This is a genomic window from Pseudomonas sp. Ant30-3 (assembly GCF_000690905.1).
Lineage (GTDB): Bacteria > Pseudomonadota > Gammaproteobacteria > Pseudomonadales > Pseudomonadaceae > Aquipseudomonas.
In genome coordinates, this window is record NZ_JMCL01000059.1 from 1 (window position 1) to 114,387 (window position 114,387).

Genomic DNA, 114,387 nt, shown 5'->3' on the forward strand with positions numbered 1-114,387 from the left:
CAGCTGCCGAGCCTGCGAGGCTGCGTTCGACTGCGCAGCAGTCGCCGATCGGCGAACGCTATTTCACCGAAAGACCGCGTCGACGTATCTGACGACAGCTGCGCAGCCGAACGCAGCCTCGCAGGCTCGGCAGCTGCTACAAAAAGAACCGCGACAGCCGAGCTATTCGATGATTGTTACAAAATCTATCAAAAGTGTTTATCAAAACCCCACCTATATGAATGCCTCCCCCACGCCTAGAATCTGTCCCGCCAACACGGCAAACCCTGATTAACCAGGTTGCAGCCCCCACGAAGGCAGTTAATCAAAAAAACTCCATATCCAGTTCCACACGCAATCCCAAAAAGATTGCGTGACCCCATTCGACCTCAAAAAGGTAAATCTGAAATGAAAGCTCTATTAGTTCTGGCCCTCTCCAGCCTGTGCGCCACCGCCATGGCAGACGAGGTCCCGACTGATGTCGCCCAGCAACAACCGATCGTCGAGCAATACACTTACTCAAGTCACCCGGACATCGCCAAAGTTATCTCCATGAGCGATATCCCCAATGTGTGTGAAGTTGTGCCGGTGACAATGGAATACGACGACTCCAAAGGCCAACGCCATATCATGCGCTACACCGTCATGGGCAACGGCTGCTCCAACGGCTGATCAAGACTGCCCGCAATCGAGCCTTTTTAGCGCATTGCTGCAGGTCGATTCCAGCCCGGCTCCGGCCGGGCTCAGTTGTGTTGAGAAGCGCAAAAAGTCATTGCAAAACACAAGATGTAGTGAAAAACGGCATTTTTGGATGTTTTTTGAACAACATCTGTTCAGCGTCCAAATCAGCGAAAAAATTTTTGCATCAGCCAAAGCCCTGTATTACCTCGCTTTGCTCGAAAAACCCTCCCTCTCGGCCCCTCCATGAGCCGATTCGCCGCACCACGCCGGCAAAAACTTCCTTATAATGCCGCCTTAAACGGGCCTGCAATATTCCCTTACAGGGACGAAAAGCCAGTCTGAAGCCCCGCAGCCGCGTCCTTCGCAGCCTGCGCCATCAGTGGCTCTCGGAACCCCGTACAAAATTCTGTTTGATGCCTGCGTATAGCTGCTGAAAAACGACCTTTATCCAACGCGGCCAGACCGACCGTGTGAATAACCATCACATGGGCATCTGGCCCTCACGCAGGAGACGACACGTCATGCTGAGCTGGGACGAATTCGACAAAGAAGACAGCGCTGAAACCGTGGTCAAAGGCGCCAACGCCGGCCACGCGACTGAAGCCAACATGGACCGCCTCGACACCGCCGGTGGTGTTGCCGCCCAAGAAGCTCGCGCTGTCACCGCGTCTGACTCCGCCGCCATCGCTCGCGCCAAGGCTGCACTGGACAACCTCGACATCGCCGAAGGCCTCGCCGAACTCGAAGGCGCCTCCGCCCGTGTCGCCGTTGACGAAAAGCGCATGATCAACTGCCGCGCCGACCTCAACCAACTCGTGCCCTTCAAGTACGACTGGGCCTGGCAGAAATACCTGGACGGCTGCGCAAACCACTGGATGCCGCAAGAAGTCAACATGACCGCCGACATCGCCCTCTGGAAAGACCCGGAAGGCCTGACCGACGACGAGCGCCGCATCGTCATGCGCAACCTCGGCTTCTTCTCCACCGCCGACTCCCTGGTTGCCAACAACCTGGTGCTGGCTGTTTATCGCTTGATCACCAACCCGGAATGCCGCCAGTACATCCTGCGCCAAGCCTTCGAAGAAGCGATCCACACCCACGCCTACCAGTACTGCATCGAATCGTTGGCCATGGATGAAGGCGAGATCTTCAACATGTACCACGAGATCCCGTCGGTCGCGAAAAAAGCCACCTGGGGCCTCAAATACACCCGCTCGATCTCCGATCCGAAGTTCGAAACCGGCACCGTCGAAACCGACAAAGAGTTGCTGCGCAACCTGATCGCGTACTACTGCGTTCTGGAAGGCATCTTCTTCTACTGCGGCTTCACCCAGATCCTCTCCATGGGCCGCCGCAACAAAATGACCGGCGTCGCCGAGCAGTTCCAATACATCCTGCGCGACGAATCCATGCACCTGAACTTCGGCATCGACGTGATCAACCAGATCAAAATCGAAAACCCACACTTGTGGGACGCCGAGATGAAGGAAGAAGCGTCGCAGATGATTCTGCAGGGGACTCAGCTGGAGATTGAATACGCCCGGGATACTATGCCTCGTGGGGTGTTGGGGATGAATGCGGCGATGATGGAGGATTATCTGAAGTTTATTGCTAACCGTCGTCTTTCTCAGATCGGTCTTAAAGAAGAGTATCCGGGGACTACGAATCCGTTCCCTTGGATGAGCGAGATTATGGACTTGAAGAAAGAGAAGAATTTCTTTGAGACGCGGGTTATTGAGTATCAGACTGGTGGGGCGCTGAGCTGGGATTGATCCCTAGAGCCTCCTGGCATTTGACGATTGCCATCTGAGTCGTTGAATCGAAAAAGTGAAAGCCCCGATCTGATCGGGGCTTTTTTATGGACGGATGAATCTAATTTCAGCCTATGCCACGAGACCCGAAGGTTTGGGAGTGCTTCAGTGCTCGCAGCGTACGGCTGGTTAAGTTTTGGTAGGAACAACTGAAAGAAGCGTCGGTGTTGTCTGTAGGAATTTTCCTAGACAGTCGTAAAGGCCACTCAGTATCGTCCGAGGGTTTTCAACCTTCGGCGACTTTATGAGCGTAAATAAAAGAGATAGCGACTGGAGCATTTTTGAAATAAGGGCTGCGGTCGATGCCTATCTCAAAATGCTTGCGTTAGAGCTAAGCGGTGAGAGGTTCGTAAAGGCCGCGGAGAATCTTGCTCTGCGGGAAACGTCTTTACCCACGCGCACTAAAGGCTCTGTGGAGTTTCGGATGCAGAACATTTCGACGGTTTTGATGAAAATGGATCAGGCATTCATCACAGGCTACAAGCCAGCCAGAAATGTTGGCTCGAACGTCGAGCAGGCCATCCGGAAAGTGCTCAGTGAAAGAGGTGTTCAGCCTGGCGACCCAACCGCCCCGACAGCCGATGAAGAAATACTAGAGCGTCGCGCCGCAGCCCTCCAAAAACAAAAGATGGCAGAGCCGCCGAAGGGCATTAAGAGACCGAAACGAGCGTCCAGCTTACGCGCGGTTTACGTCCGTGATCCCGAAGTTCGAGCCTGGGTTCGAAACGAAGCCGGCGGTCATTGCGAAGGCTGTGGTGAGCCCGCTCCGTTTCAGAAACTTGATCTGCCGTTTCTCGAAGTTCACCACGTTAAGCCCCTTGCCGAACAGGGCTCGGATCAAATTAGCAACGCTGTAGCAATATGCCCGAACTGTCACCGGCGTTGCCATCACTCGAATGACAGACAGGAATTTACTCAGTTGCTTTATGAAAAAGTTAAGCGGTTGATTCCGGAATAGCCGGAAGATCAGCCGCTTGGGCCTCTCTACACCACAACCTCTACGTAGCTCGACTCCCCACCGCCCTCCGCTCCAAACGACCAACCCCATACAAACGCCAGCGTTGGACGCCCTGCCTGATCAACCGCCACCGTGCCACGGGACCAGCCGGAGAGAATCTCGCCCTCGATGGTGATGCAATGAAACAGAAGCTCGATGGTATCGGCGCCAGTCACGCGGCCAACTTGATGCCCCATGCGGATTCGACCACCTCGGTAAGTGCTCGAAATGGCATCGCCCTCAACCTGGTAATGGAATACGGTGCCCGTGCCGGAGAGCCCGTGGGTGTTGCCGGAAACAGCGAATTGGCGGTTGTTCAAGCGTTGAAAGACTTGAGAAAGCTAAGTTTGCATGGATATCGCGTCCTTGGTTTGGGATTCCATTTCTGTCTCCAAAGATCGTAAGCGATTTGTCGTGACCGATGAAGGCAGCTCTCGCAAGGTCTGCGATCAGCTTGTGGAATTGCGCGCTCAAATGGCCGATTCACGCGTTCGCGCAGCTTCTCGCGATTGAGAGCACCGGTCATGGAGTCCACTTGGTTATGGCACTCGTCGAGCATGAACTTGATGAAGGCGAAATGTTGCTTGAGGACAGTGGACCGCTTCCATCGTAGCTCCCTTCCGTAAGCAGGCCGCACGCATGGCTGCACATTTATTATCAGTTTTTTTCTGTCTGCAGCCGTTGAAACACAAGCGTTTTGGCTCGTAGAACACACGGAACACTACACATTTGTTTTCCGATTTTTTTGCAGACGATGTATTCAGTTGCGCCGTCTCCCAACAACTGAGAATGTTGATGCGCCGAGCTTCAATCGACAGTGGCTCCCTCTCAATCTGCCCGCTGTTGATAGCCCCTCCCCTTTTTAAGGACCGATGCCCACCATGAAATTCGACCTCGCCTACTGCCTCAGCCTCGACGACAAGCTGTCGATCTACGACGTACGCGATCTCAATTTCGACGAGACGATGGAGTTCGATTCCGCCAAGGAACACTTCCAATGTCCCAATGACGCTTGCAGATCCGCCTTCGAGGCCGCGAATGTGTTGACGACGTTCAACGCCAAAAACGTCAATTACGTTCGCACACCGCACTTCAAGAACACGCCCAGCACGCGGCATGTAACGAACTGCCCTTACGTCAGTTTCAAAACGCCGGCGTCCGGAGTGGACGCGGACGGCGCGGAAACGGATGACAGTCGCGAGGAACATTTTCCGTTGGAGTTGTTGCTGACCCGGCGTCAGTATGTGCGTAAGCCGTCCAGCCAAGCGGCCGCAGAGGATGCAGCTCGGAATTCCCCAAGAAACACTGCAACGAACAATGACGCCATGCATTCAGGCCCCGAAACGGCGCCGGACAAGACCACCGTTTTCGCCCACCCCGTGGAGTGCTTCGTTTCCAACTTCGAAGACAAAGACCTGCTCAAGCGCATGCCGCTGAAGATCGGCGAGCACACGGCGCCGTACTCGTCTTTCTTCAAGAAGATCGAATACCTGACGGACAACAAGGGGCTGATCTACTGGGGCAAGATCAAGGAGATCAAGGATTACACCCAGAGCTTCCGGATCGATTTCGAGCAGAAGATCTGGTTCAAGCAGGCGGATGAGGCGAAGAAGAAGCCTTACTCAGTGAACGTTTACTTGAGCAAGAAGTTGATCGAGAACTACCGCAAGCGCAAAGCGTTTCTGGAAGAAATAAAGCACGCCGTCGACAGCGACAAAGAGCTGTTCTGTTTTTTCTACGGCGTGACACCGCAGTTGCAGCAAGTGCCAAGCAAGAAGAACCCCGAGCAAACGTTCGGGGTGTTCAGTGCGAATATCGAGAATCTGGATCACTTCATTATTCGTGAAGCGCCCGGGTTATCGAGTACATAATCCAACGCTAGGGCAACTGTATCGCTACGCCCCCAGGATGTTGCTTGATCAGGCTATACGGTAAGACACCCCAGCTAACATTTCCGCAAACCGCCGCGACGTGAGGGAAGGCAGGATCCAATTTGATTCCCTGCTTCGTGAAATACCAGGATGGAAAACTCCAGCGATCCTCCTCGCCGTATTCGCAGTCGTTTTCCCCTTCGGCCGTATCAGTCATTTGCTCGGGATAGAGCGTGAGCAATTGCGCTACTAGCCAAGGCGCCAGCTCCTTAGTGCGGTACTCCGAATACGCATCGGATGACCCAGGCGAGGAAATATAGGCGTCGTAGTTTTCCTCGTAATGCAGCGGTTTTCCCTGTCCCACCCAGAGCACATCATCCAGTGTCAAAGATTTTCCTGTTTTGGTGTCGAGGTTGAGCGAGGCATTAATCTGATCCGGATAAGCCCCACCACAAAAATACTCGGTGGAGACACGGACACTCATGACGTTAGGCGTCATCCACAGAGGCTGACTGGTCTGTGAGTAGAAGGCATCAGCGTAATTGGCGAAGCACCCATAGTATCCAACGACCTCCTGCCACAAACGGCCCATCAATTGCTGATTAATGCGCTTACGCTCGTCCGCACTGTAGCCCGAAACCACTTCAAACAATTCGGCGTTGGATTGCGGCTCGCTCCACCATTGCAGCGTGTATCCCATGAAGGTCTCGGTCTTGCCTTGTGTGAGTTTCATACCTTTTAATCGCAAGTATTCGTATGGCGCCTTGTCGTGAAGTCTGACCAGATAGGGCAACGTGTCGGCGGGAACCGGGGGAAGTTTCGCCAGCTGCAATTCGACCTTTAAGATTTTGCCATCGGGGCTGGTCCACTTTCCGGACCAACCATCGGACTTGGGTTGTAAGCGAATGGTCGGAAAAGGTTTGTCCTGAGCATAACGCTGGTCCCCCTCCTCCAGTACAAGGGTTTCACCTTCCTTCGAGCCACTGAGCGCCAAGTCTTTGCGGTACTTCTGGTAAAAGTAACGCCCTTCACTTCCATCGGCGCTCACCTCCAGCACAATCGGCATTTTGGCCAGTGTGCCGGTGTAGACCTGTTTGCCGCTGTCGGCCCATAACATCGCAGAGAATGTTAAGCACACCAATAAGACAATACCAGCCAGAGAAGACAGTCCTTTAAACATCAAATCATCCTTGAATGCAGCGAGCATTAGCTCGCAGGGAAAGAGCCGCAGATTATGGCGAACCGCCGTCTGAGAATCGATAAAAAGCAAATGTATTAACGATCAGCCCAGCCACATGCCGACCATCACCACATCCAAAACAAATCCTCGCATGCAACTGATCTGGAATCCGCCCAATCCAGAGCGTAGGCAATTGATAGTCACTAGCGCCCCGGCTGAAACCGCAAACGCCAGCACATCCTCGCACCCAACAAGCAGGCGCCCAGATCAAACTCGGCCCGGCCATCACTATGTACGTCTGCGTGCCAGCCCACGCAACCGGCACCGGCACACTCGGCCATAGTTGTCGACTAACTCATGCTTAACCCGCAGCAGCGCAACGACACGCACGCACCGTCCGTCAGGATGATCTAAGCCGATCAGCAAAAATCAAAAAATCAATTTGATCCCGGCGCAAAACAACTGTACAAAATCACAGTACTTTTCGAATCAGCACTCTTGAGCCCGGAGAACACCATGGCCTCTTATGCGATGAAAATCACCCTGGAACGTATCGCCCTCTTCCAGTTCACCCCTGCTCACTGCGCCCAGGCCCGAGCAATGCTGGGTTGGAGCGTCGAGGAGCTCTCCCGGGATTCCGGCGTTTCGGTCGACGCGATTGAGCGATTCGAGGCCAGGCGTGACGTGCCGGATGCAGATCGGCTGGCGCTGGCGTATCGGTTCGAGTCTGAAGGACTGGTGTTCTTCCCGGGCTTTGCGCCGGGGCGTGGGATGAACATGAAAAGCGCAGCGGCAGAGGCAGTGGGACGGTCGGAATATGCGATGGGTGAGTGACGTACAGCGCCGGCCGCTTTTGTCCAAGCGGCCTGGATGCTGAACGTCAGGCGCGCTGTATTTCGCCTTGATCGCCCACGTCTTCCACCGCCATCCACCACGCACTACCCCGCTGCGGATGCATCAGGTTAAACGCCTCGCCCATTTGCGGCGTAGTAATCGACACACTGCGCTCCCAGGCCAGTGCCAGAATGCGGTCAAACGGTTCGTACCAGGCGTGCATCGACAAATCGAACGTGCCGTTGTGGATGGGCAATAACCAGCGACCTTTCAGGTCGATGTGCGCTTGCAAGGTTTGTTCGGGCTGCATGTGCACGTGCGGCCACTCCACGTTGTACGCGCCGGTTTCCATCAGCGTCAGGTCGAACGGGCCGTACTGTTCGCCGATGCGTTTGAAGCCGTCGAAGTAGCCGGTGTCGCCACTGAAGAAAATTCGCGTGGCGTCATCGAGAATCACCCAAGACGCCCACAGCGTGCTGTTGCCATCGAACAGGCCGCGACCGGAAAAGTGCTGCGATGGCGTGGCAACGAACTGGATGCCGGCAACCTCTGTGCCTTGCCACCAATCCAGTTGCCGCACTTTGCTGGCGTCGATGCCCCATTTGATCAATGTATCGCCAACGCCCAACGGGGTGAGGAAATACTGAGTCTTTTCGGCCAATGCCAGAACAGCCTGATAATCGAGATGATCATAGTGATCGTGAGACAGGATCACCGCCTCAATCGGCGGCAAGTCCTTCAGGCTGATCGGTGGCTGGTGAAAGCGCTTCGGTCCGGCCCACTGCACCGGCGAGGCGCGCTCGGCGAAGACCGGATCGGTGATGAAAAATTTGTCCCGTAGTTTCAGTAATACGGTGGAGTGGCCGAGACGATAAACGCTATGGTTTGGTGCGGCGATCAAGGCATCGCGGGTCAGGCGTTGCACCGGAACAGGTGCGCTCGGCCGAGTGCTTCGCGGTTTGTGAAAGATCATGTTCCACATTATCCGGAGCATTTTTCGAGCACCTTCGCGTTGTACCGGCGCATGGTTTTTGAATTGCCCTTCTACCTGACGAGAAGCTTCAGGCTCAGCGATGTTTTTGGCAGTGACCATGACTGAATGACTCCAGGAAACCGCAGGATGCCCGGTTTCAGCGGTAGGATGATAATTGGCCAAAGCACGCACGCATCAGCCCGAGACTCTAATGTTGGCTGCACAGCATTAACGAAACATTACACTGCACAGTGTAGTTTCAAGGTTGCATCAAAGCTGATCACAAGTAAACTGCCAAGTGTAATTCTCCACTTCTTTCTGCCGAAGCGTATTTATGACTGCCCCACAGCGCCTCACCGACCGTAAACGCGCAGCCATTATTCAAGCGGCGATCGCTGAATTCCGTGCCCACGGATTCGACGTCACCAGCATGGACAAGATTGCCGCTACTGCGGGCGCGTCGAAGCGCACGGTGTACAACCACTTCCCAAGCAAGGAAGAGTTGTTCTCCGAGATTCTCAACCAGCTATGGGCGCGGGTGACGGCAGAGCAGCAAATCAGCTACCGCGCAGACCTGCCGTTGCGTGACCAGATGCGCGTCATGCTGATGGCAAAAATGCAGATGATGGCAGATGACAATTTTCTCGATCTGGCACGGGTAGCCATCGCGGCAACCATCCATTCCCCGGAGCGTGCGCAGAATATGGTCGAGAGAATGGGCGAACGCGAAGAAGGCCTGACCGTGTGGCTTCGCGCCGCTCAGGCGGATGGGCGCTTGAAGCCGGCCGACCCCGCCTTCGCCGCGCAACAGGTTCACGGGATGCTCAAATCCTTCGCGTTCTGGCCACAGATTTCCATGGGGCTGCCTGCCCTCGCGCCCGAGATGCAAAGCACCGTCGTCGAGTCTGCGCTAGACATGCTCCTCGCCTGCTACCAACGCTGAACGCATTGCTGGCCGCGCCCACATCATCGAATGGCAAATCCTGCTCTCAATCACGGGCAATGAAACACGGCTGCTCGCCGAAAAAAACTTATACAAAGAGATCAAAAAAATACAAACCTTGTACAAGTATTTGTATTTTTGTATAAGTATTTCCCTGTCAGTCATGGACCGCTGACATTGAGCAGACAACACCGAAGGCTGCCTTGCCTTCGGTTAGCAGGCGCAGGAACAGGGACGACCCCGTGTTTTTCATCCTCCCGAGCATTGCAGCCATGCTATTTACTCGCCATAAATCCACCGTCGACGCCCTTCAGCAAAACCTGGACCGCCAAAATGCCCTGCTGGAAGCGATTGATCGCTCCATGGCAGTGATCGAATTCGATCTCGATGGCGTCGTGCTGCGCGCCAACGACAACTTTCTTCAGACCATGGGCTATCGGCGTGATCAAGTGCTGGGGCAACCTCATCGGCAGTTTTGCCCACCCGAGTACGCGCGCAGCCAGCAGTATTCGCAGCTGTGGGCGCGACTTAAGAGCGGCCAATTCGAGTCGGGGACGTATGAACGGGTGGGCGGCGACGGGCGAGCGATCTGGCTGGAAGCCAGTTACAACCCGATCATTAACGCGGCGGGCAACGTCGTGAAGGTGGTCAAATATGCAATGGACGTGACCGCCAGAGTGCAGCACGAAAGCGAATCCGCTGCCCGGTTGCAGGCGATCGACCGCGCCATGGCGGTGATCGAGTTCAACCTCGACGGCACTATCATCAGCGCTAATCAGAATTTTCTGACACGCATGGGTTACACCCTCACCGAACTCAAAGGTAAACATCATCGCCTGTTCTGTACGGCCGAGCTGATCAACAGCAGCGCGTATGAGGACTTCTGGCGCCGACTCAATCACGGTGAGTTTTTCCACGGCCAGTTCCAGCGCGTCGATAAGCGCGGGCAAAGCGTCTGGCTGGAGGCCAACTACAACCCCGTGTACGACGCTAGCGGGCGTTTGTGCAAAGTGGTCAAGTTCGCATCCGACGTGACGGCGCGGGTTGAGCAACATGACCGGGATGCCCGCAGTGCCAGCGAGGCGTATCACATCTCGGTAGAGACGCGCAAAATCGCCGAGCAAGGCACGCAGGTGATTCAGCAGGCGGCCAGTGAAATGCGCGAAATCTCCGCCAACATCGAACAGTCGTCGACGTTGATTGCGCAACTGGGCGAGCGCTCGGAGCAGATTACCGCCATCGTCAACACCATCCGCGGCATCGCCGACCAGACCAACCTGCTAGCGCTCAATGCGGCCATCGAAGCGGCGCGTGCCGGGGAACAAGGGCGGGGCTTCGCCGTGGTGGCCGACGAGGTGCGCCAGCTGGCCGCTCGCACCAGTGGCTCTACGGCGGAGATTTCCAGCATGATCGGGTTGATCCAGAGTGAAACCCGCCAGGCGATCAAGAGCATGGACGGCACTCGTGATCGGGCGGCAGAAGGTGTCGAACTGGCCAATCAGGCCGGTACGGTGATCCTGCAGATACGCGATGGTGCGAGCAACGCTGTGCAGGCGGTGAGCATGTTCGCCAACGAGCGTCTGCCAGGTTGAAGCGGGTAACGCCTCAACCTTGATTCAGCTACGCCGCTCGCGCGCAGGGCTATCGAGACGATCAGTCTCGCAGCCCTGCCACGAGCGTTGCGGTCAAGCTCAACTCTGCGCAAGACTGCGCAACGCCGAAATCTCCGGCATCTCCCGTCGAGTCATGTACACCCGCAACGGCTCGGTAATGTTGATCCGGTCATCAATATTCTGGTCCAGCAGCAACTGGACCCGCTCACGCTTGAGCGTCATTGCCTCACCCGGGCCTGCTGCCCAAACGAATTCGCTGGTCGCAATGATGCCGTCATCCGCAACGTCCATGCCGAATGAATCTTCGCTGAAACGCACAATGTAGTGACCGGTTTTGCGATTGAGGCCGACGAAGCCTTTGAGTTGGTCAGCGGCCTGGCAAATGAGTTGGGACGTGATGCGCATGATAAACCTCACAGAAAAGTGATCTTGGGTTTACACGCAAGTGATGGGGGCTTTCCCTCTGCTGGGGAAACTGCCAAGCCGAAGAGTACTGCAAAGCACCGCACAAAAGGACCGGAAAATTCTCTTTTGAAATGCTTAATGTCGGTCTGGCGATAGCGCTTGCCGCCATCAATTGTTAAAAGGGACGTCTTCGAAAATCTCTGCGAAAGGATCTCGACCATGCCTGTCACCTTCACCAAGAGCGCCCTGCTGCTGAGCATGCTGCTCGGCATCGGCCAGGCCCACGCCGCCAGTGAGCCGAGCCCGACCGCGCTGGCCACCCGTTCCGGCATACCGCACCCGGCGGTGATTGCTCATCGCGGCGCGTCTTTCGATGCTCCGGAATCCACTGCGCCCGCCTACAAACTGGCGCGTGACCTCGGCGCCGATTATCTCGAACTGGACCTGCAACGCAGCAAGGACGGCGTGCTGTTTGCGCTGCATGACGACAACCTGCAACGCACCACCGACGTCGCGAGCAAATTCCCCGAGCGCAAGGACAGCCCGGCTAACGCATTCACCATGGCCGAACTGAAAACCCTGGATGCCGGCAGCTGGTTCAACACGGCGTACCCGGATCGCGCGCGCCCTTCGTACGTGGGCCTGAAAGTCCTGACCCTCGATGAAATCATCGACATCGCTCAGGGCAACCCGCTGCACAAACCCGGCCTGTACATCGAAACCAAAGAAGCGAAGCAGTTTCCCGGGCTCGAACGCGACCTCAAGGAAAAGCTGCATGATCGCGGCTGGTTAAGCCCGACCGGTTCGAAACTGGCCAAGAGCGCCCTCGGCGTCGGCCAGGGCAAAGGCAAGGTCGTGCTGCAAACGTTCGAGAAAAGCAGCCTCGAATTACTGCAGAAAGAGATGCCGCAAGTGCCGAAAATCCTCCTGCTGTGGGTCGGCGAAGGCAGCATCGAGCCAAAGTCCAAGGTGAAGTTTGGCGAGTCCGGTGACAAGGACAAGGCAACTTACTACGCCAAACAGGAGCCGATAGATAAAGCCGAATTTCAGCGCTGGGTCGACTATGCCAAGGCCCAGGGCGCCATCGGCACCGGACCGTCTGCAGCGCTGACAAAGGGTGGCGATCAAAGTTATTCGGACCTGGTGAAACCGTGGATGAATCAATACACCCACGATCAGGGCCTGCTGGTGCACGTCTACACGGTTGACGATGCGGTGGATTATCAGAAAGTCATGAATGCCGGGGTCGATGGCATCTTTACCAACCGCGCGAGCGAGTTGCTCAAGTTCTATAAACGCCCGGCGGCGGCGAGTGTGGCGCAAGTGCTGACGAATAATGGGTATTGATTGAAACAGGGGTGACTGCATCGCGGGCAAGCCTTGCTCCCACAAGTACAAGATCATCGAATAGAAGGTTTTTGGGAATTAAGGATGGATTAAGTTGCCCCAGTTACTGTGGACTCACTTAAACAGCAACCCAAGGAATGAACCGATGAAAACATTAACTGCCCTCTTCACCGCTGCTGCCCTGACTCTCACTGCTGGCTTGGCGCAGGCTGATGTTCCAGTTGATCAAATCCCTCAGTTGGTCAAAGACAAAAAAGTCATGGCGCTGGAAGATCTGAACAAGATCGTGATGAAGCTGCACCCAGGCGCCACCATCACCGACAGCGACCTGGATAATCACTTCAACAACTATGAGTACGAAGTCGAACTCAAAGATCCCAAAGGCGTTGAGTGGGATGTGGATTTGAACGCCGCTACCGGCGAAGTCTTGAAAAACAAACAAGACGACTGATACATCACAAACCAGCCGCATGATCTTCGGATCATGCGGCTTTTTTGTGCCCGGCACTTTCAGTTGGTCACGCCATTAAGCGCTGAGGCGCGCCGTCACTTCGTTCAGTTGCCCGGACAAACCGTGCAGATTGTGGCTGGCCGCTTCGGTGCGTTGCACGTTGTCCAGGTTGGTGCTGGCGATGCTGGTGATTTCAGTGAGGTTGCGCGAGATGTCCTCGGCCACGGAGGTCTGCTCCTCGGCGGCCGTGGCGATCTGCCGGTTCATGTCGCGGATCGCTTCCACCGCATGGGTGATGCGCTCGAGCATGACCCCAGCCTGAGTCACTTGTTCAACACTTTCTTCGCTGCGCGACTGCCCGCTTTCGATGGCCTGCGCGGCGTCCACTGCACCGGTCTGCACGGTTTGAATGATCTGATTGATCTCGATGATCGACGCCGCCGTGCGTTGCGCGAGGCTGCGCACTTCATCCGCGACAACCGCAAAACCGCGCCCGGCCTCACCGGCCCGGGCGGCTTCGATAGCGGCGTTCAACGCCAGCAGATTGGTTTGCTCGGCGATGCCGCGGATCACTTCCAGCACCTTGCCGATACGCCCGCTGTCAGTTTCCAGACGACGAATCACCGTGGCGGTGTTAGCGATTTCACCGCGCATCTGCGTGATGGTGTGGATGGTGCCCTGCATGACCTTTTCGCCCTGCTGCGCTGACTGGTCAGCATCATCGGCAGCGCGTGCTGCGTCGGCGGCATGACGCGCGACTTCCTGCGCAGTGGCAGACATTTCGTTCATCGCCGTGGCCACCTGATCGGTGCGGCTGAATTGCTCGTTGGTGCCGCTGGCCATGAGCCCTGCAATCGATTTCAGTTCACCGCTGGCGCTGTCCAGATCCTTGGCACTGGCCTGCAAACGGCTGAAGGTCTCGGCGAGGAAATCACGCAGGGTGTTGGCGGCGATCGCCAGTTTGCCGAGTTCATCCTGACGGCTGCTGGCCACGCGCTCGGCGAACTTGCCCTGGCTGAGTTGCGCGACGTATTCGATCAGCCGACGAATCGGCTCGACCAGGTTGCGGTTGACCAGCCACAGGCTGAACAACCCGATCAACAGGCCCGAGACCAGCATGACGATAATCCCGAGAAACACCGTGCGATCGGCACTGGCGCTGATCAGCTTCGACTGCTCGCTGCCCTGCTGACGCAACTCGCTGACCAATGCGCTCATCTGCTCGCTGGTGGCGCGGTCCACACCCTTCACTGCCGTGTCACCCGCTGTCGGATCACCGCCCGCCTCGACGTAGGCGTCGCGGCCTTTCTGATAGGCCGCGCCTAACTGACGGTGTTCGTCACGCAAGCGTTCGATGCGGGTCTTCAGTTGCGCCTCGATGCCCTTCTGACCGGCCAGTTCGCCGAGGATGCCCTGCACATCGCGCTGGCGGTCTTCGAATTGTTTCCAGTATTTGTCCAGATCCGCCGGTTGCTTGCCGCGCAGCAAAACGTTTTTCCATTCCTGCACCTGCACCTTGAATTGCAGGTTGGCTTCATCGATCAGTTGCGAGGTGCGCAGCGGCCCCTGGATCAGGTTGGCATAGCTCTGCACGCCTTGGGAAAGGAAATGAAAGCAGGCCAGCGCGATCAACAGTATCGCTAACAGACTGCCACTCAACAGGGCGAGAATTTGCGCTCTCAACGACTTTTGCAAAAACATGGACGGTACTCATGACAGAAGTGAGGCACGCCTGAAAAAGGCGTGAGAAATGTCAGAACGTCCCTGTCTTCAACGCCGGCAACCAGGGCCGACGCCGCGCAACTTAACCTAAGCGGAATCGGCGTGCCAGAGCGGTTCTTGAGGCAAATCCGACCGTCGGTAGCAGTGTCAGAACAGTTATTGTTTTGTCACAAAAACGTCATGCGCAATTGCGATCATGCGGCTCACGTGAACCTGAAATATCCGGCAAAACCGCTGACAAGCGCGCCTGCCTTTTGCGAGAACCCATGAACCACAGCATCGACCAAAGTCATCGCGACCCGGACCTCTTCGGTCTGCTGTACGGTTTTCGTTTTCGTCCTGGCGAGCGTGGTCGCGAGATCGATTCGGCGCAGGCGTTGCAGTGCCTGCAGCAAACAGACGACAGCGATGAATTTCTCTGGCTGCATCTAAACCTTGCCCACGCCGCGTGCGAGCGCTGGATGAAAAATTATCTGCAATTGCCTGAAGAATTTTTCGAAGCGTTGCACGAGGGCTCGCGTTCAACGCGCATCGAGCACGTTGATTCCGCGCTGCTGGCGGTGGTCAACGATGTGGTGTTCAACCTCAGCAGCATGATCTCTTCGGACGTGTCGACGCTGTGGGTCTGTGCACGCAGTCGGCTGATCGTCAGCGCGCGTCTGCAGCCGCTGCACTCGGTGGACAAGTTGCGTTCATCGGTGAAGGCCGGTGAGCGCTTTCGCTCGCCGCTGGAGTTGCTCGTGCATTTGCTGCGCGATCAGGGTGAGGTGCTGACGCAGATCGTGCGCAAAACCAGCCTCAGCGTTGATCAGATCGAGGATCAATTGTTGTCCTCGCGCCTGTCGACCAATCGCGCCGAACTGGGCGCCAATCGCCGGGTGCTGGTGCGCCTGCAACGCCTGCTGGCGCTGGAGCCGGGCTCGTTGCTGCGCCTGCTCAATCGCCCGCCGCAGTGGTTGCAGAAGGAGGACGTGAAAGAGCTGCGCAAATCCACCGAAGAGTTTGCGCTGATCATCAACGACCTCACCGCGCTGGGTGAGCGCATCAAATTGTTGCAGGAGGAAATCGCTGCCAATCTCAACGAACAGAGCAACCGCACGCTGTTCACTCTCACCGTGGTCACGGTACTGGCGCTGCCGATCAACATCATTGCCGGTTTTTTTGGCATGAACGTGGGTGGTGTACCGCTGGCAGGGGATGCGCATGGCTTCTGGATTCTGGTCGCGCTGGTGGCGACGTTCACCCTGGTTGGCGGGCGTTGGGCGTTTCGCAAGCGGCAGGATTACTGAGATCAAAAAATTCTAACCACCGAATAACCTGTGGGAGCGAGCTTGCTCGCGATGCGGTGCAACAAGTGAAGATGCGATAACTGACACACCGCTTCGCGAGCAGGCTCGCTCCTACAGGGTTTTGCGTGCCGGTTCGCCTCAGCCCAACGCCTTGATCCGTGCCTCGATAAACCGTCGTTCCGGTATTTGCTGGGTCAGTTCCAGCGCTCTTTCATAGGCTGCCCGCGCCTCGTCGTTACGCCCCAACTGCCGGCAGAAATCAGCCCGCGCGGAATGCGCCAAGTGATAATCGAGCAACTCTCCGCGCGCCAGAATCCCTTCAATCAACGTCAGCCCCGCCAATGGCCCATCCCGCCGGGATATGGCCGCGGCGCGATTCAGCTCGATCACCGGCGACGGCACCGCGCGCAGCAAAACGTCATACAGACCGACGATCTGCACCCAGTCCGTCTCCCCCGCCGCTGGCGCTTCCGCATGCACCGCCGCGATCGCCGCTTGCAGGCAATAAGGCCCGAAGCGCCCCCGGCTCAGCGCCCGTTCCACCAGCGCGCAGCCTTCAGCGATCATCCCGGCATCCCACAGCGAACGGTCCTGCTCATCCAGCACCACCAGCTCTCCGCTGGCAGACGTCCGGGCCGGTCGCCGCGATTCGTGCAGCAGCATCAGCGCCAACAGCCCCATCACCTCCGGCTCCGGCAACAACTCCATCAGCAAACGGCCCAGACGAATCGCCTCACGAGTCAAATCCTCGCGGGTCAACTCTGTGCCGACAGAGGCCGAATAGCCTTCGTTGAACACCAGATAAATCACCCGCAAAACACTGTCGAGGCGTTCGGGCAATTCCGCCAGAGTGGGCACCTGGTAGGGGATTTTCGCGTCGCGGATTTTCGCCTTGGCGCGCACGATGCGCTGGGCAATTGCGCTGGGCGCGGAGAGGAAGGCCCGGGCAATTTCTTCTGTGGTCAGGTCGCACACTTCGCGCAACGTCAGCGGCACTTGCGCATCCGCCGCGAGTGCCGGGTGACAGCAGGTGAAGATCAGGCGCAGGCGATCGTCTTCCACGTCCTCGTCACTCCAGTCGGCCTGCTCCAGCGCCTCGAGTTGCGCGATCAACAGCGGCCGCGATGCCGCAAAACGGGCGCGCCGCCGCAGCACATCGATCGCCTTGAACCGCCCCGTGGAGACCAGCCACGCCCGCGGGTTGTCCGGTACGCCATCGCGCTGCCAACGCTCGACCGCGATAAAAAAGGCCTCGTGCAAGGCCTCTTCAGCAAGGTCGAAATCACCGAGCAAACGGATCAACGTCGCCAGAATCCGCCGCGATTCTTCCCGATAAATCTGCTCGACCCGAGCGGAGACCAATGCGCCGGTCATCAGTCCGGCATGCCTTGGGTCACCAGGGTTTCCAGTCGATCCAGGCTTTGCCCCCAGCCGTCGTGAAAGCCCATGGCTTCGTGGGCCTGCCGATCCTGTTCCGACCAGTGCATGGCGCGGGCGGTGTACAGCGTCTGGCCGCCCTGTTCCTGCAGCGTCACTTCGGCCGCCATGAACGGTTTGCCCGACGGTATCCACCCGGGAACAAAGGCATCGGTGAACACCAGTCGCTCAGGCGCAACGATCTCAAGAAAAACGCCCATGGTCGGGTACTCGGCGCCATCGGGTGCACGCATCAGCGTACGAAACTGGCCGCCAACCCATAGGTCCATTTCGCACTCGGGCGTGGTCATGCCATGAGGCCCCCACCATTGCGCGAGCAACGCCGGCTCGGTCCAGGCGCGGAAGAGTCGCCTGCGCGGTGCGTCGATCAGACGACTGATGGATAACTCGAATGTCGCGGGTGTGAGTGACACGGGTGGCGGGCTCATGGGGAACTCCTGTGTTTTGCTTGTTATTCAGGGATTCAACTGGCGAACGGGTCGCACCTCTACACTGCCGACTCGCGCCGCCGGAATATTGCCGGCGACCTGAAGGGCCTCGTTGAGGTCTTTGGCATCGATCAGGTAGAAGCCGGCCAACTGCTCCTTGGTTTCGGCGAACGGCCCGTCGGTGATCGACATTTTGCCGTTGCGCATGCGCACAGTAGTTGCAGTCTGCACGGACTCCAGCGCCTCGGCGGCGAGCATGCGGCCGCTGCCCTGAATCGATTCGGCGTAGGCCATGCACTCGGCGTCCTTGGGGCTTTCAGGCAGCGCATGCAAATCCTGCTCATTGCTGTAGACCAGGCATAAATACTTCATGTGACCCTCCGCGATCCAACTGATCAACTATGGCTCAGATCGGCGATTTGGCGCCGCTTCCCGATAAACGATCACGGTTGCAGGTCGAACAGCGCTGTGCCGCTCATCATGTCGAACGGCGCCGACCAGTGCTCGTGGACGATGCGCCACTGCCCGGCGTCGCGCCGATAGCACGCAGTCACGCGCATCCAGCAGGCCTGGGTTTCGCCCTGCTCATTGGTGCCGCCGCAATGCGCCAGCCAGTGGGCGAAGGCGATGTGTTCGTCGACGACGATGTTGACTTGGTCGAAGTCAATCTTGTGCGCGCCCTGGCACATTTCCATGCATTCGAGCCAGTGCGCGCGGTAGGCCGCCTTGCCGCGAAATTGCAGCGCCTTGACCGCGTCGTAGGAAACGATGTCGTCGCCATATAGGGTCATCAGCTGCTCGACATCCTTGGCGATCACGGCCTGCCGGTAGGTGTCGATCAAATTTTCGATTTCGTGGGTAGCGTTCATGGAAGGTTCTCCGTTGTTTTTGTATGAAGACACCCTTAGTCGTCTGGCGAGGAGCCGGATCGACAATCAAATTAACAATAATCCATGGACGCAAACTCGTTAGAATCCGAGGCTCATTCATGTAGGAAAAAGGACTATGCGGTGAAGGCCAGACTCCAGCCTTACGAAAGCCTGAATGCGCTGCAGCGCCAGCAAGTCGAGGCTATTGAAGTTCATAAGGCACAACTCAAATTCAGCGGCGATATTCACGGTGCGTTGCACAGCTTGTTGTCCAGGCCAGGTCCTGGGGTAAAAGGGTTTGCCTTGTTGGTCGAGGATATTCCGGTCGCTTTTTTGCTGCTTAAACGTCCGCCCGCCCTGCCCGCCTGGGCCGATGAGCACAGCGCGACCCTGCATGCGTTACAAGTTGATCAGCGCGCTCAGGGCAAAGGGTATGGCAAAGCCTGTCTGCAGGCATTACCCGAGCAGGCGCGTCAGACGTTTCCGGAAATCAGCGCACTGGAATTGTCGGTGGATGCCGATAACGAAGCGGCCATTGCGCTGTATGCAAGCTTCGGCTGGGTGGATCGCGGCGAAGCTTACAAGGGCAGGATTGGCTATGAGCGGCGCATGAGCCTGACGCTTTGACGGGTTATTTCGCTGTCTGCGGCTAACCTGCACTCACACAAACGACACAAAATTCCTACAAAATACCGGGGCCGCGCCCTGTCATCGGGGGGGACGTGCGTATATAAAAGCATCCTTGTGCGCGTCAGGGAGACCGCATCAGTCGGACGCAAGCTTCGTCAGCTGCTACATCAAGCGCGAATTAATCGTTCAGGCGCTTGAGCTTTCCTCCAGCATTTTGCAGTTTGTTTCATTTGCGCAGGCTCGGGCTCAGGCGCAGCATGTCCAGGCCCGTGTCGACCCACCGTTCGGCGTCGATGTGCAATTGAAAACTGTCTGGGGCCAGCAGCCACTGATAGAGCATACCGTCGATGTACGCGTGCAGGCTAATGGCCGCGCGGGTCGTGTCGAGATTTTCTGGCAACTGGCCGCGATTCACCGCATTGGTGAGGGCCAGAGCGATGCGTACATTGCAATCGAGACTGACCGTCTGTCGCTGCTGGCGCAGATCGCACATTTCATCGGTGAACTCGCACTTATGGAACAAAATTTCATTGATGCGCCGGGTCTTCGGGTCCAGAGCAACTTGTTGAAACAAATGAATCAGCAGATTGCGCATGCACCCCAGCGGGTCGAGTTCATCTTCGCTCTCACTGGCTTTGGCCATTTCATCCAGCGGCTCATGCAACGTATCGAGCATGGCCTGCACCAGGTCGGCCTTGTTGCTGAAATGCCAGTAGATGGCACCGCGCGTCACGCCAGCGAGGGTGGCGATATCCGCCAGCGTCGTGCGCGCCACACCTCGCTCGAAGAAGGCTTTCTCTGCCGCTTCGAGTATCTGGCTACGTGTTTCCTGGGCTTCCTCTTTGGTACGACGGACCATGGCAGTACAACCTCAATCAGGGTGCTTCAGTGATGTCTGAATATCAGCTGAATAAAAGTGGAGCGAGCGCTCTTGGGCGTTGTCCCCGGCCTACAATTCGAACCTTTGCACGGCTTTTGTAACGAGAAGGATACGCAGCAAAGGTATTTACAAACAACCATGAACGTAAGTATATTCCTTAGCAAGCTACTTATCCACTCAGCGCACATTTTTCACCCTTTCACATTTCGAGTGCGCACACAGCGCGCCTGACCCGAGGATTTTCATGCAATTCAAGCCAGCTGTTACCGCTTTGGTTACTGCCGTCGCCCTGGCATCGCTGCTCAGCGGATGTAAAAAGGAAGAAGCGGCGCCTGCCGCACCGCCTCCTCAGGTCGGCGTTGTTACCCTGCAACCTCAAGCCTTCACCCTGACATCCGAACTTCCGGGCCGCACCAGCGCGTTCCGCATCGCCGAAGTTCGCCCACAGGTCAACGGCATCATTCTCAAGCGTCTGTTCAAGGAAGGCGGCGACGTCAAGGCCGGCCAGCAGCTGTATCAGATCGATCCGGCCGTGTATGAAGCCACGCTGAAAAGCGCCCAGGCCAACTTCCAGCAGACCAAGTCGATCTCTGATCGCTACAAGCAACTGGTCGATGAGCAGGCAGTGAGCCGTCAGGAATACGACACCGCACTGGCCAACCGCATGCAATCGGAAGCCAGCCTGCAGAGCGCGCAGATCAACGTGCGTTACACCAAGGTTTATGCGCCTATCTCCGGGCGCATCGGTCGTTCTTCGTTCACCGAAGGCGCCCTGGTGACCAACGGACAGACCGACGCCATGGCGGTCATTCAGCAGCTCGACCCGATTTACGTCGACGTGACCCAATCGTCGGTGGAACTGCTGGAGCTGCGCCGCGAGCTGGAAAGCGGTCGTCTGCAAAAGGCTGGCGACACCGCCGCCGCGGTCAAGCTGACCCTCGAAGACGGCAGCGAATACAAACAAGTGGGCAAACTCGAATTCTCCGAAGTGTCGGTGGATCAGACCACGGGCTCGGTGACCCTGCGCGCCGTGTTCCCTAACCCGGATCACACCTTGCTGCCAGGCATGTTTGTGCATGCGCAATTGCAGGCCGGCGTGAACGCGGCAGCTATTCTGGCGCCGCAACAGGGCGTGACCCGCGATCTCAAAGGCGCCCCGACCGCACTGGTCGTCGGCCCGGACAACAAGGTCGAACTGCGTCAGCTCAAGGCCAGCCGCACGGTTGGCAGCCAGTGGTTGATCGAAGACGGCTTGAAGGCCGGCGATCGACTGATCACTGAAGGGCTGCAATACGTCAAACCAGGAGCGGAAGTGAAAGCCACTGAAGCGACCAACGTCGGCACCAAGAACCCGGCCCCCGCACAGGCAGCTGACAAGGCTTCCAGCGGCAAAGGGGAGTAAACCATGTCGAAATTTTTTATCGACCGTCCGATTTTCGCCTGGGTAATTGCCCTGGTGATCATGCTGGTCGGGGCACTCTCGATCCTCAAGTTGCCGATCAACCAATACCCGAGCATTGCGCCTCCGGCGATCGCTATTTCCGTGACCTACCCAGGCGCGTCTGCACAAACCGTGCAGGACACCGTGGTTCAGGTGATCGAACAGCAACTCAACGGCATCGACAACCTGCGTTATGTGTCTTCGGAAAGTAACTCCGACGGCAACATGACCATCACCGCCACCTTCGAGCAGGGCACCAACTCTGACACCGCGCAGGTTCAGGTGCAGAACAAGCTGAACCTGGCCACCCCGCTGCTGCCGCAAGAAGTGCAGCAACAAGGGATTCGCGTCACCAAGGCAGTGAAAAACTTCCTGATGGTGATCGGCGTGGTTTCGCGCGACGGCAGCATGACCAAGGACGACCTGTCCAACTACATCGTGTCGAACATGCAGGACCCGATCTCGCGGACCGCCGGTGTCGGTGACTTCCAGGTCTTCGGTGCCCAGTACGCGATGCGTATCTGGCTCGATCCGGCCAAGCTGAATAACTTCAACCTGACGCCGGTTGACGTGAAAAACGCCATCGCCGCGCAGAACGTCCAGGTCTCGTCCGGTCAGCTCGGTGGCTTGCCTGCCGTGCAAGGCCAACAGTTGAACGCAACGATCATCGGCAAGACCCGTCTGCAGACTGCCGAGCAGTTCAAGGCGATTCTGTTGAAGGTCAACAGCGACGGTTCGCAAGTGCGTGTCGGTGACGTTGCCGATGTCGGTCTGGGCGGTGAGAACTACTCGATCAGCGCGCAGTTCAACGGCAGCCCGGCGTCCGGTCTGGCGGTGAAACTGGCCAACGGTGCCAACGCCCTCGACACGGCAAAAGCCCTGCGCAACACCATCGAAACGCTCAAGCCTTTCTTCCCGGAAGGCATGGAAGTGGTGTTCCCGTATGACACCACTCCGGTCGTGACCGAGTCGATCAAGGGCGTGGTTGAAACCCTGGTCGAGGCGATCGTGCTGGTGTTCCTGGTGATGTTCCTGTTCCTGCAAAACTTCCGCGCCACCGTTATCACCACGATGACCGTGCCAGTGGTATTGCTGGGTACATTCGGGATCCTCGCGGCGTTCGGTTTCAGCATCAACACCCTGACCATGTTCGGCATGGTGCTCGCCATCGGCTTGCTGGTGGACGACGCCATCGTTGTGGTGGAAAACGTCGAACGGGTCATGAGCGAAGAAGGCCTGTCACCCAAAGAGGCCACGAAGAAATCCATGGGGCAGATCCAGGGTGCACTGGTGGGTATCGCCCTGGTGCTGTCTGCGGTTCTGTTGCCGATGGCGTTCTTCAGCGGTTCCACCGGCGTGATCTACAAGCAGTTCTCGATCACCATCGTTTCGGCCATGGCGCTGTCGGTGCTGGTTGCGTTGATCTTCACCCCGGCGCTCTGCGCGACCATGCTCAAGCCGATTCCGAAAGGCGAGCACGGCACGCCGAAACGCGGCTTCTTCGGCTGGTTCAACCGCAGCTTCGACCGTGGTGTCAGAAGTTACGAGCGCGGCGTCGGCAACATGCTCACGCACAAGGCGCCGTACCTGTTGGCTTACCTGATCATCGTGGTCGGCATGATCTGGCTGTTCACCCGCATTCCAACGGCATTCCTGCCGGAAGAAGACCAGGGCGTTCTGTTTGCCCAGGTGCAAACCCCCGCCGGTTCCAGTGCCGAGCGCACCCAGGTGGTCGTGGACGAAATGCGGGAATTCCTGCTGCGTCCATCCAAGGATGGCGGTGAGGGCGATGCGGTGGCCTCGGTGTTTACCGTGACCGGCTTCAACTTCGCCGGCCGTGGTCAGAGCTCGGGCATGGCGTTCATCATGCTCAAACCGTGGGACGAGCGTAACGCTGAAAACAGCGTGTCGAGTCTGGCGGCCCGGGCCCAGCAGCATTTCTTCACGTTCCGTGATGCGATGGTGTTTGCCTTTGCACCGCCAGCCGTACTCGAACTGGGTAACGCCACCGGCTTCGACGTGTTCCTGCAGGACCGCGCCGGTATCGGTCACGAAAAACTGATGGAAGCGCGTAACCAGTTCCTCGGCATGGCGGCGCAAAGCAAAGTGCTCTCGCAAGTGCGTCCGAACGGCCTGAACGACGAGCCGCAATACCAGTTGGAAATTGATGACGAGAAAGCCAGCGCCCTCGGTGTGACGCTCACCGACATCAACAACACCTTGTCGATCGCCTTGGGCAGTAGCTATGTGAACGACTTCATCGACCGCGGTCGGGTGAAAAAGGTGTACGTGCAAGGCCAGCCTGATGCGCGCATGAGCCCTGAAGACGTGAAGAAGTGGTATGTGCGTAACAGCGCCGGGACCATGGTGCCCTTCACGGCCTTCGCCAAGGGAGAGTGGATTTACGGTGCACCGAAACTGTCGCGTTACAACGGCGTAGAAGCGATGGAAATCCTCGGGGCTGCGGCGCCGGGTTATTCCACCGGTGAAGCCATGGCCGAAGTCGAGGCGCTGGCGAAGAAACTGCCGGCCGGTGTCGGTATTTCCTGGACCGGTCTGTCGTACGAAGAACGCTTGTCCGGTTCGCAAGCGCCAGCGTTGTACGCGTTGTCGCTGCTGATGGTGTTCCTGTGTCTGGCGGCGTTGTATGAAAGCTGGTCGATCCCGATTGCGGTGATGCTGGTGGTGCCTTTGGGGATCATCGGTGCGCTGCTGGCGACCAGCCTGCGCGGCCTGTCCAACGACGTTTACTTCCAGGTGGGCCTGTTGACAACCATCGGGCTGGCGGCGAAAAACGCCATCCTGATCGTCGAATTCGCCAAGGAACTGCATGAGCAAGGGCGAAGCCTGCGCGATGCTGCGATTGAAGCGTGCCGGATGCGTCTGCGTCCGATCATCATGACCTCGCTCGCCTTCGTGCTCGGTGTGGTGCCATTGGCGATTTCCACCGGCGCAGGTTCGGGTAGCCAACATGCGATCGGTACCGGCGTTATTGGCGGTATGATCACGGCCACGGTCCTGGCGATCTTCTGGGTACCCCTGTTCTTTGTCACCGTGTCGTCCATCGGCCAGCGCAAAAAAGTCGATCAGGATGATGCTACTGAAACTCCAAAAGAGGCTGGCCAATGAGCAAGTCGCTACTCTCCCTCGCCGTCGCCGCCTTCGTGCTGAGCGGGTGCTCGCTGATACCTGATTATCAGCAGCCCGCCGCACCGGTGGCGCAGCAATACCCACAAGGGCCGGCCTACTCGCCGGCCCAGGCGCCGAGCCAGGCCGCTGCCGAACAGGGCTGGAAGCAGTTTTTCCATGACCCGGCGTTGCAGCAGCTGATCAAGGTCGCGCTCGAAAACAACCGCGACCTGCGTGTCGCGGCGCTGAACATCGATGCCTTCGCGGCGCAGTACCGCATCCAGCGTGCGGACCTGTTCCCGGCCGTTTCGGCCAATGGCAGTGGCAGCCGCCAGCGGGTTCCGGCGAATGCTTCGCAGACCGGTGAAGCCGGCATCGTCAGTTCCTACTCGGCGACTGTCGGCATCAGCGCCTATGAGCTCGACCTGTTCGGTCGGGTTCGCAGCCTCAGTGAAGAAGCGCTGCAACAATACTTCGCCACTGAAGAAGGCCGCCGCAGTACGCAGATCAGTCTGGTCGCCAACGTCGCCAATGCCTACATGACCTGGCAGGCAGACAAAGAGCTGCTCAAGCTGACGCAAGATACGCTGGGTGCGTTTGAAGAGAGCTTGAAGCTCACTTCGCGCAGCAACGAAGTCGGTGTCGCCTCGGCGCTGGATCTGGCGCAGTCGCGCACGTCGGTGGAAAACGCCCGCGCCCAACTGGCCCGCTACACGCGTCAGGTGGCTCAGGATGAAAACAGTCTGGTGTTGCTGCTCGGTACGGGGATCCCGGCCAATCTGCAACCGGCCAAGCCACTCTCGGATGACTTGCTGAGCGAAGTACCGCCCGGCCTGCCGTCGGATCTGCTGCAGCGTCGTCCGGACATTCTTCAGGCCGAGTACAACCTGAAAGCGGCCAACGCCAACATCGGCGCGGCACGGGCGGCGTTCTTCCCGAGCATCAGCCTGACTGCCAATGCCGGCACCCTCAGCCCGGACCTGTCCGGCCTGTTCAAGGGTGGTTCGGGCACGTGGCTGTTCCAGCCGCAGATCAACCTGCCGATCTTTAACGCCGGCAGCCTGCGCGCCAGCCTGGATTACTCGAAAATCCAGAAAGAAATCAGCGTGGCGAACTACGAGAAGTCCATTCAAACGGCTTTCCAGGAAGTCGCGGACGGCTTGGCCGCACGTCAGACCTACACCGAGCAGTTGCAGGCTCAGCGTGATTTCGTCCAGGCCAACCAGGATTACTACCGTCTGGCCGAGCGTCGTTACCGCATCGGTGTCGACAGCAACCTGACCTTCCTCGATGCCCAGCGTCAGCTGTTCAGTGCCCAGCAATCACTGATCACCGACCGTCTGGCGCAGCTGAACAGTGCCGTCAATCTGTACAAGGCACTGGGCGGCGGCTGGAACGAGCAGACCGCCCAGGTCCAGCGCCAGAAAGAACAAGCGCCGGAACTGAAGTTGTTCTGATGATGTTGTAAACACGAAGCCCACCTTTTGGTGGGCTTTTTGTTGGCTGTCGGAAAGTCGAATCGCCGTCCGCCCCCAACAGGATTCTCGGATGATACAAAATCCGCGTCCATCCCTCCCCCCGTAGGAGCAAGCTTGCTCGCGATGGCATTCCTCCAGTCACATCAATTGCGAATAGGCTACCGCTATCGCCAGCAAGCCGGCTCCTACAACATTCTTCGGTGAATCCGAGATCCGCATCCACCGACAATCCCTGTGGGAGCGAGCCTGCTCGCGATGGGGCCGGGTCAGTCAATTTGAATAGCAACTGGCGCACCGCTTTCGCGAGCGGGCTCGCTCCCACAGGGGATCTTCGAAGACCACAAACTTGGCGTTCGCACTGGATTATTGTGGGAGCAAGCCTGCTCGCGACGGGGCCGGGTCAGTCAATTTGAATAGCGACTGGCGCACCGCTTTCGCGAGCAGGCTCGCTCCCACAGAATCCGTGGCTGAACCGCAAACTTGTTCTATCCGCAAAACCTGTGGGAGCGAGCCTGCTCGCGATGGGGCGCGGTCAGGCGCCGCTAGCCCAGCGGATCACTCCCGCGATTCAACCCCCAATTCATCCCACACCGACTCCGCCAGATGGAACGTGGCGTTGGCCGCCGGAATCCCGCAGTAGATCGCACTCTGCATGATCACTTCCTTGATCTCGCCACGGCTGACGCCATTGTTGGCGGCGGCGCGCAGGTGCAATTTGAGTTCTTCGCTGCGGTTCATGCCGATCAGCATGGCGATGGTGATCAGGCTGCGAGTGTGGCGCTCCAGACCCGGGCGGGTCCAGATGTCACCCCAGGCGTGGCGGGTGATCATCTCCTGAAATTCCGAGTTGAACTCGGTCAACGCATTCAGGCTGCGGTCGACATGCGCGTCGCCGAGCACTGCACGGCGCACGGTCATGCCTTCTTCGTAACGCTGTTTCTCGTCCACGTAAAACTCCTCAACGGCCCAAAAGGAATGCCACAACACGCTCGCTGAACGCCTTGTCGGCCTGCACGTTGGACAGGTGCGCGGCGTAGAACTCAGCGTACTCGGCGCCCTGCACATGCTGCTGAATAAAGTGCCCGCCCGACGGCGGCGTGACTGCGTCCTCGCTGCCGGCAATCACCAGCAGCGGCACCTTGATCGACGACAGTTGATCGCGGAAATCGGCATCGCGCACCGCTGCGCAATTGGCCGCATAGCCCTCGGGAGAAGTCGCCGCCAGCATGTCGGTGATCTTCTTCGCCGCCGCTGGATTGGCTTCAGCAAAATCCGCCGTGAACCAGCGGGCAATCGACGCGTCGCGCAGCGCGACCATGGCCGCCGTACCGTCGCGCAATACGGTTTCGATGCGCGGGTCCCACACTGATGAATCGCCGATCTTCGCTGCGGTGTTGCACACCACCAGCTTGTGCAAACGATCACCGGCGTTGATCCCCAGCCATTGGCCGATCAGGCCGCCCATCGATAATCCACAAAAATGCGCACGTTCAATCTGCAACGCATCCAGCAACGCCAGTACGTCACGCCCCAGTTGCTCAATGCTGTAAGGCCCCGGCGTCACCAGCGATTGACCATGCCCTCGGGTGTCGAAACGCAGCACGCGAAAGTGCTGGCTGAACGCGGCGATTTGCTTGTCCCACATGTGCAAATCGGTGCCCAACGAATTCGACAGCACCAACACCGGTGCATCGGCCGGCCCTTCCATCTGGTAGTGCAGTTCGCCCTCGGCGAGTTGTACGAAAGCCACAGCAATCTCCTTCAAGCAGTCATTGCAGAATGTTCGGCCACCGCGCGCTCGACCCACGTGTGGGCCTGACCGAGGTAGTGCGCGGGGTCCAGCAGTTGATCGAGCTCAGCGACAGATAACTCGGCGGTGACCTCCGGCTCGTCGCCGAGGACTGCACGCAAATGCCGCTGCTCGGCCACCGCGCGTTTACAGCATTGTTCGAGCAGATGATGCGCGGTGTCGCGGCCGACCCGTTGCGCGAGGACGATGCTCACCGCTTCGGCCAGTACCAGCCCCCGAGTCAGGTCAAGATTGCGGGACATGCGTTCGGCATCCACCTCTAATCCATCGGCGACCAACAGCGCTTGCTGCAACGCACCCGACACCAGGCAGCAAATTTCCGGAAGGGTTTCCCACTCGGCATGCCATAGGCCGAGGCTGCGTTCGTGTTCCTGTGGCATCGCGCTGAATAACGTCGAGAGCAAACCAGGCACCCGCGTCGCCGCGCCAATCAGCACCGCCGCACCTACCGGATTGCGTTTGTGCGGCATGGTCGAGGAGCCGCCCTTGCCCGGCGCCGAGGGCTCGAACACTTCGCCCGCCTCGGTCTGCATCAACAGACTGATGTCGCGACCCAGTTTGCCGAGGCTGCCGGCGATCAAGCCGAGCACCGCGCCGAATTCCACCAGACGATCACGCTGGGTGTGCCACGGCTGATCAGGCAACGTCAGTTGCAGTTCCTCGGCCAACGCTTCGGCAATCGGCATGGCCCGGTCGCCCAAGGCCGCAAGCGTTCCGGAAGCACCACCAAATTGCAGGACCAGCAAGCGCGGCTTGAGTTGTTGCAGACGTTGCCGACTGCGCGTCACCGCGCCCAGCCAGCCAGCAATCTTCATCCCCAACGTCACCGGCGTCGCGTGCTGCAACCAGGTTCGCCCGGCCAGCGGCGTGGCGACGTAGCGCAACGCTTGTGTCGCGAGAATCTCACCGAGCTGCGCCAGATCCTGCTCGATCAACACCAGCGCCTGGCGAATCTGCAGCACCAAACCCGTGTCCATTACGTCCTGACTGGTCGCGCCCAGGTGCACATAACGCTCGGCGTCGGCATCAGTTGCCGCCAGCCGTTTGCCCAAGGCCTTGACCAACGGAATCGCCGAATTGCCCGCGGTCGCGATCGCATCCCCGAGCGCGACGAAATCATAATGCTCGGCGCGACACGCGGCTTCGATGGGCACGACGACGCTGTGCGGGATCAATCCGACCCGCGCTTCTGCCCGGGCCAGCGCCGCTTCGAAATCGAGCATGGCCTGAATCCGGCCGTGATCGCAGAACACTTCACGCATGTCACGGGCAGTGAAGTAGGCATCGAACAGCTGGTTCATAAACGGTCCTTGCAAGCGTGGGCCGGTGTGGCCCACGCGGGGTGGGTCAAAGGTCGTGGTGCAGGTATTTGGCCTGCTTCGGCAGACGCAGGCTGAACAGGAACGCTACCGCCATCATCACCGTCACGTACCAATAAAACGAGTTTTCCATACCCGCGGCCTTCAGGCTCAGGGCCACGTATTCCGCAGAACCGCCGAAGATCGCGTTCGCCACCGCGTACGCCAGACCAACACCCAGCGCGCGCACTTCCGGCGGGAACATCTCGGCTTTGACCAGGCCGCTGATCGAGGTATAGAAACTCACGATCGCCAGCGCCAGGGTAATCAGCACAAACGCGAGAAACGGACTGCCGACGCTTTTCAGGCTCAGCAGGATCGGCACGGTGCACAAGGTGCCGAGGCCGCCGAACCAGAGCATCGAGTTTCGGCGCCCGATCTTGTCCGCGAGCATGCCGAACAGCGGCTGCATGCACATATAAAGAAACAGCGCGCCGGTCATGATGTAACTCGCCGTTTTCGCGTGCATGCCTGCCGTATTCACCAGGTATTTCTGCATGTACGTGGTGAAGGTGTAGAAAATCAGCGAGCCACCGGCGGTGTAACCGAGCACGGTGATGAACGCCGCTTTGTGGTCGCGAAACAGGGCGACGATGCTGCCGGCGTCCTTGTTCTCACGCATCTCTTTGCTGGTAGTTTCTTTCAGCGAGCGACGCAGGAACAGCGAAATCAATGCGGCCACGGCACCCACGACAAACGGGATCCGCCAGCCGTAGGCACGCAGTTCATCTTCGCTGAGAAATTGCTGCAGCACGACCACCAGCGACACCGCCAGCAGTTGCCCGCCAATCAATGTCACGTACTGGAACGAAGCAAAAAAACCGCGCTGACCTTTGAGGGCGACTTCACTCATGTAGGTCGCGGTGGTGCCGTACTCGCCGCCGACCGACAGGCCCTGCAGCAAGCGTGCGAACAACAGCATGATCGGCGCCCAGACGCCGATATCCTTATAGGTTGGCAGACAGGCGATCAGCAGTGAGCCGAAGCACATCATCAGAATCGAAATCAGCATCGAATTCTTGCGCCCGTGCTTGTCCGCCACACGGCCGAATATCCAGCCGCCGATAGGACGCATCAGGAAACCGGCGGCGAATACGCCTGCGGTATTCACCAACTGCACAGTCGGGTTATCAGAGGGGAAAAACGCCGGGGCGAAATAGATCGCGCAAAAGGCGTAAACGTAGAAGTCGAACCATTCGACGAGGTTACCTGACGAGGCACCGACAATCGCGAAGATGCGCTTCTTGCGCTCTTCGCCGGTGTAATGAGAGGTTGTGGTTGTCATGGGTTTTCACTCTTTGGGGACCGGTGAGTGTCTAGACACACTTTGCAACACTCCCGTTCCACAGAAGCGTATGAACCTGAGAGCACTCCTGTGGTGAGGGGATTTATCCCCGTCCGAGTGCGAAGCAGTCGCAAAACCGTTTAACCGCGATACCCCTGAACGCATCGGATCTATGTTTTGGGGCTGCTTGGCAGCCGAAACGGGGGCAAGCCCCCTCGCCACAAAAGCTTGTCGCCACAGATACGGTGCTCACTCAATAATCAAAAAACACCGTCTCGGCGTCAGCGCCCTGCAGAATCACATTCCACTGGTAAACACCGGACGCATCCTGCTTCGCCAGCAACGTCTGGCGACGTTCGGCCGGTACACACTCCAGCAGCGGGTCGTCGACATTCGCCGTTTCGCCATCGAAGTAGATCCGCGTCAGCAAGTGCTTGACCAGCCCGCGCGCAAACACCAACACCACCAGATGCGGCGCCTGGGTCGTGCCCTTCAGGCCTTGCACGGTGCCCGGTTTGATCGTGGTGAATCGGAAGCGCCCTTCGGCGTCCACCGGCACCCGGCCGAAACCTTCAAAGTTCGGGTCCAGCGGTTTGTCCTGGTCGTCTTCGGGATGGTCGTATTTGCCGGCAGCGTTGGCCTGCCAGATTTCGAGCATCGCATCGTTGACGACATCGCCGTTGCCGTCGACGACTTGCCCGGTGATCGCCACGCGCTCGCCCAGGGTTTGTTCGACGGTCAGGTCTTCGCGGTTCAGCCAAGTCAGGCCGATGTGGTAATACGGCCCGACGGTGTGGGACGTGGTCGCGTTCAGCGTCATCTTATTTCTCCATCGGCGTGGCATCGCGGCCGCGCAAGACGATGTCCCAGCGATAACCGAGGGCGTAGGAAGGGACGGTTTTTTCCAGGTCGAAACTGGCGATCAGACGTTCTTTGGCGCGGGTGTCCGGCACGCAGTTATAGATGGGGTCGAAAGCCAGTAACGGATCGCCGGGGAAATACATCTGCGTGACCAGGCGCGTCAAAATGCTCGGCCCGAACAACGAGAAGTGGATGTGCGCCGGGCGCCAGGCGTTGTGGTGGTTGCCCCACGGATAGGCGCCGGGCTTGATGGTCTGGAATTGATACCAGCCATCGGCGTCGGTCACGGTACGGCCGGTGCCGGTGAAATTCGGATCGAGTGGCGCATCATGCAGGTCGCGGTCATGGTTGTAGCGGCCGGCCGCATTGGCTTGCCAGATCTCCACCAGAATTCCCGGCACCGGCAGGCCGTCTTCATCCAGCACGCGGCCGTGGACGATGATTCGCTCGCCTTGCGGCTGGCCTTGATGCTGGGCGGTCAGGTCGTTGTCCTTCTCGTCGACACGGTCAGCGCCGATGGTCGGGCCAGTAATTTCCGACAACGAATGTGGCAAAAACACCAACGGCTTGGACGGCGAACGCCGATTGGTGGATTGATAGGCCGGGTGCAGGTATTCCGGCTGGGTGCCCTCTTGCGGGCGACGATAACCAGGCTTGTCAGTCATTTCGCTTTCCTCTGTTCTTATTGTCACTGCTGCGCGTCAGACGCGTTCGATCGCCAGGGCCAGACCCTGACCGACGCCGACGCACATAGTCGCCAGACCTTTCTTGCCACCGGTTTTTTCCAGCTGATGCAGAGCCGTCAGCACCAGACGCGCGCCGCTCATGCCCAGCGGATGGCCCAAGGCAATGGCGCCACCGTTCGGATTAACCTGAGCCGCGTCGTCAGCCAGGCCCAGTTCTCGCAGCACCGCCAAACCCTGGCTGGCAAACGCTTCGTTGAGTTCGATCACATCGAAATCGCTGACCGCCAGACCGAGGCGCTCGGTCAGTTTGCGCACTGCCGGCACCGGGCCGATGCCCATGACCCGCGGCGCTACACCGGCGCTGGCCATGCCCAACACTTTCGCACGGGCGGTCAGACCATGCTTTTTCACCGCTTCGGCGGAGGCGAGAATCATCGCGGCGGCACCGTCGTTGACGCCCGATGCATTGCCAGCGGTGACGGTTTTGTCCGGGCCGTTGACCGGTTTCAGCTTGGCCAGGGTTTCCAGCGATGTATCGGCGCGAGGATGCTCATCCTGGCTGACCACGGTTTCACCCTTCTTGTGGGCAATCCGCACTTCAACGATTTCTTCAGCGAAAAATCCTGCAGCCTGCGCAGCGGCAGTACGTTGCTGACTGCGCAGAGCGAAAGCGTCCTGATCTTCCCGGGATATTTGGTAATCGTCCGCAACGTTGTCGGCAGTCTGCGGCATTGCGTCGACGCCGTACTGCGCTTTCATCAGCGGGTTGATGAAACGCCAGCCGATGGTGGTGTCTTCCAGCTTCATGTTGCGCGAGAACGCCGCATCCGCCTTGCCCATCACGAACGGCGCGCGGGACATCGACTCGACGCCACCGGCAATCGTCAGCTCCATTTCGCCGCTGGCAATGGCGCGGAACGCAGTGCCGATGGCATCCATGCCCGAAGCGCACAGGCGATTGAGGGTCACGCCGGGAATGGTCTCCGGCAGGCCCGCCAGCAACAACGCCATGCGCGCAACGTTGCGGTTGTCTTCGCCGGCCTGGTTGGCGCAGCCGAGGAATACCTCGTCCACCGCGCTCCAGTCGACCGAGGGATTACGTTCCATCAATGCCTTGATCGGCACCGCAGCAAGATCGTCGGCGCGGACTGCCGACAGGCCGCCACCGAAGCGGCCGATCGGTGTGCGAATCGCGTCGCAGATATACACATCACGCATCACGCTTCTCCGGGTGCTTGGCCATGGGCCGCGGCGGTGCGGGCTTCCAGATCCCTTAGCGCCTTCAGTTCAACCTCGGTCGGCTCTGCCGTGTGCTCAACATGATCGGCAAAGCGGATCGCCCAACCGGTGGCTGCCACTACTTGCTCACGGGTCACGCCCGGGTGCAGAGCAGTGACCACAAATTCATGAGTATCAACCTCCGGTTCCATGATGCACAGGTCGGTAATGATGCCAACCGGGCCAGCCCCCGGCAGCCCCAGACGCTGACGTGAATCGCCGCCCTCGCCGTGCCCAACCGAAGTAATGAAGTCGAGTTTGTCGACAAAGGAGCGCGCCGATTGCTTGAGGATGATCAGCACGCTTTTCGCCGAACCGGCAATTTCCGGCGCGCCACCGGCACCTGGCAGACGTACCTTCGGCTGGTGATAATCGCCGACGACGGTGGTGTTGATATTACCGAAGCGGTCAACTTGCGCAGCACCGAGGAACCCGACGTCAATGCGGCCGCCCTGCAGCCAATAGCGAAAAATCTCACCGGTTGGAACGACAGTGTCGGCAGTCTCGGCCAGTTCACCGTCACCAATCGAAAGCGGCAGTACGCTCGGCTTGGCACCGATCGGACCCGATTCGTAGATCAGGACTACATCCGGCGACGACGTCAGCCGGGCCAGGTTGGCCGCTTTTGACGGCAGGCCGATGCCGACAAAGCACACGGAACCGTTTTTCAGACGGCGAGCGGCGGCGACGGTCATCATTTCATTGGTGGTGTACGTCATTACTTCGCCTCCGAAGCGTTAGCCAGCTTGGCCCGGAACTCGCTGAAGTCAGCGCAGCCATGGATGTACTCGTTGATCCACGCGGTGAACGTTTCACGGTCGCGGGCAATCGGGTCCCAGGCTTGATAGAAACGGTTGTCACGTTCGGTGTAACCGTGCGCGTAGGAAGGATGTGCACCGCCCGGAACGTGGCAGACCGCGCTCAAGGCCCAGGTCGGCAATACGCAGGCGTTCATCGGCGCGTTGAGGTCGTCGACGATTTCTTCGACGGTGACGATGCAACGCTTGGCCGCCAGCGCTGCCTCTTTCTGCACGCCGAGAATGCCCCACAGCAGCACGTTGCCTTTGCGGTCGGCCTTTTGTGCGTGAATCACGGTGATGTCCGGACGTACCGAAGGCACGGCGGCCAATACTTCGCCGGTGAACGGACACGTGACCGTCTTGATCAGTGGGTTGACCTTCGGCAGGTCCGAGCCGGCGTAGGCACGCAGCACCGCGAACGGGAGGCCGGAAGCGCCAGCCACATAGGCGTTGGCCAGGTCGGCGTGGCTGTGTTCTTCGATTTCCAGCGCATGCGGCCACTGCTTCTCGACGGCGTCACGCAGGCGGTGCAGGGAACCGACGCCTGGATTGCCGCCCCAGGAAAAAATCAATTTGCGCGCACAACCGGCGCCGATCAACTGGTCGTAGATCAGGTCAGGCGTCATGCGCACCAGCGTCAGATCTTTCTTGCCCTGACGAATGATTTCATGCCCGGCGGCCGTAGGAATCAAATGGGTGAAGCCTTCGAGCGCGACGGTATCGCCATCGTTGACGAATTGCTTCACCGCGTCGTGCAGCGAAATGATTTCAGCCATGGGGCAGGCTCCCGTTTTTTATTAACCGACTGTGGATAAAAAGGCGCGAGGTTGAGCACCGGAATGACTGAAGGTTAAGCTGATGAAAATCACCAAACAATCCGATAATCGACTAAGTGTTCGTTTATCGAACATATTGTTGCTTGGCTAATGATTAGAAAAAGCTTCGCGGGCAAGCCTCGCTCCTACAGACGAGTCGACCCGATCGCTCCCACGCGCGTGGGAACGATCACATCCGTAGGAGCTGCCGAAGGCTGCGATCTTTTCCGCAATTTGTTTCAGAGCTGGATCAGGTCGCATCCGCATGACTGACCATGCCCTTTATCACCACGGCCGTGGTCGCCAACGCCGCCGGTATCACCAACGCGGTCAGCACCTGTTCGAAATTCCAGCCCAATCCCAGCAACGTCGCGCCCATCCATGCCCCAAGGATCGCGCCGAACCTGCCAATCCCGAGCATCCACGAAACACCCGTCGCCCTGCCCTGCGTCGGATAAAACCGCGCCGCCAGAGATGGCATTGCCGATTGCGCGCCGTTGACGCACATCCCTGCCACCAGCACCAGAGTGGCCAACAACGTGATGTTGCCCAGGCTCTGCCCCACGGCGTAGGCAAACACCCCTGCCAGCAGGTAGAAAATGCCGATGACCTTGTGCGGGTTGAACCGGTCCATCGCCCAGCCGACACCGACTGCGCTCAGGACACCGCCGAACTGGAACAACGCGCCAATAAAGGCTGACTGCTCCATGCTCGCGCCGCTGTCACGCATCAGCGTCGGCAGCCAACTGGTCAGCAGGTAAACAATCACCAGGCCCATGAAATAGGTCAGCCACAACAGCAAGGTGCCGGCGCTGTAAGTGCCGGAGAAAATCACGGCGAAGACGTTGCGCGCCTTCACGGATGTCTGTTCCGGCACGCTGAAGCTGGACGCTTGGGCGACGACAACTGGATCAATCGGCGACAGAGTTTTGCGCACTTTCTCAGTGCCACGGTTGCGGACTACAAGGTAGCGCGCCGATTCCGGCAACCAGAACAGCAGTACGACCGCGAGGATCAACGGCAAAATCCCACCAATCAGCATCAGGCTATGCCAGCCGTACGCAGGGATCAGCTTTGCCGAAATGAATCCGCCGGCGGCCATGCCCAGGTTGAAGCCGCAGAACATGCTGGTCACCAGCAGCGATTTTTTCCGCTCAGGGGTGTATTCCGAGAGCAATGTGGTGGCGTTGGGCATGCCGGCGCCAAGGCCCAGGCCTGTGAGAAAACGCAAGAGCAGCAGTTGATCGACGTTGGTCGCATACGCGGATGCGAGGCTGAACGCGCCGAACAACAGGACCGCGCCAACCAGTACGATTTTTCGTCCGAAGCGGTCAGCCAAAGGGCCGGAGCCCAGTGCACCAAAGACCATGCCGATTAGCGCGGCACTCATTACCGGGCCCAGGCTGGCGCGGTCAATGCCCCAGTCCTGGGACAACGCCGGGGCGATGAAGCCCATCGCTGCGGTGTCGAGGCCGTCAAGGAAGACAATCAGAAAACACAAAATCACCACCCGCCATTGGTAGCGCGAAATGGGTTGAGCATTGATGAAGGACTGCACGTCGAGGCAGTTTCCTACAGCAGACTGAGGCTGGTTCATTATTCTTATTCCACACGAGAACGCAGTCGGGACGGTGTCAGCCAAGGCTGACGCTGCCGCGACATTAGTGATCATGGGGAAAGACCGTCAATTCGATAAACGCAAGTCTGTGCGGTTATCGAACAGCTTAAGCGAACAGCTGCGAACTAAGGTTGCGACTCGCGTCCAGCAGCCCAGGCAGGAAACGCTGTTCGAGTTCATTGCGACTGACCCGACCGGCATGGGTACTGACATTCAGCGCCGCGACCACTTGCCCGGAAGCGTCGTACACCGGAACGGCAATTGAACGCAGGCCTTGCTCCAGTTCCTGATCAACAATGCACCAACCCTGCCGACGCACTTCCTGCAGGCATTCGAGCAAGGCTTGCGGCGTGTGCAAGGTCCTGCTGGTCTTGGCTTGCATATCGGCATGATCGAGGTATTCGCGCAAAGACGTGTCGTCCAGCGCGGCGAGAAGAATCCTGCCCATCGAGGTGCAATAAGCCGGCAGGCGGCCGCCCACGGACAGGTCGACCGAAATCAGGCGCTGAGTAGTCGCCGAGCGCGCGATGTATAAAATGTCATCGCCTTCGAGGGTGGCCATGTTGCAGGCCTCATGCAGTTGCTCACTCATGCGGTCGAGGTACGGTTGTGCGGAAACTGCCAGCGGCGTCGAGGACAGATAGGCATGGCCAAGCGTCAGTACTTTGGGTAATAGCGAATAAGTACGACCGTCGGTGGTCGCGTAGCCAAGCTTGATCAGCGTATGTAGGCAACGGCGCACAGCAGCGCGGGGAATTTCCGTGCGGTGACTGATCTGCGCAATGGTCAGGTGCCGCTTGCGCTCTTGAAAGGCTTGCACCACGGCAAGACCGCGGGCCAGGGACGTCATGAAGTCCGGATCACCGGTCAGGGCCTGAATACGCTTGGCGGGCGACGCGACAATGGGTGGTGCCACTGAAGCGAAGGAATTGCGCATCTGATCGTTCATGTCAGAACCCTTATCAAAAAATCAACAGCAGGTACGTCGGGCGATTATCGAACGCCCGCCCGATTATCGCAAATCGCCGTTGCCTTGAGCGTCGAGGTACATCGCCGTTTGCGCAGAAGCCGAGCAAGTTTCAGCCTACGCTTGAAACGCAGATAAAAGCCCCCATTTAACAGCCAAGTTTGTCCGACTTAATGACGCCAGAAAGTCATCGCTTGATGAAACTTACAAGTAAGAAGCAAATCACACATCAAGATCCATTTTTAACCGATTGGAGATAGTGTTCTCGTAATCGGCCGCTATAATGCAATTCAGGTCATCCGGTTAATTTGTCGGTTGTGCCGCCCGGTAGCGCGATGGTCCATCGCCGTTGCCTTCAGCTCGCGCGTTGTTGCCCTTTTCACCTGCTTCACAGCGCGCGCTGAAACAGGATACTGATGCTACGTCAGCTGTTTGCTCTGGTGCCGTGGCCGCGCCTGCAACATGGAAGTATTTGATCGTATTACTGCTGATCGAGGTCTTTATCGGCGTCGACCTTTGGCGAATGCGACCGATACGTTTGTTGCAGCGCGTATAACCAGAATTTAAATCTCAACCTATCAGGTAGCACTGTGACGAAAGACGAACTGCGCGCGGAACTTGAGCGCCAGGAACAACGTTACAAGGAAGTTTACGGCGGGGAAGTCACCACCTACGCCGCACAGCCCGAACCGGAACGCAAACCCTGGCGTAAACGCGCCACCGTTCAGGATCAGGCTTTTACCCAGGAATTGCAGAAGATGGAAAAGGAACTCAAAGCCGAAGAGCCTTGAAGCCTCGGCCTGACTTCCTCCAAGGGTCGGCGACTGCTCTCGCTAAAAGCGGGAAGCAGCGACGGAGCCATCCGCGCCAGCCATGAGCGGCCGCGGCCAACTCATCTATAGGATGAGGCGAATGACTCATATCCGGCCCGCTTCTCAGAAATTTCTCACAAGCTGCGAAGCTTCTTGCAAACGCGAGCAAAACGCTCCTGCCTGTTTGCTTTTGAAATAAATTCAACGACTTGCCAAACCCGCCGAACCGCTGGGTTATAGGGCGCCGTGACCAATTAATTCGTTGAAGGATGTTACCGATGAGCACTCAATGCATCGATTTTCACACTTTTCTGGCATAATCGCGCCCCCTTACGACCGGGTCAGAAAACCTTCATGATCGATTTATTCAGCGGACTGGATGCTTGGGTGCTTGTGAGCCTCTTGCTCGCCCTCGCCTTTGTCCTCGCCTTCGAGTTCATCAACGGCTTTCATGACACCGCTAACGCGGTGGCCACCGTTATTTACACCAAGGCCATGCCGCCACATCTGGCAGTATTCTTTTCCGGCGTGTTCAACTTTCTCGGCGTGCTGCTGGGCGGTGTTGGCGTAGCCTATGCCATCGTCCACCTGCTGCCGGTGGAACTGCTGATCAATGTGAACACCGGTCACGGACTGGCCATGGTGTTCTCGCTGCTCGCCGCCGCCATCACCTGGAACCTGGGCACCTGGTACTTCGGTATCCCGGCCTCCAGCTCCCACACGCTGATCGGCTCGATCCTCGGCGTCGGCCTGGCCAACGCGTTGATCAACGACATTCCGTTGGCCGATGGCGTGAACTGGCAGAAGGCGATCGATATCGGTGCCTCTCTCGTATTCTCGCCGATGGCCGGTTTCCTGGTCGCTGCGCTGATTCTGATCGGCCTTAAATGGTGGCGTCCGCTGTCGAAGATGCACAAGACGCCGGAACAACGCCGCAAGATCGACGATAAAAAGCATCCACCGTTCTGGAATCGCCTGGTACTGGTGATCTCGGCCATGGCGGTGAGCTTCGTGCACGGTTCCAACGACGGTCAGAAAGGTATCGGCCTGATCATGCTGGTACTGATCGGTATCGTCCCTGCGCAGTTCGTACTGGACCTGGGCAGCTCGACTTACCAGATCGAACGGACCCGCGATGCGACCCTGCACCTGAGTCAGTTCTACAAGCGTAACGCCGACACCCTGGGCGAGTACCTGGCCCTTGGCAAAAGCGTGGAAGGCGATCTGCCGGAGAAATTCCGTTGCAACCCGCAACAGACCGAACCGACCATCGCTGCTTTGCTGGACACCCTCAAAGGTGTCGCGGACTACCGTTCTTTGCCTGCGGACAGCCGCATTGAGGTACGTCGCTACCTGCTCTGCCTGGACGACACCGCGAAGAAAGTCGGCAAGCTGCCTACCTTGGCAGCCCGTGAAAAGGCTGACCTGGACAAGCTGCGCAAAGACCTGACAGCCACCACTGAATACGCGCCGTTCTGGGTGATTCTGGCGGTCGCACTGGCCTTGGGCCTGGGCACCATGGTCGGCTGGAAACGCGTGGTGCTGACCATTGGCGAGAAAATCGGCAAGCAAGGCATGACCTATTCCCAAGGCATGTCGGCGCAGATCACCACCGCCAGCCTGATCGGCATGGCCAACATCTTCAGCCTGCCGGTGTCCACCACTCACGTGCTGTCGTCGGGCGTGGCCGGCACCATGGTCGCCAACAAAAGCGGCCTGCAAGGCGGCACCGTGAGAACCATCCTGCTGGCCTGGGTCCTGACCCTGCCGGCCACCGTGGCGCTATCGGCCGGCCTGTTCTGGCTGGCGTCGAAGGCGCTGGGCAGCTGATACGTTGCTGCAATGATGAAGGCGCGTTCCGTGAGGTTCGCGCCTTTTTTGTGGCTGATGGATATCCCACGAACACCACATCGTGTGGGAGCCGAGCTTGCTCGCGATAGCGGGCTTTCAGTCAATGCAAATGTTGAATGCAATGGCCTCATCGCGAGCAAGCTCGGCTCCCACAAAATCGCGGACAAAAAAAAAGGGCAACCGAAGTTGCCCAAAATGCCTTGCGTGCTCACTACATCCAGAAAGACCTACGGCTTGCGCTTGTGCGAATCTTTCCAGATAAAAAATCCAAACCCTGCGAAAAACACAACCATGAGGCTGACGGTCAGCACTCCGGCGATCACCACGTTGTCGAAAAACATGACTGGCCTCCAGCACTTGCCCTGTTGCGATAGGGCTAAGTTAACCAATCAGGCAGGAGAGAAAATTGACCGGGATCAATGTCGCCCGAGAATGGGCGTAAAGGAGGGGGTAAAACTGACCTGCATCAAACAATTCAGGCGATTTAACGCTTTTTCGGTTTGTTCTTCGGTTTTTTCCTGGCTTTACCCAACGGCATGGCCTGCTCAAAAGCCTGGCGCACTTCGTTCAGGCGTTTGTCGTTGAGGTCATGAACACGCTTTGCGCGTTCGGTGTTGAGGTCGATCAGTTTGTCGTCTTGGCTCATGGCGTTCGGTGCGTCGCTTGGCAGGTTTGTCACAATAATGCGGTCTGGCGACAGCGTTGAACAGTCACTGGCTCAAACCTGTATATCAACCCAAAGCCCCTGGCGCTCTTCGTTATCGATCAGCGGCGCAACCGGCACCGTGTTGTCAGCGTTCAGCACGTGGCCGGGGATCGGCAGATGTTGTTCGGGATCTTCATCAGCTTCATGGCGACGCTTCTCTCGCTCCTGCTTGCGCCGCTGTTCCTCGCGCAGTTGGTAAGCCGCTTCTTCCGCGTCCCGTTGCTGCAGGTCGATGGTGCTTTCGCTGGAGCTTTCCTGCACCGGCACAACGGGCGGAATCTCGGGGCGCTGGCGCACCGGATCCGTTTGTGAGGTGATGGGCACGGCGCTCAAAGGGAGCATGGGTGGCAACATAATGATTAGTCTCCTGTCAGCAGTCTGTCGGCTGCGCGGATGGCGACTTGAGCCATCGGTCGCAAACTGTGACCTGATTGGCACTCATTGGTGCCCGATCGACGCCACTTGCATTGTTCAACTATCGTAAACACGTCAGTTTTTATGAGAGTCCTTTGGCCCTCAAGCCAGCATTCCGTTAAGATAGCCCGCTTTTTCAAGGTGGGAGTCAGGCAGCATGGCGCAGCAGTATCAACCGGGGCAACGCTGGATCAGTGACAGCGAAGCCGAGCTGGGTTTGGGCACCGTTCTGGCACAGGACGGCCGCTTGTTGACCGTGCTCTATCCGGCCACTGGCGACACTCGCCAGTACGCGCTACGGAACGCGCCACTCACCCGTGTCCGGTTTTCGCCGGGCGACTCGATCACGCATTTCGAAGGCTGGAAGCTGACGGTCCAAGAAGTCGACGACGTCGATGGCCTGCTGGTCTACCACGGCCTCAACGCACAGAACGAAGTCGTTACGCTGCCCGAAACCCAACTGTCCAACTTCATTCAGTTCCGTCTGGCCAGCGATCGCCTGTTCGCCGGACAGATCGACCCCCTGGCCTGGTTTTCGCTGCGCTACCACACGCTGGAACACACCAGCCGCCAATTGCAGTCTTCGCTTTGGGGACTGGGCGGCGTGCGTGCGCAACCGATCGCGCACCAATTGCACATTGCCCGTGAAGTCGCCGACCGCATTGCACCGCGGGTGTTGCTGGCGGACGAAGTGGGTCTGGGCAAGACCATCGAAGCTGGCCTGATGATCCACCGTCAATTGCTCTCGGGCCGTGCCAGCCGCGTGCTGATTCTGGTTCCGGAAAACCTCCAGCACCAGTGGCTGGTCGAGATGCGCCGACGCTTCAACCTGCAGGTTGCGCTGTTCGACGAAGAACGCTTCATCGAAAGCGATGCCACCAACCCGTTTGAAGACACTCAACTCGCCCTGGTTGCGCTGGAGTGGCTGGTCGACGACGAGAAGGCGCAAGACGCGCTGTTCGCCGCCGGTTGGGACCTGATGGTCGTCGACGAAGCCCACCACCTTGTCTGGCACGAAGAAAAGGCCAGCAAGGAATATTCGCTGGTCGAACAGCTCGCTGAAGTGATTCCGGGTGTTTTGCTGCTCACCGCGACCCCGGAACAGCTCGGTCAGGACAGCCACTTCGCGCGTCTGCGCCTGCTCGATCCCAATCGTTTCCATGACCTGCACGCCTTCCGCGCCGAGAGCGAAAACTATCGCCCGGTGGCCGAAGCCGTTCAGGAGCTGATGGACAAGGGACGTCTGTCCCCCGAAGCGCACAAGACTATCCACGGTTTCCTCGGTAATGAAGGCGAGGCGCTGCTGACCGCCGTCAACGATGGCGACACCGAAGCCAGCGCGCGTCTGGTGCGTGAGTTGCTGGACCGTCACGGCACTGGCCGCGTGTTGTTTCGCAACACTCGCGCGGCGGTGCAGGGTTTTCCGGAACGCAAACTGCACCCCTACCCACTGCCATGCCCGGACGAGTACCTCGAACTGCCACTGGGCGAGCACGCCGAGTTGTACCCGGAAGTCAGTTTCCAGGCCCAGCCGGAGGCCAGCGAAGAAGAACGCTGGTGGAAATTCGACCCGCGCGTCGAATGGCTGATCGACACGCTGAAAATGCTCAAACGCACCAAAGTGCTGGTGATCTGTGCCCACGCTGAAACCGCCATGGACCTGGAAGACGCCCTGCGCGTGCGTTCCGGCATCCCGGCCACGGTGTTCCATGAAGGCATGAACATCCTTGAGCGTGACCGCGCTGCCGCTTACTTCGCCGACGAAGAATTTGGCGCACAGGTTCTGATCTGTTCGGAAATCGGCAGTGAAGGCCGTAACTTCCAGTTCTCGCATCACCTGGTGCTGTTCGATCTGCCGTCGCACCCCGACCTGCTGGAACAGCGTATCGGTCGTCTCGACCGTATCGGTCAGAAGCACATCATCGAACTGCACGTGCCTTACCTGGAAACCAGCCCGCAAGAGCGCCTGTTCCAGTGGTACCACGAAGCGTTGAATGCCTTCCTCAATACCTGCCCGACCGGCAACGCCTTGCAACACCAGTTCGGTGCACGCCTGCTGCCCCTGCTGGAAAACGCCGATGACGGCGAGTGGCAAGCGCTGATCGATGAAGCCCGCGACGAACGCGTGCGCTTGGAAGCCGAACTGCACACCGGACGCGACCGTTTGCTGGAGCTCAACTCCGGCGGCGCTGGCGAGGGCGATGCGCTGGTCGAGGACATTCTTGAGCAAGACGACCAGTTTGCCCTGCCGATCTACATGGAAACCCTGTTTGACGCGTTCGGTATCGACAGCGAAGACCATTCGGAAAATGCGCTGATCCTCAAGCCGAGCGAAAAAATGCTCGACGCCAGTTTCCCGCTGGGTGACGACGAAGGCGTGACCATCACCTACGACCGCAATCAGGCGCTGTCTCGCGAAGACATGCAATTCATCACTTGGGAGCACCCGATGGTTCAGGGCGGCATGGACCTGGTCCTGTCCGGCTCGATGGGCAACACCGCCGTAGCGCTGATCAAGAACAAGGCGCTGAAGCCCGGCACCGTGTTGCTCGAACTGCTTTACGTCAGTGAAGTGGTTGCACCGCGGTCGTTGCAACTGGGTCGTTATCTGCCGCCGGCTGCACTGCGTTGCCTGCTGGATGCCAACGGCAACGACCTGTCGGCGCGGGTAGCCTTCGAGACGCTGAACGATCAGCTCGAAAGCGTGCCGCGTGCCAGCGCCAACAAGTTCATCCAGGCTCAGCGCGACCAGCTGACGCCGCGGATCAATGCCGGTGAAGAGAAAATCTTCCCGCGTCACGCCGAACGTGTCGCTGAAGCACAGCGTCGTCTGGCTGCCGACACCGATGAAGAACTGGCGCGCCTGACCGCGTTGCAAGCCGTCAACCCGACGGTGCGCGACAGCGAGCTGGTGGCCCTGCGCCAACAACGCGAGCAAGGTCTGGCGATGCTAGACAAAGCGGCGTTGCGACTGGAAGCGATTCGGGTGTTGGTCGCGGGTTAAACGCCCTGCTCCACCGGTAAAAAAGAAGGCCCGCAGCGATGCGGGCCTTTTTTTATCTGTCTGTTTTGTGCTGTTCTTGAGGGCCTGATCGCGAGCAGGCTCACTCCTACAGTGTCCGAGTCGAACACAAAGTTTGTGAACAACACTGAATCTGTGGGAGTGAGCCTGCTCGCGATGACGATTAAGCCGTCGCCGCTGAACCTGCAGGCTCAACCACCGCCACCATCCCATCCTTCATCCGCTGGGCATCGCGCACAAAAGTGCGCGATGCCATGAACAGAAACACCATGGTCAGCAGCAGCGCCACCGGAATCAGGTACATCGCGTCGTGCAAGCCCACGGCCTTGAACGCTTCGGTCATCTGCCCGGCGCCTGCAGCCAGCATCGCCGTGTGAGCGAAGTGATCGGACAAAGCACCCACCACCACCGGACCCAAACCACCGCCCAGCAAATACAGCCCGGCGAAGAACAATGCCACGGCCGTGGCCCGCAGGCGCGGTTCGACCACGTCTTGAATAGCGGTGTAAACGCAGGTGTAGAAGTTGTAAGCGAATAACCAGCCCAGACTGAACACACCGACAAACAGGCCGATTTCAATGCGCCCGGCATGCAGTGCCCAAGCGGTGCAGACGGTCGAGATGATCAGGCTAAACGCGGCGAACAGCAGCCGCCCATTGGCAACTCGCTGATGAATCTTGTCCGCGACCCAGCCACCCAAGGTCAGGCCGAACAGCCCGGTCACGCCGACGATGATGCCGGTGGCCACTGCCGCTTCATGCAAAGGCATCAGAAAATAGCGCTGCAGCATCGGCACCAGAAACGAGTTGCAAGCGTAGGTGGCGAAGTTGAAGCACAACCCCGCCATCACCAGCCAGAGGAACGTCGGCACCGCGAGCACACGGCGGATCGGCCGGTCGACACGCTCTTGCGACACCTGCACCGCTTCCGCAGCGCCGCGCTTGGGTTCTTTGATGAAGAACATGAAGACGGCCAGGATCAGCCCTGGCACCGCAGCGATGAAGAAAGGTGCGCGCCAGCTGTCGAACACCTTGACCATCCAGCCGATGGTGAAGAACGCCAGCAACAGGCCCAATGGCAGACCGAGCATGAAGATGCCCATCGCCCTCGCGCGGCGGTGAGCCGGGAACAGATCGCCGATCAGCGAGTTGGCGGCCGGTGCGTAACTGGCTTCGCCGATGCCGATGCCCATGCGCACGATCAGGAACGTCCAGAAACTGCCGACCAGTCCGTTGACCGCCGTCAGCCCGCTCCAGGCCGCCAGGCCCCAGCCCATGAGTTTGGCGCGCGAGCCGGTATCGGCCATGCGCCCCAGGGGCAGGCCGGCGATCGCATAAACGATGGTGAATGCCGTGCCGATGATCCCCAGCTGAAAATCACTGAGGGACCATTCCATGCGAATCGGCTCGATGATGATGGCCGGGATGGTGCGGTCGAAAAAGTTGAACAGGTTGGCCAGGAACAGCAGGAACAGAATGCGCCAGGCATTCGCCGCTTGGGTCGAGTTCTGCATGGGTCCGTCTCGTTTATTGTTATTGGGGCTTCACTGCCAATGCATCCGAGCCCGGAGCATGCAATCTAGTCACGCTCGTGCACGCTGTCTGTAATTATTCGTAAAGCTGATATCCAACCATGGCGCGTCGCAGGGGCCACGTAGCTTTTTAATTTCGTAACGCGCTAACCCTCATTCCAAAAAAAAATGACACCAAAGTGCCACTATTGCTTGCACTCTTCCTATACTCCCAAGAAATCGCCCGGTGTTACGGCGCTAAACAGAATGATGGACGGGCATGCTATGGAGTGGCTTGGTTTTCATTTTATTACCGAGCTACCGATCGACGGGCAGGTAATACTCAATTGCACACACGACTATTCTCTCGTGCTATTGGCCTATCTGGTGGCGTGCGCGGGAGGCTTTGCCACGCTGGACATGGCCGAACGGCTGCGGCATACGGACAAGCCCACCTCCCAGTGGCTCTGGCGTGGCGTCGGCGCGGCATGCCTGGCAGGCGGCATCTGGGCCATGCATTTTATCGGCATGCTGGCATTCCAGGCGCCCATTGAAATCCACTACGAAATGCCTGTCACTCTGCTCTCACTGTTGATTGCGTTGCTCGCTTCATGGCTGGCAATGCACACGCTCAGTGACCCCGATCTCAACCTGTGGCAATACGTTCAGGCGGCCGTGTGCATCGGGCTGGGCATTGCTGCGATGCATTACGTGGGCATGGCGGCAATGCGCTCGAATGCGCAGGCCTATTACCAACCCGGGTTGTTTGCGCTCTCTATTGCGATTGCCATCGGTGCCAGCCTTGCGGCGCTGCTGCTGTCGAGTCATTTACGCAACGGCAGCGGCCTCTTTCACCAATTGTTGAAGTACAGCGCCAGCCTGATTCTCGGGGCCGGCATCATCAGCATGCACTTCACCGGTATGGCCGCGCTCAGTCTGGTGCTGCCGACCGACAGTGCACAGACACTGCCCGGCGACAACAATCACCTGCAACTGGCGCTGACGGTGGCGACGATGACGCTGCTGATTATCGGCAGCAGCATCAGCGCGGCACTGGCGGATAAAAAGCTTCAGCACAAGGAGCGCGATCTGCAGCGGGTCAATACCCTGCTCGGCCAACTCGACCAGGCGCGCTTGTCACTGCAACAGGTGGCGCATTACGACGCCCTCACCAACCTCTTCAACCGCCGCGGTTTCAATCAGATTTTTGCCGAGAAACTCAGCGAAAAAACCCGCGACGGCGGCAGACTGGCGGTGATGTTTCTCGACATCGACCACTTCAAGCGGATCAACGACAGCCTCGGGCATGACGCTGGCGATGAACTGCTCAAGGTCATCGCCGGCCACATCAAGGCTTCGGTGCGCAGTCAGGAGGATGTGGTGGCGCGTTTCGGCGGCGACGAATTCTGCCTGCTGATCGGCTTGCACGAGCCTGAAGAAGCGCGCCACCTGGCGCAGCGCATCATGTCGAACCTGAAGGAGCCGATCGAGTTGGCCGGGCGGCGCATGGTCATGACCACCAGCATCGGCATCAGCCTGTTTCCAGAAGACGGCAATACCTGCGAGGAACTGCTGAAGCACGCCGATCTGGCGCTCTATCAATCCAAAGGCAGTGGTCGAAACGGTTTGAATTTCTTCAGCGCCCACCTGAAAACCCGCGCCACGCTGGAGCTGCAACTGGAAGAAGAACTGCGCCATGCCCTGCGTGAAAACAGCGGGCTGATGCTCTGCTACCAACCGATCTACGACCTGGAAACCGCGCGGGTCAGCAAACTCGAAGCACTGGTTCGCTGGCAGCACCCGGTTCACGGGCTGCTGATGCCGGACCGTTTCATTAACATCGCTGAGGCCAATGGCCTGATTGCCGAACTGGACAATTGGGTACTTCGCCAAGCCTGTGAAGACCTTGCGCAACTGTCGCGTCAGGGCCGCGACGATCTGATCATCGCCGTCAACTGTTCGCCCCTGAGCCTGGCTCGGGAAGAACTGACCGATGAAATCGAGCAGGCATTGCGGCGCACCGGCATGCCGCCGCACCGCCTGGAGCTGGAGGTCACTGAAAACGCATTGATGGGCAACATTGCCAACACGCTGGTGTTGTTGCGGCAGATTCGCGCCCTTGGCGTGTCGTTGTCGATCGACGACTTCGGCACCGGTTACTCATCCCTGGCTTACCTCAAACGCCTGCCGTTGAACACGCTGAAGATTGATCGCTCGTTCATTCAAGACATTCCCGGAGCGACTCAGGACATGGAAATCGTCCAGGCGATTATCGCCATGGCCCACACCCTCAATCTGAGAGTTGTCACGGAAGGTGTCGAAACGATCGAGCAGTTCGAGTTTCTCGAGCGTAACGGCTGCGATTTCGTTCAGGGCTACCTGCTCAGCCGACCCGTGCCGCTGGCGGAATTACACTCGGCACTGACCGACATCGATCAGCGCAAACCCTTCCGGGCGGTCAGTCTGTTGAGTCTGGCTGGCGGTACAGCTGCACTAACGTTGACGGGTCCTTTTGCAAAAAGCCCTGGCCTCCATGCAGGCGCATCAGTTGTGCGGCCAATCCGCTGATTGGTGTAGCCGAACCTTGTTCACGGGAAAATTTTACTGCGCTATCGAGGTCCTTGAGCAAGGTTCGCACATGCCATTTCACCGGTTCGAACTGACTGCGTGCCATTTGCGGAGCGAGGATCTGCAGGGTTTTTGAATCGGCAAAGCCACCTGCCAGCGCTTCGGCGATCAGCCCGGCTTCAACGCCGGAACGTTCGGCCAAGGCCACCACTTCCGCAATCACCAACGCATTGCAGGCAACGATCATCTGATTGCAGGCCTTGGTCACCTGGCCCGCGCCGACGCCACCCATGTGCGTGACGCGCTGACCGAGTGCCAGTAACGCCGGTTTCACACGCTCAAGATCGGCCGCATCGCCACCGACCATGATCGCCAGGCTCCCCGCCTCGGCGCCGACCACCCCGCCAGACACCGGCGCATCAAGCCAGCTCATGCCGGTTTGAGTGACGAGCTGCGCGGACATTTCCCGCGTGGCAGTCGGCTCAAGGCTAGAAAAATCCACGAGTAACTGGCCGCTTTTCGCACCTTCGGCAACCCCACCCGAACCGAATACCACCTCACGCACCACCGCGGTGTCCGCCAGGCACAACATCACCACCTCGGCGTGCTGACACAGCTCGACCGGCGTGGCGACTTGCCGTGCGCCCGCTTCAACCAAGGGTGCGCATTTGTCCGGGTTGCGGTTCCACACCGTCAACGGATAGCCCGCAGCCAATAAACGCTGGCACATCGGCAGGCCCATCAGACCGATTCCGGCAAATCCCAACGAAGGTATGGTTGACATCATTTCGCCTCCTTTTGATTAAAGATCGCTGAATAGTGGCCGATTCATCGAGACCAAGGAAAGGATTCCCCCAAGTGGCATCCAGGCTCAGGCCCTGACGCTTGGGCCAAACACTCGCTGAAAACAGACGCGAGACCCTATCCGTGATGGTTCGACGACACAGGTCGCCGGCCTCCCAGTCCAGGTACATGGCGCACAATGACCTCCAAAAATAATCCGGCCACCGCGATACCCGACCTGACTCTCAGCCCTGCGGCGAACAGCCCCTCATCTCCGAAACCGGCGAGCCAGGCGCGACCGTTGGCCAGCCAGCAATACCTGTACTTCACCGAAACCAACACCGACCGCATCCTCGACAACCTCGACGGGCTGCGCGATATGGTGTTCCCGCGCCCGGCCCATCTGGAAGGCGACAGCGAGCAGCACAGTGCTCAGGAATTCCCGTCGGTGTGCTTGATCGGCCTGGGTCGCTGCGGTTCGAACATTGCGCTGGACGTCGCCGAACTGGTGTACAACGCCCGCAAGTTCTACCTCAACGAATTCAACAACGAAGACCGCTCTTCGGCAGACAAACATTACGCCGAAAAAGGCTACAGCCCGGCCCAGTGGATTCGCAACAACTTGCGCCTGGGTTCGAACAAGGCTGCCAAACCGGTGTTTCTGGTGGAACCACTGGTGATGCTCGGCGACCTTGACAAGGACATCGCCGGGCGCATTCGTTTCTCGCGCAAGGGCGAAAAAAGCGGTTTTCTGCGCGACTACAGCAAGATGAAAATCATGGACTTGTCGGAAGTCCACGCGGGTGGCGCCGGCAACGCACCGATCCTCGGCCAGTACCTGGCGAAGATCATCCTGAACAAGGACACCCAGCGTTTTTCCAGCCCGGACTGGAAGATGATTCACTCGTACCTGATCGACAGCTGCGGGATCAAGGCCAACCAGTCGCGCCTGTATTTCTCGATTTTCAGTGCAGGCGGCGGTACCGGTTCGGGCATGGCTTCGGAGTTTGGCCTGGCCCAGCAACATTCGTACATGAACAAAACGTTCGACACCAAACCGATGGATGAACACGACGGCAAGAGCGGCCATTCCTTCGTCTTCGAACCGATCTTCACCAGCGGCATCTGCGTGCTGCCGAACATCTCCGATCACCGCAGCGAAATGTCCGAGGCGCTGCACATCAACGCTGGACGCCTGCTGTGTAAATACTTGTCGGAAGAGTGGGACTTCTCCTACAACTTCGCCAACGAAGACAGCAGCGAAGCCAGCGTCATGGGCCGTATCCGCCCGTGGAACGCGATGATGCTGATCTCTAACGACATCATGCGGTACGCCGAAGAAAGCGATGACGGCAACATCCAGAACATCGACGTCAACGCGATGGAAAAGCACGCCAACCAATACATCTCACAACAGATTTTCAACATTCTGACAGCGCAGGCAGTCACGACTGACTACGACCAGAACTATTTCCGTCGCGCCGGCATCGACATCGGCGAAACCATCCGCCTCGACGCCAATGACCTGTTCATGAGTCTGGCCGGACCAGTGGCGATTGCCTACGCCGAGTCCGTCGTGCCGGAAACCCCGCCGCCGAGCAATGACAAGTTCAAAGTCTTCGAGAAAGAGCCGCAGCGCCTGAACATCGATGACCTGTTCTTCCGCTCGATCGATTTGCCGCACTTCAACAAAGTGACTCAGGCAATCGAAGGCATCAGCCTGTTGCCGATTGAATCCAAGCGTTATCGCGCCTCGCTGGAGCAATACAAGAATTCCGGCTATGACGCGGCCGCGCTGCACGACCTGCACTTTTTCAAGAACTGCTCGTCGGTGGTGTCGATCGTTTCGCTGCCCAAAGATTACAAGCTGTCCTACATGGACCTGAACCGGTTGAAGACGCACCTCAACAGCCTGTTCCCGAACACTACGCTCAAGCGTTATGCGCTGGTGATCGGCGCGTCGGCCAACTTGTCGCTGACCACGTTGATTGCCAAAAGCCCTTGCCTGTCGGACGATTTCCTGACGTTGATCGTGGCGTTCATCAAGCGCTGCTTCGCGAAAACGCCGTACCGCTTCGATGACACGCTGGACAACTCGATCCTCGACTTCATCATCAATGAAGACTTCGACGAAGACCGGATCGATGAACTACTCAACGAGTTTGAAAACCCGGCGAAGATTCTCGACACCAACTGGTATGCGATCAAGCCGATGTACGAGAAGAAGTACCGCGAGTTGATCAACGACAAGGACAAGTTTGTCTCGATCAACGACATTCGCCTGTCGCGAGATTGCGTGAAGAAATCAATCAAATACCTGCGCGAGATTTACCGTCATCGCATTGGCAAGACCAAGGTTATTTCGTTGAATAACCATACGGGCAAGACGTTTTCGGCTTGAACTAGTGTTGCCCCCATCGCGAGCAGGCTCGCTCCCACAAGGATCGCATTGCTTTGGAAAGAAGGCGATCCAATGTGGGAGCGAGCCTGCTCGCGATGGGGACAATGCATACAACATAAACTTAATATCCAGAAACAATTAAGCAGCCTATCGGTTACCTCATCAACTGTGCCCGTTACGTTTACGTCACCGTTATGCCAATCGGGCCTGTGGCCTTTCTCCACGGCAACGTGCCATCACGCTACTCGGCTACACACTTCTTACGACAAACCGCCAGCACCAAACCGGTGCAAGCTTCATTTCGTCGCCCTTTCCTGGATCAGGATCCACGGCGAAACTACAACTGCCCACAATTCCGGATCGCGCTCGAACAGATCCAGCGCCCGTGTTTCAGACAGCTTGGCAACCTCGTCGGCAGTCAACCAGGCAGCGACTTTCTGACCGTCGTCCGTGGCCACTGCCTCGGCGGCTGCAATCAAATCGAGAGCCGGATCGACCCATAACAGGGCACCCTTGGCAAAGAACGGTTCTAGCTCTTTCCAGGTAATTGCTGCGGTCTCGCCAAGCAGCTTGGCATAGAGGGTGCTAGGTTCTTGAGTCATGGGTCCTGTCCGGAGAAGAAATCGGCGTGAATGATAACGTCGGTGGTCCGTCAGAAAAACCCGGATGCAATTGAGTCACCGATTGAGAAGTGCAGGAAAGCCAAGGATTGCTGACAGGTCAGCTATAACCCCGCCGCCATTCTGTCTTTTTCTTTCAAATACGCGACACCCTCAGGTTTTGCCCCCCGGCGCCAGCTTCCCAGGCTAACAATCGGCGCTCTACACTGTACCGGTACAGTTGTCGGGGGCATTTTCCGGAGGATATCCAAGATATCTGACCCGGTTCTGCTGCTACGGCGCCAGGACTATAAAAACTACAACAGTAAGAGTGGAGCACTATGACTAAGGCTACTAAGCAGATTTCCAAACTGTTTGCCGCAATGGCTCTGGCAGGGGTTGCCAGCCATTCGTTCGCAGCTGACACGATCAAGATCGGCATCGCCGGCCCCAAGACCGGTCCTGTAGCCCAATACGGCGACATGCAGTTCAGTGGCGCTAAAATGGCCATCGAGCAAATCAACGCCAAGGGCGGCGTCGACGGCAAGAAACTCGAAGCCGTTGAATACGACGATGCCTGCGATCCGAAACAAGCCGTGGCTGTTGCGAACAAAGTCGTCAACGACGGCGTCAAGTTCGTGGTCGGTCACCTGTGCTCCAGCTCCACTCAACCGGCTTCGGACATTTACGAAGACGAAGGCGTGATCATGATCACCCCGGCTGCTACCAGCCCGGACATCACCTCCCGCGGTTACAAAATGGTCTTCCGTACCATCGGTCTGGACAGCGCGCAGGGCCCTGCCGCCGGTAACTACATTGCCGATCACGTCAAACCGAAAATCGTTGCTGTGCTGCACGACAAGCAACAATACGGTGAAGGCATCGCTACCGCCGTCAAGCAAACGCTTGAGACCAAAGGCACCAAGGTTGCCGTGTTCGAAGGCATCAACGCCGGCGACAAGGATTTCTCCTCGATCATCCAGAAACTCAAGCAAGCCAACGTTGACTTCGTCTACTACGGCGGCTACCACCCTGAGCTGGGTCTGATCCTGCGTCAGGCTGATGAAAAAGGCCTGAAAGCCAAGTTCATGGGTCCGGAAGGCGTGGGCAACGACTCGATCTCGCAGATTGCTCAGAAGGCCTCCGAAGGTCTGCTGGTGACCCTGCCGAAATCCTTCGACCAGGATCCAGCCAACATTGCCTTGGCTGACGCATTCAAAGCCAAGAAAGAAGATCCAAGCGGTCCGTTCGTGTTCCCGTCCTACTCGGCGGTAACCGTGATTGCAGAAGGCATCAAGGCTGCGAAGAGCGAAGACGCTGCGAAGGTGGCTGAAGCCATTCACGCCGGTACCTTCAAGACCCCGACTGGCGACCTGAGCTTCGACGCCAAGGGCGACCTGAAAGACTTCAAATTTGTGGTTTACGAGTGGCACTTCGGTAAACCAAAAACTGAAGCTTCGCCTCAGTAAGGCCTTGCCTGACTGACTGCCAATAAAGCCCACGGCGTGCCGTGGGCTTTGTTTTACGAACGTATTGGGCCGTGCTGGCGTGATCCGCCAGTCTCCCCACCTGAAAATCTCAAAACCGTCATCAGCGGTTCGCTGGCAAACCTCGCGTTCGAAGTGGGTGCAGATCCACGGGGCTCGAGCAGGAAAATGACTCCACCAGTGAAATGCGTATCAGGTTTTTAGGAGCGCTGTAATGCCTGACATCTATCACTTCCTCCAACAGCTGGTTAATGGCCTGACCATTGGCAGCACGTATGCCCTGATTGCCATCGGCTATACGATGGTTTACGGCATCATTGGAATGATCAACTTCGCCCACGGCGAGGTGTACATGATCGGCTCTTACGTGGCCTTCATCGCCATCGCCGGGCTGGCCATGCTGGGACTCGACAGCGTGCCGCTGTTGATCACCGCTGCTTTCATCGCGACCATCGTCGTGACCAGTGCCTACGGTTACAGCATCGAACGCGTCGCCTACCGCCCCTTGCGCGGCAGTAACCGTCTGATCCCGCTGATTTCGGCCATCGGCATGTCGATCTTCCTGCAGAACACGGTTCTGCTGGCGCAAGACTCCAAGGACAAATCCATCGCCAACCTGATCCCGGGCAATTTTACCTTCGGGCCAGGTGGTGCACAGGAAGTGCTGATTTCCTACATGCAAATCGTGGTATTCGTGGTGACCTTCGTCGCCATGCTCGGCCTGACAATGTTCATCTCCCGCTCTCGCCTCGGACGTGCCTGCCGCGCCTGCGCCGAAGACATCAAGATGGCCAACCTGCTGGGTATCAATACCAACAACATCATTGCCCTGACCTTCGTCATCGGTGCAGCACTGGCAGCCATCGCAGCCGTCCTGTTGAGCATGCAATACGGTGTGATCAACCCGAACGCCGGTTTCCTCGTTGGACTCAAGGCGTTCACCGCAGCGGTACTGGGCGGTATCGGCAGCATCCCCGGCGCCATGCTCGGCGGGCTGGTCTTAGGGGTGGCGGAAGCCTTTGGTGCCGATATCTTCGGCGACCAGTACAAGGACGTCGTGGCTTTCGGCTTGTTGGTTCTGGTTCTGTTGTTCCGGCCGACCGGCATCCTGGGCCGTCCGGAGGTTGAAAAAGTATGACTAGGAATCTTAAACAGGCACTGTTCAGTGCCTTGCTGGTGTGGGCCGTGGCTTACCCGGTACTGGGTCTGAAATTGACCATCGTCGGCATCCACCTGGAAGTACACGGCACCAGCAGTGCCACGTTGATCACGATCGCGGTGTGCTCGGTGCTGATGTTCCTGCGGGTGCTGTTTGACCAGCAGATCAGCTCGGCCTGGCGTTCCTCGCCCAACATGCCGTTGATCCCGGCCAAGGCCAGCAACTTCCTGACCCTGCCAAACACTCAGCGCTGGATCATCATTGCGCTGGTTGCCGGCGCGCTGGTGTGGCCGTTCTTCGGTTCTCGCGGTGCGGTGGATATTGCCACGCTGGTGCTGATCTACGTGATGCTCGGTCTTGGCCTGAACATCGTGGTCGGTCTCGCCGGTCTGCTCGATCTGGGTTACGTCGGTTTCTATGCCGTCGGGGCGTACAGCTATGCATTGCTGTCGCACTATCTGGGTCTGGGCTTCTGGATCTGTCTGCCGATCGCCGGCCTGATGGCGGCCACTTTTGGCTTCCTGCTCGGCTTCCCGGTACTGCGTCTACGCGGCGACTACCTGGCAATCGTGACCCTGGGCTTCGGTGAAATCATTCGCCTGTTCCTGCGTAACCTCACCGACATTACGGGTGGCCCGAACGGCATCAGCAACATCGAAAAGCCGACGTTCTTCGGGCTCACCTTCGAGCGTAAAGCGGCAGAAGGCATGCAGACGTTCCACGAGTATTTCGGCCTGGCCTATAACTCGATCAACAAGGTGATTTTCCTGTACCTGGTTGCGCTGTTGCTGGCCCTGGCTGCACTGTTCGTGATCAACCGTTTGCTGCGCATGCCGATCGGCCGGGCGTGGGAAGCGTTGCGTGAAGACGAGATCGCCTGCCGTGCGCTGGGTCTCAATCCTACAGTGATCAAGCTGTCGGCCTTCACCCTGGGCGCCGCCTTCGCCGGTTTCGCCGGCAGCTTCTTCGCCGCCCGTCAGGGTCTGGTGACGCCGGAGTCCTTCACCTTCATCGAGTCGGCGATCATTCTCGCCATCGTCGTACTGGGTGGCATGGGCTCGCAACTGGGCGTGATCCTGGCTGCCGTGGTGATGATCCTGCTGCCTGAAATGATGCGTGAATTCAGTGAGTACCGCATGTTGATGTTCGGCGCCTTGATGGTGCTGATGATGATCTGGCGTCCTCAAGGCCTGCTGCCTATGCAACGTCCACACATGGAGCTGCGTAAATGAGTCGCGAGATCCTTAAAGTCGAAAATCTGAGCATGCGCTTCGGCGGCTTGCTGGCGGTCAACGGCGTCGCCCTGACCGTCAAGGAAAAACAGGTCGTTGCACTGATCGGCCCTAACGGTGCCGGCAAGACCACCGTGTTCAACTGCCTGACCGGTTTCTACAAGCCGAGCGGTGGCAGCATCCTGCTGGACGGCGAGCCGATCCAGGGTCTGCCCGGCCACAAGATTGCTCTCAAAGGCGTGGTGCGCACCTTCCAGAACGTGCGGCTGTTCAAGGACATGACGGCGGTCGAGAACCTGTTGATCGCGCAGCACCGTCACCTGAACACCAACTTCCTGTCCGGTCTGTTCAAGACGCCGGCCTTTCGCAAGAGTGAGCGCGAGGCAATGGAATTTGCCGAGTACTGGCTCGACAAGGTCAACCTCACAGCGTTCGCCAACCGTCCGGCCGGCACGCTGGCCTACGGTCAGCAACGTCGGCTGGAAATCGCTCGCTGCATGATGACCCGCCCGCGGATCCTTATGCTCGACGAACCGGCCGCCGGCCTGAACCCGAAGGAAACCGAGGACCTGAAAGCACTGATCAGCATGTTGCGCGAAGAGCACAACGTCACCGTGCTGCTGATCGAACACGACATGAAGCTGGTCATGAGCATTTCCGACCACATTGTCGTGATCAACCAGGGCACACCATTGGCAGACGGCACGCCGGAACAGATCCGCGACAATCCTGAAGTGATCAAAGCCTACCTGGGGGAAGCGTAAATGCTGCAATTTGAAAACGTTTCCACCTTCTACGGCAAGATTCAGGCCCTGCACGACGTCAACGTTGAAGTCCGTCAGGGCGAAATTGTCACGCTGATCGGCGCCAACGGCGCCGGCAAGTCGACCTTGCTGATGACGCTTTGCGGTTCGCCGCAAGCCCACAGCGGCAGCATCCGTTACATGGGTGAAGAACTTGTTGGCCTGGACTCGTCGCAGATCATGCGCAAAAGCATTGCGGTCGTGCCGGAAGGTCGACGGGTATTCGCTCGCCTGACCGTCGAAGAAAACCTCGCCATGGGCGGATTTTTCACTGACAAAGGCGATTATCAGGAACAGATGGACAAGGTTCTCGAACTTTTCCCACGCCTGAAAGAACGCTTTGCCCAACGCGGCGGCACCATGTCCGGCGGCGAACAGCAAATGCTCGCCATCGGCCGTGCACTGATGAGCAAGCCGAAGCTGCTGCTGCTCGACGAGCCATCGCTGGGCTTGGCACCGATCATCATCCAGCAGATTTTCGACATCATCGAACAGCTGCGCAAGGACGGTGTGACGGTGTTCCTGGTCGAGCAGAACGCCAACCAGGCGCTGAAAATCGCTGACCGCGCGTACGTTCTGGAGAACGGCCGCGTGGTGATGCAGGGTACGGGTGAGTCGCTGCTGACTGATCCGAAAGTGCGCGAAGCGTATCTCGGCGGTTGAGTCTTTGCGGTAAAAAGAAAACGGCCCTCGGGCCGTTTTTTTGTGCGCGCCCACACCCCCAGAACACCCAAAACCCTGTAGGAGCTGGCTTGCCAGCGATAGCGATGTGTCATTCAACGTGTTTTTTGAATGCTAGAACGTGATCGCTGGCAAGCCAGCTCCTACAGGGGGTGTGTGCCGTGTCAGAGTTTGTCCAACGCCTCGCCACTGCGCTTGAACCACCCAATCAGATAATCCGCCAACACCTGCGTGCGTTTTGGCAACCCGCCTTGATACGGGTGCACGAGGTACATCGGCATGGTCCGCGTCTGATAATCACGCAGGAGCCAGCGCAATCGGCCGTCAGCCAGTTCCGTTTGCAGCAGGTACGAAGGCAAGCGCGCAATTCCAGCACCGGCTAATGCCGCTTTTTTCAACAGGCTGTAATGGTTGCTGGAGAACGGCCCTGAGACCCGTACCCGCACCAGTTCGTGTTGCTGGTGATAAAGCCATTCTTCACGCCCGCTGTAATGGCTGTTAAGCAGGCAGCGATGCTCGGCCAGGTCGTGCGGGCTGGATGGCTCGCCGTATTGTTCAAGATACGCGGGGCTGGCGCAGGTCATCTCATGCCAGGCGAGCAGCGGTTTGGCCACGAGACGCTCGTCATTGCCAACCTCTGAGCGAACCGCCAGATCGAAGCCGTCGCGGGACAGGTCACGATAGCTGTTGGCAAGGTCGAGCTCGATCTGCACGTTCGGGTATTGCTTAGAAAACTCCAGCAACAGACCGTCGAAGAAGGTTTCACCCAGCGAGACCGGAACCGTCATACGCACCGGCCCGGCCATGTCGTCCTTCAATCGTGCCAATGCCTGACGCGCCCTTTCCACCTGGACTACAAGCGCCTGGGCCTGGGGCAACAAGGCCGCGCCCGCCGCGGTGAGACTGAGTCGGCGGGTCGTCCGTTGCAGCAAGACTACGGAGAACCGTGCTTCCAACAGACTGATGCGCTTTGACAGCTGCCCCTTACTGCAACCCAACTGTTGCGCCGCCAAGGTGAAACTGCCGGCGTCGACCAGCACAGCGAACGCCGCCAGGTCATCCAACTCGCTCATGGGATTGTTTCCATTTGAAAACCAAAGGTTGCCCATTAGTGCACTTATCCGCAGAAAAAATCACCCTAGACTGACGACTCGTTTATTCACTACGAGGAACAGCAACATGAAGATTCTTTTGATTGGCGCCACAGGCACTATCGGCTCAGCCATCGACAAAGAGCTTGCCGAACGCCATGAGATCATCCGCATTGGCCGTAACAGCGGCGACTATCGGGTGGATATCAGCGACAGCGCTTCGATTCGCAAGCTGTTCGAACAGACTGGCAAATTCGACGCACTGATCTGCGCTGCCGGCAACGTGACCTTTGCGCCTTTGGTCGAAATGACTGAAGACAGTTTTTCGCTGGGGCTGAAAGACAAGCTGATGGGCCAAGTCAATTTGCTGCTGATTGGGCGGGAATTTGCCAATGATGGCGGCTCGTTCACCTTCACCACCGGCGTGCTCAGTCATGACCCGATTCGCACTGGCGCCTCGGCAGCGCTGGTCAACGGCGCCATCGACAGCTTCGTGCGTGCTGCGGCCACTGAGCTGCCTCGCGGCTTGCGCGTTAACTCGGTGAGCCCGACGGTATTGCTCGAAGCCATGGGCAAGTACGCGCCATACTTCCGCGGCTACAAACCGGTTCCGGCAGCCGATGTGGCGTTGGCTTACGCGAAAAGTGTTGAAGGCCTGCAGACGGGTCAGACCTATCACGTAGGTTGACCCACCACGATCTGTAGGAGCAAGCTCGCTCGCGATGGGCGCAACGCGGTCAGACTGAAACACCGCATCATCGTTCATCGCCAGCAAGCCGGCTCCTACAGGTTAATCGATGCACCCAAATCAGGCATCCGTCGGGGTTGTGATGAACGGCCAGGCTCAGTAACGTGGCGGCACTTGTCAGGAGAGCCAAAGATGCGCGTTGCCCGTTCCTTAGTCCTTGTTACCCTGCTGCCTCTGTTCGCTGCCTGTCAGCTGTTTGATGGCCAGCGGGAAAGCGCCTCGCATGTGGGCCAGACCCGCCTGCAGGGTCAACTGACCGCCGCCGACGGCAAATTGCTGTTCCAGCCGTGCGGCGAGCAGCGCAGCTATGTGGTCAACGACACCGGTGGCACCAGCGTTCTGCAAGAGGCCGCGACCCTGGCCGATGCTCAAGGCAAGCTGTTCGCCGATGTGCGCGGGCGAGTGGTCAGCAGCGGCAATGAAAGCCGAATCGATCTGGCACAACTCTACCGTGTCGAACGTTCAGGCGCAGCGTGCAACGATCCGAACTTCAAACAACTGATTCTGCGGGCTGCCGGCCATGGTCCGGAGTGGAATGTCCAAGTCAGTGGCAAAGGCATGATCATCGACCGCGCCGGTCAACCACCCTTGGCCGTGCCTTACGTCGAGGAACAACTGGGCGATGGCCGCTTCAACCTCAGCACCGAAATCAATAATCAGCACATCGAACTGTGGGTGGCGCCGCAACGTTGCGTCGACAGCAGCACCGGCAGTGTTCAACACATGAGCGCCGAATTGCGCATCGATGGCCAGGTGCAGCGCGGCTGCGGGTATTTCGGCGGCTCGCGCGACGACTGATCGTTTTAGCCTCACGGGATGCGGCGGTTGCGGCTTATAATCGCCGCCTTCAAACGCCTTGGCGCAGTTGTGCGCCCCGCGAACCGGATCCCGTCATGTTACGAATCACTGAACTCAAGCTGCCTATCGACCATCCCGAAGAAGACCTGCGCCCTGCCATCGTGCAGCGCCTGGGCATCGCCAGCGATGATCTGCTCGACTTCACCTTGTTCAAACGCAGCTACGATGCACGCAAAAAATCCTCCGAGCTGTGCTTTATCTACACCATTGATCTCAACGTTCGCGACGAGGCGGTGTTGCTGCACAGGTTCGCCGACGACCGCAACGTCAACGTAGCGCCAGATGTCAGCTATAAGCCGGTTGGCCAGGCACCAGCTGACCTGGCACAGCGCCCGGTAGTCGTAGGGTTCGGGCCGTGCGGGATCTTCGCCGGGTTGCTGCTGGCGCAGATGGGCTTCAAGCCGATCATCCTCGAACGCGGCACCGAAGTGCGTCAGCGCACCAAGGACACGTGGGGCCTGTGGCGTAAAAACGTGCTCAATCCCGAGTCCAACGTGCAATTTGGTGAAGGTGGCGCCGGGACATTCTCCGACGGCAAGCTTTACAGCCAGATCAAGGATCCGAAGTTCATCGGTCGCAAAGTCCTGCACGAGTTCGTCAAAGCCGGCGCGCCGGACGAAATTCTCTACGTCAGCAAACCGCACATTGGTACGTTCCGTCTGACGGGTGTAGTGGAAAACATGCGTGAGCAGATTCGCGCATTGGGCGGCGAAGTGCGCTTTCAGCAGCGTGTCACCGATGTACTGATCGAGGACGGCCAACTGGTCGGCGTCGAGCTCGATGGCGGCGAACAGATTCACTCCAGGCACGTGATTCTCGCGCTCGGCCACAGCGCCCGGGACACCTTCCGCATGCTCCACGGCCGTGGTGTGTTCATGGAAGCCAAACCGTTCTCGGTGGGTTTTCGCATCGAGCACCCGCAGTCGCTGATCGACCGTGCACGCCTCGGCAAATACGCCGGGCACCCGAAACTCGGGGCCGCCGATTACAAATTGGTGCATCACGCCAAGAATGGCCGCTCGGTGTACAGCTTCTGCATGTGCCCAGGTGGCACGGTTGTCGCCGCGACTTCCGAGCCGAATCGTGTGGTCACCAACGGCATGAGTCAGTATTCGCGCAACGAGCGTAATGCCAACTCGGGGATCGTCGTCGGGATCACGCCTGAGGTCGATTATCCGGGCGGTCCGCTGGCGGGTATCGAGTTGCAGGAACGTCTGGAGTCTCACGCGTTTGTGCTGGGCGGCAGCAACTACGAAGCGCCGGCGCAACTGGTGGGTGATTTTATCGCCGGCAGGCCGTCGACCGAGCTAGGCAGTGTTGAACCATCCTACAAGCCGGGCGTTGCTCTGGGCGATCTGGCCCTGGCCTTGCCGGCCTTTGCTATCGAAGCGATTCGCGAAGCATTGCCGGCGTTCGAGAAGCAGATTCGCGGTTATTCGCTGCATGACGCGGTGCTGACCGGGATCGAGACGCGTACGTCTTCGCCACTGCGGATCACCCGCAATGAGTCGATGCAGAGCATGAATGTGAAGGGCCTGTTCCCGGCCGGTGAAGGCGCTGGTTATGCGGGCGGGATTCTGTCGGCGGGCGTCGACGGGATCCGGATTGCGGAAGCCGTGGCGCGGGATATTCTCGGTATCGAGGCCTGACCCGCGATTCTGAAACAACACAGAACCCTGTGGGAGCGGGCTTGCTCGCGAAGGCGGATCAACATTACGCAGATGTTGGCTGATCCAGCGCTTTCGCGAGCAAGCCCGCTCCCACAGTTGCTCTCTGGAGTGTCAGATATTCGCGCGCAGCACGGTGTCCGGCACCGGCTCACCGCGCTCGACGCTCGCGGCCACAGCATCAATCAACCCACTTAGCTCATACCCCTGCGCCTTGAGCCAGCCTTGATTGTAATAACTCGTCTCATATCGCTCGCCGCCGTCGCACAAAATCGCCACGATCGACCCCGACTCCCCCGCTCCTGCCATCTGTTGCGCCGCCATCAAGGCACCGATCAGATTGGTCCCGCTTGATCCGCCAACCCGACGTCCCAAGCGCTGCGCCAGATAATGCATGGCCGCCAGCGACAGCGCGTCCGGCACTTTGACCATCGCATCGATCACCTTGGGCAGGAACGACGCTTCAACCCGTGGCCTACCGATGCCTTCGATGCGCGACCCATGAGCCAGCGTCAGGCTGGCATCACCGGTCAGGTAGTAATCGAAAAACACCGAACGCTCGGCATCGGCACACAGCACGCGCGTGCAATGCTGGCGATAACGCACGTAACGGCCCAGTGTCGCGGTGGTCCCGCCAGTGCCGGGGCTGGAGATGAGCCAGCTCGGCTCAGGGTGCAACTCGAAACGCATCTGCTGAAAAATCGATTCGGCGATATTGTTGTTCGCCCGCCAGTCAGTGGCGCGCTCCGCGTAGGTGAACTGGTCGATAAAGTGACCATCGTGCTCACGCGCCAGTCGTTCGGATTCGGCGTAGATCTGCGTCGGATCTTCCACCAGATGACTCTTGCCGCCATAGAACTCAATCTGCGCGATCTTCTCCCTGGACGTGGTCGCCGGCATCACTGCAATAAACGGAACACCCAGCAGGCGGGCGAAGTAGGCTTCGGAAATCGCCGTCGAACCGCTCGACGCTTCGATCACCGGCGCGCCGGGTTTGAGCCAGCCGTTGCACAAAGCGTAAAGAAACAGAGAACGCGCCAGACGATGCTTGAGGCTGCCGGTGGGGTGGCTCGACTCGTCCTTGAAATACAATTCGATACCGGGAAAGCCCGGCAGAGCCAAGGGAATCAGGTGCGTGTCGGCGCTGCGCTGGAAGTCCGCTTCAATGATCCGAATGGCTTCGCGGGCCCATTGTCGATTGTCACTCATGCTTGTTTTTCTCGTTGAGTCGGCCTTGTCGCAAGGCTCATTCCGTCAGCTTAGGAAAAAACCTACAACACGCACAGATACAGCTGAGTCTGAATACGTCTGGCAACTGCTAGGCTCAGTTCTTCCAAGGCCTGCTTCCTTGTAACGGCATATAACAAAAAAGAATATAACTTTTGTTTTAACAACTAACGGTACGAGTTAGGGTGTGCCACCTTTTGAATTCATCGATGGAGAGCGACATTGCCTCTGCGTAGCACATTCACGCGTTTCTTCCAGCTGGAAGCTGCCAGCGGTCTGTTGTTGATTGCCGCAGCCGTTCTGGCTCTAGTCATCAATAATTCGCCGCTGTCATGGCTCTACAACTGTCTGCTGGACACCCCGGTGGTGGCCCAGATTGGCGCACTCAAAATCGCCAAGCCCTTACTGCTCTGGATCAACGATGGCCTGATGGCCATGTTTTTCCTGCTGATAGGGCTGGAAGTGAAGCGTGAAGTGCTCGACGGCCAATTGTCGAAGCCATCGCAGATCGTCCTGCCCGGCGCGGCGGCGATTGGCGGCATGGTCGTGCCGGCGCTGATCTACTGGTTTCTTAATCGCGACAACCCAACAGCACTGGACGGCTGGGCGATTCCCACCGCGACCGACATCGCATTCGCACTCGGTGTGCTGGCGCTGCTGGGCAAGCGGGTTCCCGTCTCGCTGAAGCTGTTCCTGATGACGCTGGCGATCATCGACGACCTCGGCGCAATCATCATCATCGCGATCTTCTATTCCGGCGCGCTCTCGACCCTTTCGCTGGCGCTGGCTGCAGCCTGCATCGCGGCACTGATCGGCATGAACCGGCTCGGCGTGGTGAAACTCGGGCCATACATGATCATCGGTTTGATCCTGTGGGTTTGCGTACTGAAAAGCGGTGTTCACGCCACGCTTGCCGGCGTCACCCTCGCCTTCTGTATTCCGCTGCGCACGAAAAATGCTGAGCCCTCGCCGCTGCTGGCCCTCGAACACGCCCTGCATCCGTGGGTGGCTTACGGCATTCTGCCGCTGTTCGCCTTCGCCAACGCCGGCCTGTCGCTGAGCGGTGTGACCGTCGAAAGCTTCACCCATCACGTGCCGATGGGCATTGCGGTCGGTCTGTTGCTGGGCAAGATGGTGGGCGTTTTCGGTCTGGCCTGGCTCGCGGTGAAAATCGGCATCGCTACCCTCCCCCAAGGCGCCAATTGGGGTCAGGTGCTGGGCGTGGCCATCCTGTGCGGAATCGGTTTCACCATGAGCCTGTTTGTCGGTTCGCTGGCATTCGTGCCGGGCGTGAGTGAATACGCCGGGATGGACAGGATGGGGATTCTGACCGGTTCGATATTGGCAGCGTTGATCGGCTATGCGGTGACGGCCGCCGCCAGCCGCAGACCTGCCGCCCTGCACTCCTGATAAACCGAGACAAGTCTTAGCGTCTCTAGAGACGCGTCCTACAGCCACGATCAACCTCGTTCGTTAACGTCGCTCCACCCCGCACCGGGGCTGGCGACGTACGAACGCAAGGATGATCAGTGGCTGGCAATAAGGACATTCCCCGGGTTCGCAACCCACCTTCAGGCGACGGGCATATCGTCACGGACCGCCTGATGACGGCCACCGAACTGGCCGAGCGCGATGCACGACAAAGTGCTTACGATGCCATGCTCGCGCGGCAAGAGGCCTTTGAGCACGGCCGTGAGGTCACCGCAGCGAAAGACCCAACGATCCGTGCGGGATGCGTCTTCGCCAAGTCCTGCAAGCTGCCGGACGCCATCATCGATTACTCGAATCCTTCGGGAATGGTGCCGACCGACAGTCTCAAGGATTACGGCGAAGTCGCCTGGCTCGGCGCCCGCGCTGCAGACGACGACGGTCTGCTCAATCTCGAAACCATCAGCGCCAGCACCGTCGCGCTCGGCATTGGCCGATTTGCACTGACGACCCCGGCGCTCGCCGTGCCGATTGCGGCCGTCGGCGCTACGGCAACTGCCGTATTGGCCGCAGTGGTAGCCATGGTCTGGTCTCCCAGCCTAGGCGACAGCGCGCTCTATACCGAAGATCAATTGCGTGCCTTGGAGAAAGCCAGGACGCGTATGCGTCTGCACATCGAGCAGGACGCAGAGGGCAGGCTGAAGGGATACGGTTTTTACACCGGTAAAAATCGCGACTGGGAAATGGTCGACGTCGTGCAGTTCACCGCACGGGGCAGTCAATATGTCGCGGACCTTGGCGACGGCGTTGAACTGATCTGGACGCCGGCCGTGGACGGTTCAGACACCCTCGGCATCCCTGCGCTGGAAGCCGCACCGCAGGCGCCACACATCTGGGTGTACCCGCCGACCAAGCAGGCAGACGGCATCATCGTGAACCCGGTGTACCCGCCGGAGTACAAGGATTTCATTCTTGTGTTTCCGGTGGGATCGGGGATTCGGCCGGTTTATGTTGTCATTAATCAAAATGGAGATCATGACTACCACAATCATCCTAAATATCTGCCTGCGTTCCCTGATGCCAAGCGGGTAAAGTCAAAATCATCTGTTCGAGGCGGCGGTAAGCAACGCGCACGTTGGGTCGACCGGAAAGGGCGAATATATGAATGGGATTACGAGAGCAATGCAGTAGAGACATATGACAAGTTGGGAAATCATCTGGGAGAGTACAACCATATCACCGGCGACCAGACGAAACCGGCCAAGCCTGGCAGAAAAACCTCAAGATAAAGGATTATTCGATGCGCTACTTACTGATCACTGGGTTTTATCCAGACGAGAAACAAGACGACAGCCTGCAGTTTGACCTAGACATTCACGGCAGCGAACTCAACGAACGAGTTGCCCAACTGATTGAAGGAAAAGCGCTGAAAGACCTTGAACCTGGGGAATTGCTTTTAACTGACGAACAAGTTTCGGATCTTGCCAAGCTTTTGGGTGTTTCGTTTCCTGAAGGATTGGAGTTCTACATGGGCACCTGCGCTGGGTGAGCGTGCGATAAGCGTCACTTCTTCGATGCACGTTAGGCGGGCCCATTGTTTCAACATCGATCCAGTCCGCCACTCACAACTACTAGATCTTATTCACCTGTAGAGACCACTGGTAAAAAAAACCCGACCAGTCACCTGATCGGGGTTTTCTTTTTCCCCTCGTTCCCGCTTAGTGCGAAACGCGGCTCGTGCCATCCACCGTGGCGATTCGCACACGTTCGCCGACACGGAACACTTCGTTTTCCTGAACCTGCTGCACATAGGCACGCATGCTGCCGTCGTCTTCGCGAACGGTGATTTCGACACCCTGGGTGCGAGTCAGGCCTTCTTCGGTGGCGGAGCCCAGCAGGCCGCCGGCGACTGCGCCGATCACTGCGGCAACGATGCTGCCACGACCGCCGCCGATGGCGCTACCACCGACACCACCCACAACGGCACCCGCTGCGCCGCCGATAGGGGTTTTCGTGCCTTCGATTTTTACCGGGCGCAGCGCTTCGATGGTGCCCATGCGAACCGTCTGCACGCGACGCGCTTCGTCACGGGAATAGGAGTCGCCGGTCAGGTTCGATTGGCAGCCAGTGAGCAACATTGCCATCGTGGAAAAGGAAGCAACCAACAGAACAGACTTACGCATAGCATCAACTCCAAAAAGACAGGTATCCATTAAACTCCGCAGCTTGACGCCTGTCACGGTATCGCCCGGATAAAATTGGTTTCATTCAGTTCCGGTACAGACGTCTCGCGAATTCACCACACAGTAGCGCCAAATGGCGTCTTCTGCGCCGCAGACTTGAAGGGTCAGCTATCCCGCTCGGTAGACTGCTCAGGGTGCCAGACGTTCAAGAATCCAGTTTGCGCTCTGTAGACGGTAATTGAGGCGATCGTGCAGACGGCTCGGTCGGCCCTGCCAGAATTCGATGCGTTCAGGTAGAAGGCGATAGCCACCCCAGTGCTCAGGGCAATGCGGCTGCGTTTCGCTGAATCGTTGCTCGGTGTTCTTCAGCAACCCTTCAAGTTCGTCACGATCGGCAATCACCCGGCTTTGAGGTGAAGCCCAGGCTCCCAGGCGGCTGCCCAGCGGACGAACCTGGTAATAAGCATCGGATTCAGCAGGCGTGACTTTCACGACCCGACCTTCAATCCGCACCTGGCGCTCCAGGGCTGGCCAGAAGAACGTCATTGCCGCGAACGGGTTCGCGGCAAGCTGCTGGCCTTTGCCACTGTCGTAATTGGTGAAAAACGTAAAACCCTGCTCGTCGAGGCCTTTGAGCAGCAGAATGCGGCAATGCGGCCGACCGTCCTTGTCGACGGTGGCCAGGGTCATGGCGTTGGCTTCCACCGGCGCCTGCTCGGTTTTCACCGCGTCGGCGAACCACTGGTGGAACAGTGCGAAAGGCTCGGCCGGGGCTTGCGCCTCGGTCAGGCCATCACGGGTGTAGTCGCGACGCATATCAGCCAGGCCCTGGGTCATGGCGCATTCCTTGTGGTTAACGAATCACTTCTTCGCAGCGTCAGCAGCTGCGACTTTCTTGTCGGTGGCTGGGGCCTTGGCTTTGGCCGGCGCCGTTTTCTTCGCCGGGGTCGCAGCCTTGGCAGGCGCTTTTTTCGCTGGAGCCTTGGCAGCCGCTTTCTTCGCCGGAGCTTTCTTCGCGGCAGGTGCAGGGGCGACTTTCTTTGCGGCAGGCGCTGGGGCAACCGGCACCACGGCTGGTTTGACATCCTGCGCGGCGACCATGCGGATTGGCGCCGGTGCCGGCATGTTGTACTTGCTTAGGAGTGCGACCATGGTGTTCTGCGGCGTCACCAACAGTTCCACGCGACGGTTCAAGGCACGGCCTTCAACGCTGTCGTTGGCGGCGCGCGGGGCTTCGCTGCCCATGCCACGCAGCATCAGACGATCACGCTGCAAACCGCTGAGACGGAAAATCGAGGCAACGGCCTGTGCGCGTTCCTGGCTGAGTTTGACATTGGCCGGATTAGCGCCAGACGTATCACTGTGGCCGAGTACCAACACTGCAGTCTTTGGATCGAGTTCAAGAATTTTCGCGACACGGGTGAACGGGCCCAGTGTGACCGGCAGCAGCATGGAAGGACGGTCAGGGTTGAACGAGCCTTCAACCGGTGCGGTCACTACCAATACGTTCTCACGACGCTCAAGTTGCAAGTTGCTGTCCTTGATTGCGGTACGCAGGCGTGGTTCGTAATCGTCAAGCCAGGCTTGGGTCACTTTCGGATCCGGCAGTGGCACAGCCTTGACGGTCGGCTGATCCTTACCACCGAAAGGCCACCACCATTTGCCACCCGCTGCGGCTTCAGCCTTGGCCACTTCGACCGGTTTGGCTTCAGGTTTGATCTCAGGTTTCTTGTCGAGCACTTCTTCAGAACCGAATGGCCAATACCATGGATTGGCGCTCTCAGCCTTGGCGACCGGGGCAGTTGCAGCAGGTTTCAGCGGTGCCGGAGCCGGAGTTGGTTCCTTTGCGGCGACCTTGTCAGAGGAACCAAACGGCCACCAGCTACTGCCATCGGCATCATTTTGCGGAGTCTGTGCGCAACCGGTAATGGCGAAACACAGGGCCAAGGCGAAAGTTTTGTTAGATGACATTGGATATCCACAAAGATGAAGTCATAAAAAAATCAGGCCGGCATGAACCGGATAAACAGGCAATTTGAAACCATTAAGGCACTTGGGTTCCGGCCCTGGAACCCATCGGCACATTTTACAGACAAGTGGCCATCACCCGGGCCAGCTTCTGCGCGCGCGGATCCATCAAAACGTAAGGCCCCAGCGTATTGGTGACGAAGCCGAACGCTATATCGTGCTCAGGGTCGGCAAACCCGATGGAGCCGCCTGCCCCCGGATGACCGAACGCGCGCGAGCCCAAGCCATAAGTGGCGTTGGGCACATCCGGTTGATCGAGCATGCAACCCAGACCGAAACGGGTCCGCGTCAATAAAGTCTTGTCTTCGCCAATGCTGTGTTCGCGGGTCAACTCATCAAGCATCTCGCTTTCGAGCAGGCTGCCATCCAGCAGGCCGGCGTAAAAACCCGCAAGGCTGCGCGCATTGCCATGACCATTGGCGGCCGGCTGTTGCATTCGCCGCCATTCAGGTTTGTTGGTGCTGGTTAGTACCGAAGGCGGATTGGTGAATGCCCGGGTCGTCATGGCGGTGGGTTCGCGCAGGGTGACTTGAAGCAGACGCTGGGCAGCAGCATCGCCGGCGTTACCCTTGCCTCGAGCGATGTGTGCCACGCGGTGAAACTCTTCATCCGCCAGACCGACATGGAAGTCCAGCCCCAAAGGCTTGGCCACGCGGGCCACAATGGACTCACCCGGGCCGCGGCCATCGACGCGCCGCAACAACTCGCCAATCAGCCAACCGTAAGTGATCGCGGCATATCCATGCCCCTCCCCCGGCGTCCACCAGGGCGACTCGGCGGCCAAAGCATCGACCATGGCTTGCCAGTCGTAAAGCGCCTCGGGGGCGAGCATTTCGCGTAGCGCCGGCAACCCTGCCTGATGGCAGAGCAACTGACGCAACGTGACTGATTCCTTGCCGGCAGCCGCAAACTCGGGCCAATAGCGAGCAACTGGCGCATCCAGTTGCAACTTGCCTTCGGCAACCAGTTGCAGCGCAGTGACCGCGGTAAACGTCTTGGTACAGGAGAACAGATTGGCAATGGTATCGCTGTGCCAGGCTTCGCTGCCGTCCTTGTCGGCGGTGCCGGCCCAGAGGTCGACCACCGTTTCCCCACCGATCTGAATACACAGCGCTGCGCCGCGCTCCTGAGGATCGTCGAATAACGCCGCAAAAGCTTCACGTACCGCTTCGAACTTAAGCTCGTAATGACCCTGAATCTGCACCCGCAACTTCCTCGGTTGAACGCTCTACGCTGTGGCCCGCATTGTTCCAGCCATTGGCGGTTTTGGGAACAGGGTTGAGCCGGGCGGTTGTTTGCCCATGTGATGGGGTTGAAATATTAGTGATTTGGCGGACGCCATCGCGAGCAGGCTCACTCCTACAATGAATCTCTGTATACACAGACCTCATGTAGGAGCGAGCTTGCTCGCGAAAAACCACGATAAAACAGTACTTAAAGGGCGTCGCCAGTCTGGCTGGCCTTCTCTGGTTCAGCCTTGGCTTTCTCTGTTGCGTTGACGAGCCCGTCAACCGCCTGCAAGTTGCTTTTACGCACAGTCTCGACAAAACCCTGGAACGGCAGATCGGTAATGCCCACCAGCCCGAAGTGACCATTCTCACCGTCCAGCAAACGACCGGTTACCGGCTGATCGAGGTATTGGAACCAGTGCACGCCGACAATCGATGGCTCGCTGATGGCCTGTTTGAGGAAGTTGGCATAAGCCGCACCGCGATCTTCTTCCTTGGCCAGCTGCGTCACGCCGCCCCAGAACGGACCGCGATCAGCCGAACCGAAGTTGAATTCCGTGATCAGCACAGGCTTGTCCAGGTTCCGCAATATTGCAAAGTCATAGCCGTCCTGCGGCTGCACCGTGTACATGTTGAAACTCAGCACGTCGCAGTATTGAGCACAGGAGTTGACGGCTTCAGGCGTGCTTACGGCGAAACGCCCACCCAGCAACAGCTGGTTTGGCGCGTGCCATTTCAGCGAATCGGAGATGGTCTTGAAGTAAGTGTCGGCAAACACCTTCTGGAAGTATTTGAAGTCGGCCTCTATTTCCGGGTACTCCGCGCTTGGCAGTGGCGGCACAAAACCGGGGTCTTCCATCAACTCCCAGGCCGGTAAGTCGATGCCCCAGGCCTTGGAAAGACCAGCCTGGTTGCGATATTTGTCGCGAAGTTGCTTGAGAAACGCGCGCTTGGCCGGCACGTCGGTGGTCATTTTCAGCGTACCGTAGGCCAGGGCGTAGCGAGCTTTTGGATCATCGCCGGGGCCGGCCCAGGCCAGTTCATTGTCGGCGTAGTAACCGATCAGCCAAGGATCGTCGCGATGGTCGCGGGCGGCAATGGCCACGGCGCGTTCAGTGGCCATGGCAAACCGTGGGTCAAACGGGTCAGGCATGCCGCCCCACCAGTCGGTGCCGGTGCTGATGCTGGCGTAATCGCCGACAATTGATAAAGGCAAGGTGTAGGGCACCCTATCGAGGTTGTCGAACACGGGCGCGCTCCAGTTGCCTATGGTGTTGAAACCCCAAGCCTGGAGGCGATCAAGTGTGTGATGAGCCCACTTTTTCTCATCGACCACGGTTTTGCAGGTTTCCGAGGCCGTTTGCGCGGCCGCCGTCTCAACGGTTGCATCGACCGCGTCAGTCTTCGCCGCTTCGGCGACACCGGCCTTCGCTTCTGACGGAGGGGCGACGGGTTGCTCAGTGGCTTTTTCGACTGTGGCTTCGACCGCATCCGCCTTGGCCGCCTCCGCGACCCCAGCCTTGGTATCGCTTCCCAGCGAGCAGGGATCGCCATACAGACGCTGCAAATTGGCGCCGTAAAAATCGTACCAGCGTCCGCTGTTGTAACCCCTTCCCTTGTCGGCGCCGTTGCCGCCGCGGTTATCGCCTTCGCCGTAATGAGTGGCCAACGCGTCGTCGGGCTTCGGCAAGGATTCAAACATCCACTCGCGCCCGGCAACGTAGGTTTGATTGACGTTCGGCGACACGGTGTTAACGCCAAGCGAATAGAACGGGTGCCCTTCCGGTGTCACCAGATACCAACGGCCGTCGCGTTTTTCGCTGCGAAAGAAACCGCTGGCCTTGAAGGCCGGGCCTTGAGTCCAGCCGCCGTACTTGTCCAGCGAGCCCTTCTGACGTTCCGCCAGCCAGGTTTTCAGCTGTTGCTGTTCCTTGGCTGCGGCGCTTTTCAACTGCTCGTCACTGCTGACCTTTTCCGGCCATTTGGTACGGGTCGATTGGCCGTAAGCGTCGACGAGTCCGCCATAAGCGGCCTGAGTGACCGCCTCGGCGTTTTGCACACCGAAGCGCTCCAGCAAAATGCTTTGTGCCACTTTCGGCTGGTCCATCGACAGGGTCACCGACACCACCTGGCTGCGATCCAGTTCGCCGGCACTGCTGGCCAGCAATACGCGCTGGCCGTCAAACGTCATCGGCATCGGCGGACCAGCCTTCATGCCCATGCCCAGCGGAGAGCTCGGCTGCAGCGGCACCAACAGGGTTTGCGCGGGGCCGGCCGGCAAGTCGACCCGACTGATCAGGGTCTTGCCGTCATTGCTCTGGATTTTCACGTACAGCGTGACGGCCCAATTCATTGCGCTCTGAATGCGCAAACTCATCACCCCGGACTGTGACCAGTCCCAGGCTCCCGTTTGCGGAGTCAGGCGCAAGGTCGGTTCAGCCACCGGATTGAAGGTCACCCGGCGCAATACTTCGCCTTCGGCCGTTTGCTCCGCGTTGGACTGCGGCAGGCTGGCGTCCTGAGTCGCCACCTGAACGACATCGGCGGGGCGCACAAAGTTGAACAGCGTTTGCTGACCGGCAGGCGCGGCCAGCACAGGGGCTGCGAACATCAGAGCGAAAACAGCGGGCAACGAACGGCGGATCATAAGAACGAAGTTCTCCCTAACGACCTTCAATGGGCCAGTGGAAATGCGATGACAGAAGGATAGACAACGCGGCGGGCGAAATGGCCCACCGCTGTATCAGGAAATTTCGCGACGAAATGGCGGCAATGCGTTGAGGATTGCCTTGCCGTAACGCTGGGTCACCAATCGTCGGTCGAGCAAGGTAATCGTGCCGCGGTCCTCTTCGGTACGCAGCAAGCGGCCACAGGCCTGGACCAGTTTCAGCGAGGCGTCCGGCACCGAGATTTCCATGAATGGATTGCCACCCCGCGCCTCGATCCACTCGGCCAGCGCCGCTTCGACCGGATCATCCGGGACAGAAAACGGAATCTTGGCGATGACCACGTGCTCGCAGTACGCGCCGGGCAAGTCGACCCCTTCAGCAAAACTCGCCAGACCGAACAGCACGCTGGAATCGCCGCCATCGACGCGCGCCTTGTGCTTGTTCAGGGTTTCCTGTTTCGACAGGTTGCCTTGAATGAACACTTGCTTGCGCCAGTCGCGGTCGAGCCCGTCGAACACGTCCTGCATTTGCTTGCGGGAAGAGAACAGCACCAGGGTGCCGCGCGAACCTTCGACCAGTTGCGGCAGATCGCGGATGATCGCGGCAGTGTGCGCCGGCGCATCCCGCGGATCGGCTTTGAGGTCCGGCACCCGCAGCACACCGGCATCGGCGTGGTGGAACGGGCTCGGTACCACAGCAGTGACGGCTTTTTTCGGCAAACCGGCGCGCATGCGGAAACGGTCGAACGTACCCAGCGCAGTCAGAGTCGCCGAGGTCACCAGCGCGCCGTATGCCACGTTCCATAAATTGCGACGGAGCATTTCTGCGGCGAGGATCGGGCTGGCATTGACCTCGATATCGAACAGCGAACCGCTCTCTGCCAGGGTTAGCCAGCGGGCCATGGGCGGGTTGTCTTCCGGGTCTTCGGCGGTGAAGGCGGTCCACAATTCCCAGTTGCCAGAGGAGCGCGACAACAGGCTGCCAAACAGCGGATACCACTCCTCGGCCTGATTGCTTGCGATGCCGATATTGACCTCGCCGTCCATGCCTTCCTTGAGCAATTCGGTGAGCCGGGTGAACAGGTCGGTTAGACGGGCAAAGGCTTTCTTCAGCTCGACGCCCATCTCACGCATGTGCTCGGGAATGACCCCGCCGACAAAGCGATGGCGCGGCCGCTCGCGACCTTCGACGTCTTCGCCGGGCTTGAAATCGGCAATCTGCTCGCAGGCGCTGAACATGAATTGCTGCTGGGTCTTGATCTCGCGGGCCAGCTCCGGCACTTGCTCGATCAACTTGCCCAGATCGCCCGGTAGCGGGTGCTGGGCGAGCAATTTGGTCAGGTTTTTTGCGGTGGTTTCCAGCCAGTCGGCCGTGGAACGCAGGCGCGTGTAGTGGGCGAAGTGGCCGATAGCCTTGTCCGGCAGGTGATGGCCTTCGTCGAACACATAAATGGTGTCGCGCGGATCGGGCAACACAGCGCCGCCGCCGAGGGCCAGGTCAGCCAGCACCATATCGTGGTTGGTGACAATCACATCGACCTTGCCCATGCCTTCGCGGGCCTTGTAAAAGGCGCACTGGCCGAAGTTGGGGCAGTGACGGTTGGTGCACTGGCTGTGATCGGTGGTCAGGCGCGCCCAATCGGCGTCTTCGAGGGCGGTGGACCAGCTGTCGCGATCGCCGTCCCATTTGTTGCCGGCCAGCTTCTCGATCATGCTGGTGAACAGTTTCTGACTGGCCTCGTCGACCTCGATCTTGAAGCCTTCTTCTTCGAACAGTTGGGCGGTAGCCGTTTGGGCGTGGCCTTCCTGCAGCAACATGTCGAGTTTGGACAGGCACATGTAGCGACCGCGGCCCTTGGCCAGGGCGAAGGTGAAGCTCAGCCCGCTGTTGCGCATCAGGTCGGGCAAATCCTTGTAAACGATCTGCTCCTGCAGGGCGACGGTGGCCGTCGCAATCACCAGGCGTTTGCCAGCGGCCTTGGCCGTAGGAATCGCCGCCATGCTGTAGGCCACGGTTTTACCGGTACCGGTGCCGGCTTCCACCGCAACAATTGCGGGGTCGCCACTGCGCCGGCCTTCGTCGTCGGTGTCGATGGCCCCGAGGACTTTGGCAATTTCGGCAATCATCAGGCGTTGCCCGTAGCGCGGCTTGAGGCTCTTGGCTTCAAGAAAACGCGTATAAGCGCCCTGGATCGTGGTTTTGAGTTCGGTGCTGATCATGAATTGTCGGGCGCAAAAACGCTGGATAAATTTTCAGTGGTTTGGATTGGCGGCTATCATACCGCGCTAATTAATCCCGCGCAGAACGGAGTACCTCAATGACACCTTTTGGCATCGTTTATACCCTGCATGTCCTCTCGGCCCTGGTCTGGGTCGGCGGCATGTTTTTCGCCTGGATGGTCCTGCGGCCCGCGGCGATGAAGGCGCTGGAAGGCCCTGCGCGGTTAACGCTATGGGTGGAAGTGTTTCAGGGTTTCTTTCGCTGGGTGTGGGTGGCGGTGGTGCTTTTGCCGATCAGCGGTGTGGGCATGATTCATCTGCAGTACGCCGGCTTCGAAGCCGCGCCGCGTTACGTGCAGGTGATGATGGGTTTGTATGTGGTGATGACAGCGCTGTTTATCCGCATCCAGGCGTTGATGCTGCCGGAGTTGCGCACGGCGGTGGCGGCCAAGGATTGGCCAACGGGCGCTGCGGTGCTGGGAAGGATTCGTCAGATGGTGGGGGTCAATCTGATTGTCGGGTTGGTGCTGGTGGCGATTGCTTCGGCCAGGCCGATGTTTTGAGACGGAGCGCAGCCCCCTGTGGCGAGGGGATTTATCCCCGTTGGGCCGCGAAGCGGCCCCTAAGAAGGGCCGGCAAGCCGGCATCTGGGGCGCATGGAATCACGACTGCTTCGCAGCCGAACGGGGACAAGTCCCCTCGCCACAAGGGTTGTGTTTACAACCGCTGCAGAGTCACCGCCCCTTCTGCGCCAGCAGGTCCTGGCTGCCCGTCGAGCCCGGGACGCCCACTCTTGCCGCCATCTGCCTTGTAAACGAAGCAGCCCTTGGCCTTGCCGCCTGCCCCCGGCTTGCCGCCGGGTCCTGCCAGACCACCGGCGCCGCCAGCGACTTGAACCTTGATCTGTTCGACCGGGTAATCGCGCGGCACTTCCAGACGAACCAGGCCGCCCGGCGCCCCCGGCTGGCCATCGCTGCCGTCGCTGCCATTGGCACCGCGCCCCGCCTGACCCCAGGTGCAACCCGGTGCCTGACCGTTGGCGCCGTCGAGACCGACAAAACCCGGCGCACCCGCACCGCCGCGCGCATCGATCGACAACTGCGGTGCGTCAAGCGCCTTGATCTGCAGATTCAGATTGCGCCCCGCACGTGCGGCCTTCAGATAAGTGCCCGGCGCCCCCCGAGCGGTGATCTGACTGCCTTCGGACAACTGCGCACGGCTGACCGTCAACGCCAGTGCCTGTTCGCCAGGCACGATGGCGATCCGCGCATCTTTGCCCAGGTGTAATTCACCCACGGACACCTCGGTCACGTTCGAAGGAATCAACAACGTGCCGTAATCGGCCACGTCCAGGCGTTCGAGCTGCAAGGTGCTGGTGGTGTTGGGCAGGCGCATCAGCGAGTTGGTTTCGACACTGACCACTTGGGCGCAAGCCAACGGACTGATGAGTGCAGCGAGCAGACAGAGTTTACGCATGGGGAGCCTTCGATGCGGTCGGAGCCTGGAGGGTTTGCAGGTGGAAAACACCAAAAAAGAGGATGTTCAAACGGTCACGCCACGGATGAGGGCGACCACGAAGGCTGCGTAAACAAAACACTGCTTCCAGCAGATGAAGGACCGCCAGCCCAGCGCCCGCCGCATTGATCAGCTGGTGCAGTGGATACACGAACGGCGACAGCAGGTTGACCAGTACTACCAACCAGAACAGCAGGGTCAACAGTTTGCCCAATCCCCAAAAGACCTTCATACGCTCCCCCGTGGAGAATTATTCTTTGCGCGCACAGTAACGGCTTCCACGCGGGATAAGCCAGAGGGCAATGAAAATTCTTCATGAGGGCCGCCGAATGGCCGTCGCAGCGGCAGTCATCGCTGCGCGACGGCTCTATTTCGTGGTTCAGCGGTTGATGTGCAGTTCCACGCGACGGTTTTTCGCGCGACCTTCATCGGTATTGTTATCTGCTATCGGCTCGCTTTCACCGCGTCCTTCGCTGGTGAGTTTGTTCGGCGCAAGGCCCTGGCTCAACAGATAGCCAGCGACACTGCTGGCGCGACGTTCCGAGAGACCCTGATTGTAAGCATCGCTGCCGACGCTGTCGGTGTGACCGATTACCTTGATGCTCACCACATCGGCGTTTTGCAATTTCGCCATCAACGATTCGAGTTCGCTGCGGGCTGAGGGTGTCACGTCAGATTTGTTGTAGGCGAACAGCACGTCGTTGGCATCGCTCAACGTGACGACTTCGGAAGGCGCAGGTGCAGGTTCGGGTTTCACGCTGGCCGGATATTGCGGCAGCGGACAACCGTGGTGTTCGACGGGTGTGTTGGCGGGTGTATCAGGGCAGCGGTCGCGCCGGTCAAAGACACCGTCGTCGTCTTCGTCGCCATCCTGGGCGAAACAGATCAAGCCTCCAGTGACAATCCCAAGCGCCGCTCCGCCGGCCGCCCAGCCCCCACTTTGCAGAGCACCCAAGCCTCCTCCGACCAAGCCACCGAGCACACTGCAAACCGGCCAGGTCCGTTGATTGAGGGGGGCAGTGCCATCGCTGTGGGTAGCGCAACCGGTCAACAAGCTGCCAAATAGCAGAACCGGCAAGACGGTCCTCGTGAGAACGCTCATAGTGAAAACTCCTGTGTTACCGGCCGATGCCGGTTACACAGGATTAAAGACCCGCATCCGCGCCAACACAAGCGCGGAGTGCGGTGTGCGAGGCGCTTAACGCTTGATCTTGATTTCCGTACGACGGTTCATCGCGCGGCCGTCAGCCGTTTTGTTATCAGCTACCGGCTGGCTTTCGCCGGCACCGGCCACAGAGACGAAACTGGCGCGCGGCACTCCGCTCTGAACGAGATAGTCGACCACCGAGTGTGCACGTTTGTCCGACAGGCGCTGGTTATAGGCGTCGCTGCCGACGCTGTCGGTATGACCGACCACAGTCAGTTGAGCACTGGCAGCTTCCTGTTTCAGGCGAGTTGCGATGGTGTTGAGGACTTCTTTGTCAGACGGTGTGAGGGTGGCTTTGTCGAACTGGAAGTGAACATCGCGGATGACGATGGTTTCTTCCTCAACCACGACCACCTCCTCGACCACAGGTGCAGGTAGAGGCGGAGGGCAACCATCGGCGTCGACCTGCACGCCTTTAGGCGTACCCGGGCACTTGTCGCGGCTGTCCGGCACACCATCGCCGTCTTCATCCGCGTCACCGTGAACCCAGCAATAGGCCGCTGCCGTACCGCCGACCAGCAGTGCGCCATAACCTGCCCATGATGATGCCTCGGTCGCGCCGAGGCCGGCACCGATGACACCACCGACCGCCGCACAGGTCGGCCAGTCTGTCTTCTGCAAACCTGCGCAACCAGTCAACACACTGGTTAGCAGAACCAGGGGTAGTGCTGTCCGAACTATGTTCATCTAGTTTTCTCCTTGAGGATCGGCTTGAAACCGATTCAGGGAGTAAAGACCCGAGTTTTAATCTCCGCCAGCACTAGGCCACTGCTGATTTGCCCCGCGTTTGCGGTGGATCGCTTCTTTTGCTGCGAGATGGCTCTATGTCTGGACCTTCGGGCAGGCTAGTCTTGAGATTCTGATTGAGGATCTTCGATGACTGCAGGTATTTCTTCGCGCACGCCACAGCAGGCTGTGGCCGCGCTGCTGGAACGTTATGCCCCGACGCAACTGTTGCTGATCGGCGCCAGCGAATTCCCCGCACTCGAGGCGTTCAAGCTCGCGCACCCGGGCACCTGTGTCGCGCATGCCGCACCCGGCCCGCTGCCCGCCGAGCTGGCCGCGCGCCGGTTCGACCTGGCGCTGGCGGTCGATTGCCTGGAACATTTGCCCAAGCGCGATGGCCTTAATTTATTAGGCGGGATCCGCAATCTCAACGCGAGTCGCATCGCGGTGCTGGCGGACCTTGAGGCCAGCGGCTGGCAGGAGACTGATTTTTTCTCGCTGGCACTGCAAGCCAGCGAACGTTTTCAGCGCGACGACCAGGTGCTGACCCTGTTCACTTATGATTTGCTGGATTACAAACAGGTACCCGACTGGCTCAATTCACGCTTCTGGGCCAATCCGGAAAACTTTGGGAAATATTGGTGGTAACGCAATGAGTACATCCATTTGCCCGTGCGGCAGCGGCACCCTGCTCGACGCCTGCTGTGGCCATTACCATGCAGGGCACCCCGCACCGTGCGCCGAGGCGTTGATGCGCTCGCGCTACAGCGCCTACGTATTGGGACTGGTTGACTACCTGGTGGTGACTACTCTGCCGGCGCAACAGCAAGGGCTGGACCGTCAGTCGATCAGCGACTGGAGTGCCCGCAGCACCTGGTTGGGGCTTGAAGTGGAGGGTTCCGAAGTGTTGGGCGGTCAGCCGGAGCATGCCTTCGTGACCTTCACTGCACGCTGGCACGACGGCAGTGGCGAGCACAGCCACCGCGAACGTTCCTCATTTGTGCAGAACAGCGGACGCTGGTACTTCATCGACCCGACCGTGCAACTCAAGGCCGGGCGCAACGATGCGTGCCCTTGCGCCAGCGGGCAGAAATTCAAGAAGTGCTGCGCAGGGTATTTCGGCAGTTAGCGCCCTGTAGCAGCTGGCGAAGCCTGCGTTCGGTTCACATTGCTGCCGAAGGCTGCGATTCTTTGCGGGCTAAACTGGGGTTCAAGGGAGAACAAAGCCATGATCACCCAGCGATGTGCACTTTATCTATTCGGCCTGCTCTTGATATCAGGGCTCAGCGGCTGCGCTTCATGGTTTGACGACGACCGGCCGGAGCCGCAGGTGCATCTGGTCAGGGTTGAAGTCGTTCAGGCCAAACTGATGCAGCAACGTTTCCTGCTGCATTTTCGCGTCGACAATCCCAACGAAAGCGACTTGACCGTGCGAGGCCTGGAATACCGGATTCATCTGGGCAACATCCTTCTGACCGAAGGCGAACATGAACACTGGTTTACGGTAGGGCCAAAGCGCAGCGCCTATTTCAAAGTGCCTATTCGCACCAACCTGTGGCCCAAGGTACGGGAGCTGGTGAAACTGCTGAAAAAATCCGACCAGCCAATTCCCTATCGTCTGGAAGGCGAAATGGAAACCGGCCTATTCATCGCGCACTACGTGCACCTGGAGCGTAATGGCGTGATAATCCCCGCCGATTTTATTCCGGAGCAAAACCGATGACCCAGCAACCTCACGTTCATGGCCCTGATTGCAACCACGATCATGACCATCAAGAAGTTCATCATCACGACCATGACCATGGCCATGTGCACGGCCCGAACTGCGGCCACGCTCACCAGGAACCAGTGCGCAACGCTTTGAAAGACGTCGGCCGCAACGACCCTTGCCCATGCGGTAACGGCAAGAAATTCAAGAAGTGCCACGGCGCTTGATGCTTGGGGCGGAGGTTGTCTCCGCCCGTTGAATCGCCCACGTGGGCAGGTCCGCAGAGGATCTACGCCGTTATATGAATCACATGTGGGAGCGAGCCTGCTCGCGATGGCGTCAGCCTATTCACCATCCAACTTTTCAATGACAACGCTTTCGCGAGCAAGCCCGCTCCCACAAGAATTTCACCTGGCCCTCAGAATATCTGCGCTGGCGACGACCGTGGCGTACTCCCCGTGCAGATTCCCCAGCGACATGGCGTGCACCACTTCAGCTGAGTGCGGGTTGCCAAAGTAATCGGCCTTGTCGAAGGTAAAACACGCATCCTCCGCCACCCACGTTGCAAAACCGAGATTGCCGGCCGTGCGCGCGGTCGACTCCACCGAGTTGTGGGTTGCGACGCCGACGATCACCAGCTGCTCGGTCCCCGCCTCGCGCAAACTGGTCTCCAGCCCCGTCGCACAAAATGCATCCGGCACCTGCTTCTGAATCAGGTGCTCACCGGCCCGGGGGGAAAATCGCTCCTGAAACTCCACTCCCGATTGCTCTGGCCAGAACACCGAGTCCGGCGAACGGGACAGGTGCTGCACGTGAATTACCGGCCGCCCGGTTCGCCGCCAAAACGCCAGCAACTCCACGATTCGCTCCTCGGCCTGAGGATTGTTTCGGCGACCCAGTCGGGGGTGAAGGATGCCTTTTTGCTGATCGATGATGACCAGGGCCGCACTTTTCTGAAGCTCCATGCCGACTTTTCTCACGCAGAGTCATTGAATTTTCCACACTTCAGCATCACCTCCTCCTACAGGCAAGGCAAACAGGACGACCTGATGCCGGCATTTGCTGTCCGAAAGTAATGACGTCCCTTGATTTGGAGTATTTCATGATCGACCTGTATTACTGGACCACCCCCAACGGCCACAAAATCTCTATTTTCCTGGAAGAAGCCGGCCTGCCTTACAACGTTCACCCGATCAACATCAGTCAGAACGACCAGTTCAAGCCTGAGTTTTTGAAGATCTCGCCGAACAACAAAATCCCGGCGATTGTCGATCATCAGCCGGTTGATGGCGGTGAACCGCTGGCGCTGTTCGAGTCGGGCGCCATCCTTTTGTACCTTGCGGAGAAAACCGGCCGGTTCCTGCCCAAGGATTTGCGTGGTCGTCAGCAGGCGCTGCAATGGTTGTTCTGGCAGATGGGCGGACTGGGGCCAATGGCCGGGCAGAATCATCACTTCAGCCAGTTCGCACCGGAGAAAATTCCTTACGCGATCAAGCGCTACATCGACGAGACGGCCAGGCTTTATGGCGTGCTCGACAAGCAGCTGGCCAACAATGATTTTGTCGCGGGCAGTGAATACAGCATCGCCGACATGGCGATCTATCCGTGGATCGTTTCCCACAAGTGGCAGAGCCAGAACCTCGAGGATTTTCCCAATGTTCTGCGCTGGTTCAACCATATCCAGAACCGCCCGGCGACGGTGAAGGCGTATGAACTGGTGGCCAAAGTGAATCCGCCGAAGCCCTAGAAGAAGATCAAAAGATCGCAGGCTGCGCCAGCTCCTACAAGGGTTCGCGCGAACGATCCCAGTATATGCCAGACCTGTGGGAGCCGGGCTTGCCCGCGATGGCGATGGGGCTGGCGGTTAGAAGTTGGATTTGCTGGCCCCATCGCTGGCAAGCCAGCTCCTACAAAAGCTGGCGCAGCCTGCGATCTATTGCGGTTCGGCGGGCAAATCCTGAAATAACCTGAAACCCCGCTTGCGCGGCCACCTCCTGCTCTCTAACGTAGCGGCTTTATTGCGCCTCTACCCCCGCAGGAGCTTCGCCATGGCCTCGCCAGCCCTCTTACATTTTCTTCCCCGGTTCGGCGTTGCCGCAGCAGTGGCCGGTGTTTTGAGCCTGACCGGTTGTCAGACCTGGAACACTCAGGACACCCTCCCGCCCACCATTGGCGTGCAGCCGCTCAAAGGTCTGGCGCAAAACGTTTCGGTGCGCCGCAATCCCATGGGCATGCCGTTGATCGAAAGCAGCAACTTTCACGACGCGTTGTTCGCCCTCGGTTATGTGCACGCCACCGACCGCATGACGCAAATGGCTACCCTGCGCCTGTTGGCGCAGGGCCGTTTGTCGGAGATGTATGGTGCCGACCTGCTTGATGCCGACCGCTACATGCGCGCCGTCAACCTGAAGAAGAACGCCGGCGAGCTCTACAAGGCCTCTTCACCACGCCTGAAACGCTTCTTCGAAGTCTATGCGCGCGGGGTCAATGCCTATCTGTTCCGCTATCGCGACAAACTCCCGGCCGACCTCGCGGCCACCGGTTACAAGCCCGAATACTGGAAGCCGGAAGATTCGGCGCTGATCTTCTGCCTGCTCAATTTCAGCCAGTCGGCGAACCTGCCGGAGGAGATTTCCTCGCTGGTGCTCGCGCAGACGGTCTCCACCGACAAACTTGCCTGGCTGGCGCCGTCCGCGCCTGATGAAAAGCTGCCGGTTGGAGAAGCCGAGAAACTTCAGGGCATCAAGCTCAATGGCGCGATTGCCGGTCTTGCTGAAATCAGTAAAGCCACCGGGCAACTGGCAGATATGAATTTGCTGGGCGCCACTTCATCGAATAACTGGGCGATCTCGCCGCAACGCAGCCGCAGTGGCAAAAGCCTGCTGGCCAGCGACAGCCACGCACCATTGGGTGTGCCGTCGTTGTTCAGTTATGTGCAAATCCGAGCGCCGAAATATCAGGCCGCCGGCGTCACCATCGCCGGGCTGCCGATGGTGCTGGGCGGTTTCAACGGCAAAGTGGCGTGGAGCATGACGTCGGTCATGGGCGACAACCAGGACCTGTTCCTGGAAAAAATCCGACGCCAGGGCAATGGTTTGTCTTACGAGGTCAACGGCAAATGGCAGCCGGTGATCGTGCGCAACGAAACCTATTTCGTCAAAGGTCAGCGCTCGATTCGCGAAGCGGTGTACGAAACCCGCCACGGCCCGCTTCTCAACAGTGCCCAGGGCACTGCGCTCGGCAACAGCCTCGGTCTGGCCCTGCAAACGCCGAACTTCACCGATGACAAATCGCTGGACGCGTTTTTCGACCTGTCCCGGGCGCAGAACGTCGAGAAAGCGTCAGACGCCAGCCGTGAAATTCGCGCCATGACCCTGAACCTGGTGTTCGCCGACGCCAGCAACATTGGCTGGCAAGTCACCGGTCGCTACCCGAATCGCCGTGAAGGCGAAGGCTTGCTGCCATCGCCGGGCTGGGAAGGTCGATACGATTGGGACGGTTATGCCGATCCGATGCTGCACCCCTACGATCAGGACCCGGCGCAGGGCTGGTTAGGCACCGCTAACCAGCGAGTCATTCCTGATGGCTACGGTATGCAACTGTCCAATTCCTGGTCGGCGCCGGAACGTGGCGAACGCATGGCGGAGCTGGCCGGTGGGGGCAAGCACGACACCCGCAGCGTGATCGCCATGCAATACGATCAGACCACCACGTTCGCCGCCAAACTGAAGAAAATGTTCGCCGCGCCGGGCATGGTGCAACCGCTCAAACAGGCCATTGCAGCGTTGCCGACAGGCGATCAGCCCAAGGCTCGCGAGGCACTGGCTCGCTTGATGGCGTTCGACGGCAAACTCGTTGCGACGTCGGCAGACGCGGCGATTTATCAGTTGTTCTTGCAGGAAAGTGCGCGACAGACGTTCCTCGACGAACTGGGTTCGGACAGCGGTCCGGCGTGGAAAGCGTTTATCGCAAGCGGGGAATTGTCCTACTCTGCACAGGCCGATCACTTGCTCAGTCGCGAAGACAGCCCGTTCTGGGATGACCTGCGCACGCCGCAAAAAGAGGACAAACCGGTAATCCTCGCACGCGCCCTCGCGGCCGCGATAACCGCTGGCGACAGCCAGTTGGGCGGCGATCACAAAGCCTGGCAATGGGGCAAACTGCATCGCTACGAATGGAAAAACAGCAGTGGCCAGACCGTGCGCGGTCCGCTCGCAGCGGGCGGCGATCACACGACGCTCAATACCGCTGCGTTCGCCTGGGGAAAGGACTTCAACACCACGTTGGCACCGGCTATGCGTTTCATCGTCGACTTCGGCCAGGCCGAGCCGCTGATGGGGCAGAACGGCACGGGGCAATCGGATAATCCTGCCAGCCCCAATTACCTCGATAGCGTTGATCCGTGGCTCAAGGGCAAGTACATGAGCTTGCCGATGCAGCCGCAGAACTTCGACAAGGCCTATGGCAACAAGCGCTTGACCCTGACTCCCGGCAAATAATCCACCCTACTGTGGGAGCTAGCCTGCTAGCGATGAGGAACTGTCTGACACTTTTTTGGTGAATGACACGCCGCCATCGCCAGCAGGCTGGCTCCCACAGGGGCTGCGCCACGCTGCAGATATCTCGATAGAACTTCTCCCCTTGCCTCCACCTCATACCTAACAAATCCATCCATTTGGTCAGCCCATGGATCTTGTTATCGCTCGCCCCGAAGGTTTGTACTGCCCCGCCGGAGATTTTTATATCGACCCGTGGCGCCCGGTCGAACGGTCGGTGATTACCCATGCCCACGGCGATCATGCCCGGGGCGGTAACCAGCATTACCTCGCCGCCGCACCCGGCGAAGGGATCCTGCGGTCGCGACTCGGTCAGGACATCAACCTGCAAACCCTGCCCTACGGCGAACGCTTGCTGCACCACGGCGTCACCCTGAGTTTCCATCCCGCCGGCCATGTCCTCGGTTCGGCCCAGGTGCGGCTGGAATACGGTGGTGAAGTCTGGGTTGCTTCCGGCGATTACAAGATTGAGCCCGATGGAACCTGCGCGCCGTTTGAACCGGTGCGCTGCCACACCTTCATCACCGAATCGACCTTCGGCCTGCCGATCTATCGCTGGCAGCCTCAGGCGCAGGTGTTCGACGAAATCAATCAGTGGTGGCAAGCCAATGCGGCTGTGGATAAGGCCAGCGTGCTGTTCTGCTATTCGTTCGGCAAGGCCCAGCGGATTCTCCACGGCATCGACGCCAGCATCGGGCCGATTCTGTCTCACGGTGCGGTCGAGCCGCTGAACCGGGTGTATCGCGAGGGCGGCATCCATATCCCGCCGACGATCTATGCGGGCGACGTCAAAAAAACCGACCCGATGATGCGTAAAGCGTTGGTCATCGCCCCACCGTCCGCCGGCGGCAGCACCTGGATGCGGCGCTTCGGTGACTACAGCGACGCCTTCGCCAGCGGCTGGATGCGTTTGCGCGGTACCCGACGGCGGCGTGGCGTCGACCGTGGTTTCGTCCTGTCCGATCACGCCGATTGGCCGGGCTTGCTGTGGGCCGTCGAGCAGACCGGTGCCGAACGCGTCATGGTCACCCACGGCTCGATCGGCGTGCTGGTGCGCCACCTGCGCGAAAAAGGCCTCGATGCTCAAGGCTTCAATACCGAATACGGTGATGAAGACGAAGAGAACGGAGTCATCGAAAGCGCCGAGGTGCAGGCATGAAGGCTTTCGCCGAGCTGTACGCTGATCTCGACGCCACCACCTCCAGCAACGCCAAACTGGCAGCGATGCAGCGCTACTTCGCCCAGGCCGAGCCCGAAGATGCCGCGTGGGCTGTGTACTTTTTGTCCGGGGGACGTCCGCGGCAACTGGTGCCGGCCAAAATCCTCCGGGAACTGGCTGTTGAATATTCAGGACTCTCGACCTGGCTGTTCGAAGAAAGCTATCAAGCGGTCGGCGATTTGGCAGAGACTATCTCGCTGGTACTGCCCGAGGCGCTGCACAGTTCCACCGACGGCCTGGCCACGTGGATCGAAGAAAAATTGCTGCCGTTGCGCGGCGAATCACCCGAAGTATTGGGCGAGCGACTGCCAGAATTGTGGGCACAGCTGGACCGTCACAGCCTGATGCTGTGCATCAAATTGATCACCGGCAGCTTTCGCGTTGGCGTTTCCAAACTGCTGGTGACCCGCGCGCTGGCCGCCATGGCTCAACTCGACAGCAAACGGGTTGCTCAGAGACTGGTGGGCTACACCGACCTGTCCAATCGGCCGAACGCGGCCAGTTATCTCAAGCTGATCGCTGCGGAATCGTCCGACGAGCATGCCCAGCGCGGCGGCCAGCCGTATCCGTTTTTTCTCGCTCACGCGCTGTCGCAACCGGTCGACCAATTTGAAGCGTTGCTCGGCCCGGCCAGCGATTGGCAAGTGGAGTGGAAGTGGGACGGCATTCGCGCACAGGTGGTCAAACGCGACGGCCGCCTGTGGGTCTGGTCCCGTGGCGAGGAGCTGGTGACCGAGCGTTTTCCGGAACTCGACAGTCTGGTCCACTGCCTGCCGGACGGTACCGTGATCGACGGAGAAATCGTCGTCTGGAAAGCGCCGTCGCCGAACACCGAAGACGCTTTTGATCCTCAGGCGCCGGCCGTCCCCTCTGTACAACCGTTCGCTTTATTGCAACAGCGCATCGGCCGTAAAACCCTGGGCAAAAAAATCCTTGAGGATGTGCCTGTTGTCGTACTCGGTTACGACTTGCTGGAATGGCAGGGCGAAGACTGGCGCAATCAGCCTCAAGCCAAGCGCCGTGAACGACTGGATCAGTTGATCGCCGACTGCGCCAACCCGGTGCTGCTGACCTCGCCCGTACTGGCCGGTGAAGACTGGCTCGATCTCGCACGCCAGCGCGAAGCGTCACGCAGCCTGGGCGTTGAAGGCATGATGCTAAAAGCGCGCGACTCGCTGTACGGCGTCGGCCGCACCAAAGACATGGGCGTGTGGTGGAAATGGAAGGTCGACCCGTTCAGCGTCGATGCCGTGCTGATCTATGCGCAACGCGGACATGGACGACGCGCCAGTCTCTACAGCGATTACACCTTCGCCGTGTGGGACGGGCCTCCGGAATCCAGCGAGCGCACGCTGGTGCCGTTCGCCAAGGCTTACTCCGGGCTGACCGATGCCGAGATGCGTCAGGTCGACAGCATCGTACGCAAAACCACGGTTGAGAAATTCGGACCGGTCAGCAGCGTGAAGCCGAGCCTGGTGTTTGAACTGGGCTTTGAAGGGATTGCCTTGTCCAAGCGGCATAAAAGCGGAATTGCCGTGCGCTTCCCGCGGATGTTGCGTTGGCGCCAGGACAAGACTGTCGAAGAAGCCGACAACCTGGCAACGCTGCAGGATCTGCTGGGCTAACAAAAACTCCTGTAGGAGCGAGCCTGCTCGCGATGAAGGCGGTGTGTCAGCCAATACAAATGTAACGGACACATCGCTATCGCGAGCAAGCCCGCTCCCACAAGTTGGTTATCGACAGACACAGATTTTTGCGCATGCGATATATCCCATGTAGGAGCGAGCCTGCTCGCGATTGCGATGTGTCAGTCAATTCAAATGTGACGGATATACCGCAATCGCGAGCAGGCTCACTCCTACAGGGATCGAGGCACCTTGAACTCATTTGGTGCAGCATTTTCCTCGCAATGTTTCCCACGCACCATTTTCTCCTTGCCACTTCTTGAATCACCTTTTAAAACACTTGTTCGGGACTGTGGTTCGGAAATTGCTACCTCCAACGGGTCTTACGCTTTGCAGTAACAATAATTCTGCGCCACAAGCGCTCATATTGGTTCTTAGGGATTAAATAATGAAAAAAGCATTGCTGACCCTTTCTGCACTGGCATTGTGCGTGGCCGCCGGCTCCGCGCTGGCCAAGGAATACAAGGAATTGCGTTTTGGTGTTGACCCGTCCTACGCGCCATTCGAGTCGAAAGCGGCTGACGGCAATCTGGTAGGTTTCGACATCGATCTGGGGAACGCGATCTGCGCCGAACTGAAGGTCAAATGCAAATGGGTTGAAAGCGATTTCGACGGCATGATTCCCGGCCTCAAGGCCAACAAATTCGACGGCGTGATCTCCTCGATGACCGTCACCCCGGCCCGCGAAAAAGTCATCGACTTCTCCAACGAGTTGTTCTCCGGCCCTACCGCTTACGTGTTCAAGAAGGGTTCTGGCCTGAGCGCAGACCCCGCTTCGCTGAAAGGCAAAACCGTCGGCTACGAGCAAGGCACCATTCAGGAAGCTTACGCCAAGGCTGTTCTGGACAAGGCCGGGGTGAAAACCCAGGCCTACCAGAACCAGGATCAGGTGTATTCAGACCTGACTTCGGGTCGTCTCGACGGCGCCATCCAGGACATGCTGCAAGCCGAACTGGGCTTTTTGAAGTCGCCAAAAGGTGAAGGCTATGAAGTCAGCCAACCGGTCGACAGCGAATTGCTGCCCTCGAAAACCGCGATCGGCATCCGTAAAGGTAACACCGAGCTGAAAGCGCTTTTGGATAAAGGTATCAAAGCGTTACATGATGATGGCACCTACGCCACCATCCAGAAGAAACACTTCGGCGATCTGAATCTCTACAGCGGCAAATAATGCCCCGGCGCCCATCTCCCGATGGGCGCTTTTTTCTCCTGATCAGGTTGCTGTTTCCATGTTCGAAAACCTCCTGGAAAATCTGGGGCTCTCCGCTTTCAGCCTGCAGGGCTTCGGCCCGTTGCTGATGCAAGGCACCTGGATGACCATCAAATTATCGGCGTTGTCGCTGCTGGTGGCCGTGATGCTCGGCCTGCTGGGCGCCAGTGCCAAACTGTCCAAAGTCAAACTCGTGCGTTTGCCGGCACAGCTCTACACCACGTTGATCCGCGGCGTACCGGACCTGGTGCTGATGCTGCTGATTTTCTACAGCCTGCAAACCTGGTTGACCACCTTCACCGACTTCATGGAATGGGAATACATCGAGATCAACCCGTTCAGTGCCGGCGTGCTGACCCTGGGCTTCATCTATGGCGCGTACTTCACCGAAACCTTCCGCGGCGCGATCCTTGCGGTTCCACGGGGTCAGGTCGAAGCGGCCACCGCCTATGGCCTAAAGCGCGGCCAGCGCTTCTGGATCATCGTGTTTCCGCAGATGATGCGCTTTGCCCTGCCGGGCATTGGTAACAACTGGATGGTGATGCTCAAAGCCACCGCGCTGGTGTCGATCATCGGCCTCGCCGACCTGGTCAAAGCCGCTCAGGACGCGGGCAAAAGCACCTATCAACTGTTTTACTTCCTGGTGCTGGCCGCGTTGATCTACCTGCTGATCACCAGTGCTTCCAACTTGATCCTGCGCTGGCTCGAACGCCGTTACGCCGCCGGTTCCCGGGAGGCCGTACGATGATGGAACTTCTGCAGGAATACTGGAAACCCTTCCTTTATAGCGACGGCTACAACATCACCGGCCTGGCCATGACGATGTGGCTGCTGAGCATCTCGATCCTGATCGGTTTTGTGGTGTCGATTCCGTTGTCCATCGCCCGCGTATCGCCACACTTCTACATCCGCTGGCCGGTGCAGTTCTACACCTACCTGTTTCGCGGTACGCCGCTCTATATACAGTTGCTGATCTGCTACACCGGTATCTACAGCCTGGCGGCCGTGCGTGAGCAGCCAATACTGGATGCGTTCTTTCGCGATGCGATGAACTGCACGATTCTCGCCTTCGCCCTCAACACCTGCGCCTATACCACGGAAATTTTCGCCGGGGCGATTCGCAACATGAACCACGGTGAAGTCGAGGCGGCCAAGGCTTACGGTCTTACAGGCTGGAAGTTGTATGCCTACGTGATCATGCCGTCAGCCTTGCGTCGCTCGTTGCCTTATTACAGCAACGAAGTGATCCTGATGCTGCACTCGACCACCGTGGCATTCACTGCAACCATACCGGACATCTTGAAAGTCGCGCGGGACGCCAACTCGGCGACCTTCTTGACGTTTCAGTCGTTCGGGATCGCCGCACTGATCTACCTGACCATTACCTTTGCGCTGGTTGGCCTGTTTCGCCTTGCCGAACGCCGATGGCTGGCCTTTCTCGGGCCGAACCACTAAGACCCGCTTCAGGAATAAAGAAACATGCGCCACCAGATTCATGACTTGCTGGCCCCGCTGCCGGGGACCGCACGACAGATCCACAGCTTCCACTTCCGCCCGACCTCGGCAAAAGGCAAAATCTACATCCAGGCGTCTCTGCACGCCGATGAAATGCCCGGCATGCTGGTGGCCTGGCACCTCAAACAGCGCCTGACGGAGCTGGAAGCTGCCGGCCGCCTGCGCAGTGAAATCGTACTGGTGCCGGTCGCCAACCCGGTCGGTCTCGAGCAAGTGCTGATGGACGTACCGCTGGGTCGCTACGATCTGGAGAGCGGGCAAAACTTCAATCGCTGGTTCGTCGACCTCAGTGAAGAGGTCGGCAATGAGATTGAAGGCCAGCTCGGCGACGATGCGCAGCGCAACCTCGAATTGATCCGCACCAGCCTGCGCCATGCGTTGGCGCGGCAGACCGCCAGCACTCAGTTGCAATCCCAACGACTGATCCTGCAACGATTGGCCTGTGACGCCGATGTGGTGCTGGACTTGCACTGCGATTTCGAAGCGGTTGCGCACCTCTACACCACGCCGCAGGCCTGGCCTCAAGTCGAACCGCTGGCCCGCTACATCCGCGCCGAGGCGAGTCTGCTGGCGACCGATTCCGGCGGCCAGTCGTTCGATGAGTGCTTCACCCTGCTGTGGTGGCAACTGAGCGAACGTTTTGGCGAACAGTTCAAGATTCCAATGGGCAGCTTTTCGGTGACTGTCGAATTGCGCGGGCAAGGGGACGTCAATCACCCGTTGGCCAGCCTCGACTGTCAGGCGCTGATCGACTACCTGATTCATTTTGGCGCCATCGCCGGCGAGCTGCGGCCGCTGCCGGACCTGCCCTACCCCGCGACTCCGCTCGCCGCCGTCGAACCCGTCGCTACGCCCGTGGGCGGCCTGCTGGTGTTCACCGCGCAGCCCGGCGAGTACCTGCAGGCCGGGCAATTGATCGCGGAAATCATTGACCCGATCCTGAACCGCGTCACCCCCATTCATTGCACCGCCGCCGGGTTGATGTACGCCCGCTCGCTGCGGCGCATGGCCACTGCCGGCATGGTGATCGCCCACGTCGCGGGCACCGAAGCCTATCGCAGCGGCTACCTACTTTCGCCTTGAGGATGCACGTCCCATGTACAAACTGACCATCGAAGGCCTGCACAAGAGCTATGGCGACCACCATGTGCTCAAAGGCGTTTCGCTCAAGGCCAACACCGGCGACGTGATCAGCCTGATCGGCGCCAGCGGTTCCGGCAAGAGTACCTTCCTGCGCTGCATCAATTTTCTCGAACAACCCAACGAAGGCACCATGAGCCTGGATGGCAAAGACATCCGCATGGTCAAGGATCGCCACGGCATTCATGTGGCTGATGCCGACGAGTTGCAGCGCATCCGCACACGCCTGGCAATGGTGTTCCAGCACTTCAATTTATGGAGCCACATGACGGTGCTGGAAAACATCACCATGGCCCCTCGCCGCGTACTGGGCTGTGACAAAAAAGAAGCTGAAGACCGCGCCAGACGCTATCTCGACAAGGTTGGCCTGGCGTCTCGCGTGGCGGATCAGTACCCGGCGTTTCTGTCCGGCGGTCAGCAGCAGCGCGTGGCGATCGCCCGCGCACTGGCGATGGAACCGGAAGTCATGCTGTTCGACGAACCGACTTCGGCGCTTGATCCGGAGCTGGTCGGCGAAGTGCTGAAGGTGATTCAGGGCCTGGCAGAAGAAGGCCGGACGATGATCATGGTCACCCACGAAATGAGCTTTGCACGCAAGGTGTCGAGTCAGGTGCTGTTTCTGCACCAGGGACTGGTCGAAGAAGAAGGCGCGCCGGATGACGTGCTGGGCAACCCGAAAAGCGAACGCTTGCAGCAATTCCTCAGCGGCAACCTTAAGTAAATACCACACCTGTAGGAGCCGGCTTGCTGGCGAAGATGGTTCAGACACATAGTCGGTGACTGACACAGCTTCGCCAGCAAGCCGGCTCCTACAGGATCGCATTAGTCTTTAAACCTTTCATGGCTCGCCGTGGTCACTGAAAGAACACTTTCAGAGCGCACACGGCCGGCATGGGAAAAACCCCCAACTTCGCAAAACAATGGTTCAGCGCTCGTGGCTGGCAGCCTTTCGCCTTTCAGAAACAGGTGTGGTCAGCTGTCAAAAACGGTCAGTCCGGTTTGCTGCATGCCAGCACCGGCGCCGGTAAAACCTATGCAGTGTGGTTCGCAGCGCTCAATCGCTTCGCGCGCCTGACTCCTCCCGTGGAAAAACCACGCAAACGCAAAGCGGTCGCCGAACCGCTGACGGTGCTGTGGATAACCCCCATGCGCGCCCTCGCCGCAGATACTGCACGCGCACTCGAAGCGCCACTGCTCGATCTGCAGATTCCCTGGTCTGTCGGTGTACGCACCGGCGACACCAGCAGCAGTGAGCGTGCCCGGCAAAGCCGTCGCGCGCCCACCACACTGATCACCACACCCGAAAGCCTCACCCTGATGCTCGCCCGCGCTGACGCGCACACCGCGCTATCGACCCTGCGCATGGTGGTGGTCGATGAATGGCATGAATTGCTTGGCAACAAACGCGGCGTGCAATTGCAGCTGGCGCTGGCGCGCTTACGTCGATGGAACCCGGAACTGATCGTCTGGGGTGTTTCCGCGACGTTGGGTAATCAGGCTCACGCCGAACAGGTGCTGATCCCGCAGGGTGGCGGGATCAGCGTGCAGGGGAAGTCGAGCAAAGACCTTCGTGTCGACACACTATTGCCGCCAGCAACCGAGCGCTTTCCCTGGGCCGGGCATATCGGTTTGAAGATGCTGCCGCAAGTGGTCGCCGAGGTGGACTCCAGCCCCAGCTGCCTGGTGTTCACCAACACCCGTGCGCAGTCCGAGATCTGGTATCAGGCCTTGCTCGACGCTCGCCCGGACTGGGCAGGCATCATTGCCTTGCACCATGGGTCGCTTTCGCGCGAGACCCGCGACTGGGTCGAACGCGCACTCAAGGACGGTCAGCTCAAGGCCGTTGTGTGCACCTCGAGCCTGGACCTTGGGGTGGATTTCCTGCCGGTGGAACGTGTTCTGCAAATTGGCTCCGCCAAAGGCGTGGCGCGGTTGATGCAAAGGGCCGGGCGTTCCGGTCACGCACCGGGACGGATATCGCGGGTGACGCTGGTGCCGACCCACAGCCTGGAGTTGATTGAAGCTGTTGCCGCGCAAGACGCCGTCGCGCAACGACGCATCGAGCCGCGCGCCTCACCGCACAAACCGTTGGACGTGTTGGTTCAGCATTTGGTCAGCATGGCCCTGGGCGGTGGTTTTTTGCCCGATGATTTGTATGAAGAAGTGCGTGGCGCCTGGGCTTACCGTGATCTCACGCCTGAGGACTGGCTCTGGGCGCTGGCGTTCGTACGTCACGGCGGGCTTTCGCTGACAGCGTATCCGGATTATCGCCGGGTCGAGCCGGACGAGCACGGCGTCTGGCGCGTACCTGATGCGCGACTGGCCCGACGTCATCGCATGAGCGTGGGCACCATCGTCAGCGACGCAAGTATCAACTTGAAGTTCTGGAGCAAGGGTGGCGGCGGTAAACAGCTGGGCAGCGTCGAGGAAGGGTTTATCGCGCGACTTAAACCGGGTGACGGCTTTTTGTTTGCCGGTCGCTTGCTGGAATTGGTGCGGGTGGAAAACATGACGGCGTACGTCAAACGCAGCACCGCGAAGAAAGCCGCCGTGCCGCGCTGGAATGGCGGACGCATGCCCTTATCCAACGAGCTCGCCCATGCCGTGGTCGTACGCTTCGGTGCAGCCGCGCGGGGCGAATTCATGGGTCCGGAAATGCGCGCTCTGCGCCCCCTGCTTGAAGTACAACAACAGTGGTCAGGATTACCGACGGAAAACAGCCTGCTGGCCGAGGCACTGAAGTCTCGCGAAGGCTGGCATTTGTTTCTCTACCCCTTCGCCGGTCGTCAGGTGCATTTAGGCCTGGCGAGTTTGTTGGCCTGGCGGGTGAGTCAGCGCGTGGCGGTGACGTTTTCCATTGCGGTCAACGATTACGGTCTGGAATTGCTCAGCGCTACGTACATCGATTGGTCCGAACATTTGAATGCAGAGTTGTTGAGTCCCGAATTTCTGTTGAGGGATGTACTCGCCAGCTTGAACGCCGGCGAACTTGCCTTACGACGTTTTCGCGAAATTGCGCGCATCGCCGGGCTGGTGTTCGCCGGCTACCCGGGCGCGCCGAAAAGTACGCGCCAGGTTCAGGCGTCGAGCGGGTTGTTTTTTCAGGTGTTCAAACAGTACGACGCAGGCAATCTTCTGCTGGCGCAGGCAGGGGAAGAAGTCCTGCGAGAAGAACTGGATATTCATCGCCTGGAGCAGACACTGGAGCGGCTCAACACGTTGAAAATGGACTTGCACCTCATCAAGCGTCCTACCCCCTTGGGGTTTCCGCTGTTGGTCGAGCGCATGCGCGAAAGCATGAGTTCGGAAAAACTCGCCGACCGCATCAGGCGCATGGTCAGCGATCTCGAGAAAACTGCCGAAACAGGGAAGGATTGATGAGCACGCCGTATCCAATAAAGCTGGCGGGTGAAGAGCTTTGGTTGCTCCCGGAAAAAGCCATCTACTGGCCGGAGCAGGAGGCGTTGCTGATCGCCGACGTGCATTTCGGCAAGGCCGCTGCTTATAGAAGTCTTGGCCAACCGGTGCCTCAAGGCACGACTGCGAGCAATATTGCTGTGCTGAACACGCTCCTGAGCACTCTGCCCTGCCGCCAGCTGATTTTCCTCGGGGACTTCCTGCACGGCCCCGGATCTCACGCGAAAGCCACACTGGCCGCTCTGGCCGAGTGGCGAGAGCAGCATCGTGACCTGCCGATGACGCTGATTCGCGGCAACCATGACAAACGCGCCGGCGACCCACCCGCCTCCCTGAACATTCGCGTGGTGCCGGAGCCGCTGCTGTTGGGACCGTTCGCGCTGCAGCACGAGCCTGACCCGCACCCAAGTCGCCACGTTTTGGCTGGGCACGTGCATCCCGTTTACCGGTTGCATGGACGCGGGCGACAGAGTCTGCGATTGGCGTGTTTCAAGTTTGGCGGGGAGATCAGCCTACTGCCTGCGTTTGGGGCGTTTACAGGTGGATATCAGGTCGAGCGGGATGAGAGCTGCAGGATTTTCGTGATCGGGGATAACGAGATATGGCCGGTCAGTTGAAGTTCAGCATCCTGTAGGAGCGAAGATTGCTCGCGAATGCGGTAAATCGGTCAGCAACCTGGTGACTGATACAACGCAATCGCGAGCAAGCTTGCTCCTACAGAAATCCGCCGATCATGCGACCGGCGGTATGACAAATCTGTCAGGCAACCGGCGCCGGTGGTGGCTCGTCCGGAAGGGTAGGTACGCCCGGTTCACTCGGTTGTTCATTTGGGGTATCAGGATCAGGCTGGCCGGGAATGCCCCCTGCCATGCTGAGTGGTGGATGTGCCAACAAGGACCAGGCCATGACGCCAACCTGATTGGGCTCAAGCCTTGCCAGTTCGGCACTTATTCGCGGATCGATCTTCATAGAGCACTCCTGAGCATTGGCCCGGTTTGCTGTGCGCTAACCGGGCAGTACACCCAATAGAGTGTTTCCGCGCAGAAGAATTCCCAAGCCCCGTCAGAAGATCCGATCAAGTGCGGGGCAAAGTGACGCCGCGTTGACCCTGATACTTGCCGCCACGGTCCTTGTAGGAGACTTCGCACTCTTCGTCGGATTCAAAGAACAGCATCTGTGCGACACCTTCATTGGCATAGATCTTCGCCGGCAATGTGGTGGTGTTGGAGAACTCCAGAGTGACGTGGCCTTCCCACTCCGGTTCAAGCGGCGTCACGTTGACGATGATGCCGCAACGCGCGTAGGTACTTTTACCCAGGCAGATGGTCAGCACGTTGCGCGGGATGCGGAAAAACTCCACGGTGCGCGCCAGAGCGAACGAGTTGGGCGGGATGATGCAGACGTCGCTCTTTACGTCGACGAAGCTTTTTTCGTCGAAGTTCTTCGGATCGACGGTCGCCGAATTGATGTTGGTGAACACTTTGAATTCATCAGCGCAGCGCACATCGTAGCCGTAGCTCGATACACCGTAGGAAATCACTCGCTCGGCGCCTTCGCCACGCACCTGGCGTTCAACGAAAGGTTCGATCATGCCGTGCTCTTGCGCCATGCGGCGAATCCACTTGTCCGATTTGATGCTCATGGCGGGTGTCCTGAATAGCGAAGGTGGAAAAAATCTGTCCGGCATCTTACCGGGGCGCGCGGCCGGTTCAAAGTTCTGCGGCAGCATTCTCGTCGATCCCCCGTAAATTCCGGGACTTGGCGCCAATACGAAGCACCGCCAGTCACGAAATCAGAGAAACCTTCGCAAGAAGCATTGGCACACTCCGGAAAAAGGGTTAAGGTGGCGCCACTGAACTGCTTGTGTCACAGAGAATCTCTACACGATATGTTGAATTTCGATCCAACCATCTACAAGAATTTTTCATGCTCTTTGCACTCAGTCTCGGCCAGGGTTCTTCCTGCGTCGCAGTTATCTTTGTTCAAGGAGTTACACCATGTCTAATCGCCAAACTGGTACCGTTAAGTGGTTCAACGATGAAAAAGGCTTCGGCTTCATCACTCCACAATCCGGTGACGACCTGTTCGTTCACTTCAAAGCTATCCAATCCGACGGCTTCAAAAGCCTGAAAGAAGGCCAACAGGTCTCTTTCATCGCTACCCGCGGTCAGAAAGGCATGCAAGCTGAAGAAGTTCAAGTTATCTAACTTGTACTTGCTTTAGTAAAAGGCCCCGCCCTCAAAAGCGGGGCTTTTTTGTGCCTGCAGGTTTTTGCCAGGCACAAAAAAAAGATCGTCCAAACGGACGATCTTGATCTTTGTCGATGTTACCAGGCCACACCAAACCCTGCGGTGTAACGGGTCTTCTCCAGATCAGCATCATTGGTGCCGCTGATGACGTCTCGCTCGGCCTTCAGGTTAAGCGATGCCCACTCGGTGACCTTGTAGCGCAGGCCAACCTCGGCATCCAGCGCGTAATCCGCCACGCCCGACAGCGGCTTGCCCACCTCGCCGTTGGTGAAGAACTCAACCTGCTTGCCAATCAGGTAACGGTTGTAGTCCCACTTCATGGCCAAGGAGTAGAAGTTCTCTTTGCCGCCGTCCGCGTACTCGTAATCCGTGCGATTGAGCAGCGAGCCCAGAGAAAATGCGCCCAACTCGTCATCCCAGAACTGGTAACCCGGACCGGTACCGACGGTGCGCTGGCGGGCCAGGTCTTCAACCTTGTCGCGCTTATAGACGGCGCGACCTTGCCAGAACCATTTTTCGGTCAGGAAGCGGTCGAGCGAGTATTCGCCGCGCCAGTTATCAGTGGTAACCACGTCATCCTGGAATTCGCGGTTGTACTCGCCTTCCGCGGTGTGCCGCCATTTGCCATGACGCGCAGAAGTCTTGAAGTCGATATCGTAATCGTCGGTGTCTTTCTCGGCTCGCTCATAATCCAGCGCCATGTCGACATTGCCCTTCCACACCAGGTCTTCGACCACCGGTTTGGGCTTGAGGATCTGCTGGATACTCGCCAACTCGACAGTCTTCGGTGCATCGCCGTTTTCCAGCGTCACCTTGCCATCGTCTGCCGCTTGCAGCGACTTGGCCTTCTCGCCGGTGTAGGCATCCTGCTTGACCAGCAATTCCTGATCACTCTCCAGCGTTTTGACCTGCTTCCAGTCGATCGGCACGGCGCCGGCGTATTCGGTCTGGATCAGGAGTTTGCCGCCGTCGAACAAGGTGATCTTGCCGCTCAACTTGTCACCGTTCTTCAACCAGACGGTATCAGCGAGCAAAGGAGTGGAAGCGCTGAGGACAGCGAGGCACAGCAGAGTTCTGGACACCATAAGCAAATACAGGCTCAAGATTGCGAAAAAAAGTCGGAATTATCCGGAGGAATAAGACCCTAGCATGCACTGACTCAACTAATTCTATTGAGTTCCTTTCTCATCCCCGTATTTGGGGATTACTCTACAAACGGTAATGCGAATAACCCAAGGCCCAGCCCGTGAACGATCCCACCGCTGAAAACGAAAGCGCCGCGCAAATCCGACGCGCGGCGCTATACCTCACTTTGGCCCAGGTGCCCGAAGGCAAAGTCGTGAGTTATGGCCAACTCGCCGAGCTTGCCGGATTGGGCCGCGCCGCTCGCTGGGTTGGTCGCACACTCAGTCAGCTTCCCGGCGACAGCAAGCTGCCCTGGCACCGGGTACTCGGGGCCGGCGGTCGGATCAGCCTGCCACTGGGCAGCCCTTCAGGCGATGAACAACGGGCGAGATTGCGCTCCGAAGGTGTCAGTATCCTGAATAATCGTGTTGATATTCAGCGTCATGGCTGGCGCCCGGTAGAGCACAGCGGTTAGAGTGCGCGCTTTGTTTCCGCAACCTTGAGGCAGACTTCAGCCCATGCCCCGTAAAACCTGGCGCGCCGCGCTCGCCGCCTATGCCAGCCCTTCGACACTTGTGCTGTTGTTGCTCGGTTTCGCTGCCGGCCTGCCCTACATGCTGGTGTTCTCGACACTTTCGGTCTGGCTGCGTGAAGCCGGCGTGGCTCGCGAAACCATTGGCTATGCGAGCCTGATCGGTCTGGCCTATGCCTTTAAATGGGTCTGGTCGCCACTGCTTGACCAATGGCGCCTGCCATTGCTGGGCAAGCTCGGTCGTCGACGTTCCTGGCTGGTGCTTTCACAGGCGCTGGTGATACTCGGCCTGATCGGGATGGGTTTCTGCGACCCGCAAAAACATCTTTCCTGGCTGATCGCTATCGCTGTGGTCGTTGCCTTCGCGTCGGCAACGCAAGACATCGCAGTTGACGCCTATCGCCTGGAAATCGCCGACGACAGCCGACAAGCCGCACTCGCCGCCAGCTATATGTCCGGTTACCGAATTGCCGCACTGCTGGCCACCGCCGGCGCGCTGTTCTTCGCCGAAGGCTTTGGCTCCACGGGTTTCAACTATAAGCATTCGGCATGGGCCGGCACCTATATCCTGTTCGGCGCATTAATGATCCCAGCGCTGCTGACCTCTTTTTTCATGCGCGAACCACCGGTGCCGCTGCGCACGCAGCTGCAAGCCGGGCGCTACAGCTTTGTCCATCAACTGGCCTCGGTGTTCGTCCTGATCGTATTGCTGGTCTCCGTACCGGCCATGTTTACCCAGCTCTACAACACCGACTTTGCGAGCGTGCTGTTCGGCGACATGAGCCTGCTGGACCTGCTGCTCGAAGACCGCGCCTTCCTGCGGGCGATTCTCTACATCACGCTGACTGCCGTGTGCCTGTCCGCGGTCGGCCGCCGCGGCCTGGCGCCGGTGCTCACGCCGATCAATGACTTCATCCTGCGTTATCGCTGGCAAGCGCTGCTGCTGCTCGGGCTGATCGCTACCTATCGGATGTCGGACACGGTCATGGGCGTGATGGCCAACGTGTTTTACATCGACCAGGGGTTCACCAAGGATCAGATCGCCAGTGTCAGCAAAATCTTCGGCCTGATCATGACGCTGGTGGGCGCGGGCATGGGCGGCCTGCTGATCGTGCGTTTCGGTATTCTGCCGATCCTGTTTATCGGCGGTATCACGTCGGCCGGCACCAATTTGCTGTTCCTGATGCTCGCCGACATGGGCGCCAACCTGAACATGTTGATCGGTACCATTTCGCTCGACAACTTCAGTTCCGGACTGGCGACGTCGGCCTTCGTCGCGTACCTGTCGAGCCTGACCAACCTGAAGTTCTCCGCGACTCAATACGCCCTGCTCAGCTCAATCATGCTCCTGCTGCCACGTCTGATCGGCGGCTATTCAGGGGTCATGGTGGAAAAATACGGTTACCACAATTTTTTCCTGATTACTGCGCTGCTGGGAGTTCCGACGCTGGTACTGATCGCCCTGCACTGGTATCAGGAGAATCGTCGCGAGCGCCTGACGCCCAAGCCTGAAGCAACGCCAACCCAGGTTGTGGAAGAATCGTAGACACTTGAATCAGTAAGAATTCGAAGGGCGCGGAGATTCCCGCCCTGCCGCCACACCGTCGACCGCGCGCCTGTACGCCAGCAGATCTCGCCCGTACAATGCTCCGTCATTTCTCGTCATCAGCAACCGACAACGGCCAACCATGCGCACCAGTCAATTTTTGCTCGCCACACAGAAAGAAACACCTTCGGACGCGGTCGTCATCAGCCATCAGTTGATGCTGCGCGCCGGCATGATCCGCAAACTCGCCTCGGGCCTGTACACCTGGCTGCCGATGGGCTTGCGGGTAATGCGCAAGGTCGAAGCCATCGTTCGTGAAGAAATGAACGCCGCCGGTTCTCTCGAAGTGTTGATGCCGAGCACCCAGCCGGCCGAGCTGTGGCAGGAATCCGGTCGCTGGGAAGAATACGGCCCTGAGTTGCTGCGCTTCAAGGATCGTCACGGTCGCGATTTCTGCGCCGGCCCGACCCACGAAGAAGTGATCACCGACCTGATGCGCAACGAGTTGAGCAGCTATAAACAGCTGCCGATCAACCTGTATCAGATCCAGACCAAATTCCGTGACGAAATCCGCCCACGCTTCGGTTTGATGCGCGGCCGTGAATTCATCATGAAGGACGCCTACTCGTTCCATGCGGACCAGGCTTCGTTGCAGATCACCTACGACCGCATGCACCAGGCGTACTGCAACATCTTTACGCGTCTGGGCCTGAATTTCCGCCCGGTCGAAGCCGACAACGGCTCGATTGGCGGCGCCGGCTCCCACGAATTTCACGTGCTGGCTGAATCCGGCGAAGACGACATCGTCTTCAGCAACGGTTCCGACTACGCCGCCAATATCGAAAAAGCCGAAGCCGTGCCCCGCGAAACTTCTCGCGCCGCTGCGGCCGAGGAACTGCGACTGGTCGACACGCCGAATGCCAAGACCATCGCGCAACTGGTTGAAGGCTTCAACCTGCCGATCGAAAAAACCATCAAGACCCTCGTGGTTCACGCTGAAGAAGCAGGCAAGCTGATTGCGCTGATCATTCGTGGCGACCACGAGCTGAACGAAATCAAGGCGGCCAACCAGCCAGGCGTCGCCAGCCCGCTGGTCATGGCATCCGAAGCGGAACTGCGCGACGCCATCGGTGCCGGCGCCGGCTCTCTGGGCCCGCTGAACCTGCCCCTGCCGATCATCATCGACCGCTCGGTCGAGTTGATGAGCGACTTCGGCATCGGCGCCAACATCGACGACAAGCACTACTTCGGCGTCAACTGGGAGCGCGACCTGCCAGTGCCTACCGTTGCCGACCTGCGTAACGTTGTGGCTGGCGATCCGAGCCCGGACGGCAAAGGCACGCTGGAAATCAAACGTGGCATCGAAGTCGGCCACGTGTTCCAGCTGGGCAACAAATACAGCAAAGCGATGAAGTGCGAAGTGCTGGGCGAGAACGGCAAGCCGGTCACCCTGCAAATGGGCTGCTACGGCATCGGCGTTTCCCGCGTGGTGGCTGCTGCCATCGAGCAGAACAACGACGCCAACGGTATTATCTGGAGCGACACTCTGGCGCCGTTCCAGATCGCATTGGTGCCGCTGCGCTACGAAACCGAACAGGTTCGCGAAGCCACCGACAAGCTCTACGCAGAATTGACTGCCGCCGGCTTCGAAGTGCTGCTGGACGATCGCGACAAGAAAACCAGCCCGGGCATCAAGTTCGCCGACATGGAACTGATCGGCATCCCTCACCGGATCGTGGTCAGTGACCGCGGCCTCGCCGAAGGCAACCTGGAATACAAGAGCCGCACCGAACCTGAAGCGCAAGCGCTGCCGGTTGCCGACGTGCTGCCCTTCCTCCAGGCCCGTATCCGCCGCTGACACCAGATAGAGACGTCATGTTCAAGCGAAACACCTTAGGCCTCGGTGGTGCCGCATTGTGCGGCACCCTGCTGGTCAGCGGCTGCGCCAATCAGATGTCGCAACGCAGCGAGCACGAGGCACGCGTCGAGCGAAAATTGCTCAACCACAGCCTGCAGATTGACGTCGGCGAGCCCAAGGTGCTTGAGCTGCCGCAACGTCGGGTCAAAATCCACGAGCAGAAAACGTTCGAGGTCACCGAGTTCGAAGTCACTCGCCACTACGACCGTTACACCCCGTACCAACCCTGGCGTGAAGTCTACGAGATCCCGCTGGGCGCAGTGGCGGTGCTGGGTGGCGTTGGCGCCAACGTGGTCAACGTGTTCGCCCTCGGCAACCTTCCGGATAGCGTGACCCGCGAATGGTTCAGTTACGGTTTCGCCGGGCTCAACCCGTTCATGAACGCGCAGTCCAACGGCCGCGCGCAGCAGAACCTGGCTGGCATCGACGAAATGCAGCTCGAAACGCGCACTGAGTACTCGAGCCTGCCATGGAGCGAGCGCCCGGTTGAGGTCAAAGCCGGCAAGGAAACGTTCGAGCTGACCACGGACAAGAATGGCGTCCTGCGCATCAATCTGCTGGACACCCCGTTTGCCGAACATGATCTCAATCATTTGGGTAAACTGCAGATCAGCGTCACCGACAGTCAGGACGATGTGCATTCCGACTCCACTCTGGCATTGAGCAGTACGCTGCGCGGCAAATTGGTGGAGGCGCACGGGCTGATTTACGACGATCTTGAAGATGACGAAGTGAGCCAGTGGGTACACCGGGTCAAGCGTCTGTCGGAGTTGGGCCTGGAGGAAGAAGCCAGCGAGCTGGAGCAGAGCCTCATCGAGCTGACCCGCAATGATCCTGAGTTGCAGACCGAGTTTCTGAAGTCATTGACCAAAGATGCTGGACGATTGGTCGCGGATCCGGGTCCGAATTAACATTTGTAAAAGATCGCAGCCTGCGGCAACTCCTACATCGGAATGCGTTTCCCCGGAGGAGCTGCCGCAGGCTGCGATCTTTTGTTTCTGGCTGTCACCGCTCAAACAACTCCATCTGCTCAAACCCGCCGCGCAAATCCTCCAGCCTCACCCCGACCCCGAGCAACCGCACCGGTTTCCCGCCGCGATTGAATGCCTGAGTCAACAGCAGCTGGTAACTCCCCAGATCCCGCCCTGCCCCGGCCTGCTCCAGCGTGGTTTGGGTAAAGTCGTGAAATTTCACTTTGACGAACGGCTTGCCCGGCCGGTAGCTGCTATCGATGCGCGCCATTCGCCCCGCCAGGGTTTCCAGTAGCTCCGGCAATTTATCCAGGCAACTGACCAGATCCGGCAAATCGACGTCGTAAGTGTTTTCGACACTAATGGACTGCCGACGGCTGTCGTTATGCACCAGCCGGTCATCGATCCCACGGGCCAGACTCCAGAGTCTTTCGCCAAAGCTGCCGAATTCACGCACCAGCGCCAGCTTGTTCCACTCACGCAGATGCGAGCAGTCGACGATGCCGAGCCTGCTCAGTTTGTCCGCGGTGACTTTGCCGACGCCGTGCAGCTTGCTGACTGGCAGACCGCTGACGAAATCCTCGACCTGATCGGGCGTGATGACGAACAGGCCGTTGGGCTTCTTCCAGTCGCTGGCGATCTTGGCGAGAAATTTGTTCGGCGCGACGCCAGCTGAAACGGTGATGTGCAACTGGTTGGACACGCGCCGTCGGATCTCCTGAGCGATGCGCGTGGCGCTGCCGCCGAAATGCGCACTGTCGGAAACATCGAGGTAAGCCTCATCAAGGGAGAGCGGTTCGATCAACTCGGTGTAATCGCGGAAGATCGTGTGGATTTCCTTCGATGCTTCTCTGTATGCGTCCATGCGCGGCTTGACGATGGTCAGGTCCGGGCACAGTTTTAACGCGTGCCCCGAAGACATCGCGGAACGGACGCCATAGGCCCGCGCTTCATAGTTACAGGTAGCGATAACCCCCCGGCGATCCGCCGAGCCGCCCACCGCCAGCGGTTTCCCGGCCAACTGAGGGTCGTCACGCATTTCGATGGCCGCATAAAAGCAGTCGCAGTCGACGTGGATGATTTTTCGCTGTGTCATATCAAGCAGCATTCATCAGGCGGAAACGGAGTCAAAGTGCGTAGGGTGCGCAGTATCTCACTGACACCTGTATATAGCACCAGTACTGCGAATCTTCTTTGTACTGCGTGGGAAGAGTAACCGATGAATTTATTTTCTCAATCGACACGCACAGCCTAATAGAGCTGCAGCCCTTGCCATACGCGCCTTTCAGCCCGGCCGCCCTAGACTGGATTTTTGCTAAGCGCTTGAACCTGAACAGTTTTATACAAATCGCAGGTTGACAGCCCGGCGATCCTCTGTAGAATGCCGACACACAGACGCGGGATGGAGCAGTCTGGTAGCTCGTCGGGCTCATAACCCGAAGGTCGTCGGTTCAAATCCGGCTCCCGCAACCAAACATCAAAAAAGGCTACTCGAAAGAGTGGCCTTTTTTGTGCGCGCCTGTTTTGTAGAAGGCTTGTTCGAAGATCCCACCTTGCCCGCGAGAACTAGGGGGATTCCAACCATACCCCTCCCCTGCGACCGTTTGACGCGATACGTAAGTAATTGACGCTTATTAAGTATTAGCGGTTGACACGTCGCCGCTGGTCTGTAGAATGCCGCCACACAGACGCGGGATGGAGCAGTCTGGTAGCTCGTCGGGCTCATAACCCGAAGGTCGTCGGTTCAAATCCGGCTCCCGCAACCAAACATCAAAAAAGGCTACTCGAAAGAGTGGCCTTTTTTGTGTCCGCTGAAAAAGTCGTTCCGCAACAATGACATGTCACGCTTCGACACACTGTCTTGGAGAGCATTTTTCCAGACTGAAACTACGCTGATACCTGAACAAGACACCCGCTCGAGGCTTCATCGCCATCGCCGATAGACAGCGAGCAGCGTAATATTTTGAATTATTTTTTCTTGCAGGGATTGGTAACTTGGCTGGATACCCCCATTCTGTCGCGCACGATCCAAGAGGTGATTGATGCGCGCCAACTCGTCTGATTCACATGACTCCGTCACCGCGACACAACCGATCAAAGCCGAGCGTTTGCGCTTGCTCGATCGTGTCAGTAAATACCGTCAGCCCATCGGCCTGGCGGTCACGCTGCTGTTGTTCGCTATCGCGCTGATTGCCTGTCGTCATTTGCTCAGCGAACTCGATTTGTACGCGCTGCACGACTCGATTCTCAACGTACCCAAACCGGCGTTGCTCGGTGCAGTAGCGGCGACTGTTGTCGGTTTCATCATCCTGCTCGGATACGAATGGTCGGCCAGCCGCTATGCCCGCGTGACACTGGCACCGCGCACTCTGGCACTGGGCGGGTTCACCGCCTATGCGATAGGCAATGCCATCGGGCTTTCGATGCTGTCAGGTGGCTCGGTTCGTTACCGTCTATACGCACGTCATGGCCTGGGAGCGTCGGAAGTCGCTCACATGACGGTGTTTGCCAGTCTCTCGCTCGGTTGCGCCCTGCCCCCGCTGGCGGCGCTCGCAACACTGAGCAACCTGCCCGCGGCTTCCGCTGCGCTGGGTTTTTCGCAAACATTGCTGGGGACAGTCGCTGCCGCTGTATTGGTGTTGTTCGCCGCGTTGGCCATCGGTATCTATCGTCGCCGCTTGCCGGAGCAACCTTACCCGGACAATCTGCTGGTCAAGGCCGGGCGCCGCACCTTGCGTCTTCCAGGTCGCCGCCTGACCTTGCTGCAACTGATCATTACCGCTCTCGATGTTGCAGCCGCTGCGACCGTACTTTATTTGTTGCTGCCGGAAGCGCCACCGTTCGGTGCGTTCCTGCTGGTGTATCTGCTGGCTCTGGCTGCAGGCGTGCTCAGCCATGTGCCCGGCGGAGTGGGCGTCTTCGAAGCCATTCTGCTGGCCGCCTTCGCCGACAAGCTTGGCGCCGCTCCGCTGGCTGCTGCGCTTCTGCTCTATCGGCTGATTTATGTGGTGCTGCCGTTGCTGGTCGCTTGTTTGCTGCTGCTGATCAACGAAGGCCAGCGCCTGTTCCAGACACGTCAAAGCCTTCGCGCAGCGTCCGGCATGGCCGCACCGATCCTTGCCTTGCTGGTGTTTCTGTCCGGCGTGGTGCTGTTGTTTTCCGGCGTGACCCCGGAGATCGACACTCGCCTGGAACATATCGGTTTTCTGATCCCGCATCGATTAGTCGACGCTTCGCACTTCGGCGCCAGTCTGGTCGGTGTGCTGTGCCTGCTGCTGGCTCAGGGCTTGCGTCGACGCCTGTCAGCCGCGTGGATGCTGACCACCATTTTGCTGCTGGTTGGCGCTCTGCTCTCCCTGCTCAAGGGTTTCGACTGGGAAGAAGCCTGCTTGATGACCCTGACTGCGAGTTTGCTCGGCGTTTTTCGGCGATCGTTCTATCGGCCCAGTCGCCTGACTGAACTGCCTTTTTCGCCGCTGTATCTGGTCTCGAGCCTGTGCGTACTCGGCGCGTCGATCTGGCTGTTGCTGTTTGCGTATCAAGATGTTCCTTACAGCCATCAGCTGTGGTGGCAGTTCACCCTGGACGCCGATGCACCGCGCGGTTTGCGCTCGCTACTGGGCGCGGCCGTGCTGTTGCTGGTGGTCTCGCTGACCTGGCTGCTGCGCACTGCACGCCCGGTCATTCACCTGCCGACACCGGATGAACTGCATCGCGCGGCAAAGATCCTAATGGCTTCTGCGCAACCGGATGGCGGCCTGGCCCTGACCGGTGACAAGGCGTTGCTGTTTCACCCCAACGACGAAGCCTTCCTGATGTATGCGCGGCGGGGGCGCAGCCTGGTGGCCTTATACGATCCGATCGGTCCCGGCCTGCAACGCGCAGAAATGATCTGGCAGTTCCGTGACCTGTGCGACCTGCACCACGCCCGTCCCGTGTTCTATCAAGTGCGCGCCGAGAACCTCCCTTATTACATGGACATCGGCCTCACCGCGATCAAACTCGGCGAAGAGGCACGGGTCGATTTGGTGCGTTTTGATCTCGAAGCCAAAGGCAAAGAGATGAAAGACCTTCGGTACACCTGGAATCGTGGCACTCGCGACGGCCTGTCGCTGGAGATCCATGAACCCGGGCAAGCGCCGATGGATGAGCTCAGGGTGATTTCCGATGCCTGGCTCACTGGCAAGAATGTGCGCGAGAAAGGCTTCTCGCTTGGCCGTTTCAGCGACGACTACCTCAAGCATTTCCGCATTGCGGTGATCCGTTTCGAAGGACGTCCGGTGGCGTTCGCCAACCTGCTTGAGACCTACAGTCACGATCTGGCCAGCCTTGACCTGATGCGCGCACACCCGCAAGCCCCCAAGCTGACCATGGAATTCATGATGGTCGGCCTGCTTCAACATTATAAGAGTCATGGCTACGCACGCTTCAGCCTGGGCATGGTGCCGCTGTCGGGGTTGCAGCCCCGGCGTGGCGCACCACTGACTCAGCGCCTGGGCTCGATGGTGTTCCGCCGTGGTGAGCAGCTCTACAACTTCCAGGGCTTGCGCCGCTTCAAAGACAAGTTCCAGCCAGACTGGGAACCCCGTTATATGGCCGTACCCGCCGGACTCGATCCGCTGGTTGCGCTGGCCGACACTGCCGCCCTGATTGCCGGCGGTCTGACTGGATTGGTGAAACGCTGATGATTCGACGCTCCTTGCGCTATGTATTGGCCACGCTGGTGATGCTGGCCCTGATTGTCGGTGGTACTTACTGGTACATGAACCGCCCTGCACCCGAACCGACACTCGAAACGCTGACCGCGGCCGACGGCCCTGCCATGACCCGCGTCATCCCCGGAAACACACCGCGCGCGCAAGTGCTGGTGGCAGTGAGTGCCGAGCAGAAGCTCAGCGACAAACAATTGATGACGCTGAGCCGCTCAGGCTCGGCACAGATCGTCCAGGTCATCCTGCCGACAGACTGCCTACTGCAAAGTCGTGCCCTGCAAACCGGTCTGCGAGCGCTGAACAGCCCGGCGACGCTGGTCAGTGGTATCGGCCCGGGCGCTGTGCTGGCCTGGCGCTGGTTGTCCGAGCAAAAGGACAACAAGGCTCAGGCTGTCTCGGTCGACCTGGCCCTGGAAAAACCCGGCTGCACCCACTTGCTGCCTAAAAGCGCGACCCATGGCCACTGGCTGGTTGCCTGGAATGACAACCCGGACGACACCAGCGCCGGTTTCGTACGGGACCAACCGAACGCCGAAACCAGCATCAGCGACTACGACATCAATTTGCCGCAGGTGCTGAACAATGAACTGCGCAAGATTCTCGTCGGTGGCGACAAGGCCGCTGGCGGCTTGCAGATCCCGGTCGTGGAAGTGCCGGCGGGTCAGGCCAAGGACACCGTCACCCTGTTCCTTTCTGGTGACGGCGGCTGGCGGGATCTCGATAAAGACGTCGCAGGCGAAATGGCCAAGATTGGCTATCCGGTCGTCGGCATCGACACCCTGCGCTATTACTGGCAGCACAAGAGCCCCGAGCAAAGCGCGCTGGACCTGACCGAGTGGATGCAGCACTACCGGCAAAAATGGGGCGCCAAACGCTTCATCCTGACTGGCTACTCCTTCGGCGCCGATGTCCTCCCGGCGATCTACAACCGTCTGGAAACGGCAGAGCAGCAGCGCATCGACGCCATCATCCTGCTCGCCTTCGCCCGCACAGGCAGCTTTGAAATCGAAGTCCAAGGCTGGCTCGGCAACGCCGGCAAAGAAGCCGCCACCGGCCCGGAAATGGCCAAATTGCCCGCCGCTAAGGTCGTGTGCATCTACGGTGAAGAAGAAGCCGATGAAAGCGGCTGCACCGACAAGACGGCTGTTGGCGAAGCGATCAAATTGCCGGGCGGCCATCACTTTGACGAGAACTACCCGGCGCTGGCCAAACGGCTGGTGGACGTCATCGAGAAGCGGCAGAGTAAAGTCGTTCAAGAGTAATCTGAGCCGCAAACAAAAAGCCCCCGCTACCGTGAAGGCAACGAGGGCTTTTGCTTACAATCGACGCTCTGCGGCGTCATAAACATCTGCGTCACGTCGAGCACCGAGCGCAACAATCAATACCTGGATCGCCTTCCCGTTAACTCGATAAACAATCCGCGTGTCGCCAGTTCGAATTCTTCTACAACCTGCGAGGCTGGCTCTCAGGGGATTACCGCTCTTGTCCGGCTCACCATTGATAATCCGCTCTTCGATCACATCCAGAATGCGATTTGCCGCAACAGCTCCCAGTAGGTCCAGATCCTTTTGGACATCCGGGTGATAGATAACGCCCCACACCATCCCCAGCTCCTTTAGTCTTTTCTGGCGTACCGTGCCCGCATATCGTCATGGCTGACTGCCTGAGCCTCATCAAAACCGGTCAAGCGTTCGCGAGCGGCAACTTCAATCCGAAGGTCATCCAGCTCGTCGAGCATTTCCTGATAGGCATCGACATTGATAATCACCGCTACTGGTTGATTGTCTTTGAAAATGACCAATCGCTCAGTGGCGCGACTGGAAATCTCCTTAAGCCTCGCGCTGAAGCCCCTGACCATCGCTGTTACAGATATCGCTTGGTCAGCACGCTCTAGTAATGCCGTCATACTCACCTCTCTACATAGAAATGCAAAATAGAACACAGAGTTCTACGCAAAGTATCGCGTTGAATTAGACATTCAGCAACCATCAGACGAGCATGAGCGACCGCCTGTCAACGCCCGCGCACAAAAAAGCCCCCACCACCTTCACGGCAATGGGGGCTTTTTGATGCCGCAGCCTTACATCTCCACCTGCGTCCCCAACTCAATCACCCGATTCAGCGGCAGATTGAAGAAACGCAAATTGCCATTGGCGTTCTTCAACATAAACGCGAACAACGCCTCGCGCCAGCGGGCCATGCCCTCGAGTTTGGAGGCGATGACCGTTTCGCGGCTGAGGAAGTAGGTGGTACGCATCGGGCTGAAATCGAGGTCGCTCAGGTGACACAATGTCAGCGCTTGCGGCACATCCGGCTCGTCGACGAAGCCGAAGTGCAGGATCACCCGGAAGAAGCCTTCACCGTGGGACTCGACCTCGAAGCGACGGGTCGGAGGTACGCGCGGGATGTCTTCGTATACCACCGTCAGCAGCACCACTTGTTCGTGCAACACCTGGTTATGCAATAGGTTGTGCAGCAACGCGTGGGGCACAGCGTCCGGGCGGGCGGTGAGGAATACGGCGGTGCCCTGAACGCGATGCGGCGGTTGCACGGCGATACTGCTGATGAAAATCGGCAGCGGCAGCCCGCCCTCGTCCATGCGCTCGACCAGCAGCTGTTTGCCGCGTTTCCAGGTGGTCATCAGGACGAACAGTGCGATACCGGCGATCACCGGGAACGCGCCGCCCTGAATGATTTTCGGCACGTTGGCGGCGAAGTACAGACCGTCCACCAGCAGGAAACCGAGCAACAGCGGGACCGCAAGAATCGGCGGCCATTTCCACAGCAGCAGGATCACCGCCGACACCAGGATGGTGGTCATCAGCATGGTGCCGGTCACGGCCACGCCGTACGCAGAAGCCAGCGCGCCGGAGGACTCGAAACCGAGCACCAGCAGGATCACGCCAACCATCAGCGACCAGTTCACCGCGCCAATATAGATCTGGCCCTGTTCGGCGCTGGAAGTGTGCTGGATGTGCATGCGCGGAATGTAGCCGAGCTGGATCGCCTGACGGGTCAGGGAAAACGCTCCGGAGATCACCGCTTGCGAAGCAATCACCGTGGCCATGGTCGACAGGCCGACCAATGGAATCAGCGCCCAGCTTGGCGCCAGCAGATAGAACGGGTTGCGCGCCGCTTCCGGGTCGCCGAGCAGCAGTGCGCCCTGCCCGAAGTAATTCAGCATCAGCGCCGGCAACACGAGAATGAACCAGGCGCGGGCAATCGGCTTGCGGCCGAAGTGTCCCATGTCGGCGTACAGTGCCTCGGCGCCGGTCAATGCCAGCACCACGGCGCCAAGGATCGCTACGCCCATGCCTGGATGCACGACAAAAAAGCGCACGGCCCAGACCGGGTTCATCGCTTGCAATACTTCCGGGTGTTGCTGGATGCCGTAGACCCCCAGCGCGCCCAGCACCAAAAACCAGGTGACCATGATCGGTCCGAACAGGATGCCGATTCGCGCAGTGCCGTGGCGCTGAATCAAAAACAGCGCGACCAGCACGATCAGCGACAATGGCACCACCCAATGGTCGATGCCATCGAACGCCAAACCCAGGCCCTCTACCGCCGACAGCACAGAAATCGCCGGGGTGATCATGCTGTCGCCGTAAAACAGCGCCGCGCCGATCAGCCCGCAAACCACCAGCAGGCTGCGCAACTTTGCATGCCCTGCCGCCGCGCGCCGAGCCAGCGCGGTCAAGGCCATGATGCCACCCTCGCCCTGATTGTCGGCGCGCAGCACGAACATCATGTATTTGATCGAGACCACCCAGATCAGCGACCAGAAAATCAGCGCCAGAATCCCCAGCACGCCATCATGGTTGACGGGCACGCCGTAACCTCCGGAAAACACTTCCTTGAGGGTGTACAGCGGGCTTGTGCCGATGTCGCCATAAACTACCCCGACCGCTGCGACCAACATGCCGATCGGCTTCGCCGCCGAATGTTCCGCGCCCGCCGTCTGACTACTTGCCTGACCCATCCCACACTCCTGATACCCAGACCGGACTTCTTCGGAAGAAGCACTATGCTTTGCTGCGCAGCATGCGCTGTTTTACTTGCTGTTACAGACGTTTTGTTGACTGCGAAAAATCGATAAAGCTCAAAACCGCGAAGCATAGCGCAGCACTCGTCGTATTTCCCTGCATAAAGCTGGTCAAGTGCGCGCCTCATCGCTAGAATTGCGCACTTTTTGATCAGAGGCATGCCAAGTGCCCGTCAGCCGCCTTGCCGCCCTCGGCATCAGGCGTCACAAATACCGAGGTTAGACATGTCCACAGCTCCCGCGCCGGCCAATCCAAAGGTTGGCTTCGTATCCCTGGGTTGCCCCAAAGCACTGGTCGACTCCGAGCGCATCCTTACCCAGCTGCGCATGGAAGGCTATGACGTCGTGTCCACTTACCAGGACGCCGACGTCGTGGTGGTCAACACCTGCGGTTTCATCGATTCGGCCAAGGCCGAGTCGCTGGAAGTGATTGGCGAAGCGATCAAGGAAAACGGCAAGGTCATCGTCACCGGCTGCATGGGTGTGGAAGAAGGCAACATTCGCAAGATTCACCCAAGCGTGCTGTCCGTGACCGGTCCGCAGCAGTACGAGCAAGTGGTCAACGCCGTGCATGACGCCGTGCCGCCGCGTCAGGACCACAACCCGCTGATCGATCTGGTGCCGCCGCAAGGGATCAAGCTGACCCCGCGTCACTACGCCTACCTGAAGATTTCCGAAGGCTGCAACCACAGCTGCAGCTTCTGCATCATCCCCTCGATGCGCGGCAAACTGGTCAGCCGTCCGGTCGGCGACGTGCTCGACGAGGCTCAGCGCCTGGTCAAGGCCGGCGTCAAAGAGCTGCTGGTGATTTCGCAAGACACCAGCGCTTACGGCGTCGACGTGAAATACCGCACTGGTTTCTGGAACGGCATGCCAGTGAAAACCCGCATGACCGAACTGTGCGAAGCGTTGAGCACGCTCGGTGTGTGGGTGCGTCTGCACTACGTTTACCCGTACCCGCACGTCGACGAGCTGATTCCGCTGATGGCTGCCGGGAAAATCCTGCCGTATCTGGATATCCCATTCCAGCACGCCAGCCCGAAAGTCCTCAAGTCGATGAAACGCCCGGCGTTTGAAGACAAGACCCTGGCGCGCATCAAGAACTGGCGCGAGATCTGCCCGGACCTGATCATCCGGTCGACCTTCATCGTCGGCTTCCCCGGCGAAACCGAAGAAGATTTCCAGTACCTGCTGAACTGGCTGACCGAAGCCCAGCTCGACCGCGTCGGCTGCTTCCAGTACTCGCCGGTTGAAGGCGCGCCGGCCAATCTGCTGGACCTGGACATCGTACCGGACGACGTCAAGCAAGATCGCTGGGACCGCTTCATGGCGCACCAGCAAGCGATCAGCTCGGCACGCCTGCAAATGCGCGTCGGCCGCGAAATCGAAGTGCTGGTCGATGAAGTCGACGAGCAAGGCGCGGTCGGCCGCTGCTTCTTCGATGCCCCGGAAATCGACGGCAACGTGTTCATCGATAACGGCAGCAACCTGAAACCGGGCGATAAAGTCTGGTGCAAAGTGACCGACGCTGACGAATACGACCTGTGGGCTGAACAGATCTAAACGCGAAAAATACGAAAGCCCTGCTCTCCTGGCGAGATGCGGGGCTTTTTTAGGTCTATCGTTTGAGGGTGAAAAGGACGCATGACATCAACGACTCAAGGAGCCCCGGCCATGGGCCAACATTCGGTCATCCACACGCCGAGACAGCGCGACTACGAGGAACTCACGCGGGTATGGGAAGCCTCGGTGCGCGCCACCCATGACTTTCTGCCGGAAAGCTACATTGAACTGCTGAAAAATCTGGTCCTGACCCGCTACCTTGATGCGGTGATGCTGGTCTGCACCAAAGACGCGCGGCAGCGCATCACCGGTTTTGCCGGAGTTGCTGCGGGCAAGATTGAAATGCTGTTCATCGATCCGGCGCATCGTGGCCAAGGCCTGGGCAAACAATTGCTGCGCTACGCCATGGAGCAGTTCAACGCTGATCAGCTGGACGTCAACGAGCAGAATACGCAGGCGCTGGCGTTCTACCTCAAGCAGGGTTTTGAGGTGGTCGGACGTTCTGAAGTGGATGGGATGGATCAGCCTTATCCGTTGCTGCATATGCGGATGCGCCAAAATCAGCAGCGCTCACAACATGCCTGACA

At 58.8% G+C, this 114,387-nt stretch carries 103 protein-coding genes and 2 tRNA genes; 57 read left to right on the forward strand and 48 right to left on the reverse strand.

Features of this window, described 5'->3' with window-relative positions:
- Positions 1-387: 387 nt before the first annotated feature.
- The 3 genes from DU29_RS0115150 to DU29_RS0115165 all read left to right on the forward strand — a co-directional run bounded on the left by DU29_RS0115150 (position 388) and on the right by DU29_RS0115165 (position 3,429).
- On the forward strand, positions 388-651 hold the full coding sequence (locus DU29_RS0115150; RefSeq protein ID WP_028622415.1) for a DUF2790 domain-containing protein: 264 nt from the start codon (positions 388-390) through the stop codon (positions 649-651).
- A 530-nt stretch (positions 652-1,181) separates the two neighbouring features.
- On the forward strand, positions 1,182-2,432 hold the full coding sequence (locus DU29_RS0115160; RefSeq protein ID WP_028622416.1) for a ribonucleotide-diphosphate reductase subunit beta: 1,251 nt from the start codon (positions 1,182-1,184) through the stop codon (positions 2,430-2,432).
- 283 nt (positions 2,433-2,715) lie between these two features.
- Positions 2,716-3,429 carry an HNH endonuclease gene (locus DU29_RS0115165; RefSeq protein WP_028622417.1) on the forward strand — a complete coding sequence of 238 codons (714 nt, stop codon included), beginning with the start codon at positions 2,716-2,718 and terminating at the stop codon, positions 3,427-3,429.
- A 26-nt stretch (positions 3,430-3,455) separates the two neighbouring features.
- Here the strand turns inward: DU29_RS0115165 and DU29_RS1000000131555 are convergent, their stop codons facing one another.
- Complete coding sequence (locus DU29_RS1000000131555; RefSeq protein WP_152635549.1) at positions 3,456-3,788, reverse strand: hypothetical protein; 333 nt, start codon at positions 3,786-3,788, stop codon at positions 3,456-3,458.
- 561 nt (positions 3,789-4,349) lie between these two features.
- On the opposite strand from DU29_RS1000000131555, the gene DU29_RS0115180 reads away from it, so the two are divergent.
- Entirely contained in the window at positions 4,350-5,339 is a 990-nt protein-coding gene (locus DU29_RS0115180; RefSeq protein ID WP_028622420.1) for a hypothetical protein, read from the forward strand.
- A gap of 7 nt (positions 5,340-5,346) precedes the next feature.
- On the opposite strand, the gene DU29_RS0115185 is transcribed toward DU29_RS0115180, so the two are convergent.
- The gene (locus DU29_RS0115185) at positions 5,347-6,519 is read right to left on the reverse strand and encodes a hypothetical protein (protein WP_028622421.1); all 1,173 of its coding nucleotides are present in this window, start codon (positions 6,517-6,519) and stop codon (positions 5,347-5,349) included.
- A gap of 516 nt (positions 6,520-7,035) precedes the next feature.
- Between DU29_RS0115185 and DU29_RS0115190 the strand changes: the two genes are divergently transcribed.
- Complete coding sequence (locus DU29_RS0115190; RefSeq protein WP_028622422.1) at positions 7,036-7,353, forward strand: helix-turn-helix domain-containing protein; 318 nt, start codon at positions 7,036-7,038, stop codon at positions 7,351-7,353.
- Positions 7,354-7,399: 46 nt separating this feature from the next.
- Here DU29_RS0115190 and DU29_RS0115195 read toward each other — a convergent pair whose 3' ends face one another.
- Positions 7,400-8,446, reverse strand: coding sequence for an MBL fold metallo-hydrolase (locus DU29_RS0115195; RefSeq protein WP_028622423.1), 1,047 nt, complete (start codon positions 8,444-8,446; stop codon positions 7,400-7,402).
- A gap of 214 nt (positions 8,447-8,660) precedes the next feature.
- Between DU29_RS0115195 and DU29_RS0115200 the strand changes: the two genes are divergently transcribed.
- A complete protein-coding gene (locus DU29_RS0115200) occupies positions 8,661-9,269 on the forward strand; it encodes a TetR/AcrR family transcriptional regulator (protein WP_028622424.1) in 609 nt (202 codons plus the stop codon).
- 272 nt (positions 9,270-9,541) lie between these two features.
- Complete coding sequence (locus DU29_RS0115205) at positions 9,542-10,861, forward strand: methyl-accepting chemotaxis protein (RefSeq protein ID WP_028622425.1); 1,320 nt, start codon at positions 9,542-9,544, stop codon at positions 10,859-10,861.
- Between the two features lie 99 nt (positions 10,862-10,960).
- On the opposite strand, the gene DU29_RS0115210 is transcribed toward DU29_RS0115205, so the two are convergent.
- Together DU29_RS0115210 and DU29_RS0115215 are read right to left on the reverse strand one after the other, a co-directional pair.
- Positions 10,961-11,287 carry a DUF2025 family protein gene (locus tag DU29_RS0115210; RefSeq protein WP_028622426.1) on the reverse strand — a complete coding sequence of 109 codons (327 nt, stop codon included), beginning with the start codon at positions 11,285-11,287 and terminating at the stop codon, positions 10,961-10,963.
- A gap of 8 nt (positions 11,288-11,295) precedes the next feature.
- A complete protein-coding gene (locus tag DU29_RS0115215; protein ID WP_028622427.1) occupies positions 11,296-11,508 on the reverse strand; it encodes a hypothetical protein in 213 nt (70 codons plus the stop codon).
- Here DU29_RS0115215 and DU29_RS0115220 point away from each other — a divergent pair.
- Both DU29_RS0115220 and DU29_RS0115225 read left to right on the forward strand, forming a co-directional pair.
- Positions 11,507-12,634, forward strand: a complete 1,128-nt coding sequence (locus DU29_RS0115220; protein ID WP_028622428.1) for a glycerophosphodiester phosphodiesterase — start codon at positions 11,507-11,509, stop codon at positions 12,632-12,634. The genes DU29_RS0115215 and DU29_RS0115220 overlap by 2 nt on opposite strands.
- Positions 12,635-12,779: 145 nt before the next feature.
- A complete protein-coding gene (locus DU29_RS0115225) occupies positions 12,780-13,085 on the forward strand; it encodes a PepSY domain-containing protein (protein WP_028622429.1) in 306 nt (101 codons plus the stop codon).
- A gap of 75 nt (positions 13,086-13,160) precedes the next feature.
- On the opposite strand, the gene DU29_RS0115230 is transcribed toward DU29_RS0115225, so the two are convergent.
- The gene (locus DU29_RS0115230) at positions 13,161-14,786 is read right to left on the reverse strand and encodes a methyl-accepting chemotaxis protein (RefSeq protein ID WP_028622430.1); all 1,626 of its coding nucleotides are present in this window, start codon (positions 14,784-14,786) and stop codon (positions 13,161-13,163) included.
- 287 nt (positions 14,787-15,073) lie between these two features.
- On the opposite strand from DU29_RS0115230, the gene DU29_RS0115235 reads away from it, so the two are divergent.
- Positions 15,074-16,096: a transporter gene (locus DU29_RS0115235; RefSeq protein WP_028622431.1), complete on the forward strand. Its 1,023-nt coding sequence runs from the start codon at positions 15,074-15,076 to the stop codon at positions 16,094-16,096.
- Positions 16,097-16,234: 138 nt separating this feature from the next.
- Here the strand turns inward: DU29_RS0115235 and DU29_RS0115240 are convergent, their stop codons facing one another.
- From DU29_RS0115240 to DU29_RS0115255, 4 genes are all read right to left on the reverse strand, one after another.
- Positions 16,235-17,470, reverse strand: coding sequence for an RNA polymerase sigma factor (locus tag DU29_RS0115240; RefSeq protein ID WP_028622432.1), 1,236 nt, complete (start codon positions 17,468-17,470; stop codon positions 16,235-16,237).
- Positions 17,470-17,961, reverse strand: coding sequence for an SRPBCC family protein (locus DU29_RS0115245; RefSeq protein ID WP_028622433.1), 492 nt, complete (start codon positions 17,959-17,961; stop codon positions 17,470-17,472). The genes DU29_RS0115240 and DU29_RS0115245 overlap by 1 nt, the downstream gene beginning before the upstream one ends.
- Positions 17,962-17,988: 27 nt before the next feature.
- Positions 17,989-18,333, reverse strand: a complete 345-nt coding sequence (locus DU29_RS0115250) for a YciI family protein (protein ID WP_028622434.1) — start codon at positions 18,331-18,333, stop codon at positions 17,989-17,991.
- Between the two features lie 71 nt (positions 18,334-18,404).
- On the reverse strand, positions 18,405-18,830 hold the full coding sequence (locus DU29_RS0115255; RefSeq protein ID WP_028622435.1) for a YybH family protein: 426 nt from the start codon (positions 18,828-18,830) through the stop codon (positions 18,405-18,407).
- 141 nt (positions 18,831-18,971) lie between these two features.
- On the opposite strand from DU29_RS0115255, the gene DU29_RS0115260 reads away from it, so the two are divergent.
- Positions 18,972-19,457, forward strand: coding sequence for a GNAT family N-acetyltransferase (locus DU29_RS0115260; protein WP_028622436.1), 486 nt, complete (start codon positions 18,972-18,974; stop codon positions 19,455-19,457).
- Positions 19,458-19,686: 229 nt separating this feature from the next.
- Here the strand turns inward: DU29_RS0115260 and emhR are convergent, their stop codons facing one another.
- Positions 19,687-20,319, reverse strand: coding sequence for an efflux system transcriptional repressor EmhR (emhR, locus tag DU29_RS0115265; protein ID WP_028622437.1), 633 nt, complete (start codon positions 20,317-20,319; stop codon positions 19,687-19,689).
- 265 nt (positions 20,320-20,584) lie between these two features.
- Here emhR and DU29_RS0115270 point away from each other — a divergent pair, with 265 nt between their 5' ends.
- The 3 genes from DU29_RS0115270 to emhC are packed head-to-tail and all read left to right on the forward strand — an operon-like array spanning position 20,585 to position 26,367.
- On the forward strand, positions 20,585-21,742 hold the full coding sequence (locus DU29_RS0115270; protein ID WP_028622438.1) for an efflux RND transporter periplasmic adaptor subunit: 1,158 nt from the start codon (positions 20,585-20,587) through the stop codon (positions 21,740-21,742).
- Positions 21,743-21,745: 3 nt separating this feature from the next.
- Positions 21,746-24,910, forward strand: coding sequence for an efflux RND transporter permease subunit EmhB (emhB, locus tag DU29_RS0115275; RefSeq protein ID WP_028622439.1), 3,165 nt, complete (start codon positions 21,746-21,748; stop codon positions 24,908-24,910).
- Complete coding sequence (gene emhC, locus DU29_RS0115280; RefSeq protein ID WP_028622440.1) at positions 24,907-26,367, forward strand: efflux RND transporter outer membrane subunit EmhC; 1,461 nt, start codon at positions 24,907-24,909, stop codon at positions 26,365-26,367. Before emhB ends, emhC begins: the two co-directional genes overlap by 4 nt.
- Before the next feature lie 576 nt (positions 26,368-26,943).
- Here the strand turns inward: emhC and pcaC are convergent.
- From pcaC to pcaR, 11 genes are all read right to left on the reverse strand, one after another.
- Entirely contained in the window at positions 26,944-27,336 is a 393-nt protein-coding gene (pcaC, locus tag DU29_RS0115285; RefSeq protein ID WP_028622441.1) for a 4-carboxymuconolactone decarboxylase, read from the reverse strand.
- Between the two features lie 10 nt (positions 27,337-27,346).
- On the reverse strand, positions 27,347-28,138 hold the full coding sequence (gene pcaD / locus DU29_RS0115290) for a 3-oxoadipate enol-lactonase (protein ID WP_028622442.1): 792 nt from the start codon (positions 28,136-28,138) through the stop codon (positions 27,347-27,349).
- Between the two features lie 11 nt (positions 28,139-28,149).
- Positions 28,150-29,499: a 3-carboxy-cis,cis-muconate cycloisomerase gene (locus DU29_RS0115295; protein ID WP_033050564.1), complete on the reverse strand. Its 1,350-nt coding sequence runs from the start codon at positions 29,497-29,499 to the stop codon at positions 28,150-28,152.
- Positions 29,500-29,545: 46 nt separating this feature from the next.
- On the reverse strand, positions 29,546-30,841 hold the full coding sequence (locus DU29_RS0115300) for an MFS family transporter (RefSeq protein WP_028622444.1): 1,296 nt from the start codon (positions 30,839-30,841) through the stop codon (positions 29,546-29,548).
- Positions 30,842-31,094: 253 nt separating this feature from the next.
- Entirely contained in the window at positions 31,095-31,661 is a 567-nt protein-coding gene (gene pcaG, locus DU29_RS0115305) for a protocatechuate 3,4-dioxygenase subunit alpha (RefSeq protein WP_028622445.1), read from the reverse strand.
- A gap of 1 nt (position 31,662) precedes the next feature.
- Entirely contained in the window at positions 31,663-32,367 is a 705-nt protein-coding gene (gene pcaH, locus DU29_RS0115310) for a protocatechuate 3,4-dioxygenase subunit beta (protein WP_028622446.1), read from the reverse strand.
- Positions 32,368-32,403: 36 nt separating this feature from the next.
- Positions 32,404-33,609 carry a 3-oxoadipyl-CoA thiolase gene (gene pcaF / locus DU29_RS0115315; RefSeq protein ID WP_177326964.1) on the reverse strand — a complete coding sequence of 402 codons (1,206 nt, stop codon included), beginning with the start codon at positions 33,607-33,609 and terminating at the stop codon, positions 32,404-32,406.
- Positions 33,606-34,385 carry a CoA-transferase subunit beta gene (locus tag DU29_RS0115320; protein ID WP_028622448.1) on the reverse strand — a complete coding sequence of 260 codons (780 nt, stop codon included), beginning with the start codon at positions 34,383-34,385 and terminating at the stop codon, positions 33,606-33,608. Before DU29_RS0115320 ends, pcaF begins: the two co-directional genes overlap by 4 nt.
- Positions 34,385-35,242, reverse strand: coding sequence for a CoA transferase subunit A (locus DU29_RS0115325; protein WP_028622449.1), 858 nt, complete (start codon positions 35,240-35,242; stop codon positions 34,385-34,387). The genes DU29_RS0115320 and DU29_RS0115325 overlap by 1 nt, the downstream gene beginning before the upstream one ends.
- A 289-nt stretch (positions 35,243-35,531) precedes the next feature.
- Positions 35,532-36,878, reverse strand: coding sequence for an MFS transporter (locus tag DU29_RS0115330; protein WP_028622450.1), 1,347 nt, complete (start codon positions 36,876-36,878; stop codon positions 35,532-35,534).
- Positions 36,879-37,005: 127 nt separating this feature from the next.
- Complete coding sequence (gene pcaR / locus DU29_RS0115335; RefSeq protein WP_028622451.1) at positions 37,006-37,848, reverse strand: pca regulon transcriptional regulator PcaR; 843 nt, start codon at positions 37,846-37,848, stop codon at positions 37,006-37,008.
- Between the two features lie 608 nt (positions 37,849-38,456).
- Between pcaR and DU29_RS0115340 the strand changes: the two genes are divergently transcribed.
- Together DU29_RS0115340 and DU29_RS0115345 are read left to right on the forward strand one after the other, a co-directional pair.
- Positions 38,457-38,657 carry a hypothetical protein gene (locus DU29_RS0115340; RefSeq protein WP_007935837.1) on the forward strand — a complete coding sequence of 67 codons (201 nt, stop codon included), beginning with the start codon at positions 38,457-38,459 and terminating at the stop codon, positions 38,655-38,657.
- 375 nt (positions 38,658-39,032) lie between these two features.
- Positions 39,033-40,508: an inorganic phosphate transporter gene (locus DU29_RS0115345; protein WP_028622452.1), complete on the forward strand. Its 1,476-nt coding sequence runs from the start codon at positions 39,033-39,035 to the stop codon at positions 40,506-40,508.
- A gap of 248 nt (positions 40,509-40,756) precedes the next feature.
- On the opposite strand, the gene ccoM is transcribed toward DU29_RS0115345, so the two are convergent.
- The 3 genes from ccoM to DU29_RS0115360 form a co-directional block, all read right to left on the reverse strand.
- Positions 40,757-40,870 (reverse strand): cytochrome c oxidase subunit CcoM, encoded by a 114-nt coding sequence (ccoM, locus tag DU29_RS1000000133585; RefSeq protein WP_028622453.1) that lies wholly within the window; start codon positions 40,868-40,870, stop codon positions 40,757-40,759.
- Between the two features lie 143 nt (positions 40,871-41,013).
- Positions 41,014-41,175 carry a hypothetical protein gene (locus DU29_RS1000000133005; protein ID WP_177326965.1) on the reverse strand — a complete coding sequence of 54 codons (162 nt, stop codon included), beginning with the start codon at positions 41,173-41,175 and terminating at the stop codon, positions 41,014-41,016.
- 72 nt (positions 41,176-41,247) lie between these two features.
- Entirely contained in the window at positions 41,248-41,589 is a 342-nt protein-coding gene (locus DU29_RS0115360) for a hypothetical protein (RefSeq protein ID WP_028622454.1), read from the reverse strand.
- A 217-nt stretch (positions 41,590-41,806) separates the two neighbouring features.
- Here DU29_RS0115360 and rapA point away from each other — a divergent pair, with 217 nt between their 5' ends.
- A complete protein-coding gene (gene rapA / locus DU29_RS0115365) occupies positions 41,807-44,653 on the forward strand; it encodes an RNA polymerase-associated protein RapA (RefSeq protein ID WP_028622455.1) in 2,847 nt (948 codons plus the stop codon).
- A 181-nt stretch (positions 44,654-44,834) separates the two neighbouring features.
- Here rapA and DU29_RS0115370 read toward each other — a convergent pair whose 3' ends face one another.
- Entirely contained in the window at positions 44,835-46,184 is a 1,350-nt protein-coding gene (locus tag DU29_RS0115370; RefSeq protein ID WP_028622456.1) for a spinster family MFS transporter, read from the reverse strand.
- A gap of 282 nt (positions 46,185-46,466) precedes the next feature.
- Here DU29_RS0115370 and DU29_RS0115375 point away from each other — a divergent pair, with 282 nt between their 5' ends.
- Entirely contained in the window at positions 46,467-48,749 is a 2,283-nt protein-coding gene (locus tag DU29_RS0115375) for a putative bifunctional diguanylate cyclase/phosphodiesterase (protein ID WP_028622457.1), read from the forward strand.
- Here DU29_RS0115375 and DU29_RS1000000131560 read toward each other — a convergent pair.
- Entirely contained in the window at positions 48,640-49,536 is an 897-nt protein-coding gene (locus DU29_RS1000000131560) for an NAD(P)-dependent oxidoreductase (RefSeq protein WP_081832495.1), read from the reverse strand. The two genes, DU29_RS0115375 and DU29_RS1000000131560, sit on opposite strands and share 110 nt — an antisense overlap.
- Positions 49,537-49,731: 195 nt before the next feature.
- Between DU29_RS1000000131560 and DU29_RS0115380 the strand changes: the two genes are divergently transcribed.
- Positions 49,732-51,933, forward strand: a complete 2,202-nt coding sequence (locus DU29_RS0115380) for a hypothetical protein (RefSeq protein WP_028622458.1) — start codon at positions 49,732-49,734, stop codon at positions 51,931-51,933.
- Positions 51,934-52,229: 296 nt separating this feature from the next.
- On the opposite strand, the gene DU29_RS0115385 is transcribed toward DU29_RS0115380, so the two are convergent.
- Positions 52,230-52,535 carry a DUF2288 domain-containing protein gene (locus tag DU29_RS0115385; protein ID WP_028622459.1) on the reverse strand — a complete coding sequence of 102 codons (306 nt, stop codon included), beginning with the start codon at positions 52,533-52,535 and terminating at the stop codon, positions 52,230-52,232.
- Between the two features lie 338 nt (positions 52,536-52,873).
- Here DU29_RS0115385 and DU29_RS0115390 point away from each other — a divergent pair, with 338 nt between their 5' ends.
- The 5 genes from DU29_RS0115390 to DU29_RS0115410 all read left to right on the forward strand — a co-directional run bounded on the left by DU29_RS0115390 (position 52,874) and on the right by DU29_RS0115410 (position 57,876).
- On the forward strand, positions 52,874-54,001 hold the full coding sequence (locus DU29_RS0115390; RefSeq protein ID WP_028622460.1) for a branched-chain amino acid ABC transporter substrate-binding protein: 1,128 nt from the start codon (positions 52,874-52,876) through the stop codon (positions 53,999-54,001).
- A 232-nt stretch (positions 54,002-54,233) separates the two neighbouring features.
- Positions 54,234-55,157, forward strand: a complete 924-nt coding sequence (gene livH / locus DU29_RS0115395) for a high-affinity branched-chain amino acid ABC transporter permease LivH (RefSeq protein ID WP_028622461.1) — start codon at positions 54,234-54,236, stop codon at positions 55,155-55,157.
- On the forward strand, positions 55,154-56,410 hold the full coding sequence (locus tag DU29_RS0115400; RefSeq protein WP_028622462.1) for a high-affinity branched-chain amino acid ABC transporter permease LivM: 1,257 nt from the start codon (positions 55,154-55,156) through the stop codon (positions 56,408-56,410). Before livH ends, DU29_RS0115400 begins: the two co-directional genes overlap by 4 nt.
- The gene (gene livG / locus DU29_RS0115405) at positions 56,407-57,174 is read left to right on the forward strand and encodes a high-affinity branched-chain amino acid ABC transporter ATP-binding protein LivG (protein WP_028622463.1); all 768 of its coding nucleotides are present in this window, start codon (positions 56,407-56,409) and stop codon (positions 57,172-57,174) included. Before DU29_RS0115400 ends, livG begins: the two co-directional genes overlap by 4 nt.
- Complete coding sequence (locus tag DU29_RS0115410) at positions 57,175-57,876, forward strand: ABC transporter ATP-binding protein (RefSeq protein ID WP_028622464.1); 702 nt, start codon at positions 57,175-57,177, stop codon at positions 57,874-57,876.
- Between the two features lie 182 nt (positions 57,877-58,058).
- On the opposite strand, the gene DU29_RS0115415 is transcribed toward DU29_RS0115410, so the two are convergent.
- Complete coding sequence (locus tag DU29_RS0115415; RefSeq protein ID WP_028622465.1) at positions 58,059-58,967, reverse strand: LysR family transcriptional regulator; 909 nt, start codon at positions 58,965-58,967, stop codon at positions 58,059-58,061.
- Between the two features lie 106 nt (positions 58,968-59,073).
- Here DU29_RS0115415 and DU29_RS0115420 point away from each other — a divergent pair, with 106 nt between their 5' ends.
- From DU29_RS0115420 to DU29_RS0115430, 3 genes are all read left to right on the forward strand, one after another.
- A complete protein-coding gene (locus tag DU29_RS0115420; protein ID WP_028622466.1) occupies positions 59,074-59,673 on the forward strand; it encodes a short chain dehydrogenase in 600 nt (199 codons plus the stop codon).
- 192 nt (positions 59,674-59,865) lie between these two features.
- Positions 59,866-60,531, forward strand: a complete 666-nt coding sequence (locus DU29_RS0115425) for a COG3650 family protein (protein WP_028622467.1) — start codon at positions 59,866-59,868, stop codon at positions 60,529-60,531.
- Between the two features lie 95 nt (positions 60,532-60,626).
- Entirely contained in the window at positions 60,627-62,240 is a 1,614-nt protein-coding gene (locus DU29_RS0115430) for an NAD(P)/FAD-dependent oxidoreductase (protein WP_028622468.1), read from the forward strand.
- A 132-nt stretch (positions 62,241-62,372) separates the two neighbouring features.
- Here DU29_RS0115430 and DU29_RS0115435 read toward each other — a convergent pair whose 3' ends face one another.
- Complete coding sequence (locus DU29_RS0115435) at positions 62,373-63,467, reverse strand: PLP-dependent cysteine synthase family protein (protein ID WP_028622469.1); 1,095 nt, start codon at positions 63,465-63,467, stop codon at positions 62,373-62,375.
- 240 nt (positions 63,468-63,707) lie between these two features.
- Between DU29_RS0115435 and nhaA the strand changes: the two genes are divergently transcribed.
- From nhaA to DU29_RS0115450, 3 genes are all read left to right on the forward strand, one after another.
- Positions 63,708-64,895, forward strand: a complete 1,188-nt coding sequence (nhaA, locus tag DU29_RS0115440) for a Na+/H+ antiporter NhaA (RefSeq protein WP_028622470.1) — start codon at positions 63,708-63,710, stop codon at positions 64,893-64,895.
- A 119-nt stretch (positions 64,896-65,014) separates the two neighbouring features.
- Positions 65,015-66,202 (forward strand): S-type pyocin domain-containing protein, encoded by a 1,188-nt coding sequence (locus DU29_RS0115445; RefSeq protein WP_028622471.1) that lies wholly within the window; start codon positions 65,015-65,017, stop codon positions 66,200-66,202.
- 11 nt (positions 66,203-66,213) lie between these two features.
- Positions 66,214-66,462, forward strand: coding sequence for a pyocin S6 family toxin immunity protein (locus DU29_RS0115450; RefSeq protein WP_028622472.1), 249 nt, complete (start codon positions 66,214-66,216; stop codon positions 66,460-66,462).
- 169 nt (positions 66,463-66,631) lie between these two features.
- Here DU29_RS0115450 and DU29_RS0115455 read toward each other — a convergent pair whose 3' ends face one another.
- From DU29_RS0115455 to dinG, 6 genes are all read right to left on the reverse strand, one after another.
- Positions 66,632-67,096 carry a glycine zipper 2TM domain-containing protein gene (locus DU29_RS0115455; RefSeq protein ID WP_028622473.1) on the reverse strand — a complete coding sequence of 155 codons (465 nt, stop codon included), beginning with the start codon at positions 67,094-67,096 and terminating at the stop codon, positions 66,632-66,634.
- 189 nt (positions 67,097-67,285) lie between these two features.
- Positions 67,286-67,933: a pyridoxamine 5'-phosphate oxidase gene (pdxH, locus tag DU29_RS0115460; RefSeq protein ID WP_028622474.1), complete on the reverse strand. Its 648-nt coding sequence runs from the start codon at positions 67,931-67,933 to the stop codon at positions 67,286-67,288.
- 24 nt (positions 67,934-67,957) lie between these two features.
- Positions 67,958-69,067, reverse strand: a complete 1,110-nt coding sequence (locus DU29_RS0115465; RefSeq protein WP_028622475.1) for an OmpA family protein — start codon at positions 69,065-69,067, stop codon at positions 67,958-67,960.
- A gap of 115 nt (positions 69,068-69,182) precedes the next feature.
- Positions 69,183-70,328 carry an EstA family serine hydrolase gene (locus tag DU29_RS0115470; protein ID WP_028622476.1) on the reverse strand — a complete coding sequence of 382 codons (1,146 nt, stop codon included), beginning with the start codon at positions 70,326-70,328 and terminating at the stop codon, positions 69,183-69,185.
- A gap of 230 nt (positions 70,329-70,558) precedes the next feature.
- The gene (locus DU29_RS01000000130015) at positions 70,559-73,000 is read right to left on the reverse strand and encodes a beta-galactosidase (protein WP_081832496.1); all 2,442 of its coding nucleotides are present in this window, start codon (positions 72,998-73,000) and stop codon (positions 70,559-70,561) included.
- Positions 73,001-73,096: 96 nt separating this feature from the next.
- Entirely contained in the window at positions 73,097-75,241 is a 2,145-nt protein-coding gene (gene dinG, locus DU29_RS0115480; protein WP_028622477.1) for an ATP-dependent DNA helicase DinG, read from the reverse strand.
- 98 nt (positions 75,242-75,339) lie between these two features.
- Here dinG and DU29_RS0115485 point away from each other — a divergent pair, with 98 nt between their 5' ends.
- A complete protein-coding gene (locus DU29_RS0115485; protein WP_028622478.1) occupies positions 75,340-75,804 on the forward strand; it encodes a CopD family protein in 465 nt (154 codons plus the stop codon).
- Between the two features lie 154 nt (positions 75,805-75,958).
- On the opposite strand, the gene DU29_RS0115490 is transcribed toward DU29_RS0115485, so the two are convergent.
- The 4 genes from DU29_RS0115490 to DU29_RS0115505 all read right to left on the reverse strand — a co-directional run bounded on the left by DU29_RS0115490 (position 75,959) and on the right by DU29_RS0115505 (position 78,650).
- Positions 75,959-76,717 carry a collagen-like protein gene (locus tag DU29_RS0115490; protein WP_028622479.1) on the reverse strand — a complete coding sequence of 253 codons (759 nt, stop codon included), beginning with the start codon at positions 76,715-76,717 and terminating at the stop codon, positions 75,959-75,961.
- Positions 76,710-76,988, reverse strand: coding sequence for a DUF1145 domain-containing protein (locus DU29_RS0115495; protein ID WP_028622480.1), 279 nt, complete (start codon positions 76,986-76,988; stop codon positions 76,710-76,712). The genes DU29_RS0115490 and DU29_RS0115495 overlap by 8 nt, the downstream gene beginning before the upstream one ends.
- A gap of 147 nt (positions 76,989-77,135) precedes the next feature.
- Positions 77,136-77,858, reverse strand: a complete 723-nt coding sequence (locus tag DU29_RS0115500) for an OmpA family protein (protein WP_028622481.1) — start codon at positions 77,856-77,858, stop codon at positions 77,136-77,138.
- A 96-nt stretch (positions 77,859-77,954) separates the two neighbouring features.
- Complete coding sequence (locus DU29_RS0115505) at positions 77,955-78,650, reverse strand: OmpA family protein (RefSeq protein ID WP_028622482.1); 696 nt, start codon at positions 78,648-78,650, stop codon at positions 77,955-77,957.
- A gap of 189 nt (positions 78,651-78,839) precedes the next feature.
- Here DU29_RS0115505 and DU29_RS0115510 point away from each other — a divergent pair, with 189 nt between their 5' ends.
- From DU29_RS0115510 to DU29_RS1000000131565, 4 genes are all read left to right on the forward strand, one after another.
- Complete coding sequence (locus DU29_RS0115510; RefSeq protein ID WP_028622483.1) at positions 78,840-79,337, forward strand: DUF6231 family protein; 498 nt, start codon at positions 78,840-78,842, stop codon at positions 79,335-79,337.
- A gap of 4 nt (positions 79,338-79,341) precedes the next feature.
- Entirely contained in the window at positions 79,342-79,818 is a 477-nt protein-coding gene (locus DU29_RS0115515) for a YchJ family protein (protein WP_028622484.1), read from the forward strand.
- 99 nt (positions 79,819-79,917) lie between these two features.
- Positions 79,918-80,412: an LEA type 2 family protein gene (locus DU29_RS0115520; protein ID WP_028622485.1), complete on the forward strand. Its 495-nt coding sequence runs from the start codon at positions 79,918-79,920 to the stop codon at positions 80,410-80,412.
- Positions 80,409-80,624, forward strand: a complete 216-nt coding sequence (locus DU29_RS1000000131565) for an SEC-C metal-binding domain-containing protein (RefSeq protein ID WP_081832497.1) — start codon at positions 80,409-80,411, stop codon at positions 80,622-80,624. Before DU29_RS0115520 ends, DU29_RS1000000131565 begins: the two co-directional genes overlap by 4 nt.
- A 180-nt stretch (positions 80,625-80,804) precedes the next feature.
- Here the strand turns inward: DU29_RS1000000131565 and DU29_RS0115530 are convergent, their stop codons facing one another.
- Entirely contained in the window at positions 80,805-81,362 is a 558-nt protein-coding gene (locus DU29_RS0115530) for a cysteine hydrolase family protein (RefSeq protein WP_028622486.1), read from the reverse strand.
- Between the two features lie 137 nt (positions 81,363-81,499).
- Here DU29_RS0115530 and DU29_RS0115535 point away from each other — a divergent pair, with 137 nt between their 5' ends.
- From DU29_RS0115535 to pdeM, 11 genes are all read left to right on the forward strand, one after another.
- Positions 81,500-82,144, forward strand: a complete 645-nt coding sequence (locus DU29_RS0115535) for a glutathione binding-like protein (protein ID WP_028622487.1) — start codon at positions 81,500-81,502, stop codon at positions 82,142-82,144.
- 301 nt (positions 82,145-82,445) lie between these two features.
- Positions 82,446-84,896, forward strand: a complete 2,451-nt coding sequence (locus DU29_RS0115540) for a penicillin acylase family protein (protein ID WP_028622488.1) — start codon at positions 82,446-82,448, stop codon at positions 84,894-84,896.
- A gap of 187 nt (positions 84,897-85,083) precedes the next feature.
- A complete protein-coding gene (locus DU29_RS0115545) occupies positions 85,084-86,112 on the forward strand; it encodes a ligase-associated DNA damage response exonuclease (protein WP_028622489.1) in 1,029 nt (342 codons plus the stop codon).
- Entirely contained in the window at positions 86,109-87,797 is a 1,689-nt protein-coding gene (locus tag DU29_RS0115550; protein WP_028622490.1) for an ATP-dependent DNA ligase, read from the forward strand. The genes DU29_RS0115545 and DU29_RS0115550 overlap by 4 nt, the downstream gene beginning before the upstream one ends.
- 448 nt (positions 87,798-88,245) lie before the next feature.
- Positions 88,246-89,028: a transporter substrate-binding domain-containing protein gene (locus DU29_RS0115555; protein ID WP_028622491.1), complete on the forward strand. Its 783-nt coding sequence runs from the start codon at positions 88,246-88,248 to the stop codon at positions 89,026-89,028.
- Positions 89,029-89,086: 58 nt separating this feature from the next.
- Positions 89,087-89,815 (forward strand): ABC transporter permease, encoded by a 729-nt coding sequence (locus DU29_RS0115560; protein ID WP_028622492.1) that lies wholly within the window; start codon positions 89,087-89,089, stop codon positions 89,813-89,815.
- Positions 89,812-90,522, forward strand: a complete 711-nt coding sequence (locus DU29_RS0115565; protein ID WP_028622493.1) for an ABC transporter permease — start codon at positions 89,812-89,814, stop codon at positions 90,520-90,522. Before DU29_RS0115560 ends, DU29_RS0115565 begins: the two co-directional genes overlap by 4 nt.
- Before the next feature lie 24 nt (positions 90,523-90,546).
- Positions 90,547-91,665, forward strand: a complete 1,119-nt coding sequence (locus DU29_RS0115570; RefSeq protein ID WP_028622494.1) for a succinylglutamate desuccinylase/aspartoacylase family protein — start codon at positions 90,547-90,549, stop codon at positions 91,663-91,665.
- Between the two features lie 13 nt (positions 91,666-91,678).
- Complete coding sequence (locus DU29_RS0115575) at positions 91,679-92,443, forward strand: ABC transporter ATP-binding protein (RefSeq protein ID WP_028622495.1); 765 nt, start codon at positions 91,679-91,681, stop codon at positions 92,441-92,443.
- Positions 92,444-92,613: 170 nt separating this feature from the next.
- The gene (locus DU29_RS0115580) at positions 92,614-95,100 is read left to right on the forward strand and encodes a ligase-associated DNA damage response DEXH box helicase (RefSeq protein ID WP_028622496.1); all 2,487 of its coding nucleotides are present in this window, start codon (positions 92,614-92,616) and stop codon (positions 95,098-95,100) included.
- Positions 95,100-95,756, forward strand: a complete 657-nt coding sequence (gene pdeM, locus DU29_RS0115585) for a ligase-associated DNA damage response endonuclease PdeM (RefSeq protein ID WP_028622497.1) — start codon at positions 95,100-95,102, stop codon at positions 95,754-95,756. Before DU29_RS0115580 ends, pdeM begins: the two co-directional genes overlap by 1 nt.
- Positions 95,757-95,898: 142 nt before the next feature.
- Here pdeM and DU29_RS1000000131570 read toward each other — a convergent pair whose 3' ends face one another.
- Complete coding sequence (locus DU29_RS1000000131570; protein WP_081832498.1) at positions 95,899-96,108, reverse strand: hypothetical protein; 210 nt, start codon at positions 96,106-96,108, stop codon at positions 95,899-95,901.
- A 106-nt stretch (positions 96,109-96,214) separates the two neighbouring features.
- Positions 96,215-96,781 carry a dCTP deaminase gene (gene dcd, locus DU29_RS0115590; RefSeq protein WP_028622498.1) on the reverse strand — a complete coding sequence of 189 codons (567 nt, stop codon included), beginning with the start codon at positions 96,779-96,781 and terminating at the stop codon, positions 96,215-96,217.
- Positions 96,782-97,136: 355 nt separating this feature from the next.
- Between dcd and DU29_RS0115595 the strand changes: the two genes are divergently transcribed.
- Positions 97,137-97,346 (forward strand): cold-shock protein, encoded by a 210-nt coding sequence (locus tag DU29_RS0115595; RefSeq protein ID WP_002554837.1) that lies wholly within the window; start codon positions 97,137-97,139, stop codon positions 97,344-97,346.
- Positions 97,347-97,465: 119 nt separating this feature from the next.
- On the opposite strand, the gene DU29_RS0115600 is transcribed toward DU29_RS0115595, so the two are convergent.
- Positions 97,466-98,473: a DUF481 domain-containing protein gene (locus tag DU29_RS0115600; protein ID WP_028622499.1), complete on the reverse strand. Its 1,008-nt coding sequence runs from the start codon at positions 98,471-98,473 to the stop codon at positions 97,466-97,468.
- Positions 98,474-98,634: 161 nt separating this feature from the next.
- Here DU29_RS0115600 and DU29_RS0115605 point away from each other — a divergent pair, with 161 nt between their 5' ends.
- The 4 genes from DU29_RS0115605 to DU29_RS0115620 all read left to right on the forward strand — a co-directional run bounded on the left by DU29_RS0115605 (position 98,635) and on the right by DU29_RS0115620 (position 103,420).
- Complete coding sequence (locus DU29_RS0115605) at positions 98,635-98,988, forward strand: MGMT family protein (RefSeq protein WP_028622500.1); 354 nt, start codon at positions 98,635-98,637, stop codon at positions 98,986-98,988.
- A 43-nt stretch (positions 98,989-99,031) separates the two neighbouring features.
- Positions 99,032-100,591 carry an AmpG family muropeptide MFS transporter gene (locus DU29_RS0115610; protein WP_028622501.1) on the forward strand — a complete coding sequence of 520 codons (1,560 nt, stop codon included), beginning with the start codon at positions 99,032-99,034 and terminating at the stop codon, positions 100,589-100,591.
- A 142-nt stretch (positions 100,592-100,733) separates the two neighbouring features.
- Positions 100,734-102,449: a proline--tRNA ligase gene (locus DU29_RS0115615; protein ID WP_028622502.1), complete on the forward strand. Its 1,716-nt coding sequence runs from the start codon at positions 100,734-100,736 to the stop codon at positions 102,447-102,449.
- A gap of 17 nt (positions 102,450-102,466) precedes the next feature.
- Positions 102,467-103,420 carry a hypothetical protein gene (locus DU29_RS0115620; protein WP_028622503.1) on the forward strand — a complete coding sequence of 318 codons (954 nt, stop codon included), beginning with the start codon at positions 102,467-102,469 and terminating at the stop codon, positions 103,418-103,420.
- 94 nt (positions 103,421-103,514) lie between these two features.
- Here DU29_RS0115620 and dinB read toward each other — a convergent pair whose 3' ends face one another.
- Positions 103,515-104,576: a DNA polymerase IV gene (gene dinB, locus DU29_RS0115625; protein WP_028622504.1), complete on the reverse strand. Its 1,062-nt coding sequence runs from the start codon at positions 104,574-104,576 to the stop codon at positions 103,515-103,517.
- Positions 104,577-104,876: 300 nt separating this feature from the next.
- Here dinB and DU29_RS0115630 point away from each other — a divergent pair.
- The 4 genes from DU29_RS0115630 to DU29_RS0115645 all read left to right on the forward strand — a co-directional run bounded on the left by DU29_RS0115630 (position 104,877) and on the right by DU29_RS0115645 (position 109,454).
- Positions 104,877-104,953 (forward strand) — tRNA-Met (locus tag DU29_RS0115630).
- Positions 104,954-105,169: 216 nt separating this feature from the next.
- Positions 105,170-105,246, forward strand: a tRNA-Met gene (locus DU29_RS0115635).
- Positions 105,247-105,522: 276 nt separating this feature from the next.
- A complete protein-coding gene (gene mprF, locus DU29_RS0115640) occupies positions 105,523-108,165 on the forward strand; it encodes a bifunctional lysylphosphatidylglycerol flippase/synthetase MprF (protein WP_028622505.1) in 2,643 nt (880 codons plus the stop codon).
- Positions 108,165-109,454, forward strand: a complete 1,290-nt coding sequence (locus DU29_RS0115645) for a virulence factor family protein (RefSeq protein WP_028622506.1) — start codon at positions 108,165-108,167, stop codon at positions 109,452-109,454. Before mprF ends, DU29_RS0115645 begins: the two co-directional genes overlap by 1 nt.
- Positions 109,455-109,508: 54 nt before the next feature.
- Here DU29_RS0115645 and DU29_RS0115650 read toward each other — a convergent pair whose 3' ends face one another.
- From DU29_RS0115650 to DU29_RS0115660, 3 genes are all read right to left on the reverse strand, one after another.
- On the reverse strand, positions 109,509-109,796 hold the full coding sequence (locus DU29_RS0115650; RefSeq protein WP_028622507.1) for a type II toxin-antitoxin system RelE family toxin: 288 nt from the start codon (positions 109,794-109,796) through the stop codon (positions 109,509-109,511).
- A gap of 11 nt (positions 109,797-109,807) precedes the next feature.
- Positions 109,808-110,098, reverse strand: a complete 291-nt coding sequence (locus DU29_RS0115655; protein ID WP_028622508.1) for a Phd-YefM — start codon at positions 110,096-110,098, stop codon at positions 109,808-109,810.
- A 174-nt stretch (positions 110,099-110,272) separates the two neighbouring features.
- Positions 110,273-112,174, reverse strand: coding sequence for a potassium transporter Kup (locus tag DU29_RS0115660; RefSeq protein WP_028622509.1), 1,902 nt, complete (start codon positions 112,172-112,174; stop codon positions 110,273-110,275).
- Positions 112,175-112,462: 288 nt separating this feature from the next.
- Here DU29_RS0115660 and rimO point away from each other — a divergent pair, with 288 nt between their 5' ends.
- Both rimO and DU29_RS0115670 read left to right on the forward strand, forming a co-directional pair.
- Positions 112,463-113,800, forward strand: a complete 1,338-nt coding sequence (gene rimO, locus DU29_RS0115665) for a 30S ribosomal protein S12 methylthiotransferase RimO (RefSeq protein ID WP_028622510.1) — start codon at positions 112,463-112,465, stop codon at positions 113,798-113,800.
- Between the two features lie 111 nt (positions 113,801-113,911).
- Entirely contained in the window at positions 113,912-114,385 is a 474-nt protein-coding gene (locus DU29_RS0115670; RefSeq protein ID WP_028622511.1) for a GNAT family N-acetyltransferase, read from the forward strand.
- Positions 114,386-114,387 lie beyond the last annotated feature (2 nt).

Excerpts from the sequence above, each read along its gene's own strand:
- DU29_RS0115490 (WP_028622479.1), bottom strand. The coding sequence starts at position 76,717 with ATGCGTAAACTCTGTCTGCTCGCTGCACTCATCAGTCCGTTGGCTTGC.
- DU29_RS0115250 (WP_028622434.1), bottom strand. The coding sequence starts at position 18,333 with ATGAAGTATTTATGCCTGGTCTACAGCAATGAGCAGGATTTGCATGCG.
- DU29_RS0115375 (WP_028622457.1), top strand. The coding sequence starts at position 46,467 with ATGGAGTGGCTTGGTTTTCATTTTATTACCGAGCTACCGATCGACGGG.
- DU29_RS0115450 (WP_028622472.1), top strand. The coding sequence starts at position 66,214 with ATGCGCTACTTACTGATCACTGGGTTTTATCCAGACGAGAAACAAGAC.
- DU29_RS0115600 (WP_028622499.1), bottom strand. The coding sequence starts at position 98,473 with ATGGTGTCCAGAACTCTGCTGTGCCTCGCTGTCCTCAGCGCTTCCACT.
- ccoM (WP_028622453.1), bottom strand. The coding sequence starts at position 40,870 with ATGTTTTTCGACAACGTGGTGATCGCCGGAGTGCTGACCGTCAGCCTC.
- DU29_RS0115645 (WP_028622506.1), top strand. The coding sequence starts at position 108,165 with ATGATTCGACGCTCCTTGCGCTATGTATTGGCCACGCTGGTGATGCTG.
- DU29_RS0115505 (WP_028622482.1), bottom strand. The coding sequence starts at position 78,650 with ATGAACATAGTTCGGACAGCACTACCCCTGGTTCTGCTAACCAGTGTG.
- DU29_RS0115300 (WP_028622444.1), bottom strand. The coding sequence starts at position 30,841 with ATGACAACCACAACCTCTCATTACACCGGCGAAGAGCGCAAGAAGCGC.
- DU29_RS0115550 (WP_028622490.1), top strand. The coding sequence starts at position 86,109 with ATGAAGGCTTTCGCCGAGCTGTACGCTGATCTCGACGCCACCACCTCC.
- DU29_RS0115660 (WP_028622509.1), bottom strand. The coding sequence starts at position 112,174 with ATGGGTCAGGCAAGTAGTCAGACGGCGGGCGCGGAACATTCGGCGGCG.
- DU29_RS1000000131570 (WP_081832498.1), bottom strand. The coding sequence starts at position 96,108 with ATGAAGATCGATCCGCGAATAAGTGCCGAACTGGCAAGGCTTGAGCCC.
- DU29_RS0115515 (WP_028622484.1), top strand. The coding sequence starts at position 79,342 with ATGAGTACATCCATTTGCCCGTGCGGCAGCGGCACCCTGCTCGACGCC.
- emhB (WP_028622439.1), top strand. The coding sequence starts at position 21,746 with ATGTCGAAATTTTTTATCGACCGTCCGATTTTCGCCTGGGTAATTGCC.
- DU29_RS0115295 (WP_033050564.1), bottom strand. The coding sequence starts at position 29,499 with ATGAACCAGCTGTTCGATGCCTACTTCACTGCCCGTGACATGCGTGAA.
- DU29_RS0115580 (WP_028622496.1), top strand. The coding sequence starts at position 92,614 with ATGGGAAAAACCCCCAACTTCGCAAAACAATGGTTCAGCGCTCGTGGC.
- DU29_RS0115225 (WP_028622429.1), top strand. The coding sequence starts at position 12,780 with ATGAAAACATTAACTGCCCTCTTCACCGCTGCTGCCCTGACTCTCACT.
- DU29_RS0115320 (WP_028622448.1), bottom strand. The coding sequence starts at position 34,385 with ATGACGTACACCACCAATGAAATGATGACCGTCGCCGCCGCTCGCCGT.
- DU29_RS0115650 (WP_028622507.1), bottom strand. The coding sequence starts at position 109,796 with ATGGTGTGGGGCGTTATCTATCACCCGGATGTCCAAAAGGATCTGGAC.
- emhR (WP_028622437.1), bottom strand. The coding sequence starts at position 20,319 with ATGGTCCGTCGTACCAAAGAGGAAGCCCAGGAAACACGTAGCCAGATA.
- pcaR (WP_028622451.1), bottom strand. The coding sequence starts at position 37,848 with ATGAACGATCAGATGCGCAATTCCTTCGCTTCAGTGGCACCACCCATT.
- DU29_RS0115390 (WP_028622460.1), top strand. The coding sequence starts at position 52,874 with ATGACTAAGGCTACTAAGCAGATTTCCAAACTGTTTGCCGCAATGGCT.
- DU29_RS0115410 (WP_028622464.1), top strand. The coding sequence starts at position 57,175 with ATGCTGCAATTTGAAAACGTTTCCACCTTCTACGGCAAGATTCAGGCC.
- DU29_RS0115160 (WP_028622416.1), top strand. The coding sequence starts at position 1,182 with ATGCTGAGCTGGGACGAATTCGACAAAGAAGACAGCGCTGAAACCGTG.
- pcaH (WP_028622446.1), bottom strand. The coding sequence starts at position 32,367 with ATGACTGACAAGCCTGGTTATCGTCGCCCGCAAGAGGGCACCCAGCCG.
- DU29_RS0115510 (WP_028622483.1), top strand. The coding sequence starts at position 78,840 with ATGACTGCAGGTATTTCTTCGCGCACGCCACAGCAGGCTGTGGCCGCG.
- DU29_RS0115495 (WP_028622480.1), bottom strand. The coding sequence starts at position 76,988 with ATGAAGGTCTTTTGGGGATTGGGCAAACTGTTGACCCTGCTGTTCTGG.
- DU29_RS0115205 (WP_028622425.1), top strand. The coding sequence starts at position 9,542 with ATGCTATTTACTCGCCATAAATCCACCGTCGACGCCCTTCAGCAAAAC.
- DU29_RS0115670 (WP_028622511.1), top strand. The coding sequence starts at position 113,912 with ATGGGCCAACATTCGGTCATCCACACGCCGAGACAGCGCGACTACGAG.
- DU29_RS0115465 (WP_028622475.1), bottom strand. The coding sequence starts at position 69,067 with ATGTCATCTAACAAAACTTTCGCCTTGGCCCTGTGTTTCGCCATTACC.
- livG (WP_028622463.1), top strand. The coding sequence starts at position 56,407 with ATGAGTCGCGAGATCCTTAAAGTCGAAAATCTGAGCATGCGCTTCGGC.
- DU29_RS0115455 (WP_028622473.1), bottom strand. The coding sequence starts at position 67,096 with ATGCGTAAGTCTGTTCTGTTGGTTGCTTCCTTTTCCACGATGGCAATG.
- DU29_RS0115325 (WP_028622449.1), bottom strand. The coding sequence starts at position 35,242 with ATGGCTGAAATCATTTCGCTGCACGACGCGGTGAAGCAATTCGTCAAC.
- DU29_RS0115195 (WP_028622423.1), bottom strand. The coding sequence starts at position 8,446 with ATGGTCACTGCCAAAAACATCGCTGAGCCTGAAGCTTCTCGTCAGGTA.
- DU29_RS0115185 (WP_028622421.1), bottom strand. The coding sequence starts at position 6,519 with ATGTTTAAAGGACTGTCTTCTCTGGCTGGTATTGTCTTATTGGTGTGC.
- DU29_RS1000000131565 (WP_081832497.1), top strand. The coding sequence starts at position 80,409 with ATGACCCAGCAACCTCACGTTCATGGCCCTGATTGCAACCACGATCAT.
- DU29_RS0115400 (WP_028622462.1), top strand. The coding sequence starts at position 55,154 with ATGACTAGGAATCTTAAACAGGCACTGTTCAGTGCCTTGCTGGTGTGG.
- dinB (WP_028622504.1), bottom strand. The coding sequence starts at position 104,576 with ATGACACAGCGAAAAATCATCCACGTCGACTGCGACTGCTTTTATGCG.
- DU29_RS0115565 (WP_028622493.1), top strand. The coding sequence starts at position 89,812 with ATGATGGAACTTCTGCAGGAATACTGGAAACCCTTCCTTTATAGCGAC.
- DU29_RS0115230 (WP_028622430.1), bottom strand. The coding sequence starts at position 14,786 with ATGTTTTTGCAAAAGTCGTTGAGAGCGCAAATTCTCGCCCTGTTGAGT.
- pcaG (WP_028622445.1), bottom strand. The coding sequence starts at position 31,661 with ATGACGCTGAACGCGACCACGTCCCACACCGTCGGGCCGTATTACCAC.
- DU29_RS0115420 (WP_028622466.1), top strand. The coding sequence starts at position 59,074 with ATGAAGATTCTTTTGATTGGCGCCACAGGCACTATCGGCTCAGCCATC.
- DU29_RS0115150 (WP_028622415.1), top strand. The coding sequence starts at position 388 with ATGAAAGCTCTATTAGTTCTGGCCCTCTCCAGCCTGTGCGCCACCGCC.
- DU29_RS0115270 (WP_028622438.1), top strand. The coding sequence starts at position 20,585 with ATGCAATTCAAGCCAGCTGTTACCGCTTTGGTTACTGCCGTCGCCCTG.
- DU29_RS1000000133005 (WP_177326965.1), bottom strand. The coding sequence starts at position 41,175 with ATGAGCCAAGACGACAAACTGATCGACCTCAACACCGAACGCGCAAAG.
- DU29_RS0115245 (WP_028622433.1), bottom strand. The coding sequence starts at position 17,961 with ATGAGCCCGCCACCCGTGTCACTCACACCCGCGACATTCGAGTTATCC.
- livH (WP_028622461.1), top strand. The coding sequence starts at position 54,234 with ATGCCTGACATCTATCACTTCCTCCAACAGCTGGTTAATGGCCTGACC.
- DU29_RS0115620 (WP_028622503.1), top strand. The coding sequence starts at position 102,467 with ATGTTCAAGCGAAACACCTTAGGCCTCGGTGGTGCCGCATTGTGCGGC.
- DU29_RS0115165 (WP_028622417.1), top strand. The coding sequence starts at position 2,716 with ATGAGCGTAAATAAAAGAGATAGCGACTGGAGCATTTTTGAAATAAGG.
- DU29_RS1000000131560 (WP_081832495.1), bottom strand. The coding sequence starts at position 49,536 with ATGATGTCAACCATACCTTCGTTGGGATTTGCCGGAATCGGTCTGATG.
- mprF (WP_028622505.1), top strand. The coding sequence starts at position 105,523 with ATGCGCGCCAACTCGTCTGATTCACATGACTCCGTCACCGCGACACAA.
- DU29_RS0115545 (WP_028622489.1), top strand. The coding sequence starts at position 85,084 with ATGGATCTTGTTATCGCTCGCCCCGAAGGTTTGTACTGCCCCGCCGGA.
- DU29_RS0115180 (WP_028622420.1), top strand. The coding sequence starts at position 4,350 with ATGAAATTCGACCTCGCCTACTGCCTCAGCCTCGACGACAAGCTGTCG.
- DU29_RS0115215 (WP_028622427.1), bottom strand. The coding sequence starts at position 11,508 with ATGGTCGAGATCCTTTCGCAGAGATTTTCGAAGACGTCCCTTTTAACA.
- DU29_RS0115380 (WP_028622458.1), top strand. The coding sequence starts at position 49,732 with ATGACCTCCAAAAATAATCCGGCCACCGCGATACCCGACCTGACTCTC.
- DU29_RS0115415 (WP_028622465.1), bottom strand. The coding sequence starts at position 58,967 with ATGAGCGAGTTGGATGACCTGGCGGCGTTCGCTGTGCTGGTCGACGCC.
- emhC (WP_028622440.1), top strand. The coding sequence starts at position 24,907 with ATGAGCAAGTCGCTACTCTCCCTCGCCGTCGCCGCCTTCGTGCTGAGC.
- DU29_RS0115330 (WP_028622450.1), bottom strand. The coding sequence starts at position 36,878 with ATGAACCAGCCTCAGTCTGCTGTAGGAAACTGCCTCGACGTGCAGTCC.
- DU29_RS0115655 (WP_028622508.1), bottom strand. The coding sequence starts at position 110,098 with ATGACGGCATTACTAGAGCGTGCTGACCAAGCGATATCTGTAACAGCG.
- DU29_RS0115240 (WP_028622432.1), bottom strand. The coding sequence starts at position 17,470 with ATGACCGGCGCATTGGTCTCCGCTCGGGTCGAGCAGATTTATCGGGAA.
- DU29_RS0115485 (WP_028622478.1), top strand. The coding sequence starts at position 75,340 with ATGACACCTTTTGGCATCGTTTATACCCTGCATGTCCTCTCGGCCCTG.
- pdxH (WP_028622474.1), bottom strand. The coding sequence starts at position 67,933 with ATGACCCAGGGCCTGGCTGATATGCGTCGCGACTACACCCGTGATGGC.
- DU29_RS0115235 (WP_028622431.1), top strand. The coding sequence starts at position 15,074 with ATGAACCACAGCATCGACCAAAGTCATCGCGACCCGGACCTCTTCGGT.
- DU29_RS0115530 (WP_028622486.1), bottom strand. The coding sequence starts at position 81,362 with ATGGAGCTTCAGAAAAGTGCGGCCCTGGTCATCATCGATCAGCAAAAA.
- DU29_RS0115200 (WP_028622424.1), top strand. The coding sequence starts at position 8,661 with ATGACTGCCCCACAGCGCCTCACCGACCGTAAACGCGCAGCCATTATT.
- DU29_RS0115430 (WP_028622468.1), top strand. The coding sequence starts at position 60,627 with ATGTTACGAATCACTGAACTCAAGCTGCCTATCGACCATCCCGAAGAA.
- rapA (WP_028622455.1), top strand. The coding sequence starts at position 41,807 with ATGGCGCAGCAGTATCAACCGGGGCAACGCTGGATCAGTGACAGCGAA.
- DU29_RS0115615 (WP_028622502.1), top strand. The coding sequence starts at position 100,734 with ATGCGCACCAGTCAATTTTTGCTCGCCACACAGAAAGAAACACCTTCG.
- DU29_RS0115345 (WP_028622452.1), top strand. The coding sequence starts at position 39,033 with ATGATCGATTTATTCAGCGGACTGGATGCTTGGGTGCTTGTGAGCCTC.
- DU29_RS0115520 (WP_028622485.1), top strand. The coding sequence starts at position 79,918 with ATGATCACCCAGCGATGTGCACTTTATCTATTCGGCCTGCTCTTGATA.
- DU29_RS0115425 (WP_028622467.1), top strand. The coding sequence starts at position 59,866 with ATGCGCGTTGCCCGTTCCTTAGTCCTTGTTACCCTGCTGCCTCTGTTC.
- pdeM (WP_028622497.1), top strand. The coding sequence starts at position 95,100 with ATGAGCACGCCGTATCCAATAAAGCTGGCGGGTGAAGAGCTTTGGTTG.
- dinG (WP_028622477.1), bottom strand. The coding sequence starts at position 75,241 with ATGATCAGCACCGAACTCAAAACCACGATCCAGGGCGCTTATACGCGT.
- DU29_RS0115210 (WP_028622426.1), bottom strand. The coding sequence starts at position 11,287 with ATGCGCATCACGTCCCAACTCATTTGCCAGGCCGCTGACCAACTCAAA.
- DU29_RS0115575 (WP_028622495.1), top strand. The coding sequence starts at position 91,679 with ATGTACAAACTGACCATCGAAGGCCTGCACAAGAGCTATGGCGACCAC.
- DU29_RS0115190 (WP_028622422.1), top strand. The coding sequence starts at position 7,036 with ATGGCCTCTTATGCGATGAAAATCACCCTGGAACGTATCGCCCTCTTC.
- DU29_RS0115385 (WP_028622459.1), bottom strand. The coding sequence starts at position 52,535 with ATGACTCAAGAACCTAGCACCCTCTATGCCAAGCTGCTTGGCGAGACC.
- DU29_RS0115595 (WP_002554837.1), top strand. The coding sequence starts at position 97,137 with ATGTCTAATCGCCAAACTGGTACCGTTAAGTGGTTCAACGATGAAAAA.
- DU29_RS0115435 (WP_028622469.1), bottom strand. The coding sequence starts at position 63,467 with ATGAGTGACAATCGACAATGGGCCCGCGAAGCCATTCGGATCATTGAA.
- DU29_RS01000000130015 (WP_081832496.1), bottom strand. The coding sequence starts at position 73,000 with ATGATCCGCCGTTCGTTGCCCGCTGTTTTCGCTCTGATGTTCGCAGCC.
- DU29_RS0115220 (WP_028622428.1), top strand. The coding sequence starts at position 11,507 with ATGCCTGTCACCTTCACCAAGAGCGCCCTGCTGCTGAGCATGCTGCTC.
- dcd (WP_028622498.1), bottom strand. The coding sequence starts at position 96,781 with ATGAGCATCAAATCGGACAAGTGGATTCGCCGCATGGCGCAAGAGCAC.
- DU29_RS0115610 (WP_028622501.1), top strand. The coding sequence starts at position 99,032 with ATGCCCCGTAAAACCTGGCGCGCCGCGCTCGCCGCCTATGCCAGCCCT.
- DU29_RS0115540 (WP_028622488.1), top strand. The coding sequence starts at position 82,446 with ATGGCCTCGCCAGCCCTCTTACATTTTCTTCCCCGGTTCGGCGTTGCC.
- DU29_RS0115535 (WP_028622487.1), top strand. The coding sequence starts at position 81,500 with ATGATCGACCTGTATTACTGGACCACCCCCAACGGCCACAAAATCTCT.
- DU29_RS0115360 (WP_028622454.1), bottom strand. The coding sequence starts at position 41,589 with ATGTTGCCACCCATGCTCCCTTTGAGCGCCGTGCCCATCACCTCACAA.
- DU29_RS0115255 (WP_028622435.1), bottom strand. The coding sequence starts at position 18,830 with ATGAACGCTACCCACGAAATCGAAAATTTGATCGACACCTACCGGCAG.
- DU29_RS0115500 (WP_028622481.1), bottom strand. The coding sequence starts at position 77,858 with ATGAGCGTTCTCACGAGGACCGTCTTGCCGGTTCTGCTATTTGGCAGC.
- DU29_RS0115555 (WP_028622491.1), top strand. The coding sequence starts at position 88,246 with ATGAAAAAAGCATTGCTGACCCTTTCTGCACTGGCATTGTGCGTGGCC.
- DU29_RS0115560 (WP_028622492.1), top strand. The coding sequence starts at position 89,087 with ATGTTCGAAAACCTCCTGGAAAATCTGGGGCTCTCCGCTTTCAGCCTG.
- rimO (WP_028622510.1), top strand. The coding sequence starts at position 112,463 with ATGTCCACAGCTCCCGCGCCGGCCAATCCAAAGGTTGGCTTCGTATCC.
- DU29_RS0115570 (WP_028622494.1), top strand. The coding sequence starts at position 90,547 with ATGCGCCACCAGATTCATGACTTGCTGGCCCCGCTGCCGGGGACCGCA.
- DU29_RS0115370 (WP_028622456.1), bottom strand. The coding sequence starts at position 46,184 with ATGCAGAACTCGACCCAAGCGGCGAATGCCTGGCGCATTCTGTTCCTG.